This is a genomic window from Amycolatopsis sp. NBC_01286, from assembly GCF_035982555.1.
Lineage (GTDB): Bacteria > Actinomycetota > Actinomycetes > Mycobacteriales > Pseudonocardiaceae > Amycolatopsis.
Genome location: NZ_CP108428.1, coordinates 10113384 through 10227221 on the forward strand (window position 1 = coordinate 10113384; position 113838 = coordinate 10227221).

The 113838-nt window shown below is 71.3% G+C and carries 102 protein-coding genes (2 of these 102 running past the window's edge); 45 read left to right on the forward strand and 57 right to left on the reverse strand.

All coding sequences use genetic code 11. The features are described from left to right. From ppgK to OG570_RS45575, 3 genes are all read left to right on the forward strand, one after another. On the forward strand, window positions 1-420 hold the 3' portion of the coding sequence (gene ppgK, locus OG570_RS45565; RefSeq protein WP_371827686.1) for a polyphosphate--glucose phosphotransferase. Its footprint begins 348 nt before the window's first position; 420 of the gene's 768 nt are visible here — the last part of the coding sequence; the start codon falls outside the window, past its left edge; its stop codon occupies window positions 418-420. Between the two features lie 219 nt (window positions 421-639). Continuing rightward, window positions 640-2031 (forward strand): RNA polymerase sigma factor, encoded by a 1392-nt coding sequence (locus tag OG570_RS45570; protein ID WP_326947694.1) that lies wholly within the window; start codon window positions 640-642, stop codon window positions 2029-2031. Window positions 2032-2134: 103 nt separating this feature from the next. After that, complete coding sequence (locus tag OG570_RS45575) at window positions 2135-2986, forward strand: LLM class flavin-dependent oxidoreductase (protein WP_326954806.1); 852 nt, start codon at window positions 2135-2137, stop codon at window positions 2984-2986. Window positions 2987-3096: 110 nt separating this feature from the next. On the opposite strand, the gene OG570_RS45580 is transcribed toward OG570_RS45575, so the two are convergent. The 10 genes from OG570_RS45580 to malQ all read right to left on the reverse strand — a co-directional run bounded on the left by OG570_RS45580 (window position 3097) and on the right by malQ (window position 21721). Beyond that, complete coding sequence (locus tag OG570_RS45580) at window positions 3097-3489, reverse strand: hypothetical protein (protein ID WP_326947692.1); 393 nt, start codon at window positions 3487-3489, stop codon at window positions 3097-3099. A gap of 226 nt (window positions 3490-3715) precedes the next feature. Then, a complete protein-coding gene (glgB, locus tag OG570_RS45585) occupies window positions 3716-5926 on the reverse strand; it encodes a 1,4-alpha-glucan branching protein GlgB (protein ID WP_326951475.1) in 2211 nt (736 codons plus the stop codon). Window positions 5927-5931: 5 nt separating this feature from the next. Continuing rightward, window positions 5932-7305 (reverse strand): maltokinase N-terminal cap-like domain-containing protein, encoded by a 1374-nt coding sequence (locus OG570_RS45590; RefSeq protein ID WP_326954807.1) that lies wholly within the window; start codon window positions 7303-7305, stop codon window positions 5932-5934. A 5-nt stretch (window positions 7306-7310) separates the two neighbouring features. Then, on the reverse strand, window positions 7311-9119 hold the full coding sequence (gene treS / locus OG570_RS45595) for a maltose alpha-D-glucosyltransferase (RefSeq protein WP_247063535.1): 1809 nt from the start codon (window positions 9117-9119) through the stop codon (window positions 7311-7313). 57 nt (window positions 9120-9176) lie between these two features. Beyond that, window positions 9177-11159, reverse strand: coding sequence for an alpha-1,4-glucan--maltose-1-phosphate maltosyltransferase (locus tag OG570_RS45600; RefSeq protein ID WP_326954808.1), 1983 nt, complete (start codon window positions 11157-11159; stop codon window positions 9177-9179). Between the two features lie 178 nt (window positions 11160-11337). Beyond that, window positions 11338-13485 (reverse strand): glycogen debranching protein GlgX, encoded by a 2148-nt coding sequence (glgX, locus tag OG570_RS45605; protein WP_326954809.1) that lies wholly within the window; start codon window positions 13483-13485, stop codon window positions 11338-11340. A 70-nt stretch (window positions 13486-13555) separates the two neighbouring features. After that, window positions 13556-15271, reverse strand: a complete 1716-nt coding sequence (treZ, locus tag OG570_RS45610; RefSeq protein ID WP_326954810.1) for a malto-oligosyltrehalose trehalohydrolase — start codon at window positions 15269-15271, stop codon at window positions 13556-13558. Further along, complete coding sequence (gene treY, locus OG570_RS45615) at window positions 15268-17541, reverse strand: malto-oligosyltrehalose synthase (RefSeq protein WP_326954811.1); 2274 nt, start codon at window positions 17539-17541, stop codon at window positions 15268-15270. The genes treZ and treY overlap by 4 nt, the downstream gene beginning before the upstream one ends. Further along, complete coding sequence (gene glgX / locus OG570_RS45620) at window positions 17538-19658, reverse strand: glycogen debranching protein GlgX (RefSeq protein ID WP_326947685.1); 2121 nt, start codon at window positions 19656-19658, stop codon at window positions 17538-17540. Before glgX (OG570_RS45620) ends, treY begins: the two co-directional genes overlap by 4 nt. Before the next feature lie 86 nt (window positions 19659-19744). After that, complete coding sequence (malQ, locus tag OG570_RS45625; protein ID WP_326960344.1) at window positions 19745-21721, reverse strand: 4-alpha-glucanotransferase; 1977 nt, start codon at window positions 21719-21721, stop codon at window positions 19745-19747. Window positions 21722-21878: 157 nt separating this feature from the next. Between malQ and OG570_RS45630 the strand changes: the two genes are divergently transcribed. After that, a complete protein-coding gene (locus OG570_RS45630; RefSeq protein ID WP_326960346.1) occupies window positions 21879-23324 on the forward strand; it encodes an amino acid permease in 1446 nt (481 codons plus the stop codon). On the opposite strand, the gene OG570_RS45635 is transcribed toward OG570_RS45630, so the two are convergent. Together OG570_RS45635 and OG570_RS45640 are read right to left on the reverse strand one after the other, a co-directional pair. Continuing rightward, window positions 23302-24084 (reverse strand): DUF6885 family protein, encoded by a 783-nt coding sequence (locus tag OG570_RS45635; RefSeq protein WP_326954812.1) that lies wholly within the window; start codon window positions 24082-24084, stop codon window positions 23302-23304. The two genes, OG570_RS45630 and OG570_RS45635, sit on opposite strands and share 23 nt — an antisense overlap. 212 nt (window positions 24085-24296) lie before the next feature. Next, window positions 24297-25100, reverse strand: coding sequence for an EamA family transporter (locus OG570_RS45640; protein WP_326954813.1), 804 nt, complete (start codon window positions 25098-25100; stop codon window positions 24297-24299). A 341-nt stretch (window positions 25101-25441) separates the two neighbouring features. Here OG570_RS45640 and OG570_RS45645 point away from each other — a divergent pair, with 341 nt between their 5' ends. Then, complete coding sequence (locus OG570_RS45645; protein WP_247063514.1) at window positions 25442-25618, forward strand: DUF7455 domain-containing protein; 177 nt, start codon at window positions 25442-25444, stop codon at window positions 25616-25618. 168 nt (window positions 25619-25786) lie between these two features. Here the strand turns inward: OG570_RS45645 and OG570_RS45650 are convergent, their stop codons facing one another. The 5 genes from OG570_RS45650 to OG570_RS45670 all read right to left on the reverse strand — a co-directional run bounded on the left by OG570_RS45650 (window position 25787) and on the right by OG570_RS45670 (window position 33492). Continuing rightward, complete coding sequence (locus OG570_RS45650) at window positions 25787-26968, reverse strand: ROK family transcriptional regulator (RefSeq protein ID WP_326947682.1); 1182 nt, start codon at window positions 26966-26968, stop codon at window positions 25787-25789. Window positions 26969-26979: 11 nt separating this feature from the next. Beyond that, window positions 26980-28443: a sugar ABC transporter permease gene (locus OG570_RS45655; RefSeq protein ID WP_326947681.1), complete on the reverse strand. Its 1464-nt coding sequence runs from the start codon at window positions 28441-28443 to the stop codon at window positions 26980-26982. A gap of 20 nt (window positions 28444-28463) precedes the next feature. Next, entirely contained in the window at window positions 28464-29237 is a 774-nt protein-coding gene (locus OG570_RS45660) for an ATP-binding cassette domain-containing protein (RefSeq protein ID WP_326947680.1), read from the reverse strand. Window positions 29238-29375: 138 nt separating this feature from the next. Beyond that, window positions 29376-30515, reverse strand: coding sequence for a sugar ABC transporter substrate-binding protein (locus OG570_RS45665; RefSeq protein WP_326947679.1), 1140 nt, complete (start codon window positions 30513-30515; stop codon window positions 29376-29378). A 1240-nt stretch (window positions 30516-31755) separates the two neighbouring features. Beyond that, the gene (locus tag OG570_RS45670; RefSeq protein ID WP_326947678.1) at window positions 31756-33492 is read right to left on the reverse strand and encodes a DEAD/DEAH box helicase; all 1737 of its coding nucleotides are present in this window, start codon (window positions 33490-33492) and stop codon (window positions 31756-31758) included. A 209-nt stretch (window positions 33493-33701) separates the two neighbouring features. On the opposite strand from OG570_RS45670, the gene OG570_RS45675 reads away from it, so the two are divergent. Both OG570_RS45675 and OG570_RS45680 read left to right on the forward strand, forming a co-directional pair. Then, complete coding sequence (locus tag OG570_RS45675; RefSeq protein WP_442788235.1) at window positions 33702-34880, forward strand: YihY/virulence factor BrkB family protein; 1179 nt, start codon at window positions 33702-33704, stop codon at window positions 34878-34880. 88 nt (window positions 34881-34968) lie between these two features. Continuing rightward, complete coding sequence (locus tag OG570_RS45680) at window positions 34969-38124, forward strand: efflux RND transporter permease subunit (RefSeq protein WP_326954814.1); 3156 nt, start codon at window positions 34969-34971, stop codon at window positions 38122-38124. A 136-nt stretch (window positions 38125-38260) separates the two neighbouring features. On the opposite strand, the gene OG570_RS45685 is transcribed toward OG570_RS45680, so the two are convergent. Then, complete coding sequence (locus OG570_RS45685) at window positions 38261-39097, reverse strand: hypothetical protein (RefSeq protein WP_326954815.1); 837 nt, start codon at window positions 39095-39097, stop codon at window positions 38261-38263. Between the two features lie 182 nt (window positions 39098-39279). Next, the gene (locus OG570_RS45690) at window positions 39280-39522 is read right to left on the reverse strand and encodes a DUF3039 domain-containing protein (protein ID WP_247063499.1); all 243 of its coding nucleotides are present in this window, start codon (window positions 39520-39522) and stop codon (window positions 39280-39282) included. Between the two features lie 67 nt (window positions 39523-39589). On the opposite strand from OG570_RS45690, the gene OG570_RS45695 reads away from it, so the two are divergent. The 5 genes from OG570_RS45695 to OG570_RS45715 are packed head-to-tail and all read left to right on the forward strand — an operon-like array spanning window position 39590 to window position 43138. Further along, window positions 39590-40378 carry a sporulation protein gene (locus tag OG570_RS45695; RefSeq protein ID WP_326954816.1) on the forward strand — a complete coding sequence of 263 codons (789 nt, stop codon included), beginning with the start codon at window positions 39590-39592 and terminating at the stop codon, window positions 40376-40378. A 23-nt stretch (window positions 40379-40401) separates the two neighbouring features. Next, window positions 40402-40740, forward strand: coding sequence for a pyridoxamine 5'-phosphate oxidase family protein (locus OG570_RS45700; RefSeq protein WP_326954817.1), 339 nt, complete (start codon window positions 40402-40404; stop codon window positions 40738-40740). Continuing rightward, complete coding sequence (locus OG570_RS45705) at window positions 40737-41354, forward strand: HD domain-containing protein (protein ID WP_326954818.1); 618 nt, start codon at window positions 40737-40739, stop codon at window positions 41352-41354. Before OG570_RS45700 ends, OG570_RS45705 begins: the two co-directional genes overlap by 4 nt. Before the next feature lie 9 nt (window positions 41355-41363). Continuing rightward, window positions 41364-42269 (forward strand): pseudouridine-5'-phosphate glycosidase, encoded by a 906-nt coding sequence (locus tag OG570_RS45710; RefSeq protein WP_326954819.1) that lies wholly within the window; start codon window positions 41364-41366, stop codon window positions 42267-42269. Next, window positions 42266-43138, forward strand: coding sequence for a carbohydrate kinase family protein (locus OG570_RS45715; RefSeq protein WP_326954820.1), 873 nt, complete (start codon window positions 42266-42268; stop codon window positions 43136-43138). The genes OG570_RS45710 and OG570_RS45715 overlap by 4 nt, the downstream gene beginning before the upstream one ends. Here the strand turns inward: OG570_RS45715 and OG570_RS45720 are convergent. Together OG570_RS45720 and OG570_RS45725 are read right to left on the reverse strand one after the other, a co-directional pair. After that, window positions 43135-43470 carry a DUF3099 domain-containing protein gene (locus OG570_RS45720; protein WP_247063491.1) on the reverse strand — a complete coding sequence of 112 codons (336 nt, stop codon included), beginning with the start codon at window positions 43468-43470 and terminating at the stop codon, window positions 43135-43137. The genes OG570_RS45715 and OG570_RS45720 overlap by 4 nt on opposite strands. Before the next feature lie 17 nt (window positions 43471-43487). After that, window positions 43488-44753, reverse strand: a complete 1266-nt coding sequence (locus tag OG570_RS45725) for an amidohydrolase (RefSeq protein ID WP_326951471.1) — start codon at window positions 44751-44753, stop codon at window positions 43488-43490. Window positions 44754-44781: 28 nt separating this feature from the next. Between OG570_RS45725 and OG570_RS45730 the strand changes: the two genes are divergently transcribed. From OG570_RS45730 to OG570_RS45745, 4 genes are all read left to right on the forward strand, one after another. Beyond that, window positions 44782-46281 (forward strand): DUF7782 domain-containing protein, encoded by a 1500-nt coding sequence (locus OG570_RS45730; protein ID WP_326947670.1) that lies wholly within the window; start codon window positions 44782-44784, stop codon window positions 46279-46281. Beyond that, window positions 46278-46703 (forward strand): D-aminoacyl-tRNA deacylase, encoded by a 426-nt coding sequence (dtd, locus tag OG570_RS45735; protein WP_326954821.1) that lies wholly within the window; start codon window positions 46278-46280, stop codon window positions 46701-46703. The genes OG570_RS45730 and dtd overlap by 4 nt, the downstream gene beginning before the upstream one ends. Before the next feature lie 286 nt (window positions 46704-46989). Continuing rightward, window positions 46990-48018, forward strand: a complete 1029-nt coding sequence (locus OG570_RS45740; RefSeq protein ID WP_326947668.1) for a sigma-70 family RNA polymerase sigma factor — start codon at window positions 46990-46992, stop codon at window positions 48016-48018. 678 nt (window positions 48019-48696) lie between these two features. Further along, the gene (locus OG570_RS45745) at window positions 48697-50358 is read left to right on the forward strand and encodes a fumarate hydratase (RefSeq protein ID WP_326947667.1); all 1662 of its coding nucleotides are present in this window, start codon (window positions 48697-48699) and stop codon (window positions 50356-50358) included. Between the two features lie 125 nt (window positions 50359-50483). Here OG570_RS45745 and OG570_RS45750 read toward each other — a convergent pair whose 3' ends face one another. From OG570_RS45750 to OG570_RS45765, 4 genes are all read right to left on the reverse strand, one after another. Continuing rightward, window positions 50484-51167 carry a hypothetical protein gene (locus tag OG570_RS45750; RefSeq protein WP_326954822.1) on the reverse strand — a complete coding sequence of 228 codons (684 nt, stop codon included), beginning with the start codon at window positions 51165-51167 and terminating at the stop codon, window positions 50484-50486. 85 nt (window positions 51168-51252) lie between these two features. Next, window positions 51253-52677 carry an MFS transporter gene (locus OG570_RS45755; protein ID WP_326954823.1) on the reverse strand — a complete coding sequence of 475 codons (1425 nt, stop codon included), beginning with the start codon at window positions 52675-52677 and terminating at the stop codon, window positions 51253-51255. 84 nt (window positions 52678-52761) lie between these two features. After that, window positions 52762-53199 (reverse strand): SRPBCC family protein, encoded by a 438-nt coding sequence (locus OG570_RS45760; protein WP_247063479.1) that lies wholly within the window; start codon window positions 53197-53199, stop codon window positions 52762-52764. A 14-nt stretch (window positions 53200-53213) separates the two neighbouring features. Then, window positions 53214-53723, reverse strand: coding sequence for a hypothetical protein (locus OG570_RS45765; RefSeq protein WP_326947665.1), 510 nt, complete (start codon window positions 53721-53723; stop codon window positions 53214-53216). An 85-nt stretch (window positions 53724-53808) separates the two neighbouring features. Here OG570_RS45765 and OG570_RS45770 point away from each other — a divergent pair, with 85 nt between their 5' ends. Further along, window positions 53809-54351: a MarR family winged helix-turn-helix transcriptional regulator gene (locus tag OG570_RS45770; RefSeq protein ID WP_326954824.1), complete on the forward strand. Its 543-nt coding sequence runs from the start codon at window positions 53809-53811 to the stop codon at window positions 54349-54351. Continuing rightward, window positions 54348-54713 (forward strand): hypothetical protein, encoded by a 366-nt coding sequence (locus OG570_RS45775; protein WP_326954825.1) that lies wholly within the window; start codon window positions 54348-54350, stop codon window positions 54711-54713. Before OG570_RS45770 ends, OG570_RS45775 begins: the two co-directional genes overlap by 4 nt. A gap of 96 nt (window positions 54714-54809) precedes the next feature. Here the strand turns inward: OG570_RS45775 and OG570_RS45780 are convergent, their stop codons facing one another. The 8 genes from OG570_RS45780 to OG570_RS45815 all read right to left on the reverse strand — a co-directional run bounded on the left by OG570_RS45780 (window position 54810) and on the right by OG570_RS45815 (window position 62061). Beyond that, window positions 54810-55343: a hypothetical protein gene (locus OG570_RS45780; RefSeq protein ID WP_326954826.1), complete on the reverse strand. Its 534-nt coding sequence runs from the start codon at window positions 55341-55343 to the stop codon at window positions 54810-54812. Between the two features lie 61 nt (window positions 55344-55404). Then, a complete protein-coding gene (locus OG570_RS45785) occupies window positions 55405-56202 on the reverse strand; it encodes an ABC transporter permease (protein ID WP_326954827.1) in 798 nt (265 codons plus the stop codon). Then, window positions 56180-57031, reverse strand: a complete 852-nt coding sequence (locus tag OG570_RS45790; protein ID WP_326954828.1) for a 2-aminoethylphosphonate ABC transporter permease subunit — start codon at window positions 57029-57031, stop codon at window positions 56180-56182. The genes OG570_RS45785 and OG570_RS45790 overlap by 23 nt, the downstream gene beginning before the upstream one ends. Then, a complete protein-coding gene (locus OG570_RS45795; protein WP_326954829.1) occupies window positions 57028-58089 on the reverse strand; it encodes an ABC transporter ATP-binding protein in 1062 nt (353 codons plus the stop codon). The genes OG570_RS45790 and OG570_RS45795 overlap by 4 nt, the downstream gene beginning before the upstream one ends. Then, the gene (locus OG570_RS45800; RefSeq protein ID WP_326954830.1) at window positions 58086-59090 is read right to left on the reverse strand and encodes a 2-aminoethylphosphonate ABC transporter substrate-binding protein; all 1005 of its coding nucleotides are present in this window, start codon (window positions 59088-59090) and stop codon (window positions 58086-58088) included. Before OG570_RS45800 ends, OG570_RS45795 begins: the two co-directional genes overlap by 4 nt. Beyond that, window positions 59087-59752: an HAD family hydrolase gene (locus OG570_RS45805; RefSeq protein WP_326954831.1), complete on the reverse strand. Its 666-nt coding sequence runs from the start codon at window positions 59750-59752 to the stop codon at window positions 59087-59089. The genes OG570_RS45800 and OG570_RS45805 overlap by 4 nt, the downstream gene beginning before the upstream one ends. Beyond that, window positions 59749-60867, reverse strand: a complete 1119-nt coding sequence (locus tag OG570_RS45810) for a TIGR03364 family FAD-dependent oxidoreductase (protein WP_326954832.1) — start codon at window positions 60865-60867, stop codon at window positions 59749-59751. The genes OG570_RS45805 and OG570_RS45810 overlap by 4 nt, the downstream gene beginning before the upstream one ends. A gap of 417 nt (window positions 60868-61284) precedes the next feature. After that, window positions 61285-62061, reverse strand: coding sequence for a GntR family transcriptional regulator (locus OG570_RS45815; RefSeq protein ID WP_247063452.1), 777 nt, complete (start codon window positions 62059-62061; stop codon window positions 61285-61287). Window positions 62062-62141: 80 nt separating this feature from the next. Here OG570_RS45815 and OG570_RS45820 point away from each other — a divergent pair, with 80 nt between their 5' ends. Together OG570_RS45820 and OG570_RS45825 are read left to right on the forward strand one after the other, a co-directional pair. After that, entirely contained in the window at window positions 62142-63356 is a 1215-nt protein-coding gene (locus OG570_RS45820; RefSeq protein ID WP_326954833.1) for an APC family permease, read from the forward strand. Window positions 63357-63481: 125 nt separating this feature from the next. After that, on the forward strand, window positions 63482-64288 hold the full coding sequence (locus OG570_RS45825; protein WP_326947655.1) for a S1 family peptidase: 807 nt from the start codon (window positions 63482-63484) through the stop codon (window positions 64286-64288). A gap of 61 nt (window positions 64289-64349) precedes the next feature. Here the strand turns inward: OG570_RS45825 and OG570_RS45830 are convergent, their stop codons facing one another. After that, the gene (locus OG570_RS45830; RefSeq protein ID WP_326954834.1) at window positions 64350-65450 is read right to left on the reverse strand and encodes an NAD(P)H-dependent flavin oxidoreductase; all 1101 of its coding nucleotides are present in this window, start codon (window positions 65448-65450) and stop codon (window positions 64350-64352) included. A 12-nt stretch (window positions 65451-65462) separates the two neighbouring features. Beyond that, on the reverse strand, window positions 65463-67079 hold the full coding sequence (locus OG570_RS45835) for an acyl-CoA synthetase (protein ID WP_326954835.1): 1617 nt from the start codon (window positions 67077-67079) through the stop codon (window positions 65463-65465). Between the two features lie 63 nt (window positions 67080-67142). On the opposite strand from OG570_RS45835, the gene OG570_RS45840 reads away from it, so the two are divergent. After that, window positions 67143-67931, forward strand: coding sequence for a crotonase/enoyl-CoA hydratase family protein (locus OG570_RS45840; RefSeq protein ID WP_326960350.1), 789 nt, complete (start codon window positions 67143-67145; stop codon window positions 67929-67931). A 163-nt stretch (window positions 67932-68094) separates the two neighbouring features. On the opposite strand, the gene OG570_RS45845 is transcribed toward OG570_RS45840, so the two are convergent. Both OG570_RS45845 and OG570_RS45850 read right to left on the reverse strand, forming a co-directional pair. Beyond that, window positions 68095-68328 (reverse strand): hypothetical protein, encoded by a 234-nt coding sequence (locus tag OG570_RS45845; RefSeq protein ID WP_326954836.1) that lies wholly within the window; start codon window positions 68326-68328, stop codon window positions 68095-68097. Window positions 68329-68467: 139 nt separating this feature from the next. Continuing rightward, window positions 68468-70015, reverse strand: a complete 1548-nt coding sequence (locus OG570_RS45850; protein ID WP_326954837.1) for an acyl-CoA synthetase — start codon at window positions 70013-70015, stop codon at window positions 68468-68470. An 87-nt stretch (window positions 70016-70102) separates the two neighbouring features. Between OG570_RS45850 and OG570_RS45855 the strand changes: the two genes are divergently transcribed. From OG570_RS45855 to OG570_RS45870, 4 genes are read left to right on the forward strand one after another with little or no spacing between them, the layout of a single operon-like run. Beyond that, window positions 70103-71080 carry a Zn-ribbon domain-containing OB-fold protein gene (locus OG570_RS45855; protein WP_326954838.1) on the forward strand — a complete coding sequence of 326 codons (978 nt, stop codon included), beginning with the start codon at window positions 70103-70105 and terminating at the stop codon, window positions 71078-71080. 7 nt (window positions 71081-71087) lie between these two features. Further along, window positions 71088-72101, forward strand: a complete 1014-nt coding sequence (locus OG570_RS45860) for a thiolase domain-containing protein (protein WP_326954839.1) — start codon at window positions 71088-71090, stop codon at window positions 72099-72101. Continuing rightward, the gene (locus OG570_RS45865) at window positions 72098-73261 is read left to right on the forward strand and encodes a thiolase domain-containing protein (RefSeq protein WP_326947648.1); all 1164 of its coding nucleotides are present in this window, start codon (window positions 72098-72100) and stop codon (window positions 73259-73261) included. Before OG570_RS45860 ends, OG570_RS45865 begins: the two co-directional genes overlap by 4 nt. A gap of 15 nt (window positions 73262-73276) precedes the next feature. Beyond that, window positions 73277-73888, forward strand: coding sequence for a TetR/AcrR family transcriptional regulator (locus OG570_RS45870; RefSeq protein ID WP_326947647.1), 612 nt, complete (start codon window positions 73277-73279; stop codon window positions 73886-73888). Here the strand turns inward: OG570_RS45870 and OG570_RS45875 are convergent. Beyond that, complete coding sequence (locus OG570_RS45875) at window positions 73863-74882, reverse strand: YhjD/YihY/BrkB family envelope integrity protein (protein ID WP_247063424.1); 1020 nt, start codon at window positions 74880-74882, stop codon at window positions 73863-73865. The two genes, OG570_RS45870 and OG570_RS45875, sit on opposite strands and share 26 nt — an antisense overlap. A 113-nt stretch (window positions 74883-74995) precedes the next feature. Next, the gene (locus OG570_RS45880; RefSeq protein WP_247063422.1) at window positions 74996-75787 is read right to left on the reverse strand and encodes a transglutaminase-like domain-containing protein; all 792 of its coding nucleotides are present in this window, start codon (window positions 75785-75787) and stop codon (window positions 74996-74998) included. A 41-nt stretch (window positions 75788-75828) separates the two neighbouring features. Here OG570_RS45880 and OG570_RS45885 point away from each other — a divergent pair, with 41 nt between their 5' ends. Then, window positions 75829-76392 carry a dienelactone hydrolase family protein gene (locus OG570_RS45885; RefSeq protein WP_326954840.1) on the forward strand — a complete coding sequence of 188 codons (564 nt, stop codon included), beginning with the start codon at window positions 75829-75831 and terminating at the stop codon, window positions 76390-76392. Here OG570_RS45885 and OG570_RS45890 read toward each other — a convergent pair. Next, window positions 76383-77609, reverse strand: a complete 1227-nt coding sequence (locus OG570_RS45890) for a cytochrome P450 (RefSeq protein ID WP_326954841.1) — start codon at window positions 77607-77609, stop codon at window positions 76383-76385. The two genes, OG570_RS45885 and OG570_RS45890, sit on opposite strands and share 10 nt — an antisense overlap. A 244-nt stretch (window positions 77610-77853) precedes the next feature. Between OG570_RS45890 and OG570_RS45895 the strand changes: the two genes are divergently transcribed. Continuing rightward, a complete protein-coding gene (locus tag OG570_RS45895; RefSeq protein WP_326954842.1) occupies window positions 77854-79011 on the forward strand; it encodes a steroid 3-ketoacyl-CoA thiolase in 1158 nt (385 codons plus the stop codon). A 372-nt stretch (window positions 79012-79383) separates the two neighbouring features. Here the strand turns inward: OG570_RS45895 and OG570_RS45900 are convergent, their stop codons facing one another. Then, on the reverse strand, window positions 79384-79881 hold the full coding sequence (locus OG570_RS45900; RefSeq protein WP_326954843.1) for a pyridoxamine 5'-phosphate oxidase family protein: 498 nt from the start codon (window positions 79879-79881) through the stop codon (window positions 79384-79386). An 11-nt stretch (window positions 79882-79892) separates the two neighbouring features. Beyond that, window positions 79893-81158 carry a beta-ketoacyl [acyl carrier protein] synthase domain-containing protein gene (locus OG570_RS45905; protein ID WP_326954844.1) on the reverse strand — a complete coding sequence of 422 codons (1266 nt, stop codon included), beginning with the start codon at window positions 81156-81158 and terminating at the stop codon, window positions 79893-79895. Window positions 81159-81305: 147 nt separating this feature from the next. Here OG570_RS45905 and asnB point away from each other — a divergent pair, with 147 nt between their 5' ends. Then, window positions 81306-83090 carry an asparagine synthase (glutamine-hydrolyzing) gene (asnB, locus tag OG570_RS45910; protein WP_326954845.1) on the forward strand — a complete coding sequence of 595 codons (1785 nt, stop codon included), beginning with the start codon at window positions 81306-81308 and terminating at the stop codon, window positions 83088-83090. Here asnB and OG570_RS45915 read toward each other — a convergent pair. Genes OG570_RS45915 through OG570_RS45925 form a run of 3 tightly spaced genes read right to left on the reverse strand, consistent with a single transcriptional unit; the run spans window position 83087 to window position 85153 of the window. Next, window positions 83087-83470 carry a RidA family protein gene (locus tag OG570_RS45915; protein ID WP_326954846.1) on the reverse strand — a complete coding sequence of 128 codons (384 nt, stop codon included), beginning with the start codon at window positions 83468-83470 and terminating at the stop codon, window positions 83087-83089. The two genes, asnB and OG570_RS45915, sit on opposite strands and share 4 nt — an antisense overlap. A gap of 31 nt (window positions 83471-83501) precedes the next feature. Next, complete coding sequence (locus OG570_RS45920) at window positions 83502-84401, reverse strand: SDR family oxidoreductase (RefSeq protein ID WP_326954847.1); 900 nt, start codon at window positions 84399-84401, stop codon at window positions 83502-83504. Then, entirely contained in the window at window positions 84398-85153 is a 756-nt protein-coding gene (locus OG570_RS45925; RefSeq protein WP_326954848.1) for an SDR family oxidoreductase, read from the reverse strand. The genes OG570_RS45920 and OG570_RS45925 overlap by 4 nt, the downstream gene beginning before the upstream one ends. 76 nt (window positions 85154-85229) lie before the next feature. On the opposite strand from OG570_RS45925, the gene OG570_RS45930 reads away from it, so the two are divergent. Genes OG570_RS45930 through OG570_RS45950 form a run of 5 tightly spaced genes read left to right on the forward strand, consistent with a single transcriptional unit; the run spans window position 85230 to window position 89408 of the window. Beyond that, window positions 85230-85979, forward strand: coding sequence for an enoyl-CoA hydratase family protein (locus tag OG570_RS45930; RefSeq protein WP_326954849.1), 750 nt, complete (start codon window positions 85230-85232; stop codon window positions 85977-85979). After that, on the forward strand, window positions 85976-86839 hold the full coding sequence (locus tag OG570_RS45935) for a CoA transferase subunit A (protein ID WP_326954850.1): 864 nt from the start codon (window positions 85976-85978) through the stop codon (window positions 86837-86839). The genes OG570_RS45930 and OG570_RS45935 overlap by 4 nt, the downstream gene beginning before the upstream one ends. Then, window positions 86836-87558, forward strand: coding sequence for a CoA-transferase subunit beta (locus tag OG570_RS45940; protein ID WP_326954851.1), 723 nt, complete (start codon window positions 86836-86838; stop codon window positions 87556-87558). Before OG570_RS45935 ends, OG570_RS45940 begins: the two co-directional genes overlap by 4 nt. Further along, window positions 87555-88598, forward strand: a complete 1044-nt coding sequence (locus tag OG570_RS45945; protein ID WP_326954852.1) for an NAD(P)H-dependent flavin oxidoreductase — start codon at window positions 87555-87557, stop codon at window positions 88596-88598. The genes OG570_RS45940 and OG570_RS45945 overlap by 4 nt, the downstream gene beginning before the upstream one ends. 9 nt (window positions 88599-88607) lie before the next feature. Next, a complete protein-coding gene (locus tag OG570_RS45950) occupies window positions 88608-89408 on the forward strand; it encodes an alpha/beta fold hydrolase (protein WP_326954853.1) in 801 nt (266 codons plus the stop codon). Between the two features lie 460 nt (window positions 89409-89868). Here the strand turns inward: OG570_RS45950 and OG570_RS45955 are convergent, their stop codons facing one another. The 4 genes from OG570_RS45955 to OG570_RS45970 are packed head-to-tail and all read right to left on the reverse strand — an operon-like array spanning window position 89869 to window position 93878. Next, entirely contained in the window at window positions 89869-91071 is a 1203-nt protein-coding gene (locus OG570_RS45955) for a metal-dependent hydrolase family protein (protein ID WP_326954854.1), read from the reverse strand. After that, window positions 91068-92480, reverse strand: coding sequence for a sodium:solute symporter family protein (locus OG570_RS45960; protein ID WP_326947630.1), 1413 nt, complete (start codon window positions 92478-92480; stop codon window positions 91068-91070). The genes OG570_RS45955 and OG570_RS45960 overlap by 4 nt, the downstream gene beginning before the upstream one ends. Then, window positions 92477-92680 (reverse strand): hypothetical protein, encoded by a 204-nt coding sequence (locus tag OG570_RS45965; RefSeq protein ID WP_247063390.1) that lies wholly within the window; start codon window positions 92678-92680, stop codon window positions 92477-92479. The genes OG570_RS45960 and OG570_RS45965 overlap by 4 nt, the downstream gene beginning before the upstream one ends. 4 nt (window positions 92681-92684) lie before the next feature. Then, window positions 92685-93878 carry a M20 metallopeptidase family protein gene (locus OG570_RS45970; RefSeq protein WP_247063388.1) on the reverse strand — a complete coding sequence of 398 codons (1194 nt, stop codon included), beginning with the start codon at window positions 93876-93878 and terminating at the stop codon, window positions 92685-92687. A gap of 86 nt (window positions 93879-93964) precedes the next feature. Between OG570_RS45970 and OG570_RS45975 the strand changes: the two genes are divergently transcribed. Further along, entirely contained in the window at window positions 93965-94993 is a 1029-nt protein-coding gene (locus OG570_RS45975; RefSeq protein ID WP_326954855.1) for an Lrp/AsnC family transcriptional regulator, read from the forward strand. A gap of 760 nt (window positions 94994-95753) precedes the next feature. Here OG570_RS45975 and OG570_RS45980 read toward each other — a convergent pair. From OG570_RS45980 to OG570_RS45995, 4 genes are all read right to left on the reverse strand, one after another. Next, window positions 95754-96716, reverse strand: a complete 963-nt coding sequence (locus OG570_RS45980) for an SCO0930 family lipoprotein (RefSeq protein WP_326954856.1) — start codon at window positions 96714-96716, stop codon at window positions 95754-95756. Between the two features lie 46 nt (window positions 96717-96762). Then, the gene (locus OG570_RS45985) at window positions 96763-98262 is read right to left on the reverse strand and encodes a DUF1996 domain-containing protein (RefSeq protein WP_326954857.1); all 1500 of its coding nucleotides are present in this window, start codon (window positions 98260-98262) and stop codon (window positions 96763-96765) included. Window positions 98263-98586: 324 nt separating this feature from the next. After that, window positions 98587-99381, reverse strand: a complete 795-nt coding sequence (locus OG570_RS45990; RefSeq protein WP_326947625.1) for a zf-HC2 domain-containing protein — start codon at window positions 99379-99381, stop codon at window positions 98587-98589. Window positions 99382-99387: 6 nt separating this feature from the next. Then, window positions 99388-99951, reverse strand: a complete 564-nt coding sequence (locus OG570_RS45995) for a sigma-70 family RNA polymerase sigma factor (protein ID WP_247063381.1) — start codon at window positions 99949-99951, stop codon at window positions 99388-99390. A gap of 229 nt (window positions 99952-100180) precedes the next feature. Between OG570_RS45995 and OG570_RS46000 the strand changes: the two genes are divergently transcribed. From OG570_RS46000 to OG570_RS46020, 5 genes are read left to right on the forward strand one after another with little or no spacing between them, the layout of a single operon-like run. Continuing rightward, the gene (locus tag OG570_RS46000) at window positions 100181-100774 is read left to right on the forward strand and encodes a hypothetical protein (protein WP_326947624.1); all 594 of its coding nucleotides are present in this window, start codon (window positions 100181-100183) and stop codon (window positions 100772-100774) included. After that, window positions 100758-101558 (forward strand): DUF4142 domain-containing protein, encoded by an 801-nt coding sequence (locus OG570_RS46005; protein ID WP_326954858.1) that lies wholly within the window; start codon window positions 100758-100760, stop codon window positions 101556-101558. Before OG570_RS46000 ends, OG570_RS46005 begins: the two co-directional genes overlap by 17 nt. Further along, window positions 101551-102168 (forward strand): hypothetical protein, encoded by a 618-nt coding sequence (locus OG570_RS46010; RefSeq protein WP_326947622.1) that lies wholly within the window; start codon window positions 101551-101553, stop codon window positions 102166-102168. The genes OG570_RS46005 and OG570_RS46010 overlap by 8 nt, the downstream gene beginning before the upstream one ends. 1 nt (window position 102169) lies before the next feature. After that, window positions 102170-102400 (forward strand): ferredoxin, encoded by a 231-nt coding sequence (locus tag OG570_RS46015; protein WP_247063377.1) that lies wholly within the window; start codon window positions 102170-102172, stop codon window positions 102398-102400. After that, window positions 102393-103835, forward strand: coding sequence for an NAD(P)/FAD-dependent oxidoreductase (locus tag OG570_RS46020; protein WP_326947621.1), 1443 nt, complete (start codon window positions 102393-102395; stop codon window positions 103833-103835). The genes OG570_RS46015 and OG570_RS46020 overlap by 8 nt, the downstream gene beginning before the upstream one ends. A 397-nt stretch (window positions 103836-104232) precedes the next feature. Here the strand turns inward: OG570_RS46020 and OG570_RS46025 are convergent, their stop codons facing one another. Genes OG570_RS46025 through OG570_RS46040 form a run of 4 tightly spaced genes read right to left on the reverse strand, consistent with a single transcriptional unit; the run spans window position 104233 to window position 107948 of the window. Continuing rightward, on the reverse strand, window positions 104233-105387 hold the full coding sequence (locus OG570_RS46025) for an acetyl-CoA C-acetyltransferase (RefSeq protein ID WP_326954859.1): 1155 nt from the start codon (window positions 105385-105387) through the stop codon (window positions 104233-104235). Continuing rightward, a complete protein-coding gene (locus OG570_RS46030) occupies window positions 105380-105985 on the reverse strand; it encodes a TetR/AcrR family transcriptional regulator (protein WP_326947618.1) in 606 nt (201 codons plus the stop codon). Before OG570_RS46030 ends, OG570_RS46025 begins: the two co-directional genes overlap by 8 nt. Window positions 105986-106032: 47 nt before the next feature. Continuing rightward, a complete protein-coding gene (locus tag OG570_RS46035; protein ID WP_326954860.1) occupies window positions 106033-106809 on the reverse strand; it encodes an SDR family oxidoreductase in 777 nt (258 codons plus the stop codon). Continuing rightward, window positions 106806-107948: an acyl-CoA dehydrogenase family protein gene (locus OG570_RS46040; protein ID WP_326954861.1), complete on the reverse strand. Its 1143-nt coding sequence runs from the start codon at window positions 107946-107948 to the stop codon at window positions 106806-106808. The genes OG570_RS46035 and OG570_RS46040 overlap by 4 nt, the downstream gene beginning before the upstream one ends. Window positions 107949-108020: 72 nt before the next feature. Between OG570_RS46040 and OG570_RS46045 the strand changes: the two genes are divergently transcribed. The 6 genes from OG570_RS46045 to OG570_RS46070 form a co-directional block, all read left to right on the forward strand. Next, window positions 108021-109517, forward strand: a complete 1497-nt coding sequence (locus OG570_RS46045; RefSeq protein ID WP_326954862.1) for a FadD3 family acyl-CoA ligase — start codon at window positions 108021-108023, stop codon at window positions 109515-109517. Next, window positions 109514-110353, forward strand: a complete 840-nt coding sequence (locus OG570_RS46050) for an enoyl-CoA hydratase (protein ID WP_326947613.1) — start codon at window positions 109514-109516, stop codon at window positions 110351-110353. The genes OG570_RS46045 and OG570_RS46050 overlap by 4 nt, the downstream gene beginning before the upstream one ends. Continuing rightward, window positions 110353-111486 carry an acyl-CoA dehydrogenase family protein gene (locus OG570_RS46055; RefSeq protein WP_326954863.1) on the forward strand — a complete coding sequence of 378 codons (1134 nt, stop codon included), beginning with the start codon at window positions 110353-110355 and terminating at the stop codon, window positions 111484-111486. Before OG570_RS46050 ends, OG570_RS46055 begins: the two co-directional genes overlap by 1 nt. After that, window positions 111483-112367 (forward strand): acyl-CoA dehydrogenase family protein, encoded by an 885-nt coding sequence (locus tag OG570_RS46060; protein WP_326954864.1) that lies wholly within the window; start codon window positions 111483-111485, stop codon window positions 112365-112367. Before OG570_RS46055 ends, OG570_RS46060 begins: the two co-directional genes overlap by 4 nt. Then, window positions 112364-113293, forward strand: coding sequence for an acyl-CoA dehydrogenase family protein (locus OG570_RS46065; RefSeq protein WP_326954865.1), 930 nt, complete (start codon window positions 112364-112366; stop codon window positions 113291-113293). Before OG570_RS46060 ends, OG570_RS46065 begins: the two co-directional genes overlap by 4 nt. Before the next feature lie 140 nt (window positions 113294-113433). Further along, window positions 113434-113838, forward strand: the 5' portion of a protein-coding gene (locus OG570_RS46070; RefSeq protein WP_326954866.1) for a fatty acid desaturase family protein. The gene runs 615 nt beyond the window's last position; only the first 405 of its 1020 coding nucleotides appear in the window; the start codon lies at window positions 113434-113436; its stop codon lies off the right edge, out of view.

Consider the following 113838-nt stretch of genomic DNA (forward strand, 5'->3'; position numbering starts at 1 on the left):
GCCGGCATGGCGGAGATCCGCTTCGGCGACCCCGTCGCGCGCACCGGCGTCACGGCGCTGCTGACCTTCGGCACCGGCATCGGCAGCGCGGTGTTCCAGGACGGCAAGCTCGTCCCGAACACCGAGTTCGGCCACCTGGAGATCGACGGCCACGACGCGGAGAAGCGCGCGGCCGCGTCGGTGAAGGACAACGAGGGGCTGACCTACCCCGAATGGTCCAAGCGGGTGCACCGTTATCTGACCGTGCTGGAAAACCTGATCTGGCCGGATCTGTTCATCGTCGGCGGCGGCGTCAGCAAGAAGGCCGAGAAATGGGTGCCGCTGCTGGACATCCGGACCCCGGTGCTGGTCGCGAAGCTGCTGAACAACGCCGGGATCGTCGGGGCCGCGGCCGCCGCGGCCGAGGGCATCCAGCACTAGACCGGCGCCGGAGCCGGCGTCGGTTTCGACGCCGATTCGACACCTCCGGCCGGCCGGAGGGTGATCGCTTCGCGACGCAGGCGCGTACCGTCGTTACAATGGAACACGGCCCACGGCTGCGGAGGCCAAAACCGCAGGCCGAGGCTGTTCCCCGAATGTGAGGCAGCAGTGGCTCCTAGTCCGCTGCTCGTCATGATCGACCGCTGCGAAAGGGCGTAAGTGGCAGCCGCAAGAACCGCAACCCGAGGCGGGACGAAGACAGCGACCGCAGCCGGCGAGCCGGCCGAAGAGGCAGCCACCGGGACGGCGAAGCCAGCGGCGCGCAAGACCACCACTGCCAAGAAGGCTCCGGCCAAGAAGGCACCGGCGAAGAAGCCCGGGACCAAGGGCGAGGACGGCGAGCCCGACGGTCCCGAGGGCATCGAAGGCGAGCTCGACTCGCCCGACTTGTCGGACCTGGAAGAAGTCGAGGTCGAGGTCGACGTCGTCGAGGAGACGGTCGCCGACACGCCGGATGCCGACGACGATGACGACGACGAGGAATCCGACGAGGAGACCCCGGCGCAGCGTCGTCGCGGCGCGGCCGCCGACAAGGCGGCCGCGGCCAAGAGCTCCGACAACCCGGACTTCGTCTGGGACGAGGAGGAGTCGGAGGCCCTGCGCCAGGCGCGCAAGGACGCCGAGCTCACCGCGTCGGCCGACTCCGTGCGTGCCTACCTCAAGCAGATCGGCAAGGTCGCGCTGCTGAACGCGGAGGAGGAGGTGGAGCTCGCCAAGCGGATCGAGGCCGGGCTCTACGCCGCCGAGCGGGTGCGCACGGCCGAAGAAGAGGGCGAAAAGCTCGTCACGCAGATGCGCCGCGATCTCAAGTGGATCGTGCGTGACGGCGAGCGGGCCAAGAACCACCTCCTGGAGGCGAACCTCCGGCTCGTGGTGTCGCTGGCCAAGCGCTACACCGGCCGCGGCATGGCGTTCCTGGACCTCATCCAGGAGGGCAACCTCGGCCTGATCCGCGCGGTGGAGAAGTTCGACTACACCAAGGGCTACAAGTTCTCGACGTACGCCACGTGGTGGATCCGCCAGGCGATCACCCGCGCGATGGCCGACCAGGCCCGCACCATCCGCATCCCGGTGCACATGGTCGAGGTCATCAACAAGCTCGGCCGCATACAGCGTGAGCTGCTCCAGGACCTCGGCCGCGAGCCGACCCCGGAAGAGCTGGCCAAGGAAATGGACATCTCCCCGGAGAAGGTCCTGGAGATCCAGCAGTACGCGCGTGAGCCGATCTCGCTCGACCAGACCATCGGCGACGAGGGCGACTCCCAGCTCGGTGACTTCATCGAAGACTCCGAAGCCGTCGTCGCGGTCGACGCCGTGTCGTTCACGCTGCTGCAGGACCAGCTCCAGTCGGTGCTGCAGACGCTGTCCGAGCGCGAGGCGGGCGTCGTCCGGCTGCGCTTCGGCCTGACGGACGGCCAGCCGCGCACGCTCGACGAGATCGGCCAGGTGTACGGGGTGACCCGTGAGCGCATCCGGCAGATCGAGTCGAAGACGATGTCGAAGCTGCGTCACCCGTCGCGGTCCCAGGTGCTGCGCGACTACCTGGACTGATTTTCCTTCGGTACCAACGAAGAACCCCGCCACGATCGTGGCGGGGTTCTTCGTTTTCCGGGATGGTGGGATGGAGATCATTTTCCTTCCTGAGGAGCCTCCATTGCAGATCGGCATCGGATTGCCGAACCAGGTCCGGGACATGCGCCCGGCCCTCCTTCCCGGCTGGGCCGCGCGCGCCGAGGCCGCCGGGTTCTCGACGCTCGGCACGGTCGGCCGGATCGCCTACCCCGGCGTGATGGACACCGTCGCCCTGGCCGCCGCGGCCGGTGCGACGTCGCGGATCGGCTTGGTCAGCAACGTCCTGCTCGGCACCGTGTGGCCGCCCGTGCTGCTGGCGAAGGAGATCGCGGGCATCGACGGCGTCTCCGGCGGCCGGCTCACCCTCGGCATCGGGATCGGCGGCCGGCCGGACGACTTCGTCACCGGCGGGCTCGGCCCGAAGGGGCTCGGCAAGCGGATCGACGCCGACCTCGAGGTCTACCGGGACGTGTGGAACGGCCGGCCGGTCGGCGGCGGGGACACCCCGGCGGTCCCGGCCGGCACGCGCGAGGTGCCACTGCTGTTCGGCGGGTTCGCGCCCAACGCCCTGGCCCGGATGGCGAAGCACGGCCAGGGTTACGTCGGCGGTTCGATGCCGCCCGGGATGGTCGCCGACGCCTTCGACAAGGCCCGTGCGGCCTGGCGTGACGGCGGCCGCGAGGGCGACCCGCGGCTCGTCGCCATCGTCTACTACGCGCTCGGCGAGCCGGACACCGGACGCGCGAAGGTCGGCGACTACTACAGCAACCTGGGTGAGCTGGCCAAGGTCGTCGTGGACAACGTCCGCACGACGCCGGAAGCCGTGCGGGCCGCGGTGAAGGAGTTCGCCGACCTCGGCGCGGACGAGCTGATCTTCAACCCGGCCACCGACGAGATCGACGACGTCGAGCGGCTCGCCGAGATCGTGCTGTGACACCGCCGGGACGTAGTCGGCGGTGGCATCGCGGCCGGTAGCCGAGGCCAGTGGCGTCCACAATGGACAGCCGGACCACGGTGTCGCCGGGCGTACACGTCCCGTACGACTCAGGGGACGGCCAGACCGCGCTCCCGCAGTGACTGCTCGACGCGCAGGCGTTCGATCTCGCGGTCCATGCCCTCGGGCAGCTCGGCGAGCCGGTGCGGGACGCCGATCTGCCGGCAGGCCTGGGCGAGCAGCTCGTCGTAGGCCTGCCGGGTGCCGTACCGCCGCGCGGCCGAGGTGCCGGACGGGTAGTCGACGAGCAGCCGGTGCACCCGGCGCAGGTCCGCGGCGACCCGCTCGATCGGGGGCCCCTGCGGCTGCGGCTTCGCGAACTTCTCCCGCGCCCGCCGCAGCAGGTCCGGGGCGCGCAGCGCGCACCAGAAGAGCACCGTGGGGATGATGCAGACCACGGCGAACAGGATCAAGTTCCCGAGGACGCCTCCGGCGCCGGCCATGCCCTCATCGTAAGCCCGCAACACGGGCCCGCCGGACCCATTTTCGCGTCAACCCACGTGATCAGAACGCCAACTCGCGTGATTGGGAGGTCAACTCGCGTGATTGGGAGGTCAACTCACGTGATTGGGAGGTCAACACGGCCGTTGTGGCCGTGTCGACCCTCCCATCACGCGTGTCGGCTTCCGGATCACGCGTGTCGACCCTTTGCGCACGCGTGAAGGGCTGCTACGGGAGTTCGGGGACCGCCGGGGGTGTCTCTTCGGCGAGCCAGAGGACTCCGGCGGGCGGGAGCTGGAGGATCGCCGAGGCCGGCTGGCCGTGCCACGGCGAGGTGACCGCCTCCACCGCGCCCAGGTTGCCGACGCCCGAGCCGCCGTAGGCTTCGGCGTCGGTGTTGACCACCTCGCGCCAGCGGCCCGCGGACGGGAGGCCGACCCGGTAGTCGTGGTGCGGGACGCCGGCGAAGTTGGCGACGCACGCCAGCCGCGAGCCGTCGGCGCCGATGCGCAGGAAGCTCAGGACGTTGCCGCCGGAGTCGTTGGCGTCGATCCAGGCGAAGCCCTCCGGCGAGGTGTCCTGGCTGAACAGCGCCGGCGTCGTCTTGTACACCGAGTTCAGCGCCCGCAGCAGGTCCTGCACGCCGCGGTGCAGCGGCTCGTCGAGCAGGTGCCAGTCGAGCGATCGCTGCTCGGACCACTCCTGCGGCTGGCCGAACTCGCCGCCCATGAACAGCAGCTGCTTGCCCGGGTGGGCCCACATGAACGCCAGCAGCGAGCGCAGCCCGGCCGCCTTGTTCCAGTCGTCGCCCGGCATCCGGCCCCACAGGGATCCCTTGCCGTGCACCACTTCGTCGTGCGACAGCGGGAGGACGAAGTTCTCGCTCCACGCGTACACGAGCGAGAACGTCATCTCGTTGTGGTGGTAGGCGCGGTGGATCGGCTCGTGGGACAGGTAGCGGAGCGTGTCGTGCATCCACCCCATGTTCCACTTGAAGCCGAAGCCGAGGCCGCCCAGGTGGGTCGGGCGCGTGACGCCCGGCCAGGCGGTCGACTCCTCGGCCACCATCACCACGCCCGGGTGTCGCTTGTAGACGGTCGCGTTCAGCTCCTGCAGGAACCGCACCGCGTCCAGGTTTTCGCGGCCGCCGTACTGGTTCGGCAGCCACTCCCCTTCCTTGCGGGAGTAGTCGAGGTAGAGCATCGACGCCACCGCGTCGACGCGCAGCCCGTCGAGGTGGAACTCCTCGATCCAGAACAGCGCGTTGGCGACGAGGAAGTTGCGGACCTCGTTGCGGCCGAAGTCGAACACGAGCGTGCCCCAGTCGGGCTGCTCGCCGCGGCGCGGGTCCGCGTGCTCGTACAGCGCGGTGCCGTCGAACTTCGCCAGCGCCCAGATGTCCTTCGGGAAGTGCGCGGGCACCCAGTCGACGAGCACGCCGATCCCCCGCTGGTGCAGGCGGTCGACGAAGTAGCGGAAGTCGTCGGGCGAGCCGAAGCGGGACGTCGGCGCGTAGTACGACGTCACCTGGTAGCCCCAGGAGCCGCCGAACGGGTGCTCCGACACCGGCAGCAGCTCGACGTGCGTGAAGCCCGTCTCGACGACGTAGTCGCCCAGCTGGTCGGCCAGCTCGCGGTAGTCCAGGCCGGGGCGCCACGAGCCGAGGTGGACCTCGTAGACGCTCATCGGCGCCGCGGCCCACTGGGTCGCTTCGCGCTGCGCGACCCACTCGTCGTCTTCCCAGCTGTACGCCGTGCGCGTGACGACCGACGCCGTCGCGGGCGGCAGCTCGGTGCCGAACGCCATCGGGTCGGCCTTCTCCTGCCAGTTCCCGTCGGCGCCGAGGATCCGGAACTTGTAGCAGGCGCCGGTCCCGACGCCGGGCACGAACAGCTCCCAGATCCCGGACGAGCCCAGCGAGCGCATCGCGTGCCCGCGCCCGTCCCAGCCGTTGAAGTCGCCGATCACGCGGATGCCGCGGGCGTTGGGCGCCCAGACGGCGAACGACGTGCCCTCGACGGCTCCACCGGGCGTGTCGTACGAGCGCACGTGCGCGCCGAGCGCCTCCCAGAGCCGCTCGTGCCGGCCCTCGCCGATCAAGTGCAGGTCCAGCTCGCCGACCGTGGGCAGCCAGCGGTACGGGTCGTCGGCGGTGACGCTGTGGCCGTCGTACTCGACTTCCAGGCGGTAGTCACCGGGGTGCTCCGGCACGGCGACGGCGAACAGAGCGTCGATCACCGGCTCCATCGGGTACCGGTGCTCGCCGACGCTCAGCGCGACGGCCTTGGCGCCGGGCAGCAGCGCCCGCGCCGCGAACCCCTTGCCCACCGCGTGCACGCCCAGCACCGAGTGCGGGTCGTGGTGCGAGCCGGCCAGCAGCCGGTCGATGTCGGCGGCCGGCGGGGCCGCGTCCGGCAGTTCTTCCGGTACCGCGTTCACGTTCTTCACCCATCTCCCCGCATGATCCGGGCGATCGAGGCGAGCGGGACGCCCAGCCAGTCGGGCCGGTTCGCGTACTCGTAGCTCACTTCGTAGATCGCCTTGTCCAGTTCGAACGCGCGCAGCAGCTCACCCTGGTCCCGGGGGTCCGCCGCGATCGCGGCGTAACCCTCGCAGAACGCCGTGCGGTTGCGGGCCGACCACTCCTGCGCCCGCTCGGCCAGCTCCGGGTCGTCCGGCTGCCCGACCAGCATCTGCTGGGCGGCGTAGTCGAACGACCTCAGCATGCCCGCCACGTCGCGCAACGGCGACCTGAGCGCGTGCCGCTCCTCGACCGGGGCCGCGGGCTCGCCCTCGAAGTCGATGAGCAGCCAGCCGGTGACCGTCCGCAGCACCTGGCCCAGGTGCAGGTCGCCGTGGATGAACTGCATCGAGACCGAGTCGGCGGGCAGCGTCCGGAGCGTCTCGAACGACGCCCGCAGTGCCGGCGCGTACGCGGCCAGCTCCGGGACCTGCCCGGCGACGGTCTCCAGCCGCGCGATCATGGCCTTCATCGTGCGGTCCAGCCCGTCGGCGTCGACACCCTCGGTGTCGAGCGCCGCGGCCAGGTCCGCGTGCACCTCGGCGACCGCGCGGCCCAGCCGCTCGGCCTCGCCGGCGAAGTCGCCGCCGACCTCCTCGGCGTGCCGCTCCGGGCCGGCCATCAGGTCGCGGACGCTGGTGGTGGCCATCGCCCAGCCGTCGACCGCGTCCGGGATGAACTGCTGGAGCATGCCGACCGTGGTCGGCTCGCCGTCCAGGTCGCCGGTGATCGAGCCGAGCGGCGCGGCGATGTGCTTGCTGCCGACCTTCTGCAGTGCGCGGTGCAGCAGCAGGTCCTTGTTCTGGCCCGGGGTCAGCTTGCGGAACAGCTTGAGGATGTACTGGCCGCCGTAGACCAGCGAGGTGTTGCTCTGCTCCGACGAGATCGGCCGGGCGCGCAGCCCGGTCTCCAGCTCCACGCCGGGCTCGTGCCCGAAGCCGAGCGCGCCGACGCGCCCCTCGCTCGCCATCAGGTCCAGCAGCACGCCGGTCAGGTCCGCGTCCGCGGACGCCTCGTAGGCGTTCAGGTCGCCACCGGCGACGATCCAGCTGCCCGACGCGATCTCCGGTGGGTGCGTCCGCCGGCCGACGAGCAGCTGGTAGGGCTCGCGGCGGTCGCCCTGGATCACCTCGATGACCAGGTGCAGCAGCTGCGGGTCGCCTTCGACCAGCTCGGTCACGCCGAGCGGCCGGACACCGGTCACCGGCCGGTCCTTGCCGGCGAACCAGCGCTGGGCCGGCAGCCACCGGGCCAGATCGCCGGTCAGTGCGTCGACCAGCTCACTGGTCTCGGACACGGAACTCACCTCGCTTCGCCTTCGTCTCCCGGGGTCGTCAGCTGGAACCAGTAGAAGCCGTGCCCCGGCAGCGTCAGCAGGTAGGACAGCTCCCCGATGCCCGGGAAGCGCACGCCGCCGGTCAGCTCGACCGGCACGCACCCGCGGTGCGCGGACAGGTCCAGCTCCACCGGCTGCGGGAAGCGGGAGAGGTTGTTCACGCAGAGCACCGTGTCCTCACCGCCGTCCGGGCGCCGCCACTGGCGCTTGTAGGCCAGCACGCTCGGGTTGGAGCCGCCGAGGTCGACGAACTCCCCTTCGGCGAAGGCGTGGTGCTGCTTGCGCACCTCGATCATCCGCCGGGTCCAGTTGAGCAGGGAGGAATCGTTGTTGGACTGGGCTTCGACGTTCAGGCCCTGGTAGCCGTAGACCGGGTCCATGATCACCGGGAGGTAGATCCGGCCCGGGTCGCAGGAGGAGAACCCGGCGTTGCGGTCCGGGGTCCACTGCATGGGTGTGCGCACCGCGTCGCGATCGCCGAGCCAGATGTTGTCTCCCATGCCGATCTCGTCACCGTAGTACAGAACGGGCGAGCCCGGGAGGGACAACAGCATCGCCGTGAACAGCTCCTGCTGGTTCCGGTCGTTGTCGAGCAGCGGGGCCAGCCGGCGGCGGATGCCGATGTTGGCCTTCATCCGCGGGTCCTTGGCGTACTCCGTGTACATGTAGTCGCGCTCTTCGTCGGTGACCATCTCGAGGGTCAGCTCGTCGTGGTTGCGCAGGAAGATGCCCCACTGGGTGCCGTCGGGGATCTGCGGGGTCTGGGTGAGGATCTCCGAGATCGGGAACCGGGACTCGCGGCGCACGGCCATGAAGATCCGCGGCATCAGCGGGAAGTGGAACGCCATGTGGCACTCGTCGCCGCCGACCGCCGGGTCGCCGAAGTACTCGACGACGTCGGAGGGCCACTGGTTCGCCTCGGCCAGCAGGATCCGGCCGGGGTACTCGTCGTCGACGACCTTGCGGCAGCGCTTGAGGAACTCGTGCGTGCGCGGCAGGTTCTCGCAGTTGGTGCCCTCCTGCTCGAACAGGTACGGCACGGCGTCGAGGCGGAAGCCGTCGATCCCCAGGTCCAGCCAGAACCGCAGGGTGTCGATCATGGCGTTCTGGACGTCGGGGTTCTCGAAGTTCAGGTCGGGCTGGTGGGAGAAGAACCGGTGCCAGTAGAACTGGCCGCGCACCGGGTCGTACGTCCAGTTGGACGACTCGGTGTCGACGAAGATGATCCGCGCGTCGGCGTAGCGGGAGTCGTCGTCGCTCCACACGTAGTAGTCGCCGTACGGGCCGTCCGGGTCGCTGCGCGACTGCTGGAACCACGGGTGCGCGTCCGACGTGTGGTTGAGCACCAGGTCGGTGATCACGCGGATGCCGCGCCGGTGCGCCTCGTTCAGCAGGAAGACGAAGTCCTCGACGCTGCCGAACTCCGGCAGCACGGCCCGGAAGTCGCTGATGTCGTACCCGCCGTCGCGCAGCGGCGACGCGTAGAACGGCGGCAGCCACAGGCAGTCGATGCCCAGCCACGCCAGGTAGTCCAGCCGGCCGGCCAGGCCGCGCAGGTCGCCGGTGCCGTCGCCGTTCGAGTCGGCGAAGGCGCGCACCAGCACCTCGTAGAACACCGCGCCCTTGAACCACGCCGGGTTGCTCGGCGCCTGCTGCGCCGAGCGGAAATCCTCGGCCTGGGGTTCGACCAGCATCCCGTCGGCCGTCATGGCCTCACCGGTGTGCGGCACGCCCTCGAGCCCGAGCGCCGCGTCGGGGCGAGTCTCCTCCGCCATGTGTTCCACCTCGTCCCTCAAGTCCCGCACTTCCCGCACTTTCCCGCGTTTTCCCGTCTACCCGGCCAGCCGGCGCCGCACCGACACCACGTGGGCCACGGCCCGCCACGGTTCGAGCCGGACGAAGTTGGCCTGCCCCCAGTCCCAGGTGTCCCCGGTGACCTCGTCGTGGGCGATCAGCCGCTCGTGCGCCTCGAACCCGAGCGCGCCGGTGTCGAGCCACAACGTGCCCTCCTGCGGCCCGTACGGGTCGAGCGTCACGACCGTGACGACGGTGTCGCCGGTGGCCGGGTCCTGTTTGGAGTAGGCCAGCAGCGCGTCGTTGTCGATGTGGTGGAAGTGCAGGGTGCGCATCTGCTGCAGCGCGGGGTGCGCGCGGCGGACGGCGTTGAGCTTCGCGATCCACGGCTCCAGCGACCGGCCCTCGGCGAGCGCGCGGTCGAAGTCGCGCGGGCGCAGCTGGTACTTCTCGGAGTCCAGGTACTCCTCGCTGCCGTCGCGGACCGGGGCGTGCTCGAACAGCTCGTAGCCCGAGTAGACGCCCCACGTCGGCGCGATCGTCGCGGCGAGCGCGGCCCGCAGCGCGAACATGCCCGGGCCGCCGCGCTGCAGCGACTCGTGGAGGATGTCCGGGGTGTTGACGAACAGGTTCGGCCGGCCCTCGTTCCAGTGGTCCCGCAGGTCCACGGCGAAGTCGATCAGCTCCTGCTTGCCGGTCCGCCAGGTGAAGTACGTGTAGCTCTGGGTGAAGCCGAGCCGGGCCAGGCCCCACAGCCGCGCCGGGCGGGTGAACGCCTCGGCCAGGAACAGGACGTCCGGGTGGGCGTCCTTCACCGACTGGATCAGCCAGGCCCAGAAGTCCGGCGGCTTGGTGTGCGGGTTGTCGACCCGGAAGACCTTGACCCCGTGCTCGACCCAGACCAGGACGACGCGCAACATCTCCTCGTAGACGGCCTTGGGGTCGTTGTCGAAGTTGATCGGGTAGATGTCCTGGTACTTCTTGGGCGGGTTCTCGGCGTAGGCGATCGAACCGTCCGGCCGGGTGGTGAAGAACTCGGGGTGCTTGAGGACCCACGGGTGGTCGGGCGCGGCCTGCAGCGCGAAGTCGAGCGCCACCTCCATGCCGAGCTCCGCCGAGCGGGCGACGAAGGCGTCGAAGTCGTCAAAGGTGCCGAGGTCCGGGTGGATGGCGTCGTGCCCGCCCTCGTCGGCGCCGATCGCCCACGGCGAGCCGACGTCGTCCGGGGTCGCGTCGAGGGTGTTGTTGGGGCCCTTGCGGTTCACCCGGCCGATCGGGTGGATCGGCGGCAGGTAGACGACGTCGAAGCCCATCTTGGCGACCCGGTCGAGCGCGGCCGCGGCGGTGGTGAACGTGCCGTGCACGGCCTTGCCCTCGGCGTCGAGGCCGCCGGTGGAGCGCGGGAACAACTCGTACCAGGAGCCGTAGGCGGCGCGCTTGCGGTCGACCCACAGCTTGAGCGGCTTGCCCTTGGTGATCAGCTCGCGCACCGGGAACTCGTGCATGAGCTGGCGGACCTCCGGCGACAGCGCGGGCCCGACGCGCTCGGCGAGGCTCAGCTCGTCGTTGCGCAGCGCGACGACCGCGCCGGTGAGGAGCGCTTTCTCGGCCCGGCGGTCCGGCCGGCGCGAGACGCGCTCCAGCAGCCGGGCGCCGTTCTCGATGTCGTTGACCAGGTCCTCGGGCCCCTGCCCGGCGGCGACCTTCACCTCGACGGCGTGTTCCCACGTCGCCCAGGGATCGCTCCAGGCGTCGATCCGGTAGGTCCAGAGCCCGGTGACGTCGGGGACGATCACCGCGGCGAACTCGTCCGGGTGGTCGGGTCCGCGCGGCACCATCCGCGCCTGGCGCGTCAGGCGGTCGCCGGGACCGCGCCACGCGACGGTGGCCGCGACGGCGTCATGGCCTTCTCTCCAGACCGTCGCGGTGACGGGAATGTGTTCCCCCACAACGGCTTTGGCCGGATACCGGCCGCAGCTCACGCTGGGGGAGACGTCGTCGATACCGAGCCGGCCGGTCATGGGCAACGCCCCTCGATCTATGGGTGTGGACGCAGGCGTCGTCAGTCTGCCCGACTCGATCACGCACGATCGAGGCAGGGCTCTCTTGTTCTGTACCCAGACTCGTTCGAGTGAAACGCTTTCCGCACAAAGGTTCCCGGCGGATGTCCGGCGGGTTACGGCCGGACGGCGGTACGCGTCAGTAGGGTTCGGCCGGGGGTTCCGCCGCCAAGCGCGGGGCGCGGAGCAGGAGCAGGGAACGGGACTGGAGCGTCACCCGGCTCTTGGGCTCCAGCGGACCCGGGTTGCCCGGGCTGCCGTCGCCGGTGCTGGTGTCCAGCGTCGGCTTGAACGTCTCGCCGTACTCGCGGCCCGGCAGGACGACCTCCGTGGACTCGTCGCCCGCGTGCAGCCACAGCAGCCACGAGTGGTCCGGCACCAGCGCGCCCTCGCGGTTGCGGGCCTGGCTGTTGGAGCCGTCGATCCACATGCCGAGCGTGCGGCGGTCGGCGAACCAGTCGCTCTCGCCGAACTCCTCGCCGTCCGGGCGGAACCAGACCAGATCCGGCTTGCCGGTCGGCGTGGTCCGGCCTTCGAAGAACTCCGGCTGCCGCAGCGCCGGGCTGTTGGCGCGCAGCCGGACGACGCGGCGGGCGAACGCGAGCATCGTCTCGGCCTCGGTGTCCCCCGGCGTCCAGTCGAACCAGGACGTCTCGTCGTCGAGGCAGTAGGCGTTGTTGTTGCCGTGCTGGGTGCGCCAGAACTCGTCGCCCGCGGTGAGCATCGGGGTGCCGGTGGACAGCAGCAGCGTCGCGAACAGGTTCCGCGCCTGCCGGGTGCGCAGCTCGCGGATCTCCGCGTCGCCCGTCTCCCCCTCCGCGCCGTGGTTCCACGAGCGGTTGTCGTTGGTGCCGTCGCGGTTGTCCTCGCCGTTGGCCTCGTTGTGCTTTTCGTTGTAGGACACCAGGTCCCGCAGCGTGAAGCCGTCGTGGGCGGTGATGAAGTTGATCGACTGCCACGGCCGGCGCAGGTTGTGGTCGTACAGATCCGACGAACCGGACAGCCGGTAGGCCAGGTCGCGGACGCCGGTCGCGCCGCGCCAGAAGTCGCGGATCGTGTCGCGGTAGCGGCCGTTCCACTCCGCCCACTGGGCGCCGAAGCCGCCGACGCGGTAGCCCTCGCCGGTCGCGTCCCACGGCTCGGCGATCAGCTTGCAGCGCGAGAGCACCGGGTCGGTGGTGATCGCGGTGAGCAGCGTCGAGGCGGCGTCGAACGCGCCGCCGCGCGGCCGGCCCAGCGTGCTGGCCAGGTCGAACCGGAAGCCGTCGACGCCCAGCTCCTGCGTCCAGTACCGCAGCGAGTCGGTCACCAGCCGGACCACGGTCGGCGAGCCGGCCTCCAGGGTGTTGCCGCAGCCGGTGATGTCGGCCATGTGGCCGCGGTCGGTGTGCAGGTAGTACACCGGCGCGTTGAGCCCGCGGAAGCTCAGCGTCGGCCCGTCCGGCCCGCCCTCGCAGGTGTGGTTGAACACGACGTCGACGATCACCTCGATGCCGGCCGCGTGCAGCGCCGCCACCATCAGCCGGAACTCCTCGACCTCGTGGCCGGGCTCACTGGCGTAGGCGGCGTGCGGCGCGAAGAAGCCGAGCGGCGAGTACCCCCAGTAGTTGTGCCGGCCGCCGCGGACCAGGGACGGCTCGTCGAGGAAGGTGTGCACCGGCAGCAGCTCCACCGAGGTGACGCCGAGCCGGGTCAGGTACTCGATGGCCACCGGGTGGGCCAGGCCCAGGTAGGTGCCGCGCAGTGCCTCGGGGATGAACGGGTGCTGCTGGGTGAAGCCCTTGACGTGCACCTCGTAGATCACCGCCTCCTCGAACGGCACCTCCGGGTGCGCCCCGGTGTCCGGGCCGCCGGGCGAGGTGACGACCGACAGCGGCACGCTGCCCAGCGAGTCCACTGTGGACATCGGGCCGCGGTCCGGGTCGCCGGTGAAGCCCTGGGCGGCGGTCAGGTCGGTGAGCTGCCCGGTGATCTGCCGGGCGTACGGGTCCAGCAGCAGCTTGTGCGGGTTGCAGCGCAGGCCGCGGGCGGGGTCGTAGGGCCCATGGACGCGGTAGCCGTAGCGCTGCCCGGGCGTCACGCCGGGCACCAGGCCGTGCCAGACGCCGAACGTGCGTTCGGTGAGCGCGATCCGCCGCTGCGAGCCGTCGGCGTCGATCAGGCAGAGGTCGACGGCGTCCGCGACGGCGGAGGTGATGGCGAACCGGACCCCGCCCGCCTCGGGGTGGGCGCCGAGCGGGAACGGGCGTCCGGCGAGGACGTGGTCGGCGGAGGGTCGGGTAGCCATTCCTGAATCGTCCCAGATCCCGGCCGGGGTGCGCGCGCCCGGCGGTCGAGTGGCCGCCGGGCAACCGCCGTCAGGGTGTCGTTTCGGCCAGGACGAAGGTCTCGGGCGGCAGGTGCGCGGCCCCACCGTCCAAGGTGGCCGGAGCCCAGGCGAGCAGCTCCTTCGTGGCCCCGAGCGGCAGCGTGACGTCGCCCGGGCCGAAGTTGCACGCCAGCCGCAGCCCGCCGCGCCGCAGCACCAGCCACGACCCGTCCGGCGCGGCGTCGATCCGCAGGTCGGGCGTCCACGGGTCGGCCAGCTCGGGCCGCTCGCGGCGCAGCCGGATCAGCGCGCGGTAGAGGTCGAGGACCTCCCGGTGCTCCGGCTGGTCCACCTCGGCCCAGTCGAGCCGCGAGCGCTCGACCGTGGCCGGGTCCATCGGGTCGGGGACGTCGGTCTCGCCCCAGCCGTGCCGGGCGAACTCGCGACGACGTCCGGTGCGGACCGCCTCGGCCAGCTCCGGGTCCGGGAAGGAGGCGAAGAACTGCCACGGCGTGCTCGCCGCCCACTCCTCCCCCATGAACACCATCGGCGTGAACGGCGAGCAGAACAGGATGGCCGCGCCGCAGGCCAGCCGGCCCGCCGGCACCGTGGCCGAGAGCCGGTCGCCGGCCGCGCGGTTGCCGATCTGGTCGTGGTCCTGCAGGTAGGCGAGGAAGCGGTAGCCGGGCACGCTCCGGGTGTCCACCGGCCGGCCGTGGGTCCGCTCGCGGAACGACGACCAGGTGCCGGCGTGGAAGAAGACGTCGTGGAGCACGCGCTGGAGCGCGTCCGGCGCGGCGAAGTCCGCGTAGTAGCCCTCGTCCTCCCCGGTCAGCCGGACGTGCATCGCGTGGTGGAAGTCGTCCGACCACTGGGCCTGCAGGCCGTAACCACCGCGCTCGCGCGGCGTGACCAGCTTCGGGTCGTTGAGGTCGGACTCGGCGATCAGCGTCAGCGGCCGGTTCAGCGCCGCCGACAGCGTCTCGACCTCGACGGCGAGCTGTTCGAGCAGGTGGACGGCCCGCCGGTCGAGCAGCGCGTGGACAGCGTCCAGGCGCAGCGCGTCCAGGTGGAAGTCGCGGAACCACGCGAGCGCGTTGTCGACGACGTACCGGCGGACCTCGTCCGAACCCGGCCCGTCGAGGTTGAGCCCGGGTCCCCAGTCGTTCTGGCCGGCGAAGTACGGCCCGAACCGGTCGAGGTAGGCGCCGGAGGGCCCGAGGTGGTTGTAGACGACGTCGAGCGCCACGGCGAGGCCGCGCGCGTGCGCCGCGTCGACGAACCGCTTCAGCCCGTCCGGCCCGCCGTAGGGCTCGTGGACCGCGCCCCAGAGGACGCCGTCGTAACCCCAGCCCGCGGTGCCGTCGAAGGAGTTCACCGGCAGCAGCTCGACGTGCGTGATGCCCAGCTCCACCAGGTGGTCGAGCCGGTCGATCGCGGCGTCGAAGGTGCCACCGGGGGTGAAGGTGCCGATGTGCAGCTCGTAGACGACGCCGCCGGCCAGCTGCCGCCCGTGCCAGGCGTCGTCCGTCCAGTCGAACTCGGCGTGGTCGTAGACGCGTGATTCTTTGTGCACGCCGTGCGGCTGCCACCGCGACCGCGGGTCCGGCAGCGGCTCGTCGGAGTCGCCGATCAGGAAGGCGTAGTTGATGCCCTCGGCTTCGGCGGACCACCAGCCGCCCTCGCCCCGGGTCATCTCGTGCACATCGGCGTCGACCTGGACGCGGACGCGCTCGGCCGACGGGGCCCACACGGTGAACGTCATGCGTCTCCTCGCACGAGCAGGGCCACCGGGTAGCGGCCGAACAGCGTGGCCACGTCCGGGGTGGCGTCCCGGCCGGTCAGAACGTCGGTCCAGACGCCGTCGGGCAGCGGCAGGACGGTGTCACGCCAGCCGCCCGCGGCCGCGAGGCCGATCGGCAGCCGCGTCACCGCGACGACCAGGCCGGGGCTGCGGGTGTAGGCCAGCACGTGGTCCGCGGCGATGCCCTCGGCGCGCAGCGGGCGGTAGCCGTGGAACAGCGCGGGGTGCTCCTGGCGCAGCTTCAGCGCCTTGTGCGTCACCAGCAGCTTCGCCGCGCCCGAAGCGTCGATCTCCGGCTGCTCGCCGTCGACGATCCGGGCCAGGATCTCGCGGCGGGCCGCGTAGTCGACCGGACGGCGGTTGTCCGGGTCGACCAGCGAGAAGTCCCACAGCTCGGTGCCCTGGTAGACGTCCGGGACGCCCGGCGCGGTCAGCTGCACCAGCTTCTGGCCGAGCGAGTTGCTCCAGCCCGGGCCCTCGATCCGGCCGACGAACGCCGCGATGTCCGCGGCCAGCTCGGCGTCGCCCATGACGTCGTCCGGCCAGGCCGCGACGGCCTTCTCGAACTCCTCGTCGTGGTCGGTCCAGCTGGTGCGGAGCTTGGCCTCCTTGGCCGCCTTGTCGAGGTAGTCCCGCAGCCGGGGCGGCTCGATCGGCCAGGTCGACACCAGCGTCTGCCAGGCCAGCAGGTTGAGCGACGGCTCGGCGATCCCCCGGCGCGCGGTCCAGCGGCGGACGGCGTCGGCGAACTCGCCGGGCAGCTCCGCCAGCACCGTGGCGCGGGCCCGGGTGTCCTCGGACCGCTTGGTGTCGTGGGTGGTCAGCGTGGTCATCGCGGCCGGGTACCCGGCGTCGCGCGCGGCGGCGAGGCGGTGGAACTCCTCGACGTCCAGGCCGAACCGGTCCGGGTTGCCGCCGACCTCGTTGAGCGCGGCGAACCGGGTGTAGCGGTAGAAGGTGGTGTCCTCGGTGCCCTTCGCGACGACCATGCCGGACGTCTGCTGGATCCGCGTGGCCAGCTCGCCGTCCGGCTCGGCGCGCACCTGCGCGTCGAGGGCGTCCAGCGCTTCCCCCAGGTCAGGCCGGGCTTCCCGGGCCGCGGCGATCGCCGTCGCCCAGTGCTGTTCGCCTTCGGGCAGGTAGGAGCGGTAGACCGGGAACGCCACCATGGTCTCGGCGACGGCTTCCCGGGCTTGCTCGCTGTCGAACCGCAGCAGCGCCGCGATCCGCCGGACCTCGGCGACCAGGATCCGGTCGGTGACCAGGCGCCGGGCCTCGGCCTCGACGTCGTGGTAGCCGGTCCGGACGCCGAGCTCGTCCGCCAAGGCGGTGTACGCGGGCTCGGCGGCCGCGTCGACGAAGACCCCGGCGATCTCACGCAGGGCGTCGTAGCCGGTGGTGCCGTCGACCGGCCAGGTCTGCGGCAGCGGCTCGCCCGGGTGCAGGATCTTCTCCGCGACGATCCACGCGCCGGGCGCGTTCTCCCGCAGCCGCCGGAAGTAGCCACCCGGGTCGGCGAGGCCGTCCGGGTGGTCGACGCGCAGGCCGGTGACGTCGCCGTCGGCGACCCAGCGCAGCACCTCGCCGTGGGTCTCGGCGAACACCACCGGGTCCTCGACGCGGACCGCGGCCAGGTTCGTGATGTCGAAGAACCGGCGGTAGGTCAGCTCCGCGTTGCCACGCCGCCAGCCCACGAGCCGGTAGTGCTGGCGCTCGTGCACCTCCTGCGGCGTGCCGTCGCCGGTGCCGGGCGCGATCGGGAACCGGTGGTCGTAGTAGACGAGCTCGTCGCCTTCGACGGTCAGCTCGCCGACGGCGTCGTCGTCGCCCAGCACCGGCAGCAGGATCGGGCCGCGGTCCCAGTCGACGTCGTAGAAGGCGGCGTGCGCCGAGTCGCGGCCGTGCGTGAGCACGTCCCACCACCAGCGGTTCACCTTCGGCGTCTCCACCGACATGTGGTTCGGCACGATGTCGACGACCAGGCCGAGCCCGGCCTCCCGGAGCCGCTTGGACAGCTCCTGGCGGGCTTCCTCGCCGCCCAGCTCGGGCCGCGCCCTGGTCGGGTCGACGACGTCGTAACCGTGGGTCGAGCCCGGCGTCGCGTCGAGCACCGGCGACGCGTAGAGCGCGCCGATGCCCAGGTCGCGCAGGTAACCGGTCAGCTCGGCGGCGTCGGCGAAGGTGAACTCCGGGCGCAGCTGCACCCGGTAGGTCGACTCCGGAACCGTCATTCCGTCTCCGTCCGCTGCAGCACGATCAGGGAACGGGCGGGCAGCGTCAGCTTGCCGCCGCCTTCGATGGGCTCCGCGTCCGTGGGCTCGACCTCGCCGGTCGCGGAGTCGACGACGACCGTCCACGCCTCGCCGTAGCCGTTGCCCGGCAGCGTGGCGTCGATGTCCTCGTAGTGCGCGTTGAAGGCGAGCAGGAACGAGTCGTCCTCCACCGCCATGCCGCGCGGGTCGAGGTCGGGGATGGCCTTGCCGTTGAGGAAGACCACGACGGCCTTGCCGAAGCCGTCGTCCCAGTTCTGCTCGGTCATCTCCTCGCCGGTCGGGGTGAACCAGGCGATGTCGCCGAGCTTGTCGCCCTTGCCGACCGGGCCGCCCTGGAAGAAGCGGCGGCGGCGGAACACCGGGTGCCGGTGCCGGAACGCCGTCAGCCCGCCGGTGAACCGGACCAGGCCGGCGTTCTGCTTGGCCAGCTCCCAGTCCATCCAGGCGAGCTCGGAGTCCTGGCAGTAGACGTTGTTGTTGCCCTGCTGGGTGCGGCCGATCTCGTCGCCGTGCAGGATCATCGGCACGCCCTGCGACAGGAGGATCGTGGCGAGCATGTTGCGCTGCTGGCGGATGCGCAGCTCGTTCACTTGCGCGTCGTCGGTCTCGCCCTCGACACCGCAGTTCCACGAGCGGTTGTCGTCGGCGCCGTCGCGGCCGTCCTCGCCGTTGGCCTCGTTGTGCTTTTCGTTGTAGGACACCAGGTCCCGCAGCGTGAAGCCGTCGTGCGCGGTGACGAAGTTGATCGACGCGAACGGGCGGCGGCCGTCGTCCTGGTAGAGGTCCGACGAGCCGGTGATCCGCGACGCGAACTCCCCCAGCGTCGACGGCTCGCCGCGCCAGAAGTCGCGGACGGTGTCGCGGTACTGCCCGTTCCACTCCGTCCACAGGGGAGGGAAGTTGCCGACCTGGTAGCCACCGGGGCCGACGTCCCACGGCTCGGCGATGAGCTTGACCTGGCTCACGATCGGGTCCTGCTGCACGAGGTCGAAGAACGTGGACAGCCGGTCGACGTCGTAGAACTCCCGCGCCAGCGCCGAAGCGAGGTCGAAGCGGAAGCCGTCGACGTGCATCTCGGTCACCCAGTACCGCAGCGAGTCCATGATCAGCTGCAGCGTGTGCGGGTTGCGCACGTTCATCGAGTTGCCGGTGCCCGTGTAGTCCATGTAGTACTCGGGCTCCCCCTCCACCAGCCGGTAGTAGGCCTCGTTGTCGATGCCGCGCATCGACAGGGTCGGCCCGAGGTGGTTGCCCTCCGCGGTGTGGTTGTAAACCACGTCGAGGATCACCTCGATGCCGGCCTCGTGGAAGGCCTTGACCATGCCCTTGAACTCCTGGACCTGGCCGCCCTCGCCGGGCATCGCCGCGTACGCGTCGTGCGGCGCGAAGAACCCGATCGTGTTGTAGCCCCAGTAGTTCGTGAGGCCCTTCTCCTCCAGGCCGTGGTCGGAGACGAACTGGTGCACCGGCAGCAGCTCCACGGCGGTGACGCCGATCTTCTGCAGGTGCTCGACCACGGCGGGGTGGGCCATCCCGGCGTAGGTGCCGCGCAGTGCTTCCGGCACGAACGGGTGATTCACCGTCATGCCCTTGACGTGCGCCTCGTAGATGACCGTCTCGTTGTAGGGCCGCCGCGGCTGGCGGTCGTTGCCCCAGTCGAAGAACGGGTTCGCCACCAGCGAGTACGGCACGCGTCCCGCCGAGTCGGCGTCGTTGCGCTCCTCCGGGTTGTCGAACTGGTACCCGAACAGTGATTCGTCCCACTTCACGCCGTGCGAGACGGCCTTCGCGTAGGGGTCGATCAGGAGCTTGTTCGGGTTGCAGCGCAGGCCGCGGCTCGGGTCGTACGGTCCGTGCACGCGGAAGCCGTAGCGCTGGCCGGGACCGACGTTGAGCAGGTAACCGTGGTGGACGAAGCCGTCGACCTCTTCGAGCGCGTGCCGCGACTCGTTGCCTTCGCCGTCGAACAGGCACAGCTCGACCTGCTCGGCCACTTCGGAGAACAGGGCGAAGTTCGTCCCGACTCCGTCGTAGGTGGCGCCGAGCGGATAGGGCGTTCCGGGCCAGGGCCGCACTGGTGTCTCCTCGAGCTTCGGGTGGTACCGGGGCGTCCGCACTCGCGGACGCTCATCACAGGGGGTCGTGCGCTGCCGTATACCCGTTATCCGGGCAACGGACGCGCCGCAGCCAGCGGCGCCACCGCGGCGCGCACTCCCCTCGCGGTGAAGAAGCCGTCGACGCTGACGGGAAGGGGAATCCGCCAGTTAGGGTACTGGTCGACCGTGCCGGGCAGATTCGGCTGCCGCACCTGGCCCGCGACGTCGGCCGGCGAGGTCAGCACCAGGCGGGACGCGGCCGAGGCCAGCAGCGTGTGCAGCGCGACGACCGGGTCGTCGTCCGGGATCCCTTCCCGGGCAAGGAGTTCCCACAGGGCTTGACGTTCTTCCGCGGCGGCCGCGCGTTCGGCCTCGACGCCGCGGTCCAGCAGCCCCAGCTCGGCGCGGACCCGGACGTGCTCGGCGGCCAGCCAGCCGGCCACCGTCGGCAGGTCGTGCGTGGAGATGCTGGCCATCGCGTCCGGGTCCCACTTCGCGGGCGGGGTGAACGGCTTGCCCGGCTCGTCCCAGTCGCGCTGGAACCACAGCACGGCCGAGCTGAGCATGCCGCGCTCGTGCAGCGTCTCGGTGACGACGTCCTCGACCGTGCCGAGGTCCTCCCCCACGACCACCGCGCCGGCGCGGTGCGCTTCGAGCGCCAGCACGCCGACCATCGCCTCGGCGTCGTAGTGCACGTAGGTGCCGCGGTGCGCGGGCTCGCCCGGCGGGATCCACCACAGCCGCCAGAGCCCGGCGATGTGGTCGACGCGGATGCCGTCGGCGTAGCGCAGCACGCCCCGGATGACGTCCCGCAGCGGCGCGTACCCGGCCTCGGCCAGCTTGTCCGGCCGCCACGGCGGCAGGTTCCAGTCCTGGCCCTGCTGGTTGAAGGCGTCCGGCGGCGCGCCGACCCGCACGTCGGCGGCGAAGACGTCGCGCCCGGCCCAGGTGTCGGCCCCGCCGGGGTGCACGCCGACCGGCAGGTCGTGCACGATCCCGACGGTCATCCCAGCGTCACGCGCGGCGCGCCGGGCCTCGGCCAGCTGCTCGCGGCAGAGGTGCTGGAGCCAGACGTAGAAGCCGACGCGGTCCTTCAGTGCTTCGCGCGCTTCGGCGACTTCGGGGCCGGCCGGGTCGCGCAGCGGCTCGGGCCAGTCCCGCCAGTCGGCGCCGTGCTGCTCGGCGAGAGCGCAGAAGACGGCGAAGCCGCGGAGGTCGTCGTCCTCGGGCAGGTCTTCGACGCGGTGCGGCCAGAGCAGCTCGAGCGCGGCGCGCTTGGCCGTCCAGACGGCGTCGTAGTCGATCAGCTCGCCGTCGCGGTCCGGGGCCAGCGAGCGGACGGCCTCCTGCGTCGCGTCGTCGGCCCGCTCGAAGGTCTCGGTGGCGGTGACGCGCAGGTAGACGGGGTTGGCGAACCGGCGGCTCGCCGGCGAGTAGGGCGAGCGCTCGACGGGGTGGGCGGGGCTGAAGGCCTGGACCGGGTTGACCAGCAGCACGCCCGCGTCGAGCTCGGTGGCGGAGCGGGCCGCGAACGTCGCGAGGTCGGCGTAGTCGCCGATGCCCCAGGAGCCGGCCGAGTGCAGGGCGTAGAGCTGCAGCATCCAGCCCCAGGCGGGGTGGACGGCGGGCAGCTTCGCCGGGACGACGGCGAGCACGACGTCCTGCTCGGCGGTGACCACCCGGTGCCAGCCGAGCGGCAGGTCCGCCGGCAGCTCGCCCCGCACCCGCCGGCGGGTGCCGTCCTCGAGCACGACCTCGGCGTCCGTGCCGAGCGTCCGGGTGACGCCCTCCTGGACGACGATGGTCGGCGGCAGCGCGCCCGCCGGCCGGGCTTCGCGCACGGCGGCCAGTGCGGCGCCGATCGCGTCCTCGCCGGTCGCGTCGACCCCGAACTGCCGCAGCACGGCGACGACGACGTCGTCGTCCACCTCGACCCACACCTGGTCCGAGTTCTCGTACCGGGTGGCGATGCCGTGGGCGTCGGCGAGCTCGTGCAGGGGGCTGCGGGCGGGGCGGTCTTCGGGGGGCGTCGCGGGGGGCATCTCGGGGGGCACTGGCACAGCATTCCGGTGCCCGGCCGTTCGCGCCATCCGCACCCGCCGACATCACTCGGCCCCGGCGGCGGTTGCTTCCTGCCGATCTGCGAAAAGGCTCGTGACCTTCTAACTTCTCTTCATGGGTGTGCGGAGAACGTTGAACGTGGACGAGGTCCTGAAGCGCCAGGACTCGGGTGAGCTCAAACGGCGGCTGCGCGGCCGCGACCTGATCGGGTTCGGCATCGGGATCATCATCGGGACCGGCATCTTCACCCTCGCGGGCGTCGAGGCGAAGACGCACGCCGGGCCGGCGGTGACGCTCTCGTTCGTGCTCGGCGCCGCCGTCGCCGGGCTGGCGGCACTCTGCTACGCCGAGCTCGCGTCGAGTGTCCCGACGGCGGGAAGCGCCTACACGTACGCCTTCGCCACGCTCGGCGAGATCTTCGCCTGGATCATCGGCTGGGACCTGCTGCTCGAGTTCGCGCTCGGCGCCGCCGTGGTCGCCCGCGGCTGGTCCGGCTACCTGGCGAACCTGCTCGGGCTGTCGCCGGACTGGTTCGGCGAGGACGCGAAGGTCAACGTCGGCGCCGTCGCCATCATCGCGGTGCTGACCGTGGTCGCCGTGCTGGGGATCAAGGAGTCGGCCTGGCTGACGAACCTCCTGGTGTGCGTGAAGGTCGCCGTCTGCGTCCTGGTCCTCGCCGTGGGCCTGTTCTTCGTCAAGGGCTCGAACCTGACGCCGTTCATCCCGACGGCGAAGCCCCCCGAGGGCGGGTCGAGCGTGCTGGAGCAGCCGATCGTGCAGGCGGCGCTCGGCCTGGAGCAGTCCGTCTACGGCATCGCCGGCATGATCACCGCCGCCGCCGTGGTCTTCTTCGCCTACACCGGCTTCGAAGCGCTCGCGAACCTCGGCGAGGAGACGCTGAACCCGAAGAAGGACCTGCGGGTCGGCATCCTCGGCGCGCTGGCCGTCTGCGCGGTGCTCTACATCGGCGTCTCGATCGTCCTCACCGGGATGATCCCCTTCACCGACATCGACACGGGCGCGCCGCTGGCCGACGCGTTCGACAAGGTCGGCCAGCACTGGGTCGGCGCGCTGATCTCGCTCGGCGCGGTGACCGGCCTGACGTCGGTGATGATGGTGGAGCTGGTCACGATCGGCCGGATCGGCTTCGCGATGGGCCGCGACGGCCTGCTACCCAAGAAGCTCGGCACCGCGCATCCGAAGTGGGGCACCCCGCACCGGATGACCATCGGCGGGGCGGTGCTGATCGCCGTGCTGGCCGCGTTCATCCCGATCTCCGAGCTGGCCGACATGGTGAGCATCGGCGCGCTGTCGGCGATGATCATCGTCGCGGTGGCCGTCCCGGTGCTGCGCCGCCGGCGGCCCGACCTGGACCGGCCGTTCACCGTGCCGTTCTCGCCGGTGATCCCGATCGTCGCGGCGGCGGCGTGCTTCTACCTGATGCTGAACCTGAACGTGCTGACGTGGATCCGGTTCGCGGTCTGGCTGGCGCTCGGGCTGGTCATCTACTTCACCTACGGCCGCCGCCACTCCCGCTTCGCGCCCGGGAACGCCGACGACGTCAGTCCCACGAAGACGGAGTGAGATCAGCGGCGCGGACCGCCTCACGGGCCACCGCGGCGCGGTCCGCGTCGACGACCACCAGCACCCCCAGCCCGGCCAGCGCCGCCGTGAGCCATTCGAGCGGCTGGTCGTGGATCCCGTTGTCCCCCAAGGAAGCGTAGGTGTCCACAACGGACACCAGCGTCCCCTCGGCGCCGATCCGGACGCCCGCCAGGAGCACGAAGTGACCACCCGGCGGCCGCCAGCGCGATGTCCACAGTGGCGGGACGCCGGTGTCGAGGTAGTCGAGCAGCGCGCGTTCGGGGGTGTCGTCGGCGCCGAGCTCAGCACCGTCGATCCGGGCGATCACCGCCACGCGCGGCAGGTCCCACAGCCCGGCCAGCAGAGCGAACAGCGACTCGGTGGTCCACTCCCCCGCCGCGGGCACCGCGGTCAGCGCGCCGCCGGACAACGCCGCCACGGCCGTCGCCAGTGCGGACACACGCGTGCCCGCAGCGAGCGGATCGCCGACGACTCTCGGCGGCAACCGGAAGCCGGTCCGCCCCGGCTCGCCCGGAGGACGCACCGCCGGCCCGCGAACGGTACCCGCGGCGGCCGCGACGGCGTCCTGGTCGAGCACGTCGACGCCGGCCGCCCGCAACGCCGCGAGGCCGCAGAACGCCGCGGCCAGCCCGTCCTTCTGCGGCAGCTCCGCCTGGGCGACCGCGGCCAGCCGGGCCCCGCCCGGCAGCCACCGCACCCCGGACAGGTCGAGCTGCCCGCCGTCGATCCCCGAAGACATCGATCCCCTCAGTAGCCTCCTGCCGCCAGACACGAGTATCCCCGCCCAGCGCCGACGACGGCCATCACGATCCGGCGCCCATCGGCCGAGCTGCCTACCTGCACCCTGTGCCAGTCGCAGTCCTCGTCGACCTCGCCGCCGAGGACGCCCGCCTGGAACCGGCTCTCGGCCGCGAGGTCCGCCGCGTCGAGCGTGACTTGCCCCGGCAACGCCTAACCCGGCGGCTCCGGGGACGGCCGGGAAGGGGCCTCACGTCGCCGCAGGGCCACGCCGGCCACCACCGCCAGGGTCCCCAGTGCCTCCGGCAGGGTCGGCACCTGATGCAACAGCAGGAAGCCCGTCACGCCCGCCGTCACCGGGAGCAGGGCCAGCAGCACCGCGAAGCGGGCCTGGCCCAGGCGGCGCAGGACCACCTGGTCGAGCGCGTACGGCACCACCGTCGACAGCACGCCCACGCCGATGCCGAGCAGGAGCATGCGTGGCGAAGACCACACTTCTCCCGTGCCGAACGCCAGGGGCGAGAGCACGACCGTCGCCGCGGCGAAGCCGATCGCGAGGCTGTCGATGCCGTCGCCGTCGGTCGCCACCCGCTTGCCGATCAGGATGTAGCCCGCCCACGCGGTCGCCGCGGCCAGGGCGAACAGCACGCCCAGGGCGCTGCCGGACAGCCGGACGTCGGCGATCGCCACCACCCCGGCGACCACCAGCAGCAGGGCCAGCACGTCGCGGCGGGTGCGGGAGCCCGCGGCGGCCACCATCACGGGCCCGGCGAACTCCAGCGCGACGACCGTGCCCAGCGGGAGCCGGGCGATCGCCTCGTAGAACAGCACGTTCATGCCCGCGGTCACGATCCCGAAGACGCACGCCAGCAGCAGCCGCCGGCCCCGCCAGGCCGCGCGCGGCGGCCGCCGCCAGGCCAGCAGCACCACCGCCGCGCCCAGGCACCGCAGCCAGGCCACCCCGGCCGGCGTCGCGTGGCCGAAAAGATCGACCGCGATGGCCGCTCCGGCGTACATGGAAATTCCGCTGAGAACGAACAACAGCGGGGCGGGTACCGCGGAAACCTTCCGGACCGGCGTCAAGGAACTCACGACTCCATGGTGCCTGACCACGGAAAATGTGACTCTCCGGGTAATCCACTCCTGCATTGCGGGATCCCGCTACGACATCCGGGGTAAATCGACGTGACTCGGGTCCCACCGGCGCGGGAACACTTGCGGGCCGCGAAACGTCTGGAAGAGTGGAAGCACGAACACCGCGGAGCCGGAGACGATCGCCGTAGCCGACATCAGTCCGAAGTGGGCGTAGCTGGATCGATGGCACCGGGCAACCGGTGCCGGGACGGAGGGAGACCCCCATGACAACGCCGACGCTCACCCGCCCCGAACTGACCGCCCTCGACCGCTGTGACCGGTGCGGGGCCGCAGCTCAGGTACGCGCCGTCCTCAAGGGCGGCGAGCTTCTCTTCTGCGGGCACCACGCCCGCGAGCACGAGGCCAAGCTCAAGGAACTGTCCGCCGACATCCAGCGGTAACGACCTGGACACAAGCGAAGGCGGTCAGTGCGCACAGGCACTGGCCGCCTTCGTATTTCTCTAGCCGGCACAATCGACCGGCAAAGCTGCAAGTTGCCGATTGCCGCGCCGGAAATCACGGACAGGCCTCGGAATGCCGTGATTCCGGACACGAAACCGGACAAGAAGTCAGACAGAATCCAGCACGACTTCGAACGCGACTTCGGCGGCACCCAGCAGCTTCACGTCGGCACCCAGTGCCGAGCTGATGATCCGCGTGCCGCCGACCGCCCGGCTCACCAGGCTGCGCCGGCGGACCTCCGCGCCGACGTGCCGCAGGACCGCCTCCGGCAGCACCGTCAGCAGGTCGCCGAGGATCACCAGCTGCGGCCCGAGCAGGTTGACGACGTTGATCAGCCCGAGGGTCAGCCACTCGCCGAACTCCGCGAGCCGCGTCATCGCCGCTTCGGAGTCCCGGCCGAGCTCGCGCAGCTCGAACAGGATCGCGCCGCGCGGGGTGTCCTCGGCCAGCCCGAGCGCCCGGCACAACGCGGCCTCGCCGACCTCGGTCTCCCAGCAGCCGCTGCTGCCGCAGTAGCAGGGACGCCCGCCGGGCCGGATCACCATGTGCCCGATCTCGCCGACGTACCCCGCGCCGCCCCGCAGGGCCGCGCCTTCGGCGATGACCCCGCCGCCGACCCCGACGTCCGCCGAGATGTAGACCATGTCGGAGGACCCGCGGGCCGCTCCGCGCAGGTGCTCGGCGACCGCGCCGAGCTCGGCGTCGTTCCCGACCAGGATCGGGATCTGCAGGACACCGCCCAGCCGCTCGCCGAGCGCGACGTCGGTCCAGCGCAGGTTGGGTGCTTCGTGCACGTACCCGTCCGCGCGCCGGACGACGCCCGGTACCGACACCCCGACCGCCACCGGGCTCACGTCGAGGTCGCCGGCCAGGACGGTCGCCGACTCGATGACGTGGGTGATGACCTCTTCGGGCCGGTTCATCCGGCCCCGCAGGTTCCAGCTGTTGCGGCCCAGGATCTGGCCGCCCAGCCCCACGAGCGCGATCGCGACGTGCTCGACCTGCAGGTCGACCGCGAGCACGACCGCCGCGTGCGGCTGGGGCAGGACCAGGAGCGAGGGGCGGCCCGCCCCTCGTCCCGGCCTCGGCACCTTCTCCTCGACGACACCGGCTTCCGCCAGCCCGTCGACGAGGGTCTTGATCGTGCTCCGGTTGAGCCCCAGCTCGGCGGCCAGGGTCGCCCGGGTGCTCGGCCCGCCGACGTGCAGCAGGCGGAGCAGGGTCGTGCGGTTGTGCCGACGCACCTCGTCCGGTCGCGCGACGGGTGAGCTGGACACGGGCTTGATCATCCCATGCTGGTTCAGCGCGTCGACGCAGCCGCGCGGCGCCGCGACAGCGCGTCGACCGTGGCGGCGAGCAGGAGGACCAGGCCGGTGATGATGTTGACCACCGCGGCCGGCTGCTTGAGCAGGCCCAGGCCGTTGATGACCACCGCGATGACCAGGCCACCGACGACGGCGTCGGCCACGCGGCCCTTGCCGCCGAACAGCGACGTGCCGCCGATGACGGCCGCGCCGACCGAGTACAGCAGCGTGTTGAGGCCACCGGACTGCGGGCTGACCGAACCGACCTTCGACGCGGCGACGATGCCGCCGATGGCCGCGACCGCCGAGCCGATGATGAACACGCTCGCCCGGATCTTCGGCACGTCGATACCGGCGCGACGGGCGGCTTCCTTGTTGCCGCCGACCGCGTAGACGTACCGGCCGTACTTGGTGCGGTTGAGCACGTAGGTCCCGGCCACCAGCAGCACCAGCATGATCGGGATGACGTACGGGACGCCCTCGATCGTGACGACGGCCTTGTTCGGCGAGCGGTTGATCGTCAGCAGCCAGGTGCCCACCGCCGACAGCACGACGAGCGCGCCGACCTTGACCAGCACCAGCGCCGTCGGCTGCACGACCAGGCCGCGCTGGAGCCGCTTGAAGTGGCTGATCAGCGTGATCACGGCGAACCCGCCCGCGGCGACGAGGAAGAAGATCCAGCTGCCGAGGATGTTCAGGTTGCCGTTGGCGATCTTGTACAGGGTGTCCGAGTTGGTGATGCCGATCGTGCCGCCTTCACCGATGAACTGCAGCAGGACGCCCTGCCACACGATGAACAGCGCCAGCGTCACGACGAAGGACGGCATGCCGATCTTCGAGACGAGGAAGCCGGTGATGCAGCCGATCGCGGTGCCGACGCAGATGGCCAGCAGGATCTCGAGCCAGGCGTTGGCCGGGACGCCGACCGCGACGAGCAGGAGGCCGATCAGCGAAAGCGCGGCGCCGGCCCAGATCCGCTGGTAGGCCGACAGCAGCATGGCCACGGCGAGGACCGCGATGAACGTGATGAACACGCCGGAGCCCAAGGTGCCCAGCAGGTTTCCGGCGTGCACGTAGTGCAGGGCCATCACCGACGCGGCGGTGCCGGAGGCCACACCGGCGGCGAGGTCGATCTCGCCGAGCAGCAGCACGAAGACGATGCCCATCGCGATGATGATCACGCCCGCGCCCTGCGGGAACACGTTGGCGATGTTGGCCAGCGTGAAGAAGTTGTCCGACAGCGCGCTGAACAGGATGACCAGCACGAGCAGGCCGAACAGCGACGGCAGCGAGCCGAGCTCGCCGGCCCGGATGCGGGCGAAGTAGTCGCGAAGCGCTTCACCGGTTGACATCGATGTCGTGTCGATGCCGAAGTCGGTGATCGCCGCGGTGGGGTTCTGGGTCTGCGCGAGCGCGTCGGCGGGTGAGCCGACTTCGGGCTTGGCAGGGGTTTCAGTCATGTCCGGTTCTTTCTTCCCGCTCACAGGACCACGGCTTCGGGCCGGGCCAGGCCGAGGTCACCGGAGCGACCCGCGGTGATCAGTTCCACGATCTGGCCGTGGCTGACGTCCTTCGTGTGCACCTCGGCGACGAGGCGGCCGAGGTACAGCACCGAGATGCGGTCGGCGACCTCGAACACGTCGGCCATGTTGTGGCTGATCAGCACGACGCCGAGACCCTGCTCGGCCAGCCGGCGGACCAGGTCCAGCACCTGCCGGGTCTGCGCGACACCGAGGGCGGCGGTCGGCTCGTCCAGCACGACGACCTTGCTGTTCCACAGCACCGACTTCGCGATGGCCACGGTCTGGCGCTGACCACCGGACAGCGAGGAGACCGGCGTCCGGACCGACTTCACGGTCCGCACCGACAAGGAGGCCAGCGTCTCGCGAGCGGCCTTCTCCATGCTGGCCTCGTCCAGCTTCCAGCTGTTCCCGCGCTCACGGCCGAGGAACATGTTCTGGACGATGTCGAGGTTGTCGGCGAGGGCGAGATCCTGGTAGACGATCTCGATGCCGAGGTCCGCCGCGTCGCGCGGGCCGCGGATGTGGGCGTCCTCGCCGTTGAACCGCACGGCCCCCGAGTCGTACGGGTGGATGCCGGCGATGCACTTGACGAGGGTCGACTTGCCGGCGCCGTTGTCGCCGACCAGGGCGGTCACTTCGCCCGCACGCACGTCGAAGTCCACGTCGTGGAGGACGTGGACGGGGCCGAAGCTCTTGTTCAGGCCCTTGATCTCGAGGATGGGCTCACTCATGGATGGCATTTCTCCGAATTTCTTATGCCCTGTGCCGCCGCTCCGCCGATCGGCAAGCGAGGAGTGGGGACCGGGCCGGGGCGCGCCGTCGGGGTGCGCGTCCCGGCCCGGCTGTTCATGGGTACTACTGCCTACGGCTCAGGAGATGCCGAGCGAGGTGCACTTGGCGGCGAGGTCGCCACCGCAGATCTCGGTCGCCTTCACGTAGCCCTGGGTCACGACGGTCTTGATGTCCTTCTCCAGGATCAGGGTCGGCGTGAGCAGCACGGACTTGATGTCGCGGTTGTTCTTCGGGTCGTGGAGCTTGCCCGTCGCGATCGCGTCCGCACCGGCGGTGTCACCCTTGACCAGGGCAGCGGCCAGCTTGGCCGTGGCCTCGGCCTCTTCCTTGATCGGCTTGAAGATGGTCAGGTACTGGTCGCCGCGCATGATGGCCATGAGGCCGTCCGCGGTGGCGTCCTGGCCCGTGACCGGGACCTTGCCGTTGAGGCCGTTCTTCTTGAGGATCGTGATGACCGCGCCGGCCAGGCCGTCGTTCGCCGCCACGACGCCGTCGACCTTGCCGCCGTTGCCCTGCAGGATCTGCTCGAAGGTCGTGCCGCCGAGCTGGTTGTCCCAGTCGTTGATCGGCTGCTTCTGGACCAGCTTCAGCGCGTTGCTGGCGAACAGGGGCGCGAGGACGGAGTCCTGGCCCTTGGTGAACAGCGTCGCGTTGTTGTCGGTCGGGGCACCCTCGATCTGGATGACCTGCGCGCCCGGCTTGTCCTTCAGCTTGTCCGCGAGGCCCTGGCCCTGCAGCTGGCCGACCTTCTCGTTGTCGAACGAGACGTAGTAGTCGGCGGACCCGCCGAGGCTCGGCCGGTCGTAGTCGATGACCGGGATGCCGGCGCCCTTCGCCTTCGCCTCGACGGCGGCACCGACGGCCGGGTCGGACGGGGCGATGATCAGGGCCTTGACGCCGGAGCTGATGAAGCCGTCGGCCAGGGTGGTGAACTTCTGGGCGTCACCCTGGGCGTTCTGGATGTCGGCTTCGAAGCCCTGCGCCGTGAGAGCGGCCTGCAGCATCGGCTTGTCGAAAGCTTCCCAGCGGGCCGAGCTGGCGGTCTCCGGCAGGATGACACCGACCTTGCCGCTGGCGCCGCCCGCGGCGGCCGGAGCGGACGACGAGGCGGAGCTGCTCCCCGCGCCCCCGCTGTCCGAACTGTTTGCACCACACGCGGAGAGCACCAAGCCGGTGCTCACCGTGGCGGCGAGGAGGGTAAGGGTTCTGCTGCGCATCCTCGTTCCTTCCGGATCCAAGCATTGTGTCGATTCGGCCCGCGACTGCTGTCCCGGGCCTTGCGGGGCGGTGATCCGGAGGAGCCCCCGGCGCACCGACGCGCATATGTTGTGGGCGACAACATATGCCGCTGAGCGGCTGCGGGGAAGATAGCTGGATCGATTAAATGACACCAATTGGACACGGTTCGGCAACACAGGCTGACCGTCGCCCGGAAAGAGTAGATCCGCTGACGATGTGATCGCCACTACTCACCGTGTGTTACATCCAGGTTTCTTGACGGCGTGAAGGTAGCCCCGCCGCCGGAGTCCCGGACACCGAGCGTGGGCGCCGGCGAAGCCGTGGTGATCCCACCGACCACTCCCGTTCCTGGTCGCCGACTTGCGAAACCTTTCGCCCGGACTGCCCGAAGTGTCGTCCGCCTGGGAACGGACGGGCAGGGTGGTGGTGACAGCCGGGCACGCAGCGTCACAGCGACCGACGGGGCACCCCGAGAACGGACGGTGACGACGAACTTCAGCCTCTCGGGCGACACGGGAGAGGCAGAGGCGGCTCACGATGGAGTGACGGGGGCGGTCGAAGCCGGCTGCGGCCGGGACCGATCGGCTGACCTGCGACAAGGGCGACGATGGCGGTCGGCGGACCCACGACCCGGGCGGCGGAGGGCAGCGACTCGGAGGCGGCGAGGGCAGTAGGCGGACCTGCGACCGGGCGGCGAGGGGCGGCCAGCGGACCCGCGACTGGAGCAGTGAGGGCAGCGGGCAGACCTGCCGCGGCGACGAGAGCCGCCGACGGACCCGCGACCGGGGCGACGAGGGCGGGTGAGCAGACCCGCGGCGACTCGTCTGGCTAGAGCGAGGGCGCCGCCGCGGTGGCGAAGGCAGCAGGCAGACCGGCGGCGGCGAGGGGCCGCTGGCGGACCCGCGACTGGGGCGACGAGAGCGGCCAGCGGACCCCCGACTGGAGCTGCGAGGGCGGTGGGGCAGACCGGCGGCGGAGCCGCCGGGGCTGATCGGCAGGGTCGTGAGTGGATAACAGTGTTCTAACCCGTCTCCTCACTCACGACCGGCGACACCCGGGGGCATCCGACCGGGCCGCGCGAGCAGCCGGACCCGCGCCTGGCCGCCCCCGCGACCGTGCGCAGCTCGAACCAGCCACCAGGATCAGACCGCACTCCCGACCCGGCCACCGGGACCAGACCTCAGCACAACGGCTCCTCAGCACCACCGCAACGGGGCGTCACCAGGAGCGGAGGGTGACTATCCGTTCTTCCAGCTGCTCCATCGTCGCCATCGCTGTGGGTGGGCCGCCGCAGACTCGGCGTAGCTCGTTGTGGATCGCGCCGTGGGGCTTCTTCGTGCGGTGGTGGTACATGCCCACCAGGGCGTTCAGCTCCTTGCGCAGCGTGCCCAGCCGCTCGCTCACCGAGGCCGAGCGGGCCGGTGCCGGGGCCTGCTCCTCGGCCTTCGGCTTGCGGCGCTTCTCGTCCGCGACCTGCTCCTCCTGCCGCTTGCGCAGCAGAGCGCGGACCTGGTCCGGCTCCAGCAGGCCCGGCAGGCCGAGGTACTCCTGCTCCTCGTCGGAGCCCGAGAAGACCGCCGTGCCGAAGGAGTTGCCGTCGTAGATGACCTGGTCCAGCTCGGCCGAGGCGCCCAGCGAGGTGAACGCCTTCTCCTCCTCGCCCGGCTCGTCCTCGGTGCGGTTGGCCTGGGCGAGCAGCTCGTCCTCCCAGCCCTCCTGCTCGCGGTGGGGCTTGCCCAGCACGTGGTCGCGCTGCGCCTCCAGCTCGCTCGCCAGCTCCAGCAGCACCGGCACCGACGGCAGGAAGACGCTCGCCGTCTCGCCCTTCTTCCGGGCTCGCACGTACCGGCCGATCGCCTGGGCGAAGAACAGCGGGGTCGACGCGCTCGTGGCGTACACGCCGACGGCCAGCCGCGGGACGTCGACGCCTTCCGACACCATCCGGACGGCCACGATCCAGCGTTCGTTGGTCTCGGAGAACTCCTTGATCCGGCCCGAGGCCTTCGGATCGTCCGAGAGCACCAGCGTCGGCGTCTGGCCCGAGAGCCGCTCCAGGATCTTCGCGTACGCGCGCGCCGACTCCTGGTCGGTGGCGATGACCAGGCCGCCCGCGTCCGGCACGCTCTGGCGCACCTGCGACAGCCGCGTGTCGGCGGCGTGCAGCACCGCCGGCATCCACTCGCCCGCCGGGTCGAGGGCCGTGCGCCACGCGCGGGCGTTCTGCTCCGCGGTCAGCGGCTCGCCGAGCCGCGCGGTGAACTCCTCCCCCGCGCTGGTGCGCCAGGAGGCTTCACCCGAATAGGCGAGGAAGACGACCGGCCGGACCACGCCGTCGGCCAGCGCGTCGGCGTAGCCGTACGAGTGGTCGGCCTTGCTGCGCTGGAAGCCGCCGGCGTCCGGCTCGTAGGTGACGAACGGGATGGCCGAGTCGTCGGACCGGAACGGCGTCCCGGTCAGCGAGAGCCGCCGCACGGCCGGGGTGAAGGCCTCGCGGATCGCGTCGCCCCAGGACTTCGCGTCACCGCCGTGGTGGATCTCGTCGAGGATGACCAGCGTCTTGCGGTTCTCCGTGCGCACCCGGTGCAACGTCGGGTGCGCGGCGACCTGCGCGTACGTCAGCGCGACGCCATTGTAGTCCGACGAGGTGACACCGGTGGTGTTGCGGAAGTTCGAGTCGATCTGGATGCCGGCCACGGCCGCCGCCGACGCCCACTGGTGCTTCAGGTGCTCGGTCGGGGTGACGATGGTGACGGCCTCGATCGTGCGGTCCGACAGCAGCTCGGCCGCGATCCGCAGGCCGAACACGGTCTTGCCGGCGCCGGGCGTCGCCACCGCGAGGAAGTCCTTGGGCCGCTTCGTCAGGTACTTGGTCAGTGCCCGCCGCTGCCACGCCCGCAGCGGGCGCGCGGTCGAGTCCTTCTCCGCGGGAGGCGCCCCGAGCTGCGTCCCCGTCATGCCGGTCCCCCCTCGCTCAACTGCCGCTCAAGTGCTTTGACGTGCGAAAACCCTCACTGTGGTACCGACTTCGGCGTCAGTCGCAGCGGTGAGGGCACTGGAGCGAGTCTACCGGCCGGGTCCGACAGTTCCGGGCACCGGCACGGGTGATGTCCCCCGACACGCCCGGGTGCAGGGGTGGTGACGAGCCAAATCTCCACGGATGGACCATGCTGGACACCGTCATGGGTGAGGTGCAGCCGTCCGCAGCGACGAAGGTGGCCCGCAAGGGGCCGTGGCGCCTCCTCACGCGCACGCTCGGCAAGGCCTGGGAGGGCAACATCTTCTCGGAGGCCGCGGAAGCGGCCTTCTGGCAGACGCTCTCGCTGCCGCCGCTGCTGCTGGGCCTGCTCGGCAGCCTGGGTTTCGTCGGCGAGTGGTTCGGCCAGGACGTCGTCGCGCAGGTGCACGACCGGATCATCGGCTTCTGCCGCACCGTCTTCAGCGCCAACGCCGTCCAGGACATCATCGAACCGACGGTGAACAGCATCCTCACCGTCGGCAAGGGCGAGATCGTCTCGATCGGCTTCCTCATCTCGCTGTGGGCCGGCTCGTCGGCGATGTCGTCGTTCGTGGACGCGATCACCGTCGCGCACGACCAGTACGGCGTCCGCAACGACGTCTGGCAGCGGATCTTCGCGCTGCTGCTCTACCTGTGCGGCCTGGTGGTCCTGGTGGTCGGCCTGCCGCTGCTGGCCATCGGCCCGGACCTGCTGCCCGAGTTCTTCCCCTCGGACTGGCGCCCGACCGTGTCCTCGTGGGTGAGCGCGCTCTACTTCCCGGCGCTCGGCGCGATGATCACCCTCGCGCTGACGACGTTGTACAAGCTCGCGCTGCCGCGGAAGCTGCCGTGGCACCGCGGGCTGCCGGGCGCGGTGCTCGCCATGGTCGTGTTCCTGCTCTCCTCGGTCGGCCTGCGCGTCTACCTGAACTGGATCACCAAGACGGGCTACACCTACGGCGCGCTGGCCGCGCCGATCGCGTTCCTGCTGCTGATGTTCTTCATCGGGCTGGCCGTGGTCGGCGGCGCGTACTTCAACAGCGCGCTCCAGGAGCTGTGGCCGGCGAAGGCGACCCGGCGCCAGCGCCGCAAGTGGCGCCGGCTGGAGATGGAACGCGCGTCCGAGCGGCTGCGCACCGAGGACGGGCGCAAGCTGTGGGAACGCTCGACGATGCCGCTGCGCCGCCCCCGCGCCGAGGACGTGAACGGCGCCGCGGAGGCGCCCGACGGCGAGGCACCGTCCGATGAGGACGGATCGTCGTCACCCAGCGCGCCGGAACCGGCACCCAGCGCTGCTCAGGGTGGGGGCTCATCCGAAGGGACCACCCGGAATCCACCCACAGGCTGAGTCGCTCCTCAGTTCGGACATGGCACGCTCAGCGGGTCACTGACGCAGGCGTCGGTCGCCGCGTCGTTCCCGAGGGGGTTCCCAAGTCATGTCCGTGCTGGCCAGATTGAGCCTGCGCAACCGAAGCCTGATCGGCCTGCTCGCGCTCGTCATCGTCGGCTTCGGTGCCTTCGCGCTGCCGCAGATCAAGCAGCAGCTGTTCCCGTCGCTGCAGTTCCCGCAGGCGCAGATCGTCACCGCGTACGCGGGCGCGTCCCCGGACGCGGTCGACAAGCAGGTCACCGAGCCGCTCGAAGGCGGCCTCCAGGGGCTCAAGGGCCTCGAGGAGCTGAATTCGACGTCTTCCGACGGGGTGTCGCGGGTCGTCGCGCAGTTCGAGTTCGGGACCGACATCGACGCCGCCGTCTCCCAGATCCAGCAGGCGGTGAACCAGGTCCGGACCCGGCTGCCGCAGAACTCCGAGCCTGCCGTGTCCGCGGGCAGCACCGACGACCTGCCGGTCGTGCTGGTCGCCGCCGGCACCGCCGGGGACCCGCAGCAGCTCGCCCCCGCGCTGACCGACCAGGTCGCGCCGGAGCTGCGCAAGATCGACGGCGTCCGCACGGTCACCGTCACCGGCGTGCAGCAGCCGCGGGTCACGATCACCCTCGACTACGCGAAGCTGGCCGCCGCGGGCGTCGACCCGACGTCGATCGCCACCGCGCTGCAGACGGCGGGCGCGGCCGTGCCGGCCGGGACGCTCACCGAAGGCGGCAAGACGCTGTCGGTCCAGGTCGGCGGCGCGCAGACCACTGTGGACACGATCCGCAACCTCTACCTCACGCCGAGCGCCGCGGCCGGGGCTTCCCGCGCGGGCGCTCCGGCCCGGGGACCGGTGAAGCTCGGTGACGTCGCCGACGTCCAGACCGGGTTCGCCCCGCCGACGTCGATCACGCGCACCAACGGCAAGCCGAGCCTCGGCCTCTCGATCACCATGGTGGACAACGGGAACGCCGTCGCGATCTCCGACGCGGTGCGCGACAAGCTGCCCGACCTGGCGAAGAAGACCGGCTCCGAGATGAGCGTCGTGTTCGACCAGGGCACGCCGGTGAAGGACGCGATCAGCGGCCTGACCACCGAAGGCCTGCTGGGCCTGGCGTTCGCCGTCATCGTGATCCTGCTGTTCCTGCTGTCGGTGCGCTCGACGCTGGTGACCGCGGTCTCGATCCCGCTGTCGGTGATCGTCGCGCTGCTGGCGCTGTGGACCGGCGACCTGTCACTCAACCTGCTCACCCTCGGCGCGCTCACCATCGCGATCGGCCGGGTGGTCGACGACTCGATCGTGGTGCTGGAGAACATCAAACGCCACCTCGCGTACGGCGAGGAGAAGCAGCGGGCGGTGCTCGACGGCGTCCGCGAGGTGGCCGGCGCGGTCACCTCGTCCACGCTGACGACCGTCGCGGTGTTCCTGCCGATCGCGTTCGTCGGCGGGTTCGTCGGGGAGCTGTTCTCGCCGTTCGCGATCACCGTGACGGTGGCGCTGCTGGCGTCGCTGCTCGTGTCGCTGACCGTGGTCCCGGTGCTCGCGTACTGGTTCCTCAAGCAGCCGAAGGTGCCCGCCGACGCCATCGAGGCCGAGCGGGCGCGCGAAGCCGCCGTCGAGAAGGAGCGCCGCGGCCTGCTGCAGCGCGCCTACCTGCCGGTGATCCGGTTCGCCACCAAGCGGCGCCTCACCGTCGTCCTGCTGGCGCTGCTGATCTTCGCCGGCACCGTCGGCCTCGCGACCCGGCTGAACACCAACTTCCTCGACCAGTCCGGCGGCACCACGCTGAACATGACGCAGAAGCTGCCCGCGGGCGCCAGCGTCGAGGCCAAGGAGAAGGCCGCCACGGCGGTCGAGCAGGCCCTGGCGGCCGAGAAGTCCGTGCAGACCTACCAGGTCAGCGTCGGCGGGGGTGGCGCTTTCGGCGGCTTCGGCGGCGGCGGCACGTCGACCAGCATCTCCGTCACCGTCGCGAAGGACACCGATCTCGACGCGCTGTCGAGCCGGCTGCGTGACGAGCTGACGTCCCGGCCCGAGCTGGGCGAGATCAAGATCGGCGCCGACGCCTCCGGGTTCAACTCCGACCAGGTCTCGGTCACCGTGACCGCGCCGTCGGAAGCGGCGCTGAAGCCCGCGTCCGACCAGGTGCAGCAGGCGCTGCAAGGGGTTTCCGGGCTGACCGAGGTGACCAGCGACCTGTCCGTCGGCTCGCCGCGGGTGCAGGTCGAGGTGGACGACGCCGCGGCCGCCGCGCGCGGGCTGTCGGCGAGCACCATCGGCCAGGTCGCCAACCAGGCGATCGCCGGGCGCACGGTGACGCAGCTCCCGGTCGACGGCCAGCGCACGGACGTCGTGCTCCGCGCCGGCACCGCGCCGGTGTCCGTGGACCAGGTCAAGGGCCTGCCGATCCCCGGCCCGGCCGGTGTCGTCCGGCTGGACGAGGTCGCGAAGGTGTCCACTGTGGACGGCCCGGCGTCGGTGCACCGCACCGGCGGCGACCTCAGCACCACCGTCACGGCCAAGAACACCGGTGACAACCTGAGCAAGACGACCGCGGACATCCAGTCCAAGCTGGACGGCATCACGTTCGCCGGCGGCGCGGCGTACTCGCTCGGCGGTGTGAGCCAGGACCAGCAGGAGGCGTTCTCGAACCTCTTCCTGGCGCTGCTCGCGGCCATCGCGATCGTGTTCCTGATCATGGTGGCGACGTTCCGCAGCCTGATCCAGCCGCTGATCCTGCTGGTGTCGATCCCGTTCGCGGCGACCGGCGCGATCGGGCTGCTGCTGGCCACCGGCACCGCGCTCGGCCTGCCGTCGCTGATCGGGATGCTGATGCTCGTCGGCATCGTCGTGACCAACGCGATCGTGCTGATCGACCTGATCAACCAGTACCGCGCCGAGGGGATGAGCGTCGCCGACGCCGTCACCGAAGGCGGCCGGCGCCGGCTGCGGCCGATCCTGATGACCGCGGCGGCGACGATCTTCGCGCTCGTCCCGATGGCACTGGGCATCACCGGCCAGGGCGGCTTCATCGGCCAGCCCCTGGCGATCGTGGTGATCGGCGGCCTGGTCAGCTCGACGCTGCTGACGCTGGTGCTGGTCCCGACCCTCTACACGATGGTCGAGACCCGCAAGGAACGCCGCCACGCGCGCCGCGAAGCCCGCCGGCACCCGGTCGAGGCCCCGGAGTCGGAGTCCCTGGACCCCGCCCCCACCGCCTGACCGTTTGACGAAGGCCCGGCACTTTCACGTGAAAGTGCCGGGCCTTCGGCGTTCACCCGGCGTGTCGACCCTTCAACCACGCGAGTCGGCTTCTCAATCACGCGTGTCGGCCCTTCCAGCACGGCTCGAGTGGCGGCTACTGCTTGAAGCGGTAGGTCATGCTGTCGAAGAGGATGCAGATGCTCGGCGACATCACGATGACCCGCAGGGTGTTGTCCCGCTCGTCGAAGTCGAGGCCTTCGACCTCGAAGGTCCCGCTGCAGCCGCTGCGCAGTGGCAGCTGGCCGAGCGAGGTGACGTGGCCGGCGACGTCGGAGCCGTTGAGGCCGCCGGCGAGGTCCACCTGCAGCAGCGGCTTCGTCGTGCCGAAGAGGCTGCCGTCCGGGTCGTCGGACGAGCAGAGCAGCCGGGTCGCGGTCTGGAAGTCGCAGCCCTGGACGTCGCGGACCGGGTGGTCGAGCCGGATCGTCCCGGCCAGCGGCAGGTTCTGCGCGGGGGTCGTGAACACCACGCCGGGCATCGGGTGGACCAGGAGCCGGTCCATGGTGCCGTACTCGCCCTCGACCAGCCAGCGCGCGTCGGGCGAGACGGCGGCGAACGAGTTGTTGTTCGCCTCCCACGACTCGAGGCTGTGCTTGTAGTTCGCCCACGAGCCGTCCGGCGCCTGGACGCGGTAGAGCTTCCCGCCCCGGTCGTCGCGCTGGTAGGGCTCGACGTACCAGCCCTGCGCCGACCCGGGGTCGCCGATGTGGTTCCAGCCCTGGGAGTTCAGGTCGGCCGGGATGGTGCTGAGCCCGGTGTAGCGGATGGTGGTGCCCGACGGCCGCACGATCGTCGCGAGCCCCTGGCTTTCGTCGAGGGCGCGGGCCTGGTCCTTGCCGACCTCGGTCCAGCCGGTGACGGCCTGCGCCAGCGCGGGCGCGAACACGGTGAGCAGGGCGGCTACGGCGACGATGATCCCGGTTCTGCGCATGACGCCTCCGGTGGGAGTGGGAAACCTGGCGAACCGGATCTACCAGCACTACCGGGCGTCGCGCACCCGTCTAATGAAGGGTTTTCACGTTTGACCCCGAGACTTGTCCCCTTTTGGACAAACCGCAGTCGGACAGGATTGAACCCCGGCGGACGACGTCAGCCGGGGTTCCGGGCGCGGGGTCACTCCCCCTTACGCAGCCCGTCGAAGATCTCCTTGCAGGCCGGGCAGACCGGCGAACCGGGCTTCGGCGACTTCGTCACCGGGAAAACCTCACCGCACAGCGCCACCACGTGATTGCCCATGACCGCGCTCTCGGCGATCTTGGCCTTCTTCACGTAGTGGAACATCTTCGGTGTGTCGTCGTCGGTGGTCTCCGTGCCCTCGGGCGTGGTTTCCGGCTTCGTCAGCGTCTCGGTGCTCACCCGGCCATTGTGCCCCAGTCCCCCCGAAGCTCGTACGAAAGCCCCTCGACCTGGCAGGATCGGCGGCATGTTCCAGAAGGTGCTCGCGACGTTCGGCTCGGGCGGAGCGAAGATCGACGCCCGCCTGCTCGACCGCACGGCCGCCCCCGGCCGCCCGTTGCACGGCGAGGTCCTGCTGCTCGGCGGCGAGGTCGACCAGGAGATCAACGCGCTGGGCGTGACGCTGCTGGCCCGCGTCCAGGTCCCCGGCGAGGACAAGACCGAAGACCTCCCGTTCGGTGCGCAGCAGCTCGTCGGCCGCGAGACCATCCGCGCCGGTCAGCAGGTGCGCGTGCCGTTCGAGATCCCGCTGCCCTGGGAGACGCCGGTCACGAGCGTCTTCGGCAAGCCCCTGGTGGGGACAGCGGTCGGCGTGCGCGCCGAGCTGGACCTCGCGGCCGCCGTGTCCGACCCGTTCGACGCCGACGCCGTCGCGATCGAGCCGCTCCCGGCACAGAAGCGGGTCCTCGACGCACTCGGCCGGATCGGTTTCGTCTACCACGAGGCGATCCTGGAGCAGGGCCGGATCAACGGCGCGAACCAGCAGCTCGCCTTCTTCCAGGAGATCCGCTTCGCGCCTTCACCGCGCTTCGCGAGTGTCTTTTCCCAGGTCGCGGTCACGTTCCTGACGTCGTCGGAGCGCACCGACGTCGTCCTGGAGGTCACCAAGCGGGTCCGGGTGAGCAAGACCGGCGGCTTCGGCGGCCGCGGCCAGGAGTTCCTCGGCCTGTTCACCATGAAGCCGGACGTGAACTGGGAGAAGCAGCTCGAAGACTGGTTCGACCAGGTGGCGCGGCCGCGCGGGATCTTCGACTAGCCGTGGAGACGCACCGTCCGTACATGCCCGGGTACGGGATCGCGCCCGCCGGCGAGGTGCTGTGGTTCTCGTCGTCGCTGCGGTCGGTGAAGGCCCGCAACGTCGCCGCGGGCTCGGCGGTGTCGATCGCGACGGACGACCCGTACGAGCCGGTCGTCGTCGAGGGCACCGCCGAGGTCGTCACCGATCCGGCGGCGCTGCGGGAGTTCCTGGACGCGATGAACGTCAAGTACCGGACGTCGTACGAGGAAGACTTCCTCGAACCGGCCGCCAACGCCTCGATGCGGCTGCGGCCGGAGAAGGTGATCGGGTTGCGGGAGAAGGACTTCACGAACACCCCGACGCGCTGGACGTTCCCGTGAAGTGGGCCGAAGCGATCGCCGCGCTCGGCGGCACGCCGGATGCCTGGGCCCGGCTCGAAAGCCGTTACGGAGAGCCCCATCGCCGTTACCACACGCTCACCCACGCGGCCGCCGTCGCGTGTGACTCCGCCTGGCTGGCCGGCGGTCTCGGCGAGACCGACCGGGCCATCGTCGCCGTCGCGGCGTGGGCGCACGATGTCGTCTACGACGCGAACCCCGGCGAAGACGAACGCGCGAGCGCGGCCTGGGCCCGGGAAGCGCTGACCGGGGTCGCCGAAGCGCAGGTCGAGCGCGTGGAAGGCTTGATCCTGGCCACGATCAAGCACGACGCGCCGGCCGGCGACCACCTCGCCACCGCGCTGCTCGACGCCGACCTCGCGATCCTGGGCGCGCCCGAAGCGCAGTACGCGGAGTACGCCGGAGCCGTGCGCCAGGAGTACGCGAAGTACCCCGACGACGTCTGGCGCGAAGGGCGCATCGCCGTCCTCGAAGGCATGCTGTCGCGGACGCTCTACCGCAGCGAAGCCGCGCGGGCACGCTGGGCGACCGCCGCGGAAAAGAACCTGACCGCCGAGCTGACCCGCTGGCGCCGGGACCGACCCGATCACCGATGATGGTTCCTCGTGACCACCCCACTCAACCTGCACGAAGAGGTCGCTTCCGCGCTGCGTGACGGGCACCCCGTCGTCGCGCTGGAGAGCACCATCCTGTCCCACGGCCTGCCGCCGGGCCGCAACCTCGACGTCGCCCGGCGCCTCGAGCGCGTGGTGCGCGACGGCGGCGCCGTCCCGGCCACCATCGCGGTGCTCGACGGACGCGTCGTCGTCGGCCTCTCTCCCGCCGAGCTGGAACGCGTCTGCGCACCGGACGCCGGGCTGGACAAGCTGTCGCTGCGCGACCTCGGCCCGGCCGTCGGCCTCGGCCGCTCGGGCGCGACGACCGTGGCGAGCACGTCGGCGCTGGCCGCCGCGGCCGGCATCGGGATGTTCGCCACCGGCGGCCTGGGCGGGGTGCACGTCGGCGCCGCGCAGTCCTGGGACGTCTCGGCGGACCTCGGCGTGCTCGCGAAGGTGCCGACCGTGGTCGTCTGCTCCGGCGTGAAGTCGGTGCTCGACATCCCGGCGACCCTCGAGGTCCTGGAGACGAACTCGGTGCCGGTGCTGGGGTACCGCACCGACGACTTCCCGGCGTTCTACCTGCGCTCGTCCGGGCACGCCGTGGGCTGGCGCGTCGACGACGCGAAGCAGGCCGCCGCGGTGGTCGCCGCGCACCGCGCGTACGCGGGTTCCGGTGTCCTGCTGGCGAACCCGATCCCCGAAGCGTCCGAAATGGACAAAAAGCTGCACGACCGGCTGCTCGCCGAGGGCCTGGCGCTGGTGGCCGAGCGGGGCGTGCACGGCGCCGAGGTCACGCCGGTGCTGCTGGAGCACTTTCACACCGCGAGCGGCGGGGTGAGCATCGACGCGAACGAGGCGCTGGTGCTCAACAACGCCAAGCTGGCGACCGACGTCGCGGTGGCGCTCGCATGACCGGCATCGTGGTGGTCGGCGACGCGGCCCTCGACGTGATCGCCCGGCACGACAAGCCGTTGCCGCACGGCGGCGACGCCCGCGCGAAGATCCGGTTCACCGGTGGCGGCTCGGGCGCCAACACGGCGCTGTGGCTGCGTTCGCTGGACGCGGACACGACGCTGCTCGCGCGCATCGGCGACGACCCCGGCGGCCGGCTGATCAAGGCCGAGCTGGAGGCCGCGGGCGTGCGCTGCGCGTTCGCGGTCGACGCCGAGGCGCCGACGTGCTGCGTCGTGGTGATGGTCGACGCCACCGGGCAGCGGAGCATGCTCGCCGACCGCGGCGCCAACCAGCGCTTCGCGCCCGAGGACGTCACGCCGGAGGCGCTGGCCGGGGCGGGGCACCTGCACCTGTCCGGTTACGTGCTGCTCGACCCGCCGTCGCGGGCCGCGGGTCTCGCGTCGCTGGCGCTCGCCCGGGAGCTGGGCCTGACGACGTCGGTGGACCCACAGGCGGCGGCGCACATCACCGACCCGGCGGCGTTCCTCGACGACGTCCGTGGCGTCGACCTGCTGATGCCGAACACCGAGGAGCTGGTCGCGCTGACCGGGTCCGCGGACCCCGCGTCGGCGAAGGAGCTGCTCGGCGCGGTCGGCGCGGTGGTGGTCACCGCCGGCCTGAACGGCGCGAGCTGGGTCGACGGCGGCGGCGTCACGAGCGTGCCCGCGATCGAGGCCGACTGCGTCGACTCGACGGGCGCGGGCGACGCGTTCGACGCGGGCGTGCTCACCGGCTGGCTGGCCGGGGAGTCCACTGTGGACATCCTGCGCCACGGGACGCGGCTGGGCGCGCTGGCCGTCGGGAAGGTGGGCCCGCAGCCCGGCTAACCGTCGATGACGCGGTGGGTGGTGTGCTCGATCGCCGTCGGCTCGGCCTGGAAGCGGTTGACCTTCTCGGTCTTGCGCGGCGGGCTGTCGTTGGCGATCAGCACCGCGATCCACGGCAGCGGCACCGAGATCGCGAGGAACCCGAGCGCCAGCCACCACACGTGGTAGGTCAGCCCGGCGAGGATCAGACACGGGATGCGGCACGCCATCATGATGACGTACTTGCGCTTGCGAGCCCTGAACTGCTCTTCGTACGACGGGGCCGCCCCGGTGATCAGCACCGGGTCCGAGTCGTTGGCGGGCATGGTCACTGCACCACCTCCGCCGTCCATCGTCTCACCGGTGCGGCTCAGGCGACACCGGGGTGGGCCAACCGGCTCAACGCGGCCGAGACGAGCGTCTCGATGCCGGTGCGCAGGGTCGGGTGCAGCACCGGGGCGAACCGCGGCGAGTGGTTGGACGGGATGTCGCGTTCGAAGCGGCCTTCGGTCATCGCCGTGATCACCGTCTCCGGGTCGAACCCGCCGACCAGCCAGAACACCGACGGCGCGCCGGCCGCGCGGCCGAACTCGCTGAAGTCCTCACTGCCGGTGATCAGCGGCGCCGGCATGGTCACCTCGGGGCCGAAGTGGGCGAGGAAGACCTCGGCGAGCGCGTTGTTGGCCGCTTCGTCGTTCTCCGTGATCGGGTAGGAGCCGAACCGGACGATCTCGGGCGGCTTCGGCGCGCCGGCCGTGGCGGCTTCGCCGTTGACGATCCGTTCGACCGCGGCCAGCACGCGCTCGCGGACCGCCTGGTCGAACGACCGGACGTTGACCTCCAGGACGGCGTCGTCGGCGATCACGTTGCTCGCGGTGCCCACGTGCAGCGAGCCGACGGTGACCACGGCCGAGTCGGTCGCGGCGATCTCGCGCGAGACGATCGTCTGCAGCTTGAGCACGACGGACGCGGCCAGCACGGCCGGGTCGACGGTCGTCTCGGGGCGCGAGCCGTGGCCGCCGCGGCCGTGCAGGGTGATCCGCAGGGTGTCGGTGGCGGCCATGATCACGCCGGGGCGGGTGAGCACCCAGCCCGCCGGGCCGGGCACGAGGTGCTGGCCGAACACGACGTCGGGCTTCCCGGCGATGTCGAACAGGCCGTCGCGGACCATCGCCGACGCGCCGCCCGCGCTCTCCTCCCCCGGCTGGAACACCACGAGCAGCGTGCCGGACCAGGCGTCGCGCCCGCGCGCGAGCAGCGTCGCGGCCCCGGACAGCCAGGTGGCGTGCATGTCGTGCCCGCAGGCGTGCATGACCGGGACGTCGGTGCCGTGCTCGTCGGTGCCGCGCTCGGTGCTCGCGTACGACAGCCCGGTCTTCTCCTCGACCGGCAGCGCGTCGATGTCGGCGCGCAACTGCACCGTGGGGCCCTCGCCGTTGCGCAGCACACCCAGCACCCCGGTGCCGGCGATGCCGGTGTGCACCTCGTAGCCGTCGCGCTCCAGCCGCCGGGCCAGCTCCGCGGCCGTGCGCGTCTCGGCGAAGGAGAGCTCGGGGTGGCGGTGGAGGTCGATGTACAGCGCTTCGAGTTCGGGCAGCGCCGCGTCGAGCGGGGTGAGGACGTCTTCGAGGGTCACAGGAGCCATCGTGGCAGCATTACCCACCGTGAGCACGCGAAGCGTACTGCCCGACCTGTCCGACGACGTCTGCGCGCGGCTGCGCGAGGCCTTCCGGCGCACCTCCTACGACGCCGACGGCGTGGTGGCCGCCCTCGGCGGCGCCGCACACGCGGCGCTGGGCCGCGGCGAGCCGGAACCGGCGGACCGGGCGAGCCGGGACGCGGGTGACCTCGGCACGCTGATCCGGCTGTTCCTGCTGGGCGGGACGGAGCCCGAGACCGCCGTCAAGGCCGCGTTCGCGCCGCTGACTCCGGAAGACGCCGTCGCGGCCGGCCTGCTCGACGCCGTCGCCGGCGGCTACCGCGCCGCCCTCGACGTCCGCCCGCACGGCGACGAGGAGGGCTCCTGGTGGGTCGTCTCCGACCTCGACGCCGACGTCCTCGGCGCGACCGTGCCCGAGGACCACGTGCTCGGCGTCGGGCACGCGTCGCTGTCGCTGATCCGCGCGACCACCCGCCGGCCGGTCGGCACCCTGCTCGACCTGGGCACCGGCAACGGCGTCCAGGCGCTGCACGCGACCCGGCACGCCCGGCGCGTCACCGCCACCGACGTCTCCGCGCGGGCCCTCGCGCTGGCCGCGGCGACGTTCCGGCTCAACGAGCTGGACGTCGAGCTGGTGCGCGGCGAGTGGTTCGCGCCGGTCGCGCGGCGGAAGTTCGACCAGGTCGTCTGCAACCCGCCGTTCGTGGTCGGGCCGGCGCGCGTCGACTACACCTACCGCGACTCCGGGCTGGCGGGCGACGACGCGAGCGCGCTCGTCATCCGGCAGCTGCCGGGGTTCCTGAACGACGACGGCGTCGGCCAGCTGCTGGCGTCCTGGCTGCACACCGGCACCGAGGACTGGGCCGACCGGGTGAGCCGCTGGCTGCCCGCCGAGACCGACGCCTGGTTCGTCCAGCGCGACGTCGCCGACCCGGCGCTCTACGTCGGCACGTGGCTGCGGGACGCGGGCATCGACCCGCGCTCGCCCGAAGGCCGGGTGAAGGCGGCGGCGTGGCTCGACTGGTTCGCGGCCAACGACGTCCGGGGCATCGGCTTCGGCTTCGTGACGCTGCGCCGTGCGGCCGGGCGCACACCGACCGTGGTGTGCGAAGACCTGCGGCAGGCCTACGACGACCCGCTGGGCCCGGAAGCGGCGGGCTGGCTGGACCGCGTCGAATGGCTGCGCAATTCCGGTTCCCTGCTTGATGTCCGATTTGTCGTACCCGACACCGTTTTGCTGGAAAGCGTCGAAGAACCGGGCGACGAGGGCTGGACGACGTCGATCCGGCGGCTGCACCGCACCGACGGCCCGGGCTGGCAGCACGAGGTCGACGACCTGGCCGCACGGCTGCTCGCGGGCTGCCGCGGCGCCCTGCCGCTGGAGGACCTCATCGAGCTGCTCGCGGCCGCCCAGGGCCTCGAAGCGGACGAGCTGGCCGCCGCCGCGCTGCCCGTCGTCCGGGAGCTCGTGCGGCACGGGATGCTCGTGCCGGCGGGGCGATGAGGGCGGTCGCGGCCCGCGTCACCCGGGCCGACGTGACGGTCGATGGCGCCGTGGTCGGCGCCATCGCCGAACCCGGTTTGCTTGTGCTGCTGGGAATCCACGTCGGCGACGACGCGGCGAAGGCCGCGACGATGGCGCGCAAATTGCACGAGTTGCGCATCCTGCGTGACGAGGAATCATGCGCCACGGTGAATGCGCCGTTGCTCGTGGTGAGCCAGTTCACGCTCTACGGCGACACGAAGAAAGGGCGCCGGCCGTCGTGGACGCAGGCCGCCCGGCCCGAGGCCGCCGAGCCGTTGGTGGACGCCGTGGTCGCTGACCTGCGCGGGCGCGGCGCGCACGTCGAAACGGGGCGTTTCGGGGCGATGATGGCGGTCTCGAGCGTGAACGACGGTCCGTTCACCGTTCTCATAGAGGTCTAGACCACTCCGGAGCGGTTCACTTCCTGACCGAATTCTCAAGGTCTTCTCAGGTTTCCCGGACCCTGATCCTTCTCAGGAAAAGCTCAGCATTGGTGGAGCAACCGGAGGGCTCCGGCAGCCGTCTCCTTTTCAGCGAGCCGGGAACGTTTTGGGAACCCGGAGCGTTGTGCCAGATGTCCAGCCAAGCCGGCCGGACCGGCGTACCGGGTTCCACAGGCCTCGGTCCGCGGGTACGCACCCGGCGTGACCCACCGCAGCACGTTCAGCCCGTGACCGGGGAGGCAGAATGTCAGTCCAGACTCTCGAACGCGAGTCGCGCGGGATTCGCGAACGTATTCCGAGCCAGTTCTCCGAGGAGCCGCCGAGCGCGGGGGCGCTCGCCGACGGCGACCTCGACGCCCCGAGCCCGGCCGCCGACCTGGTCCGCGTCTACCTCAACGGTATCGGCAAGACGGCGCTGCTGTCGGCCGCCGACGAGGTGGAGCTCGCGAAGCGCATCGAAGCCGGCGTTTTCGCCCAGCACATGCTGGACACCGGGGAAAACCTCACGACCAAGCGCCGCACGGAGATGTCCGCCCTGGTGCGTGACGGGCACGTGGCGAAGAACCACCTGCTCGAGGCCAACCTGCGCCTGGTCGTCTCGCTGGCCAAGCGGTACACCGGCCGGGGGATGCCGCTGCTGGACCTGATCCAGGAGGGGAACCTGGGCCTGATCCGCGCGGTGGAGAAGTTCGACTACTCCAAGGGGTTCAAGTTCTCGACCTACGCCACCTGGTGGATCCGGCAGGCCATCACCCGGGGCATGGCCGACCAGGGCCGCACCATCCGCCTCCCGGTCCACTTGGTGGAACAGGTCAACAAGCTCGCCCGCATCAAGCGCGACCTGCACCAGCAGCTCGGGCGCGACGCCACGCACGAAGAGCTGGCCGCGGAGTCCGGCATCCCGGCCCACAAGATCTCCGACCTGCTCGACCACTCGCGTGACCCGGTAAGCCTGGACATGCCGGTGGGCGCGGAAGAGGACGCCCCGCTCGGTGACTTCATCGAGGACTCCGAGGCGACCGACGCCGAGAGCGCCGTGATCTCCGGCCTGCTGCAGGACGACCTGCGCCGCGTGCTCGCGACGCTGGACGACCGCGAGCAGCACGTCATCCGGCTGCGCTACGGCCTGGACGACGGCCAGCCCCGCACGCTCGACCAGATCGGCAAGCACTTCGGGCTCTCCCGCGAGCGCGTCCGCCAGATCGAGCGCGAGGTCATGTCCAAGCTCCGCCAGGGCGAGCGCGCGGACCGGCTCCGCGCCTACGCCAGCTGATCCACTTACGGTGATCCACCTCGGACGGGGCGGGCCGCGCACACTGTGCGTGCCCGCCCCGTTTTCGTGCCCGAACCCGCGATTGTTCCCGCAGTTCACGGGCGCGATCGGAAAATAAGCCACCAAACTGAGGTTTCGGCCCCACATGACGTGGGTAGCAAACCTTCGCAACACCCGTTCGGCCGGATTGACTTATGACCTACGTCACGCCACTGTCGGGTGAAGGCCGGTGGGGTACGGCGACAAGCCTCGCGACTGGATGTGCACGCATCCGGGCGCTTTCCCCGGGAGGTCGGGTCCGTCGGGGTGGACCCGGCCTCCCGACCCAAACCTCAGGCGCCCGCGTCGCCCAGCTCCCAGACGGTCGCCTCGCGCACCCAGGCAGTCGGCTCACGTACCCAGGCAGTCGGCTCGCCTGCTCGGCCGGCCGGTCGACTCCCCGCGCCGGACCGGGCTTTCCACAGCCCTGCCGTGATGTGGACAACCAGGCCCCAGCTGCCGCTTTCCCCGGGTTTCGCCGGGCGCCCCCGATAAACTGGACAAGGGCACGCCCCCCAGGGAGGGTGGGGGCGCGATTGCGGGCCGTGGGGTGGCCCACAGTGGCCGGATGCCTCTGGGGCGTGGCCGTCGCACCTGCGTAGGGTGGACCGATCCCGGAGCTGGCAAAGGAGCCTGGCAGTGCCGTCCACCACCACTTTTCAGCACACCGAAGTCCTCCCGCTGGGCAAGGACACCACCACCGAGTACCGGCTGGTCACCGCCGAGGGCGTCGAGACCTTCGAAGCCGCCGGGCGGAAGTTCCTGAAGGTCGACCCCGCGGTGCTGACCACCCTGGCGCGCACGGCCATCACCGACATCCAGCACCTGTTGCGCACGTCACACCTGACGCAGCTGCGCGCGATCGTCGACGACCCCGAGGCGAGCGGCAACGACCGCTTCGTCGCCATGGACCTGCTCCGCAACGCCGCCATCTCGGCCGGTGGGGTGCTGCCCATGTGCCAGGACACCGGCACCGCGATCGTCATCGGCAAGCGCGGCGAAGGCGTCCTCACCGGCGGTGACGACGAGCGCGCGCTCTCGCGGGGCATCTTCGACGCCTACCAGCAGCTCAACCTGCGGTACTCGCAGATGGCGCCGGTCAACTTCTGGGACGAGCGCAACACCGGCACGAACCTGCCGGCGCAGGTCGAGCTCTACCACAAGGACGGCCAGGACGACCCGGCCTACGAGTTCCTCTTCATGGCCAAGGGCGGCGGCAGCGCCAACAAGACGTTCCTCTACCAGGAAACGAAAGCCGTCCTGAACCCGAAGCGGCTCGCCCGGTTCCTCGACGAGAAGCTGCGCAGCCTCGGCACCGCGGCCTGCCCGCCGTACCACCTCGCGATCGTCGTCGGCGGCATGTCCGCCGAGTTCAACCTGAAGGTCGCGAAGCTCGCCTCCGCGCGCTACCTCGACACCCTCCCGCAGGAGGGCTCCGAGCTCGGCCACGCCTTCCGCGACCCGAGCCTCGAGCAGCAGGTCCTGGAGATGACGCGCCAGTTCGGCATCGGCGCGCAGTTCGGCGGGAAGTACTTCTGCCACGACGTCCGCGTCATCCGGCTCCCCCGCCACGGCGCCTCGTGCCCGGTCGGCATCGCCGTCTCCTGCTCGGCCGACCGGCAGGCCAAGGCCAAGATCACCGCCGACGGCGTGTTCATCGAGCAGCTCGAACGCGACCCGGCGCGCTTCCTGCCCGAGGTCACCGAGGAGGACCTCTCCGACGACGTCGTGTCGGTCGACCTCAACCGGCCGATGGCCGAGATCCGCGCGCAGCTCTCGCAGCTGCCGGTGAAGACGCGGCTGTCGCTGTCCGGGCCGCTGGTCGTCGCCCGCGACATCGCGCACGCGAAGATCGCCGAGCGCCTCGACGCCGGCGAGGAGATGCCGGAGTACCTCAAGAACCACCCGGTGTACTACGCGGGCCCGGCGAAGACGCCGGAGGGCTACGCGTCCGGCTCGTTCGGGCCGACGACGGCCGGGCGGATGGACTCCTACGTCGCGCAGTTCCAGGCCGCGGGCGGCTCACTCGTCATGCTGGCCAAGGGAAACCGCTCGAAGCAGGTGACGTCGGCGTGCGAAGAGCACGGCGGTTTCTACCTCGGTTCGATCGGCGGCCCGGCCGCGCGGCTGGCGCAGGACTGCATCAAGAAGGTCGACGTCCTCGAGTACGCCGAGCTCGGCATGGAAGCCGTCTGGAAGATCGAGGTCGAGGACTTCCCCGCGTTCATCGTGATCGACGACAAGGGCAACGACTTCTTCGCCAGCACCGGCGATCCTGTGCTGCAGATCAGCTTCCGCTGACCCGGTAGCGCGCACACGCGAAGCCCCTCCGGCCGTCCACAGTGGCCGGAGGGGCTTCGTCGCGTGATCAGGGCGGGGAAGGGAGCACCAGCCCGCCGCCAGTGCTCCCCTCCTTCCCTGCTCCCTCAGCCGACGCGCTCGATCCGCGCGCGCCGGATGAGGAACTTTCCGGGTTCCCGAACCTGTTCGAAGGCCGCGTTGTTGAGCAGCGCGCAGCTGCCCGACACCGACGTCACCGTCACGGTGGTGGACTTCGAGTTGTCGAGGTTCGTCACCTTCAGCTTGGTCCCCGCGGGGAACTGGTTGCTCGACGCCGCCGGCGCACCGGCCTCGCCCGAGAGCGTCACGGTCGAGCCGGCGCACACCACGTCGCCCGTCGCGGCACCGTTCTGGTCCTGCTGCTGCGCCGGAGCCTGCTGTGCGGGCGCCTGCTGGGCCGGAGCCTGTTGCACGGGCGCCTGCTGGGCCGGAGCCTGTTGCGCCGGGGCCGCCTGGCCGTTGTTCGCGACGACGTTCGCGGTGCACTCCGCGACCACCCGCCGTTGCTGGATGAGGTCCACCACCGCCTGGCGGTTGGCGATCCTCGCGGCCGACTGCGCGTCCGGGTTCGCCTGCTGGCCGGCGATGAAGTCCAGGTTGTTCTGCAGCGCGGTGTCGAGTCCCCCGCAGTTCTCCTTGGGTGCCTCGGCCGCGTTGCTCGCGGGGCTGCTCAGCGCGATCGCGGCCGCGGTGACGCCGGAAACGCCCAGCAGCGCGGCCAGTCCGATGGTCGCTCGCTTGCGGTGCCGACCACTACTCAACCGGGGCATGTTCCGTTCCTCTCTGATCACCACCTCATCCGGGAATACGGCCCGGTAACGAAGGTGGTTCACCGAGATGCGGGACTTTTTCGGCCTAGCTGCCCGAAGCCGAGGTCACGGGCTCGCCGAGGTGGTCCGGACCACTGACGCGGGCGGCGGTCGCCCGCGCCCACCGGCCGGTGGTGATCAGCCCCAGCGCGAACACCGCCACCCCGCAGCCGGCGATGATCACCCAGCCGGTGCGGCCCGTCCCCGGCGGCAGCCCGTCGCTCGAGGCGACGACCACGCCGATCACGGCCACGCCGAGGGAGATCCCGATCTGGCGGCTGGTCGAGGCGACGGCCGCGGCGAGCCCGGCGCGCTCCCGCGGCATGCCGGACACCGCGGCGTTCGTGATCGGCGCGTTGAGCATGCCGAACCCGGCGCCGAAGCACACGTAACCCAGCATCAGCACGGGAATCGGGGTGGTCGGGCTGATCCCGGAGAGCACGATCCCCGACGCCGCGATCCCCGCGCCGGCGACGAGCAGCGGCAGCCGCGGCCCGCGCGCGCCGACCAGCCGGCCGGACAGCGGGGCGAACACCGCCGTCACCGCCGCCATCGGCAGCGTCAGCAGGCCCGCGTCCAGCGCGGACAGCCCGCGGGCGTCCTGCAGGTAGAGCGAGTTGAGGAACAGGAAGCCCGACAGCGCCGCGAGCCCCGTGACGGCGGTCAGCGTCGCGCCGGAGAACGGCACGCTGCGGAAGAACTTCAGGTCCAGCAACGGATCCCGGCGACGGCGTTCGTAGGGCAGCAGCACGGCCAGCGCCACCGCGGCGAGCACGAAACAGCCGATGATCTCCGGCGAACCCCAGCCGGCGCCGCGTCCTTCGATGATCCCGTAGGTGACCGACGCCAGCAGGACGATGACCAGCAGCTGCCCCACCGGGTCGAGCCGGCGCGGGTACGGGGACCGCGACTCGGGGACGAACACCGCCGTGAGCACGATCGCGGCCACCCCGACCGGGACGTTGATCCAGAAGATCGAGCGCCAGCCCGCCCAGTCGACGAGCGCGCCGCCGAGCACCGGCCCGACGGCCATGCTCAGCCCGACGACCCCGGCCCAGACGCCGATCGCGCGGGCGCGTTCGCGGGGTTCGGTGAAGATGTTGGTGACGATGGACAGCGCGACCGGGTTGAGCATCGAGCCGCCGATCGCCTGCAGCGCGCGGAACGCGACGAGCGAGCCGATGTTCGGCGCGATCCCGCACAGCAGCGAGCCGAGGCTGAACAGGGCCAGGCCGGTCTGGAACGTCCGGCGGCGGCCGATGCGGTCCGCCGTCGAGCCCGAGAGCATGAGCAAGCTGGCCAGCACGAGGGTGTAGGCGTCGATCGTCCACTGCAGACTGGACACCGACGCGCCCAGCTCGCGCCGGATCGACGGCAGCGCGAGGTTCACGATCGTGTTGTCGAGCCCAACGATGAACAGGCTCATGCAGCAGACGGCGAGGACCACCCGCCGCCGGACCGGCTGAGGCACGACGCCCCCAAACTAGTTGCAAGTGGCAATATTAAGCACTGTACAACTAATTACCGGCCGGCCCGGGTGACGCGGACCACCCGGTCAGGCCGGGAACAGCTCCGTGAGCCGGGCCAGCGTCTTCTCGATGCCCTGGGCGTTCTTGCGCGGGAACGGGCTGAGGCTGATGGCGAGCGGGAACTTCGCCGTCGACCAGTCGAACGTCTCGGTGACCTCGGTGCGGCCGCCGTCGAGGGGCTCGAGGCGCCAGCGCCAGCGGTGGCCGTTGAAGTGGCGCCACGCGATCAGGCGGCCTTCTTCGTACTCGACCACGGTGTTGAGAACCTTGTAGGACGCGCCCATCTTCATGTCCATGCCGAACTTCGTGCCGAGCGCGAGCCGGTCCGGGCCCCCCGGCTGGGGCGCCCGGACCGTGCCCGATCCGTCGATGAGCGGGTGCTGGGCCGGATCGGCCAGGAGCCCGAAGATCTTCTCCGGGGTCGTGGCGACGATCGTGGTGCGTGAGACCTGGCGGCTTCCCATCACCCGAGCCTAGATCATTTGGTCGTCTTGAGTACGACCGTGCGCTGGTCCAGCGGCGCGGCCAGCGCGACGGAGATCACCGGGAACCGGATGTCCATCGTGCACATCTGGCCGGTCTGCGCCTTCGTCTCGCTCAGGTTGACGACGACGCGGTCGCCGGCCTGCTCGGTCGCCTCGCCGAGGGCGTGGCCACAGCCGCCCTCCTGGGCGCGGATGTTGAGGATCGTGCCGCCGTTGGCCGTCCACACCTCGTGCGGATAGCTGGCCGGCAGCGCCGCCGCGTCGACCTTGTTCGGCGGCACCGGGGTACTGCCTTCGGGCACGGTGAGCCGGGGTTTGCCCGGCGGGTTCGCCGAGGGCGCCGTCGGCAGCACCGACTCGCTCGGCGACGTCGAAACGCTGCCGGAGGGGGCTGCCGAGTCGCCGCCGGAAGCGGGCTGGCTGATGGGCATGTCCTGGCCGGCGCAGGCCGTCACCATGAAGAGGAGTGCGCCTGTCCCGACCACCTTCGCTGAGTACCTCATGCGTCCAGGACGGAACGGGTGCCGTACGAGGTTGCACGAAGATCGATGACAAATACGGAAGTACGTACTAATGTAGTGCTTCATCATGAAGGACGTAGATTTCTCTCGTGACCCTGAAGACCGGCTGTTCGACCCCCGGGTCCGGGCCGCGCTCGGCGACTTCGCCGTCGACGACGACCTCGGCCCGCTGGAAGCGGCCGCGGCCGTCCGGACGGCCGCGCGCGGCCTGGACTGGCTGCGCTCGCACGGGACCGACAGCCGCGGGCTGAGCCCGGGCGCCCTCGACGTCCTGATCCGGATCGGCGGGAGCGAGGCCGGGATCAGCATCAAGGACCTGGCCGGCGCCGCCGGGGTGAGCTCGCGGAACGTGACCGGCCTGGTCGACACGCTCGAGCGGGGCGGGCTCGCCGAGCGCGTCCCGGCCCCGGCGGACCGGCGGTCCGTGCTCGCCCGGATCACCCCGGCCGGGCGGACGTGGCTCGAGGAGTTCCGGCGCCCGTCCCAGGCGGCCATGGCGGCCGTCTTCCGCGGCTTCACCCCCGGCGAAACCGCGCTGCTGCGGCACTTGTGCCTGCGTGTCGTGGAAAACCAGCACCACTTGGCCCGCTACCTGGAGGAACGGAAATGACGACCCGCGAGACTGTTCAGGCCTACCACCGGGCAAGGTTCGCCGGCGACGTGCCCGCCGCGGCCGCGCGCCTGGCCGACGCGTTCACCTTCGAGAGCCCGCTGCTCAGCGCCGACGCCGACGGTCACCTGGCCGGCCTCGCCGGCTTCCTCCAGGTCGTCTCGGGCGTGGAGATGATCAGCGAGCTGTACGGCGAATCGGAGGCCACGCTCGTCTACGACGTCCACACAGCGACGCCGGTGGGCACACAACGCACGGCGGAGCACTTCCGTCTCCAGGACGACCGGATCGAGTCGATCACGCTGATCTTCGACGCCACCCGCTGGCACCCGATCATGGCCACGGCCACTCACCCCGCGTGAGCCAAACCCGCCACTTTCGCTAGGAAAGATGCGGGTTTGCGCGGGGTGAGGCGACACGTTCGTGGGGGCGTGCGCTTTCAGGTGATGTCGGGGGCGTCAGCCTTGGCGGAGGACGACCGTGCGGGTGCCGAGGGGCGCGGCCAGTGCCAGCGGGATGCTGATCTCCTTGATGTAGTCCGGGCACATCTGGCCCTTCGTCCCGGACGTCACCGTGATCAGCACGACCACCTGCGCCGCGCTCTGCTCGCCGACCCGGGCCGAGACGCGGCGGCAGCCGCCCTCCTCGGCGCCCAGCAGCACCGTCTTGCCGTCCAGGCTGCGGGTCAGCGTGCGGGGGTAGCCCTCCGGCAGCCCCCGCGCGTCGACCTGCGTCTCGGCGATGACGTCGTCGCCCGGGGCGATGCCCTGCGTCGGGCGGCCGACCGTACCCGGGGGCGGCGGGTCGAACGTCGGCGTCACAGTGCCCGGCACTGTCGGTGCCGTCGTCGGCGTCTCCGGCCCGGTACTGCTGACCGGCGGCGGAGTGGCCGAAGAGGCCGAGGGAGCCCCGGCCCCGGTCGAAGAAGCACCGCACGCCGTCATCGTGACCAGCAGCAGGCCCGTCCCCAGCAGTTTCACCGCGTTGCGCATACGTCCAGGACGGAACGCGGGGTCGTCTGGTTGCACGGCGCCTCCCAAGCGGCCCGGAACGTCACCGATGGGCGGCTCGTCCCCGGACCAGGCCCAGCAGGCTGACGCCCACGAGCGTCACCACCAGCAGCAGCACTGTCGCCGCCGAGGCCAGGAACACCTGGCCGCGGTCGGTCAGCGCGAAGATGCTCGCCGGGAGCGTGCGCCAGTCCGGCGGGTACAGCATCATCGTCGCGCCCAGCTCCCCCATCGACATCGCCAGCGCGAGGCTCGCCGACGCCGTCATCGCCGGCAGCAGCACCGGGACGCGCACCCGCAGCAGCACCCGCACCGGCGACGCGCCGAGCGACGCCGCGGCCTGCGCGAGCTGCGGGTCGACGCGGGCCAGCGCGGCCGAGACCGTGCTGTAGGCGAACGGCAGCAGGATCAGCAGGTGCCCGAGCAGCACGATCCAGCGCGTCCCGTTGAACGCCAGCGGCGGCCGGCTGAACGCGACCAGCAGCGCCAGGCCGAGCACCACCGACGGCACCGCGATCGGCAGGTGGAACACCGTGTCGGTGAGCCGCCGCAGCCGTCGCGGCGCGGTCTCCGCCGCCAGCGCGGCCCACGTGCCGAGCAGCACCGCCGCCGCGCCCGCGAGCACGCCCGTCTGGACGCTGACCGCCAGGCTCGCGAACGTCTCCCCCGACAACGCCTCCGTGTAGTGGCCGAGGGTGAACCCGCCCGGCAGCACGCCGGTCCAGTGCCCGGCGAACGACGCGAGCACGATCATCACCAGCGGCGCCGCGACGACCACCGCGAACAGCACGCCGAACACCAGCCACAGCAGCGCTTTGCTACGCCGCGTCCACAGCAGCACCGCGACTCCTTCCCAGTACTCGGTAACTCCCGTACAACAGCAGGGAGATCGCGACGTCGACCAGCGCGACGACGCTCGCCGCCGGGAAGTCGAACGTGACGATCCCCTTGCCGTAAACCAGCATCGGCAACGTCGTGACGCCCTTCGCGCCGAGGAACAGCACGATCCCGAACTCGTTCAGCGCCAGCAGCAGCGTCAGGCACGCGCCCGACGCCAGCGACGGCAGCGCCGCTGGCAGCACTACCCGCCACAGCACCCGGCCGGGACGCGCGCCCAGCGCCGCCGCGACGTCCAGCTGCACGCCCGGGACCTGGCTGAACGCCGCGAGCGCCGGCCGCATCACGAACGGCGTGTAGAAGGTGATCTCGGCCAGCAGCACACCCCACGGCGAGTACAGGAACCCGCCGGCGCCGAAGACGCCCGCGCTGCCGTAGAGGAACGTGAAGGCCAGCGCGATGAGGAACGACGGGAACGCCAGCACGGTGTCGACCAGCCGCGACAGCGTCCGCGCCCCGGGAAACGGGACGAAGGCGACGACCAGCGCGAAGAACGTGCCGAGCAGCACGCAGCCGGTGGTCGCACCCAGCGCCAGCAGCACCGTCTGCCACGCCGCGTCCTGGAACTCCGCCGAGCCGAGCACCTCGGCCCACTTCGCCAGGCCGACGCCGTTGTCCGTGGTCAGGGACTGCCCGGCCACCAGGACCAGCGGATAGCCGAAGAAGACGGCCACGACCACCAGCGGCGGCAGCAGCCACAGACCCCGTCGTGAGTGGGAAACAGTGTTAGAACACTGTTTCCCACTCACGACCGCCAGCGCGACGCCGCTCATGCGCCGACCCCGACCAGCGGGCAGCCGTCCGGAATGGACACTCCCACCGGGGTGCCCACCGCCAGCCCGGCGACATCCGGGACTTCCGCGCGGATCGTGCCGCCCGTCGCCGCCAGTTCCAGGTCGAGGCGATAGCCGGTGCCGCGCCACTGGACCGCGCGGACCAGCGCCGGGAGCGTGTCCGCGCCGGGTTCGCCGACGCCGACGCGGTGCGGGCGCACCCCGAGCGCCACCGGCTGCCCGGGGTTCAGCGCGCCGGTCGGTTCGGCGGTGAGCACGCGCTCGCCGAGCCGGACGGTCGACGGCGTCCCGGCGTGGATCACCTCGACCGGGATGAGGTTGGCCGCGCCGAGGAAGCTCGCGGTGAACCCGTCGGCCGGGCGCCGGTAGAGCTGTTCGCACGGGCCGGTCTCGACCAGCCGGGAGTCGCGCATGACGGCGATCCGGTCGGCCAGCGCGAGGGCCTCGCCCTGGTCGTGGGTGACGTAGACCAGCGTCGTGTCCGGCAGTTCGGCGCGCAGCCGCAGCAGCTCCGCGATCATGTCCTCGCGCAGCGCGGCGTCCAACGCGGACAGTGGCTCGTCGAGCAGCAGGACGTCCGGCCGGATGGCGAGGGCCCTGGCGAGCGCGACCCGCTGCTGCTGCCCGCCCGACAGCTCGCGCGGGTACCGCCGGGCGTAGGCGCCCATGCCGACGAGGTCGAGGACCTCGGCGACGCGCGACGCGACCTCGGCGCGCGGGGCCCGGCGCGCGTTCAGTCCAAAGGCGACATTGGCGGCGACGCGCATGTGGGGAAACAGCGCGTAACTCTGCACCACGACGCCGAGGCCGCGCCGGTGCGGCGGCAGGTCGGTGACGTCGCGTCCGGCGAGAAACACCCGGCCCGAACTGGGTCGCACGAACCCGGCCAGCGCTTTGAGGGCCGTCGACTTGCCCGAGCCGGACGGCCCGAGCAGGGCCAGCGTCTCGCCGCGGGCCACGGCGAGGTTCAGCGAGTCAAGCGCCGTCGTCCGTCCGAAGTGGACGGAGACGTCGCGGAACTCGACCGCCGGGGTCATCGGCCGACGGCCTTCTTGTACGCGGCGATGTCGGCGTCGAGCTTGCCGAGCACGGTGGTCCAGTCCGGCTGCCAGATGTCGACGCCCTGCAACGCGGCCGTGATCTTGCCGGCGTTGGCGCCGGTCGCCGTGACGTCGGCGCGGGCGGGGATGCCGAACGCGTCGGCGGTCTTGGCCTGGACCGCGGGCGAGAGCAGGAAGTCGAGCAGCTTCTTCGCCTCGTCCGCGTGCGGCGCGTTCGCGACGAGCCCGGCGTAGTAGGGCAGCGCGAACGTCGAGCGCTTGCCCTGGGCGTCGGCCGGGAAGAAGACGTCGAAGCCGCCGCTCTTGGCGATCTCGGCGAGGTTCATCTGGACGTCGCCGTTGGCCACGAGCAGCTCGCCCTTGGCCACCTTCGGCTGCAGCTTGCCGGTGGACGACGACGGCCCGGCGTTGTTCGCCTCCAGCTTGCCGAGGTAGCCGAGCGCGCCCTGCGCCCCCAGCACGTGCTGGAGCTGCAGCAGGACCGCGGTGCCGTCGCCGGCCTCACCGGGCGTCGAGTACTGGACCTTGCCCTTGAGCTTCGGGTCGAGCAGGTCGTCCCAGGTCTTCGGGGTGGCGCCCGGGTTGCGGATGAAGCTGAGGTAGTTGTTCATCATCGCGAAGTAGCGGCCCTGCGGGTCCTTGTCCGCCACCTTGTCCCCGCCCGCCGGGGTGTACGGCTGCAGGAGACCGGCGACGCGCTGGATGAACGGCGGCAGCGTGACGAGGACGTCGGCCTTGGTGTTGGCTTTCTCCTTTTCGACGCGTGAGGCGACCTCGCCGGAGCCGGCCGTCACGGCCTCGACGGTGATGCCGGTCTGCTGCTTGAACTCGGCGAACCGGGCGGTGTACCAGTCTTCCAGCCCGTCCACTGTGTACACGGTGACGGTCTTGCCGCCGGCGGACGCGGCGCCGGTGCCACCGCAGGCGGCGAGCAGGCCGGTCAGCGCCACGGCGAGCACGGCGATGGTCTTTCTCATCGGTTTTCTCCTAGCACGGCGGGAAGTTCGCGAACGGAATCGAGGACGTGGGTGGCTTCGAGCAGGTCTTCGCGGCGGCCCGCGCCGGTGAGGACGCCGGCGACGACCGACGCGCCCGCGCGGCGGCCGCAGAGGACGTCGGACGCGGTGTCGCCGACGACGGCGACGTGGCGTACGTCGGTGACTTCGAGCCGCAGCGCGGCGGTGAGGACGAGGTCGGGGAACGGGCGGCCGCGCACGCCGTCGCCGGGGGCGAGCGCGAGGTCGGCGAGGTCGCGCCAGCCGAGCGCGTCGAGGATGGCCAGCTGGGTCGCCGGGGCGAAGCCGGTGGTGAAGGCGACCTTGACGCCGTCCTCGCGCAGGCCGCGGACGACGTCTTCGGCGCCGTCGATCGGGGTGCACGCGCCGCCGCGCACGAGGTCGCCGTACGCGCCTTCGAACGCGGCGTTGGCTTGCTGTGCAAGGGTTTCGTCGTCGAGCAGGGCGCGGAAGACGGTGATCTTCGACTGGCCCATGGTGTCGACGACGTACTCGAGCATGTCCGGGTAGCGCTCGTCGGACACGCCGATGGCGCGGATCGCTTCGGTGAAGGCGCGCACGACGAGGCCGTCGTCCGCGACGGTCGTGCCGGCCATGTCCAGGACGACGAGTTCGGTGGTCACAGGTTCAGCTCCTGGGCGGTGTCCTCGGCGATGGCGGGGGCGCAGGTCATGCCGCGGCCACCCGGGCCGGTGACGAGGAACGCGTTGTCCGCGACGCGCTCCCGGTGCACGATCCGGCCGGTGTCGGTGGTCTGCGCGTAGACGCCGGCCCAGCGGCGCCGGATGCGCGGCAGCGGCCGCCCGAGCAGCGCCGACGCGACGTCGGCGAGGTGCTCGTACGGGTCTTCGGTGACGTCGAAGGCGAACGGCTCGTCGTACTCGTGGGTGTCGCCGATGGTGAGGGAGCCGTCGAGCCGCTGGACGAGCAGCAGCTGCATGCGGTGTTCCGCCGCGACGTCCCCCTGCGGCTGCGTCCCCGCCAGCGTGTCGAGGGCCGGACCGCGGTAGGCGGGGTAGTAGCGGAAGCTGTCACCGTCGGCGACGCTGGTGGTCAGCTCCTCGCCGAGCGGCTCGGTCTGCGCCATCTGCAGCCGCACCTTGCGCACCGGCGGCTCACCGGCGAGTTCGCGCACGAGCCCGCCGGTCCACGCCCCGGTGCAGAAGACGACGACGTCCCCGTCGTGCCGCTCCCCCCGGTCGTCGACGACGCCGGTGGCGGTCAGGTGCCGGACCTCCCGGCCGGGCCGCCAGGTGTAGCGGCCACTGCGCGCGAGTTCGGCACGCAGGGCGGGCTGGGCGACGCGGGGTTCGACGGCGGCGTCGCGATCGCACCACAGCGCGCCGAGGAAGTCCCCGCGCAGAGCCGGATTCAGGTCTTGGGCTTCGGCGGCGTCGAGCAGCTTGTACCCGCGATCGGCGGCTTCCGCACCCGCGGCCACCTCCTGCGCCACGGCGAGCTCGGCCGCGGTCCGGACGACGGTCAGCGAGCCGTTCGCCCGGAAGCCGAGCCCCGGGACGCGCTCGCCGATCCGCTCCCACAGCGCCCGCGCCCGCAGCGCGGTGTCCAGTTCGGCGCCGGTGGCCCGGCCCCCGACCCAGACCAGGCCGAAGTTGCGCACGGACGCGCCCCGGGCCTCGGGTTCACGTTCGAGCTGGACGACGTCGTGGCCGCGTTCGACGGCCTGCCAGGCGTGCAGCGTGCCGAGCACGCCACCGCCCACGATGAGGATTCGCACGCCGCACACGCTCGCGGCCACGCGCCAACGGCGCCTGTCCCGACGGCGAACACAGCGTGAAGCGCCACCGAATATTGGACCGGATGAGTTACCGTTCTGTTATCTTGACGCTGGCGAGCCCAGCGAGCGCCGGAAGATGTCGAGCAGCCGCGTCAGGCTCACCGGAAAGAACATCGCTCAAGCCGGTTGTCCACAGGCACGCCGTGATGTGGACAGCGAGGCTCCGCAGCGCACATTTCCGGCTTCTCGTCGGATGCCCCCGATACGATGGACTGGGGACGCCCCCCGGAGAGGGTGGGGGACGTTCTAGGGGGGCACGGCTGCTGCGAACTCGCGTGGGTGCGGCCGACGTCGATCGGCGGGCCCCCGCGCAGGACAGCCGCCCGAGCGACGCAGCAGGTCACTCCACGCGGCAGGTCAGTCCACGCGGCCCAGGCGGGTCATGAAGCTCAGCCGGTCGCCGCGGTACAGCGAGCGGACTCGCTCGAACGGGGCGCCGTCCGGGCCCCATGACACGCGGTGCATCAGCAGCATCGGCAGAGCCGGGTTCGTCCCGATCAGCAGCGCCTCGCGCGGGGTCGCGAGCACCGTCTCGACGCGCTCCTCAGCACCGTCGAAGACCACGCCGAGCCGCTGGCTCAAGCACGCGTACAGGGACTGCTCCGGGTCGAAGACGTCCATCAACGTCGGAAACCGGGACGCGAGGAGATAAGTCGACTCCAGGCCGACGCGCTCCTCGTCGGCCAGCAGGACGCGCTCGATGTGGATCACCTCGGCGTCCGACGTGACCTGCAGGTCGGCCGCCAGCGCGCTGCCGGCGACGCGCCGCTCCAGCGTCACCACGTTGCGGCCGGGGCGGATGCCCTGGCGCCGCAGGCCCTCGGTGTAGCTGACCAGGGCCAGCGGCTGGATGAGCTTCGGGCCGGCGACGTACGTGCCGCTCCCCTGCCGCCGGCTGAGCTTGCCTTCGAGGACCAGCTCGCTGACCGCCTGCCGCACCGTCGCCCGCGACACCTCGAACCGCTCGCACAGTTCCCGTTCCGTGGGCAGCACCGAGCCTTCGCCGAGTTCCGCGATCACCGCCAGCAGTTCGACTTTGACCGCGTAGTAACGCGGGACACGGCCGTGCTCGGGAATCCCGTCGAGCACGGGACCGTCGGCGGACAGGCGGGAATAACGCGAAGGGGCAGGCACGGAATCGACCCTATTGCCTCACGCCGACGCCGTGGTTGGCTGTGGCGCGTAACACGGCCGACACACGGAGGATCACCCGGATGCGCCCGGCACCGCTGACTCGCCGGCTCGGCCTCGCCGACGCCGTTTTCCTGGGCCTGGGCTCGATGATCGGCGCCGGCGTGTTCGCCGCGTTCGCGCCGGCGGCGCACGCCGCGGGGGCCGGGCTGCTGCCCGCGCTGGTCGTCGCGGCCGTCGTCGCGTACTGCAATGCGACGTCTTCCGCGCGGCTCGCGGCGATTCATCCGGAATCCGGCGGAACCTACGTATACGGCCGGGAAAGGCTCGGTGAATTCTGGGGCTACCTCGCCGGCTGGGGATTCGTCACCGGCAAGACGGCCAGTTGCGCGGCGATGGCGCTGACCGTCGTCGCGTACGCCGCACCGGGGCTCGGACAGCCGTGGCGGAGCCTCCTCGCCGTCGCGGTGGTCGCCGCGCTCACCGCCGTCAACTACTTCGGCGTCCACCGCTCGGCGCTGGCGACGCGGGTGATCGTGACGGGCACGCTGCTCGTGCTCACCGTCGCGGCGGTGACGATGGGTGCCGGGCCGCACGCGGGCGGGCCGCTCGTCGCCTGGCCCGGCACCGGCGGGATCCTCGAAGCGGCCGGACTGCTCTTCTTCGCCTTCGCGGGCTACGCGCGGCTCGCGACGCTCGGTGAGGAGGTCCGCGACCCGGCTCGCACCATTCCGCGCGCCATCCCGATCGCCCTGGGCGTCACGCTGGTCGTCTACGCCGCGCTCGCGGTGCTGCTGCTCGTCCGGCTCGGCCCGGCCGCACTCGCCGCGAGCCCGGACCCGATCGCGGCCGCCGTCCCGGGCTGGTTCGCGCCGGTCGTCCGCGTCGGCGCGGCGCTGGCGGCGCTCGGTTCGCTGCTCGCGCTCGTCCTCGGCGTCTCGCGCACGACCCTGGCGATGAGCCGCGACGGCCACCTCCCCCGGTTCCTCGCCGCGGTGCACCCGCGCTACGGCGTGCCGCACCGGGCCGAACTGGCCGTCGGGCTGGTCGTCGCCGTGCTCGCGGCGACGCTCGACCTGCGCGCCGCGATCGGCTTCTCGTCCTTCGCCGTCCTGAGTTACTACGCGGTCGCGAACGCGGCGGCGCTGACGCTGCGGTCGTCACGCTGGGTCGCCGTGCTCGGTCTGGTGGGATGCGTGGTGCTGGCCTTCAGCCTGCCCTGGACATCGGTGCTGATCGGCGGTGGCGTGCTGGTGCTGGGCGCGTCGGCCTACGGCGTTCGCCGGATGCGCCGGTGAGAAATCACCCAACCGCCCGAAACATCCGAAGAAAGTCGGTTGTCCGGGTGTGCGGACACCTGGTGTAGTCGTGGGGCCGCCGTCGGCAACCGCTTCCTTTGTGGACACTGGAAGGACTGATCCCCTTGGCTCCCAAGCGCTGGTTCACCCTGCTCAGAAACGTCACCACCGCCGTAGCGGCCGTCGCCGCGGCCGCGTCGTTCGCCACCCCGGCGATCGCCACCGCCGCCCAGCCGCCGTCCACCGACGTCGTCGGCGGGACCCGGGCCGCCCAGGGCGAATTCCCGTTCATGGTGCGGCTTTCCATGGGCTGCGGCGGCGCGCTCTACACCAACCAGATCGTGCTGACGGCCGCACACTGCGTCAGCCGCACCGGCTCGAACACGTCGATCACCGCGACGGTCGGCGTGGTCGACCTCAACAGCACGAGCGCCAAGAAGATCAAGTCGACCTACGTCTACCAGTCCCCCACCTACGGCAGCTCGACCGGCGGCGACTGGGCGCTGATCAAGCTCGCCAGCCCGGTCACCGGCCTCTCGACGCTGCCGATCGCGTCGACGTCGACCTACAACACCGGCACGTTCACCGTGGCCGGCTGGGGCGCGGCGACCGAGGGTGGCGCGCAGCAGCGTTACCTGCTGAAGGCGACCGTCCCGTTCGTGGCCGACAGCACCTGCGCCGCCCAGGGCGGCAGCTACCCCGACCTGATCCCGAGCGCGGAGATCTGCGCGGGCAACCTGAGCGCGGGCGGCGTCGACACCTGCCAGGGCGACTCCGGCGGCCCGATGTTCCGCCGGGACAACAACAACGCCTGGATCCAGGTCGGCATCGTCAGCTGGGGTGACGGCTGCGCCCGGCCGCACGCCCCCGGCGTCTACACCGAGGTGAGCACGTTCGCGTCGAAGATCGCCGCGGCCGCCGCTTCGCTGTAGCCCAAAGCCGTGAAGGCCTCCTTACCGGCTCTTATGGCCGGGAAGGAGGCCTTCACGGCTTTCAGCGGGTCTTGTCCAAACGGGACAGTGCGGCTTCGTAGCCCGTCACCAGGTCGGCGACGACGTCGGCGACCGGGCGGACGCCGTTCATCCGGCCGACGATCTGGCCGACCGGCATCGAGACCACCGTCGGGTCGCTCGCCGCGTGGATCCGGTTGTGCGCGTGGGAAACCAGCAGGTTCTGCAACGGCATCGGCAACGGCTCGGGCGCGTCCGCCGCGGCCCACGCCTCCGTCCAGCGCGTCTTCAGCAGCCGCGCCGGCTTGCCGGTGTAGATCCGCGTGCGGACCGTGTCCGACGACGTCGCCGCGACCAGCGCCTGCTGCATCGCCGCCGACTCGCCCATCGTCTGCAGGTACTCCTCGGTGGCGAGCCAGTACGAGCCCATCCAGACGCCGGACGCGCCGAGCGCGAGCGCCGCGGCGACCTGGCGCCCGGACCCGATCCCGCCGGCGGCGAGCACCGGCACGTCGACGGCGTCGACGATCTCCGGCACCAGCACCATCGACGCGATCTCGCCGGTGTGCCCGCCGGCTTCGTAGCCCTGCGCCACCACGAAGTCGACGCCGTTCTCGACGTGCCGGACCGCGTGCTGGGCCTTCCCGGCGAGCGCGGCGACCGGGATGCCGCGGTCGTGGCACTGGCCGATGACGTCGGGGGGCGGCGAGCCGAGGGCGTTCGCGATCAGCTTGATCGGGTGGTTGAGCGCGACCTCGACGTGCGACCGGGCGACCGAGTGCAGCCAGCCCAGCACGCCCGCGCGTTCGTCGGTGTCGTCCGGCAGCGGCGGCACCGCGAGGTCGCGCAGCACGCGGTCGACGAACTCGCGGTGGCCGTCCGGGATCATCTTGGCGAGGTCGACCTGGGTGCCCTCGGCGGGGATCTTCGCCGGCATGACGATGTCGACGCCGTAGGGCTTGCCGCCGGTGTTCTCGTCCATCCAGGTGAGCACCCGGTCGAGCTCGGCCGCGTCGTTGAACCGGACGCAGCCGAGCACCCCGAGCCCGCCGGCCCGGCTCAGCGCCGCGGCGACGTGCTCCGAGGGCGTGAACCCGACGATCGGCAGGTCGATGCCGAGCCGGTCGCACAGCGATGTCCGCACTCGTGTTCCTCCTCAGACGGGCTGGGCCGTGGCCGGGTCGTGCTCGGCCGCGTAGCGCTGGGCCCACGGGTAGTCCGGTTTGCCGCTCGGCGAGCGGCCGATCTCGGCCGTCAGCCACACGGTGCGCGGCACCTTGTACCCGGCGACCTCGTGGCGGACGTGCTCGTCGATCCCGGCGAGGTCCGGCTCGGCGCCTTCCCGGAGCTGGATGACGGCAGCGACGCGCTGGCCGGTCCGCTCGTCCGGGATGCCGATGACGAGCGCGTCGAAGACGTCGGGATGGGACTTCAGCGCCCCTTCGACCTCTTCGGGGTAGACCTTCTCGCCGCCGGTGTTGACGCACTGCGAGCCGCGGCCGAGCAGCGTGACCGTGCCGTCCTCTTCGTAGCGCGCGTAGTCGCCGGGCACGACGTACCGGACGTCGCCGATGTCGACGAAGATCGTCTTGCTCTTCTCGGGGTCGCCGTAGTAGCCGAGCGGGACGTGCCCGCGGCGGCCGATCAGCCCGATCGCGCCCGCCTTCGGCTCGACCAGGTGGCCGTCGTCGTCGAGCAGGATGGCGTCCTTGCCGAAGCTGACGCGCGGGCCGGCGCTGTGGTCGGAGTCCTTGCCCACCATGCCGATCCCGGTGAAACCGCTTTCGGACGAGCCGATCGCGTCGGTGATCACGGCGTTCGGCACGAGCGCGACGAACTCCTGCTTGACCGACTGCGAGAACAGGGCGGCGTGGCTCGACACCGCGACGAGCGACGACGCGTCGTAGTCACCCTCGCGGAAGGCCTCGATGAGCGGGCGCGCCATGGCGTCACCGACGATCGTGAGGACCTGGACCTTGTGCTCCTGCACGGCTTTCCAAACCTCGTGCGCGTCGAAGCGCGGCACGAACACCACCGGGCTGCCGGTGAACAACGCGCCGAACGCGGCCCACTGCGCGGCGCCGTGGATCAGCGGCGCGGCGGGCAGGCGCGTCAGGCTGCCGGACTTGCCCTGCTCGGCGAGCGTCCACTCGTCGGGGACGTACTCGCCGGTGACGAAGTTGATGCCGCCGCCGAGCGCGCGCCAGATGTCCTCGTGGCGCCAGAGGACGCCCTTCGGGTAGCCGGTGGTGCCGCCGGTGTAGAGGATGTAGAGGTCGTCGTTGCTGCGCTCTTCGAAGTCGCGCTCGGGCGACTGTTCCCTCAGCGCGGCTTCGTACTCGACGCCGCCGTAGCTCCCGAAGTCACCGTCGCTGCCGTCTTCGACGACGACAACGTGTTTCAGTTTCGGCGCCTCGGGCAGGACGGCCCTGACCTTGTCGGAGTAGCTTCTCTCGTGCACGAGCGCGACGAGATCAGCGTCCGTGAAGAGGTACGCGAGCTCGCCGTGCACGTAGCGGTAGTTGACGTTGACGGCGATCGCGCGCAGCTTGTACGCGGCGATCATCGCCTCGAGGGCCTCGATCGAGTTGCGGGAGTAGACCCCGATGTGGGATCCGCGTCCCACGCCGTGCGCGGCGAGGTGGTGGGCGAGCCGGTTGGCCCGCGCCTCCAGTTCGGCGAAGGTGACTCGCCGGTCGCCGCACACGACCGCGACGCGCTCCGGCACGGCGTCGACGGCGTGCTCCAGAAGATCCGCGATGTTGAGTGCCACGCCCTCAAAGTAGAACATGTTATCGTTCTGGGCAATGGCACCGCGTTGTTCGAGGAGGTTTCGGTGGGTGAACCGCACGCGCTGGTTTCGCAGGACGGGCCGACGCTGATCGTCACGATGAACCGCCCGGAGGCCCGCAACGCGATCACGGGCGAGATGATGTCGATCATGGTCGACGCCTGGGACCGGGTCGACGCGGACGACACGATCCGCAGCTGCGTCCTGACCGGCGCCGGCGGCGCGTTCTGCGCCGGCGCGGACCTGAAGTCGATGTCGCGGAACTCGCCGTCCGAGTCTTTCTCGTCAGGTCGCTTTGATCCTTCGCGTATCCCAGGCCTCTTGAAGGGCCGTCGCCTGAAGAAGCCGCTGATCGCGGCGGTCGAGGGCCCGGCGATCGCGGGCGGCACGGAGATCTTGCAGGGAACGGACATCCGGGTGGCGGGCACGTCGGCCCGGTTCGGAGTGTCGGAGGCGCGCTGGGGCCTCTTCCCGATGGGCGGCTCGGCGGTCCGGCTGCCACGCCAGATCCCGTACACGGTGGCGGCGGACATCCTGCTGACCGGCCGCCACCTGTCCGCCGCGGAAGCCTTGGCGATCGGCTTGATCGGTCACGTCGTCCCGGACGGCCAGGCTCTGTCTCGCGCCCTGGAGCTGGCCGCACTGGTCAACGCCAACGGGCCGGTCGCGGTCCGGGCGATCCTGCGGACGATCCGCGACACCGAAGGTCTCCACGAGGAGGAGGCCTTCAAGCTGGACTCGCAGTACGGTATCGAGGTTTTCGCTTCGGAGGACGCGAAGGAGGGGCCGCGGGCCTTCTCGGAGAAGCGCAAGCCGGACTTCCACAACCGCTGAGCCGGTATCACGCGTGACCCGGCAGGCTTCACCCGTGATCCGAGGGGCATCACCCGTGATTGAGCGGGCATCACGTGTGATTGGCGGGGCATCGCGGTGATGCCCCGCCAGTCACGAATGATGCCCGCTCAATCACGCGCACCGAAGGCCGACAGGACGCCGCCTACCAGCCCATGTCCTTGGCGACTTCCTCCTGCGCTGCCGCGATTTCCTCGGTTGTCGCACCGGCGATGCCGGCGTCTTGTTCCAGCCGGGACAGCAGGTCGGTCAGCGCCTGCTTCTGCGCCGGGTGCGTGATCGGCACCGCGTCGAGGTCGGTGCTCATCAGCCAATCGAACAGCACGACGGCATCGGCACGCCACAAACGCACGGTGACGGTGGGCAGGTCCGTGTCCATGCGAACGATCCTGCCGGAACTCGCGTGACTGAGCACGTCACTCGCGTGATCGAAGACGTAAGTCGTGTGATTGGGGCCGGAACTCGCGAGTTCCGGCCCCAATCACGTAAGTTCCGGCCCTGATCACGCGGGTGGCGGGTTACGACACGTACTTGGCTCGCAGGTGGCGCTTGTACAGCTTGCCGTTCGGGTCTCGCGGCAGCTCGTCGAGGTAGTCGATCGACTTCGGCAGCTTGAACTTCGCCAGCCGCGTCGCCGCATAAGCCAGCAACTCGGCCGTGAGAGCGTCGGACGGCGTGACTCCGGGAGCCGGCTGGACTACGGCCTTGATCTCCTCGCCCCAGTCCTCGTGGGGGAGCCCGAAGACCGCGACGTCCGCTACCGATGGGTGCATCACCAGCTCGCCCTCGATCTCCGCCGGGTAGATGTTCACCCCGCCCGAGATGATCAGGTCCGCCTTGCGGTCGTGGAGGAACAAGTACCCGTCGGAGTCCAGGTGGCCCATGTCGCCCAGGGTGAACAGCTTGCCGACACGTGCGGCGGCCGTCTTGTCCGGGTCGTTGTGGTACGAGAACTCCGATGAGCCCATCTGCATGTACACCGTGCCCGTCTCGCCGGGCGGCAGGGAAACACCGGCGTCGTCCAGGACCTTGATCGTCGAGCCCGGCCACGGGAGGCCGACCGAGCCCGGCTTGCGCAGCCAGTCTTCGCCCGAGATCACCGTGCCGCCGCCCTCCGTGGCCGCGTAGTACTCCGTGACCACCGGGCCCCACCACGCCAGCATCTGGCGCTTGACCTCCAGCGGGCACGGCGCCGCGCCGTGGATCATCACCCGCAGCGACGAAAGGTCGTACTGGGACCGCACTGAGTCAGGCAGGCCCAGCAGCCGGCGGAACTGCGTCGGAACCATGTGGCTGTGCGTGACGTGGTGGCGCTCGATCAGGCGCAGCATGTCCTCGGCGTCCCAGCGGTCCATCAGCACCGCGGAATGCCCCAGCTGCAGCGAAATCGCCACGAAGTTCAGCACCGCCGTGTGGTACAGCGGCGAGCCGCACAGGTGCACGTGGTCGTCGTGCGGGCCGAGGCCGAACACGCCGAAGAACCACGTCGACGCCGCCGGCACCTCGTCCGGGTCGGTGCCCGTCAGGGGACGCCGGACGCCCTTGGGGCGGCCGGTCGTGCCGGACGTGTACAGCATCGGCGAGCCCGCCGTACGCCGTGCGGGACGTCCGTCGCCTTCGCCGGCGCCCAGCTCCTCGATCCGGCGGAAGCCGGGGACGTTGCCGACCGCGAAGCGCGCCGAAGCGGGCAACCCGGCTTCGTCGGCCGCGGCGATCGCGACGTCGGCGAAGCGCTCGTGCGCGAGGAACGCCTTCGCGCCGCTGTCGCCGATGATGTACGCGACCTCCGGGCCGATCAGGTGCCAGTTGACGACCACGACGTACAGCCCGGCCTGGATCGCGGCGAAGTAGGCCGCCACCAGTTCGTCGCCGTTCGGCTGGAGCAGCACGACGACGTCGCCGACGTCGAGGCCCAGCTCCTGCAGCCCCCGGGAGTACCGGTTGGCCTTCGCGGCCAGCTCGCCGTAGGACACGCCGCGGCCGTCCGGGTCGACCAGAGCCGTCTTCTCGGGCTCTTCCGCGGCGATGTTCCACAGGCCCAGCGTCTTCGCGGCAGTCGTCGTCATACCGCAAATCTAGAACGCGTTCCACCTACAGGCAACCGTCCGGCGGTGAATCTTGCCGACGAATCGAGAACGTGTTTCACTCAAGCCGTGACCGAGACACCGCTTGCGGCACCCCTCAACGTCGGCTTCGACTACACCCGCTCGACCGGGCCGGTGCTCGGCCGCTTCGTGAACGCGCTGCGTGAGCGCCGCATCGAGGGCATCCGCGGCAGCGACGGCCGGGTGCACGTCCCGCCGGTGGAGTACGACCCGGTGACGGCCGACCCGCTCAGCGAGTTCGTCCCGGTCGCCGAAGAAGGCACCGTCGTCTCCTGGTCGTGGTGCCCGCACCCCCTGGAAGGCCAGCCGCTGAGCCGCCCGTTCGCCTGGGCCCTGGTCAAGCTCGACGGCGCCGACACCGCGATGCTGCACGCCGTCGACGCCGGCTCGCCAGCGAACATCCACAGTGGACAGCGCGTCCGGGTCCGCTGGGCCGACGACACCGTCGGGCACATCCGCGACATCGCCTACTTCCTCCCCGCCGACGCCGCGGACACGACGCCGACCGAGCCCGCTCCCCCGGTCGCCGAACGCGAAGAGGGCGCGCCGGTCAGCATCGTCATCACGCCGGTGCACCTGCGCTACCAGCACTCCGCGTCGCCCGAGGAGAGCCGTTACCTGCGCGGCCTGGCCGAAGGCAAACTGATCGGCCAGCGCTGCCCCGCGTGCCAGAAGGTCTACATCCCGCCGCGCGGCTCCTGCCCGACCGACGGCGTGCCGACCACCGACGAGGTCGAGCTCCCCGACACCGGCATCGTGACGACGTTCTGCATCGTCAACGTCCCGTTCCTGGGCCAGCGGATCAAGCCGCCCTACGTCGCTGCGTACATCCTCCTGGACGGCGCCGACATCGCGTTCCTGCACCTCGTGCTCGGCTGCGACGCCAAGGACGTCCGGATGGGCCTGCGCGTGCGCGCCGCGTGGAAACCCCGCGACGAGTGGTGGACGTCGCTGGAGAACATCGACCACTTCGAGCCGACCGGCGAGCCGGACGCGGCTTACGAAACCTTCGCCCACCACCTGTGAGGTCCTGATGCCAGACGTCGCGATCGCGGGCTTCGCCCACGCGCCGAACGTCCGCGAGACCGCGGGCACCACCAACGGCGTGGAGATGCTCGTCCCCATCTTCGCCGAGGTCTTCGCGCAGACCGGACTGTCCAAGCAGGACATCGGGTTCTGGTGCTCCGGCTCCTCGGACTACCTGGCCGGGCGCGCGTTCTCGTTCATCGCCGCGGTCGACGCGATCGGCGCGTTCCCGCCGATCCACGAGTCGCACGTCGAGATGGACGCCGCCTGGGCGCTCTACGAGGCCTGGCTGAAGATCCGGATGGGCGAGGTCGAGACGGCGCTCGTCTACGGCTTCGGCAAGTCCAGCGCCGGGCAGCTGCGCCGGGTGCTCGCGTTACAGATGGACCCGTACGTCGTCACTCCACTGTGGCCGGACTCGATCTCGATCGCCGGTATCCAAGCCCGGATGGGTCTCGACGCCGGCCTGTGGTCCGAAAAGGACCTCGCCGAGGTCGCCGCGCGCAACCGGGACCTCGACGCCGCCGAGCTGCTGGACACGCCGTACGTCGCGGACCCGTTGCGCGCGCACGACATCGCGCCGATCACCGACGGCGCCGCCGTGATCGTCCTGTCCACTGTGGAGCGGGCGAAGGACATCGTCGAGCACCCGGCGGTGATCGCCGGGATCGAGCACCGGGTCGACTCCCCCGTGCTCGGCGCCCGCGACCTGACACGCTCGCCGTCGACCGAGATCGCGGCGAAGGCCCTCGACCTCGACGGCGTCGACCTCGCCGAGCTGCACGCGCCGTTCACGCACCAGGAGATCATCCTGCGCACCGCCCTCGGCCTCAAGGACAACGTGACCATCAACCCCTCGGGTGGCGCGCTGGCCGCGAACCCGATGTTCTCCGCCGGGCTCGCCCGCATCGGCGAAGCGGCGCGGCGGATCCACAGTGGAGAGTCCCGCAAGGCCGTGGCGCACGCGACGAGCGGCCCCGCCCTGCAGCAGAACCTCCTGGCCGTGCTGGAGGCACGATGACCAAGCAGCTCACGGCCGTGCTCGGCACCGGCCAGACGCACCACCGCGCCAAGCGCACCGACGTCTCGATGCCGGGCCTGCTGCGCGAGGCGATCGACCGCGCGATGATCGACGCCCAGGTCGGGTGGGCCGACATCGACGCCGTCGTGCTCGGCAAGGCGCCGGACCTGTTCGAGGGCGTCATGATGCCCGAACTGTTCCTCGCCGACGCACTGGGCGCGAACGGGAAACCGTTGCTGCGCGTGCACACCGCGGGCTCGGTCGGCGGGTCGACGGCGCTGGTCGCGGCGTCGCTCGTGCAGTCCGGCGTGCACCGCCGGGTGCTCACGGTGGCGTTCGAGAAGCAGTCCGAGTCGAACGCGATGTGGGGCCTGTCGATCCTGCCGCCGTTCCAGATGCCGGTCGGCGCCGGCGCGGGCGGCTACTTCGCGCCGCACGTCCGCTCCTACATCCGTCGCTCCGGCGCGCCCGAGCACATCGGCGCGATCGTCGCGGCGAAGGACCGCCGCAACGGCGCGCTCAACCCGTTCGCGCACCTGCGTCAGGCGGACATCACCGTCGAGTCGGTGCAGGCGTCGCAGATGCTGTGGGACCCGATCCGTTACGACGAGACCTGCCCGTCTTCGGACGGCGCGTGCGCGATGGTGCTCGGCGACGAGGCCGCCGGGGACGCCGTCGAAGGCGGCGCCGCCTGGATCCACGCGACGGCGATGCGCACCGAGCCCACCACGTTCGCCGGCCGCGACCAGGTCAACCCGCAGGCCGGGCGCGACGCCGCGGCCGCGTTGTGGGCCGAGGCGGGCATCAAGGACCCGATGTCCGAAGTGGACGTCGCCGAGATCTACGTGCCGTTCTCGTGGTTCGAGCCGATGTGGCTGGAGAACCTCGGGTTCGCCGCGGAGGGCGAAGGCTGGAAGGTCACCGAGGCGGGCGAGACGGCGATCGGCGGGCGGCTGCCGGTCAACCCGTCCGGCGGGGTGCTCTCGTCCAACCCGATCGGCGCGTCCGGCATGCTTCGCTTCTCCGAAGCCGCGAAGCAGGTCATGGGCCGCGCCGGGGACTACCAGGTGGACGGCGCGCGCGTCGCCCTCGGGCACGCCTACGGCGGCGGGTCGCAGTACTTCTCGATGTGGGTGGTCGGCGCCGCCAAGCCGCGTTGATACGCTCGACCCACCATGCCGAGACTCGCGGACCACGAACAACGCCGTCGCCAGATCGCCGAAGCCGTCTGGCGGATCGCCAGCGCGCGCGGGCTGGAAGACGTGTCGCTGCGCAAGGTCGCGGCCGAGGCCGGCGTCTCGCTGCGGCTCGTCCAGTACTACTTCGGCACGCGCAACGACCTGCTGCTGGGCGCACTCGAGATCCTCAACAAGGTCGCCGAGGAACACACCCGCGCCGAGGTCGGGCCGGAGGCGGACGCGACGCCGCGCCAGGTCCTGCGCACGATGCTGGTCGGGATGCTCCCGCTGGACGACGAGCGCCGCACGCGTTACCTCGTGCACCTGGCCTACTTCGTCCGCTCGCTGACCGACCCCGACCTCGCGACGGCGTTCAGCGCGGCGCCGCCGGAGCTGGAACGGCTGACCGCGGACCTGCTGGCCTGGGGGCAGCAACGCGGTGAGGTGCCGCCGGACCTCGAGCTGATGCCGGAGGCCGAGCTGCTCCTCTCGAGCGTCGACGGCCTGCAGACCAGCATCATCCTGGGCCAGCGCACCCCCGAGGCCGTGTTCGCACTGATCGACCACCAGCTCGGCCGGCTCTTCAGTCTCTCGAACGTCGCCACTTGAGTGCCAGCAGCGTCCCGAGCACCCCGGTCACGACGCCGACCGCGGCCGGCACCGCGACCGGCGGGTCCACCACGATCACCGGCTTCAGCTCCACCGGCGCCGGCGGCTGCACCGGCTTCGGCGGCGCGTCCGAACCGGTGGCCGTCCAGGCCGTGACGTAGACGAGCATCCGCGCGATCAGCGAGATGAAGAAGATCAGGCCGATCACCGAGCCGAACGCGATCCCCGTCGGCGAGCTGCCGATCAGCCGCAGGTAGAAGCCACCGGCCAGCTTGAGCGCCTCGAACCCGAGGGCCAGGGCGATCGCGCCGCGCACCGCGCTGCGCACGCCCACGGGCTGACGCGGCAGCCGGGTCAGCACCCAGAGGAACACCAGCCAGTCGGCGGCCAGCGAGAGCGGCACCGAGGACGCGGAGACGAGCTGGTGCCCCCAGCTCGTGTCGTCGAGGCCGGCCAGCCGGAGCAGGTAGCTGCCGAGCGCGGTGCCGGAGATGGTGATCGTGAACGACACCAGCAGCGCCGCCGTCAGGCCGAGCAACGCGAGCAGGTCGACGGCGATCAGCCGCGGCAGCGACTGGTCCGACCGGTTCTGCCCCCACAGCGCGGTGAGCGAGTCCCGCAGCGCGTTCATCCAGTTCCAGCCCGAGTAGAGGCCGATCACCAGACCGAACGCGCCGACGCTCGTCCGCTGGTCGACGAAGCCGGTGAGCAGGTCGGTGGCCTTGTCCCCCAGCCCGCCGGGCAGCGTGCTGACGATCGCGCGCACCATCGTGTCGAGCAGGTGCGGCTGGCTGGCCAGCACGAACCCGGCCACCGACGACGCCACCATCAGCAGCGGCACGAGCGACAGCAGGCTGAAGTAGGTGATCGACGCGACGTAGTGGTAGCCGCCGGTGTCGACGTAGCGGTTGGTCGCGCGGGCGATGTGGTCCAGCCACCGGTACCGGGCACGGGCCCGCGCCCAGGGGCTCGGGGCCTTGGGGGAACTCTTCACGGACACTGTTTACCCAGCCGGGACCCTCCTCGCGCACACAACACGCACTCTTGGCACCCCATCACCCGCTCGCCGGACGTGCGGGGGCCTCGGAGTGACCTCGGCCAGGGGCGTCAGCTGAGCGCGACCAGCTCGGACCAGTCGTCCTGGGGCAGCTCGGCGTCCGTCGTCGCGAACACCGAGCTGCCCAGGAAGTCCAGGCTGCAGCCGAGGGTGGCCAGGAACGACGTGTCCGCGGCGTCGCGGCCGGTGGAGATGCGGAGCATCGTCTGGCGCGGCGCGAGGTGCGTGGCGTCGAAGACGTACCAGTGGCCGTCGATCGCGGCCTCGAACACGGCGTGGAAGTCCATCGGCGACAGGCCGGGCGCATAGACGCCGACGTAGCGGGCCGGGATGTCGAAGAACCGGCAGAAGGTGACGCACACGTGCGCGAAGTCGCGGCAGACGCCTTCGCCGGCCAGGAGGGTGTCGATGGCGTCGTCGGTCGGCCGGGTGGCGCCGACGGTGTAGAGCAGCCGGTCGTTGACGTTCCGGACGATCGCGTCCACAGTGGACCGCGCGTCGGGGCGGCCGTACATCTCCGGCGTCGCCAGGCCGCCGATCCGGTCGGACGGGCAGTACCGGCTCGGCCGGGTGAACACGGCGATGTCGGCGAGGGTGACGGGCTCGGGTTCGGCCGCGGCCAGGTCGCGCTCGGCGTGGTAGGTGACGCGGTGCTCGCCGAGCGGCAGGTCGAAGACGTCGGCGCGGGTACCGTGCTCGAACAGGACGGCTTCGCTCCCGCCGTCCCAGGAGACGGTCAGGTCCTCGGTGTCGGCGTTCGCCGCCGCGACCGAGATCGCCGCCCGGCCGGGTTCGGTGACACGGATGGTGAACTCGACGTCGACACTCGCTCGCGGGGCCATCGCGCCATGATGACAGCCGGGCCGCGTGCGACCATCACCCCGTGGTGAACATCGTGGTCTTCCATTCGGTGCTGGGGCTCCGGCCGGTCGAGCTCGGCGCGGCCGAACGGCTGCGGGCGGCCGGGCACGACGTCGTCACGCCCGACCTCTACGCCGGCTCGACCGCGCCCACGCTCGAGGAGGGCTTCGCCCTGATGGACCACGTCGGCTGGACGACGATCAGCGATCGCGCGTCCGACGCGGTGCGCGACCTGCCGCCCGCCACCGTGCTGCTGGGGGTGTCGATGGGCTGCGGCGTCGTCCAGGGCGTCCTCCCGGACCGTCCCGCCGCGGCGGGAGTCCTGCTGCTGCACGCGTTGGGGGCCATCCCGGCGTCGGCGCGCGTCGGCCTGCCGGTGCAGGTGCACGTCGCCGACCCGGACCCGATCGCACCGCCGGCCGAGGTCGCCGCCTGGCGAGCGGCCAACCCCACGGCCGCGGTGTTCACCTACCCCGGCGCCGGCCACTTCTACACCGACGCCGAGGGTCCCGACCACGACGAAGCCGCGTCCGCTCTCACCTGGCAGCGGGTGCTCGGCTTCCTCCGGACGCTGCCTCAGGCGTAGCGGACCGGGTAGTGCTTGATGCCGTTGAGCCAGCTGGAGCGCAGGCGCACCGGGGGTTCCGCTTCGGTGATGTCCGGCATCACGTCGGCGATGGCGTTGAAGATCAGGTCGATCTCCAGCCGGGCGAGGTTGGCGCCGATGCAGTAGTGCGAACCGGTTCCGCCGAAGCCGACGTGCGGGTTGTCCTCCCGCATGATGTCGAACTTCTCCGCGTCTTCGAACACGTCGGGGTCGAAGTTGGCGGAGCTGTAGAACATCCCGACGCGGTCGCCCCGCTTGATCTGCGCGCCGCCCAGCTCGGTGTCGCGGGTGGCGGTGCGCTGGAAGGCGACCACCGGGGTGGCCCAGCGGACGATCTCGTCGGGCGCGGTCTTCGGGCGCTGCTCCTTGAACAGCTCCCACTGGGCCGGGTGGTCCAGGAACGCCTTCATGCCGTGCGTGATCGCGTTGCGCGTGGTCTCGTTGCCGGCCACCGCGAGCAGGATGACGAAGAAGCCGAACTCGTCGGAGCCCAGCGCCTCGCCGTCGACGTCGGCCTCGATCAGCTTGGTGACGATGTCGTCCATCGGGCACTTGCGACGGTCCTCGGCCATGTTCCAGGCGTAGCCGATGAGCTGGGTCGACGCCTCGAGCGGCTCGAGCTGGTACTCGGGATCGTCGTAGGCGACCATCTGGTTGGACCAGTCGAAGATCTTGAGCCGGTCCTCCTGCGGGACGCCGATCAGTTCGGCGATCGCCTGCAGCGGCAGCTCGCAGGCGACGTCGGTGACGAAGTCGCCCGTGCCCTTCTTCTTCGCCTCGAACACGATCTTCGCGGCGCGGTCCCGCAGCGTGTCCTCGAGCTTGGCGATCGAGCGCGGGGTGAAGCCCTTCGACACGATCCGCCGCAGCTTGGTGTGCTGGGGGGCGTCCATGTTGAGCAGGACCAGGCGGTTCGCGTTGAGGCGGTCCTCGGTCATGCTCTCGTCGAAGCGGATGATCGCGGTCTTCTCGCTCGACGAGTAGAGCGTGCTGTCGCGGGAGACCTCCTTGACGTCCGCGTGCCGCGAGACGACCCAATAGCCGTCGTCACCGAAGCCCGCGGTGTTGTTCTTCTGGGGGTTCCACCACACGGGGGCGGTCCGCCGGAGCTCGGCGAACTCGGCCAGGGGCAGCCGATGGGCGTAGAGGTCCGGGTCCGTGAAGTCGAAACCGGCGGGGATGAGCGGAGCGGCCACGTTGCCTCCCACGGTTCGCCTTGTGAAACACGTTCTAAGCGGATTTAAGCATACGGTGTTAACAAGCGGAAGGGCGTTCAGTGAAACCTGTTAACTTGACCGATGAGGCCAGGTGAACGAGCGCTCACTCGGCCAAGATCGAGATCACGCCCGCGCTGCGGCGTCTTGCATCGAACGATAACTTGTTCTAGTTTTTGGGCTACTGAACAGTCTTCCCGATGAACTTCCCGACGAAGGGGACCAGATGGGCGTGCCGGTCATCGTCGAAGCCGTGCGGACCCCGATCGGCAAGCGGGGCGGCCTGCTGGCCGGCCTGCACGCGGCCGAGCTGCTGGGGGCCGCGCAGCTGGCCCTGCTGGACCGCGCCGGGATCGACCCGGCGCTGGTCGAGCAGCTGATCGGCGGCTGCGTCACGCAGGCCGGCGAGCAGTCGAGCAACGTCACGCGCACCGCGTGGCTGCACGCGGGCCTGCCGGAGACGGCGGGCGCGACGACGATCGACGCCCAGTGCGGCTCCGCGCAGCAGGCCACGCACCTGATCGCCGGCCTGATCGCGGCGGACGCCATCGACGTCGGCGTCGCCTGCGGGGTCGAGGCGATGAGCCGCGTCCCCCTGGGGACGAACCGCGCGGGCGGCTCCCCCCGGCCGGCGTCGTGGTCGATCGACCTCCCGAACCAGTACGGCGCGGCGGAGCGCATCGCGGTGCGCCGGGGCTTGACGCGCGCCGACGTCGACGCGTTCGGAGCTGCGTCCCAGCAAAAAGCGGCGGCCGCGTGGGAGGCCGGCCACTTCGACCGCGAGGTGGCGCCGGTGAAGGCCCCGGTCCTCGACGCGTCGGGCGAACCGACCGGCGAAACCCGGCTGATCACCCGGGACCAAGGCCTGCGCGAGACGACGGCCGAGGGCCTGGCCCGCCTCAAGCCGGTGGTCGAGGACGGCATCCACACGGCGGGCACGTCATCCCAGATCTCCGACGGCGCGGCGGCCCTGCTGCTGATGGACTCCACGCGCGCCGAGGCCCTGGGCCTGCGCCCCCGGGCCCGGATCATCGCGCAGGCACTGGTCGGCGCGGAGCCGTACTACCACCTGGACGGCCCGATCCGCGCGACGGAGCGGGTGCTGACACGCGCGGGCATGACGATCGCCGACCCGGACCTGTTCGAGGTCAACGAAGCGTTCGCCTCGGTGCCGCTGTCGTGGCAGCGAACACTCTCGCCGGACGAGTCCCGAGTCAACGTCAACGGCGGCGCGATCGCCCTGGGCCACCCGGTGGGCAGCACGGGAGCGCGCCTGCTGACGACGGCACTGCACGAGCTGGAGCGCCGGGACGCCGCGACGGCGCTGGTGACGATGTGCGCCGGCGGCGCGCTGGCGACGGCGACGATCATCGAACGCCTCTGACTCGCGATCCCGGGCAGCCACCGAGTTGGCCGCTCCTGCCGGTGTGTTGCGCTCCGGTCGGCGAGTTGATCGCTCCAGTCGACGAGTTGATCGCTCCAGTCGCAGGGTTGGCCACTCCAGTCAGTGTGTTGGCTGCTCCGGTCGCCGGGTGACCGCTCCCGGCGATGTGTCGACCGATTGGGTCACCGTGTTGGCCGCTCCAGTCGCCGAGTTGGCCGCCCCGATTGCCGAGTTGGCCGCTCCGGTTAGCGTGTTGGCCGCTCCGGTAGTCGAGTCGGCGATGCCCGTGCGGCCGAGGTGACCGCACGTCGTCATCAGTTCAGCTTTGCCTTGCTGCCAAACGCATCCCCTTCCCCCGACGCCCGTCCTCCGTTACTCCACCACCTCTGCGGGACCGTTGCCTGGCCTCGCGAACTTCACCGTTCCCCGCCCCTCCCTCCAGCTCTCCACGAAGAGCGTGTCCTCCGCCACCCAGGTCAGCACGACCTCCCTGAGGTCCAGCCGGAACAGGTGGCACGGCTCGTCGTTTCCTTGCAGTGCCGCGATCTCCGCCTTGTCCGTCAGCTCCGCCACCACACCCGCCAGCTTCGCGTCGCCGCCCTCTTCCATGCCCGGGTACGCGTGGATCGCGAACCTGTTGTCACGGCGCAGGTCGAGGGCCTTCAGCGCGTCCAGCATCGATCCGATGTAGGCCTCCGCGCCGCGGAAGTCCACCTCGGAGCCGCTCACCCGTGGTGCGCCGTCGCGGCGCACTGTGGCCAGTACGTGCGACTTCTCCGCCGTGAACCGTGCGTGCACCCGCGTAGCCAGCGAAGGTGACTGCGCCGAGAACTCCTGCCAACTCGTCATGCCCAGCAGCGTCCCACCCACCACCGACAGTTTCAGAGCCCGCCCACGACGAGGTGAACGAACGTCCCGGACAGCCCGTAGGTGCTGACCCCGGCCAACGCCCGCCCCGGGTGGGGCCATTCGGCTGGTGACGACGCGAGTTCCAGACCTGCCCAGGCGACCGCCGATGTCGGACGTGGGCAGTGCAGGGTGGCCGGAATCCGCCGTTCGCGGACCACCATCGCCGTCTTGATCAAGCCCGCCAGGCCGCCCGCGGCCTCCGGGTGGCCGATGTTCGACTTCACCGAACCCACCAGGCACGGCTGCCCCGGCGGCCGTCCGGCGCCGATCGCCTCGCTGAGCGCCCGCAGCTCGATGACGTCGCCCGCCGGGGCCGCGTTGCCGTGTGCCTCCACGTAGCCGATCTCCGTGGGCGCGATCCCCGCCTGCGCGCACGCCCGGGCGATCACCTGCAGGTAGCCCTCCACAGAAGGCGCGATGATCGCCTTGGCCGTGCGGCCCTTGCTCGCCTGGGCGCTGCCCAGGATCAGCGCGTGGACGCGGTCGCCGTCGGCCAGGGCCTGGCCCAGGCGCTTGAGGACGACGACGCCCGCGCCGTCGCTGCGGACGAAACCGTCCGCGTCCTCGTCGCCGAAACGGCAGCGTCCGGTCGGCGACAGCATCCCCGCCGCCGAGTAACCGAGCGTGTGGTCGGTGCCCAGGACCAGGCTGACACCGCCCGCCACCGCCGTGTCGCACTCCCCCGTGCGCAGGCTCTGGCACGCGAGGTGCACGGCCAGCGTGCCCGACGAACACGCCGCGTCGACCGTGGCGCACGGGCCGCGCAGGTCCCACGCGTAGCTGATCCGCCCGGACGCCATGCTCCGCGCCGCCGCGCCCGCGATCGCGTACATGTCGGCCGTGCCCTGAAGACCGTCCCAGTGCTCGCCCGTGCTCTGCCCCATGAAGACGCCGATCTCGCGGCCCTCGACGCCGTCGAGCCCGGCGTCGGCCAGCGCGTCGCGCGTGGTCGTCAGGAGGACGCGGTGCTGCGGGTCGAGCACCGCCGCTTCCCGTTCGCTCACGCCGAAGAACCCCGGGTCGAACTCTTCGGAGCCGACGAAACCGCCCGCCAGGCTGACGAGCCGGCCGCGACGGCGGGGTACCGGGTCGTACAGCTCCGCCGCGTCGAACCGGCCGCCCGGCGCGGCGCCGGCGACCGCGTCCACGCGCGTGTCGAGCAGCTCCCAGAGCGCGTCCGGGCCGGCCGCGCCGGGGAACCGGCAGCCCATGCCGACGATCGCGATCGGCTCGTTCATCGTTCTCCCAAAGATGTCCACTGTGGACGGCGGATTCACCCGTCCGTGGCAGCGCGGGTTCCCGCGGCCGCGCACACCCTATGTGATCATTCAGGCCGCCCGGGTGATCGCCTCGGCGATCTCCCCTTCCCCGGAGGAATCCCCGTTATGTGTGGCATCGCGGGCTGGGCCGACCCCAGCTGCCCGCTCCCGGACGGCGGCATGACCGTGCACCGGATGACCGAGACCCTCGCCGCCCGCGGGCCGGACGACTCCGGCGTCTGGGCGGCCGCGCACGTCGCGTTCGGGCACCGCCGGCTCGCCGTGCTCGACCCCGCGAACGGCCGCCAGCCGATGGTGGCCTACGACGACCAGGACGAGGCCACGATCGTCCTGTCCTACAGCGGCGAGGTGTTCAACCACCGCGAACTGCGCGTCGAACTGGAGCTGCTGGGGCACAAGTTCCGCACGCACACCGACACGGAAGTCGTGCTGCACGCCTGCCTGGAGTGGGGCACGGACGCCCCGCGACGGCTCGACGGCATGTTCGCCTTCGCCGTCTGGGACGCGCCGCGCCGCCGGTTGCTGCTGGTCCGCGACCGGCTCGGCGTCAAACCGCTCTGCTACGCACGGCACGGCGACGGCGTCCTGTTCGCTTCCGAGCCCAAGGCGCTGTTCGCGTCCGGCCTGGTCGCCCCGGCCGTCGACGAGGACGGCCTGCGCGACTTCCTGGCGTCGGTCCGCACCCCAGGTACGACGCTCCACCAGGGCGTCCGCGAAGTCCGGCCGGGCACGATGCTGCTGGTCGACGCCGACGGCGTCCGCGAGCGCCGGTACTGGTCACTGGACGCGCAGCCGCATGAGGACGACCTCGCCACGACCGTCGAGCGGATCCGCGAACTCCTCGAAGACATCACCGAACGGCACGTCCGGGCCGACGTCCCGCTCGGCGCACTGCTGTCGGGCGGCCTCGATTCGAGCGCGCTCGCCGCGCTGGGCCAACGGTTCACGAACGCGCCTCTGCGCACCTTCTCCGTCGGCTTCGCCGGCGAGTTCGTGCCCGACGCCCTGCGCGCCACGCCGGACGCGCCCTACGTGCGGGACGTCGTCGCGCACTGCGGGCTCGACCACCGTGACCTGGTGCTCGGATCGGCGGCGCTGGCCGATCCGGCGGTGCGCCGGGCCGTCGTCCACGCGCGGGACGCGCCCGCGACCGGCGACATGGACACGTCGCTGTTCCTGCTGTTCAAGGCGGTCCGCGAGCATTCGACGGTGGCGCTGTCCGGGGAGAGCGCCGACGAGGTCTTCGGCGGCTACCCGTGGTTCCACCAGCCGCTCGCCGACGGCTATCCGTGGCGTTACTTCGCCGGCCGCAGCGGGACGTACCTCGCGCTGCTGCGCGACGACGTCGCCGCGGAACTCGCCATCGGCGCCCATCGCGAAGCGCACTACCGGCAGGCGCTCGCCGAAGTTCCGGTGCTGCCGGGGGAAACGGCCGAGCGGCGCCGGATGCGTGAGGTCGTCCACCTGCACCTGACGCGCTGGCTGCCGGACCTGCTCGACCGCAAGGATCGGCTCAGCATGGCCGTCGGCCTGGAGGTCCGGGTGCCGTTCTGCGACCACCGGCTCGTCGAGTACGCCTTCAACACGCCTTGGTCGCACCACACTTTCGACGGCCGGGAGAAGTCGCTGCTGCGGGCGGCGGTGGCCGATCTGCTCCCGCGCAGCGTCACCGAGCGGGTCAAGGCGCCCTACCCGGCGACGCACGATCCGGCCTACGACGTCGCGATCCGCGCGCAGGCCGCGGATCTGCTGGCCACGCCGAACGCGCCGGTCTGGACGTACCTCGACCCGGCGCGGCTGAGCGAGCGCCTGGCGCGCCCGGAGACCGACCGGGCGACGCGCGCGGGCATCGACTTCGCGCTCAACCTGGACCTCTGGCTGACGCGCTAACCGGGCAGGTGCGCGTCGACCTCGATCTCGATCTTCATGCGCGGGTCGGCCAGACCGGCCTCCAGCATCGTCGCGGCCGGGCGGACCTCGGCGAACGCCTTGCGCAGCACCGGCCAGCACGGCTCGAAGTCCGCCCGCGACGGCAGTACGTACCGCACCCGGACGACGTCGGCGAAGGTGCAACCGGCCTCCGTCAGGGCGGCCTCGATGTTGTGGAGGCACTGGGCGGCCTGCTCGACGACGTCGTCGGAGATCGTCATCGTCGAGTAGTCGAAGCCGGTGGTGCCGGAGACGTACACGCGGCCGCCGTCGACGACCGCGCGGGCGTAGCCGATCTGCTCCTCGAAGGTGGAGCCGCTGAGAATGGTTTGACGCGCCATACGCGCACGCTAGCGGCCCGCGCCAACCGAATTATCCGGCGCCGTAGACCGGTTCCGGGTCCGCCGACTCCGCCAGCAGTTCGGCCACCACCGGGCCCAGCTCCACGGGGGCCCACCGCGCGCCTTTGTCGCGTTGCGGGCCGGGGCGCCAGCCGTCCGCGAGGCCGACGCGGCCGCCGTCCACCTCGAAGACCCGGCCCGTCACCGACGAAGATTCCGTGCTGCCCAGCCAGACCACCAGCGGGGAGACGTTCTCCGGGGCCATCGCGTCGAAGCCGTCGTCGGGGGCGGCCATGTCGAACGTCGTCTCGGTCATCCGGGTCCGGGCGGCCGGGGCGATCGCGTTGACCGTGACGCCGTAGCGGCCGAACTCCGCGGCCGCGACCGTGGTCAGCCCGAGGATGCCCGCCTTCGCCGCCGAGTAGTTGCCCTGGCCGACGCTGCCGAGCAGGCCCGCGCCGGAACTCGTGTTGATCACCCGCGCGGCCCGCGTGCGGCCGGCCTTCGCCTCAGTGCGCCAGTACTCCGCCGCGTGCCGCAGGGGCGCGAAATGGCCTTTGAGGTGCACGCGGACGACCGCGTCCCACTCGTCCTCAGCGAGGTTGACCAGCATCCGGTCACGCAGGAAGCCCGCGTTGTTGACCAGGACGTCGAGGCCGCCGAACGCATCCAGAGCCGCCCGAATCAGCGAGGCCGCGCCCTCCCACGAAGCGACGTCGTCGGTGTTCGCCACCGCTTCGCCGCCGGCCGCGCGGATCTCGTCGACCACCTGCTGCGCCGGGCCCGCTTCGCCGCCACGGCCGTCCAGCGCCGCGCCCAGGTCGTTGACGACCACCCGCGCGCCCTCGGCGGCGAACGCGAGCGCGTGCGCCCGGCCGATCCCCCGCCCGGCGCCGGTGACGACCACGACGCGTCCTTCGACCAGCTTCATTCCTTCTCCTCCATCGCGTCTTCCAGGGCACCGAGAAATGCCGGACGCTCGCCGCCGCCGTGCACCACGAGCCGCGCGCCGCTGACGTAGGACGCCAGCGGTGAAGCCAGGAACACCGCGCACGCGCCGACTTCCGCCGGTTCGGCGAGCCGGCCGAGCGGCACGGTCGCGCCGAGCGCCGCGGGGTCGCCGTACCCGTCGTCCGTGCGCACCATGCCGACGTCGAGCGCGTTGACCCGCACCTTCGGCGCCCATTCGACGGCGAGGGTGCTGGTCAGGTTGTCGAGCCCCGCCTTCGCCGCGCCGTAGGACGCGGTCCCCGGCGATGGCCGCAGCGCGCTCACGCTGCTGATGTTGACGATCGAGCCGCCCCGGTCCTGGCCCTGCATCACGGCGTTCGCGGCGCGCGAGACGATCAGCGGCGCCAGGAGGTTCAGCCCGACGACCTTCTCGTGGAAGCGCGGCGACGCCGTCGACGTGTCCGCGAAGGGCGCGCCGCCCGCGTTGTTCACCAGGACGTCCAGCCGCCCGAAGCGCGCCACGATCTCCGCGACCAGGGCGTCGACGGCGTCCGGATCCCGGATGTCACAAGGGAAGAACGCCTCCCCCGGCGACGACTCCGGCGTCCGCCGGGCGCAGGTCACGACCCGCGCGCCCGCCTGGTCGAAGGCGTGCGAGATGCCGAGGCCGACCCCGCGGACGCCCCCGGTCACCAGGACGACCGCGCCGTCCAGGCCGAGTTCGAGTGTCACCTGCGACCTCCCGCTTTTGTCGTCCCGATGCTAACGTACCAAGCAAGTGCTAGGTTGTTAACCGCGAGAGGTGCCGATGACGGTTTCGACGCACACCCCGGAGCCCGGGATCGCCGTGGTCACCGTGGCCGCTCCCCCGGTGAACGCGCTGACCGTGCGCGGCTGGTTCGACCTCGCCGAGGCCATCGAAAAGGCCGGTCGGGACCCGGCCGTGCACGTCGTCGTGCTGCGCGCGGAGGGCCGCGGGTTCAACGCGGGCGTCGACATCAAGGAGATCCAGCGCGACCCGGGGTACGACGCGCTGATCGGCGCGAACGAGGGCTGCGCGGCGGCGTTCTCGGCGGTGTACGACTGCCTCGTGCCGGTGATCGTCGCGGTGCAAGGGTTCTGCCTCGGCGGCGGTGTCGGGCTGGCCGGCAACGCGGACATCGTCGTGGCCAGCGAAGACGCCGAGTTCGGACTGCCCGAAGTGGACCGTGGCGCGCTCGGCGCGGCAACACACCTGGCGCGGCTCGTGCCGCAGCACCTCATGCGCGCCCTGTACTACACGGCGTCGAAGATCAGCGCGCAGCAGCTGCACCACCACGGTTCGGTGTTCGCGGTGGTGCCGCGCGAAGAACTCGACGAAACCGCGCTCGGCGTCGCCCGGCAGATCGCCGCGAAGGACACGCGTGTGATCCGCGCGGCAAAGCAGGCCATCAACGGCATCGACGTCCAGCCCGTGCACCGCAGCTACCGGTTCGAGCAGGGGTTCACGTTCCAGCTCAACCTCGCCGGTGTCTCGGACGGGGCGCGTCAGGAGTTCTTGGAGAAGGGAAAGCCTTGAGCGACAAGCGGATGAGCGCCGACGACGTCGTCGGCGAACTGCGCGACGGCATGACGCTCGGCATCGGCGGCTGGGGGTCGCGGCGCAAGCCGATGGCGCTGATCCGGGCCATCCTGCGGTCGCCGTTGAAGGACCTCACGGTCGTCTCCTACGGCGGCCCGGACGTCGGGCTGCTGGCCTCCGCGGGTAAGCTGAAAAGGCTGGTTTTCGGGTTCGTGACGCTCGATTCGGTGCCGTTCGACCCGTGGTTCAACCGGGTCCGCGAAGCCGGGTCGATCGAGGTCACCGAGTACGACGAAGGCATCCTCGGGACCGGGCTTTCCGCGGCTGCGCAACGGCTTCCGTTCCTGCCGACGCGCGCCGGGCTCGGCTCCGACGTCATGACGTTCTCGCCGTCGCTGAAGACCGTCCGCTCGCCTTACGAGGACAGCGAGGAGCTGCTGGCCGTGCCCGCGCTGCGCCTCGACGCGGCGCTCGTGCACCTCAACCGCGCGGACGCCCGCGGCAACGCGCAGTACCTCGGCCCGGACCCGTACTTCGACGAGCTGTTCGCGCTCGCCGCCGACAAGTGTTACGTGTCAACGGAAAAGGTCATCCCCACCAGCGAGTTGACGGCGACGGCACCCGTGCAGAGCCTGCTGCTCAACCGCGCGAGCGTGCACGGCGTCGTCGAAACCCCGCGCGGCGCGCACTTCACGTCCGCCGCACCGGATTACGGGCGCGACGAACGGTTCCAGCGGCACTACGCGGCCGCGGCGAAGGACCCGGACGCCTGGCCGGCGTTCGCGGACCGGTTCCTGGCCGGCGACGAGACGGACTACCAGCGGGCCGTCACGCGGTTCGCGGAGGAGGCGGCATGACGCGCGCGGACGTCGCGGTCGTCGCGTGCGCGGAGCTGTTCCGCGGCGACGGCGAGATCCTGATCAGCCCGATGGGGTACGTCCCGGCGCTCGGCGCGCGGCTCGCGCGGCTGACGTTCGAGCCGGACCTGTTGCTGTCGGACGGCGAGGCCTATCTGCTCGAAAGCCCCGTCGGCGAGCCGGTGATCGAGGGCTGGCAGCCGTTCCGGAAGGTCCTGGACACCGTGGTGCCGCACGGGAAGCGGCACGTCGTGATGGGCGCCAACCAGGTCGACCGGCACGGCAACCAGAACATCTCCGCCATCGGCGACCACCAGAAGCCGAAGAAGCAGCTGCTCGGCGTGCGCGGCGGGCCGGGCAACACGGCCAACCACCGCACCAGCTACTGGGTACCGCGGCACAGCACCCGGGTGTTCGTCGAAGACGTCGATGTCGTGTCCGGCGTCGGGTACGCCCGGGCGGGGGCGGCGGGGTTGCGCTACCACGACGTCCACCGCGTGGTGACGAACCTCGGCGTGCTCGACTTCGGCGGGCCGGACCACGCGGCGCGGCTGGTGTCGACGCACCCCGGCGTCACGGTCGAGGACGTCGTCGCGGCGACCGGGTTCCCGCTGGTCACCGAGGGCGTCGCGGTGTCGAGAAAGCCGACCGGCGAGGAGCTGGAGCTGATCGCCCAGCTGGACCCGAAGTCGTTGCGGGAGAAGGAAGTCCCCGAATGAAGACGCGGCTGACCGAGCTGACCGGCGTCCGGCACCCGGTCGTCCAGACGGGGATGGGCTGGGTGGCCGGGCCGCGGCTGGTGTCGGCGACCGCGGAGGGCGGCGGGCTCGGCATCCTCGGCTCCGCGACGATGACGTTCGACGAGCTCGAAGCCGCCGTCAAGGAGGTGAAGAGCCGGACGTCCGCGCCGTTCGGGGTCAACCTGCGCGCGGACGCCGACGACGCCGGCCGCCGCGTCGACCTGCTGATCCGCGAGAACGTCCGGGTCGCGTCGTTCGCGTTGGCACCCAAGAAGGACATGATCGCGAAGCTGAAGGACCACGGCGTCGTCGTCGTGCCGTCGGTGGGCGCGGCGCGGCACGCCGAGAAGGTGGCGTCGTGGGGCGCGGACGCCGTCGTCGTCCAGGGCGGCGAGGGCGGCGGGCACACCGGCGGGGTGGCCACGACGTTGCTGCTGCCGTCGGTGCTGGACGCCGTCGACATCCCGGTGGTCGCGGCGGGCGGGTTCTTCGACGGCCGCGGGCTGGCCGCGGCGCTGGCCTACGGCGCGGCCGGGATCGGCATGGGCACGCGGTTCCTGCTGACGCGGGAGAGCACGGTGCCGGACGCCGTCAAGCAGGCCTACCTGGCGCGGGACCTGAACGGCACCGTCGTCACCCGGAAGGTGGATGGCCTCCCTCACCGTGTGTTGCGAACGGGACTGGTCGACGGACTGGAGGCGTCCGGGACGCTCGGCGGACTCGGCCGGGCCGCGGCGAACGCCGTCCGGTTCCGGCGGCTGAGCGGGCTCTCGTGGACGTCGCTGCTGCGCGAGGGCGTCCGGATGAAGCGAAGCGGGCAGCGGACGTGGGCGCAGGTGCTGATGGCTGCGAACACGCCGATGCTGCTGCGCGCGGGGCTCGTCGACGGCGACCTCGGGGCCGGCGTGCTGGCGTCCGGGCAGGTCGTCGGGCTGCTCGCGGATCTCCCCCGGGTGGGTGACCTGATCGAACGGATCGTGGCCGACGCCGAAGGAATCCTGCGCGGGCTGTGTGCTTGACTTTCCGGCATGATCTCGGAAAGCCGTTGCCCGGTGGAGGACGGTGAGCTCCAGGTCCGCCGCGGCGGCGAGGGGCCGGTGCTGCTGCTGATCGCGGGCGGTACCGGATCGGGTGACGCCTACCGGGCGCTGGCGAAGCACCTGTACGAGCACTTCACGGTCGTCACGTACGACCGGCGCGGCCACTTCGCCAGCACGGACACCACGACGGGCCCGGTCCCGGTGTCGCTGCAGGCCGACGACGCGCTGGCGGTGCTGAACCACGTGACGGCCGTGCCGGCCCAGGTGTTCGGCTCGAGCGCGGGCGCGCTGATCGGCCTCGACCTGGTGGCTCGCCACCCGGACAGCGTCACGACGCTGGTCGCGCACGAGCCCCCGGCGGTCCACCTGATGCCGGACGCGAGCGGCTGGCTCGACGCGGCGGCCGAGCAGGTCCGGTTGGCCCGTTCGGGTGACCTGATCGGCGCGGTGACCCGGTTCGCGGACGCGATCGCCGGGGCGGCGCTGCCGAACCTGCCCAACATCCGCCTGCCCCACGAGGCCGACTGGATCCGGCTGTTCGACCGCGAGCTGACGCCGTTCTTCGACTACCTGCCGGACCTGCGCGCCCTGCGCCGGGCGAGCACGGAGATCCTCCCGGTGGCGGGCGAAGGCAGTCGAGGCCGCTACCACTACCAGCCGGCGAAGATCCTGGCGCTGGAACTGGGCTTGCCGTTCACGGAGACGCCGGGAGCACACCTGGCACCACAGCGAAACCCGGCGAAGTTCGCGGCGGCGTTGCGGGACCTGCTGACCCCGGACACGGTCTGACTCGCACGCCGTGTCGTCGCGTCAATCACGCGAGCCGGCGCCCCGATCACGCGAGCCGGCGCCCTGATCACATGAGCCGACCATCCAGGCACGCCGGCCGACCCTCCGGGTACGCGAGCCGACCGTCCGGGCACGCGAGCCGACCATCCAGGCACGTTCGCGGCCGCATGGCGGGATCTGCTTTTTCCCGAAGCCTGACCTCGGCAGCCCCCCCGCCCTTCCCTTGGGGGGCGTCCCCAGGTCCAGTCTATCGGCGGAGCACGACAATCCGGCCGCGCGTGGCCTCCACGGCCGGAGTTGTCCACATCTGCCCCGGCCTGTGGACGGCGCCGCACAGCGACCGAGAATCGGCCGTGCCTAGACGGACCACACGCGTGCTTGTACAGACGACACACGTGACCAGACGGACGACACGCGTGCTTGTACGGACGACACGCGTGATCAGGGGGACGACACAGCGTCAGACCACCCGGGTGCCGTCCTTCCAGACCTCGCGGATGTTCGAAGCCAGCCCCGGGAAGTCGTACGGGTCTCCCGATACCACCACCAGGTCCGCCCGCAGTCCTGTCTCGATGCGGCCCAGCTCGCCGTCCAGGCCCATGAGCCGTGCCGCTGACGATGTCGTCGCCTCCAGGACATCGCCCGGGGTCATGCCGCACGCCGCCATCAGGGCCAGTTCCTCCAGGTTCGTGCCGTGCGGGCCGACGCCGCTGTCGGTGCCCATCGCGATGCGGACGCCCGCCGCGTACGCGCGGCGCACCGAATCGCGGTGGGCCTCCACCACCTCGCGGGCCTTCGCGACGACCGACGCGGGCAGGTCGACGCCCGCGTCGGCCGCGCGGACCACGTTCACCGGGGCGATCAGCGTCGGGACCAGCCACGTGCCGTGGCCGAGCATCAGCTCGATCGCCTCGTCGTCCAGGTAGATGCCGTGCTCGATCGAGCGGACGCCCGCGCGGACCGCGTTCTTGATGCCCGCCGACCCCTGGGCGTGCGCCATCACCGGCCGGCCCTGCATCGCCGCCTCGGCGACCAGGACCTCCAGCTCCGCCGGCGTGAACTGCGAGTGCCGCGGGTCGTCACGCGGTGAGAGCACCCCGCCGGTCGTGCACACCTTCAGCACGTCCGCGCCCGCGCGCAGCAGCGTGCGGGCGACGCGGCGCATCTCGTCGGGTCCGTCGGCCGTCGCGTCCGGGCGGCCCGGGTGCGGCACCAGCAGCGGGACGCACATCCCGGACGGGCTCCACGCGTCGCCGTGGCCGCCGGTCTGGCTGATCAGCCCGATCGAGATCTGCAGCCGCGGCCCCGGGATCAGGCCGTCGTCCACCGCCTGCTTGATGCCGAGGTCCGCGCCGGAGGCGTCGCGGACCGTCGTGATGCCCAGCCCGAGCGTCGCCCACAGGTTCCGCGCGGCCTCGTAGAACTGGTAGGAAAACGGTTTCTGCACCCGCGCCAGCAGCCCGATGTCCGACACCGTGACGTGCACGTGGCAGTCGAACAGCCCCGGCAGCAGCACCGCGCCGGCGCAGTCGACGCCCTCGTCGCCGTCCAGGTCCGTCCCGACTTCGACGATCCGGCCGTGCTCGACGGCGACGTCGGCCGCCGCCGGGTCCGAGCCGGTGCCGTCGAACACCGAACCGCCGGTGAACACCGTGCGAGTCACGCCGCCTCCTGGGGAGAAGCCTGTCGTTGGACCAGAGCGGCCAGGGCGAGGACGACGACGTTCGCGCCGAGCCCGACCAAGCCCACGTTGACGGTGCCGACCAGGTGAGTGTCCACAAAGGTCAGCCAGCTGACGACGAGCTCGCCGGCGATCAGCCCGGCGAGCACCGGGCCCTTGCCGACCGGCACGCGCCGGAAGAAGCCCAGCAGGTTGGCCGGGGCCAGCTGGACCGACCCCGAATAAGTGAGCAGCAGCAGGTTGGCCAGCAGATCCGGCCGGAAGATGCCGAGCACGAGGGCAAGAGTACTCGCGACCACAACCGTGCCGTGGTTGATCCAGAACTGCTTGCGGCCACTGCGGACACGGACTATGTTGCGCGCCACCAGCGACGAGATGCCGATCAGGATCCCGGCCGCCGGGACCATCGCGGTGGCCGTCGCGGCGACCACGACGATGCCCGTCACCCAGCCCGGCAGCGCGTCCTTCGACAGCGTCAGCAGTACGCCGTTCGGGTCACTCCCTTTGGGCACCACGAGGATCGCGGCGAACCCGATGACCATCGGCAGCAGCAGGCACAGCTCGTACACCGGCATCCAGGCGTAGTTGCGCCGCAGCACCTTCGGGTCGCGCGCCGACATCAACGCCGGCCACGAGTGCGGCAGCGTCATCAGGCCGACGCCGATGGCGCTGACCAGCATGCTCGTGATGAACCAGACGTGGTCGTTCGCTCCACTGTGGACGATCAGCTTCTCGGGGTGCAGCTGCTCGATCTTGTGGAACACCGCCGGGATCCCGCCCGCGAAGTGCGTCGGCACGGCGATGATGAGCACCACCAGCGCGACCAGCATGATGCCGTCCTTGAAGTAGGACGTCGCCGCGACGCCGCGCAGCCCGGCCCACAGCACGAACGCGACGATCAGCACGCTGCCGGTCACCATGCTGAGCGTGCCGGACGCGTTGTCGCCGGTGACCAGCCGGACGATCAGGCCGAGCCCGGTGATCTGCAGCTGCAGGTAGGGCAGCACGAACACGACGCCGAGCACCGCCGACAGCGTGCCGAGCGCCCGGCTGGAGTAGCGGTCCTCGAGGAAGTCGCCCTGGGTGAGGTAGCCGCGGTCCTTCCCCATCGTCCACAGCCGCTTGGCCAGGAAGAACAGCACGACGTAGGCGATCGGCACGTACGGCAGCGCGTACATCGCGGCGACGCCGCCGGAGAACGCGAGCCCGGCCATGCCGAGGAAGGTGAAGGTGGTGAACACCTCCCCCGCCTGCAGGAACCACATGGTCATGGCGCCGAAGCGGCGGCCGCCGACGGTCCACTCCGCCAGGTCGGCGACGGGCTTGCGGCGGCCGACGAAGCCGAGCACGCCGATCAGGACGATGCCCACCAGGGTGAAGGTGAGGATCACGCGTCGTCCTCCTCCCCCGCCGCGCGCAGCAGCCGTTCCGACAGCAGCAGCGCCGGGGTGAACATCAGGCACCAGAACGCGCCCCACACGACCATCCGCGGCAGCCCGAGCCACAGCCCGGTCGTGTTGACGAACGGCAGGAACGGCATCAGGACCAGCGCGAGCACCGGGAGCAACGGCGGCCAGTGGTAGCGGCGCACGGCGTCACCCGGCCAGGAGCGCGAGCCGGCGGATCGCGAGCTCGGCCAGCAGCGCGGCGCCGTCGCCGAGCACGCTGTCGTCGAACCGCGCGCGCGGCGAGTGGTTGTCCGGCGCGGTCGCCGGGTCCGTCGGGCACGCGCCGAGGAACAGGTACGCGCCGGGCACGCGCTCGAGGACGCGGGAGAAGTCCTCCGACCCGGTGATCGGTTCGGCCATCTCGGTGAACCGCTCCGCGCCGAAGACGTCGCGGATGGTGGCCGCGACGAAGTCGTACGCGCCCGCGTCGTTGACCGTGGCCGGGTACTCGGGCTCGAACGTGACGTCGATGTCGAGGCCGTGCGCGGCGGCGATGCCGCGGCAGACCTGGACGGCGCGGTCGCCGACGCGCGCCGCCGTCTCCGGCGAGAACGACCGCAGCGTCGCCTCGAACACCGCGTCGTCCGGGATGATGTTGCGCCGGGTGCCGGCGTGGAACGTCCCGACGGTGACGACGACGGGGTCGAAGACGTCGAAGGCCCGCGTCACCATCGTCTGCAGCGCGGTCACCATCTCGCAGGCGGCCGGGATCGGGTCGCGCGCGTCGTGCGGGGACGAGCCGTGGCCGCCCTCGCCCCGCACCCGGACGGCGAGCGCGCCGGAGGCCGCCATGAGCGTGCCGGGGCGGGCGGTGAACTGGCCCTTCGCGTAGCTCGCGGCCGAGACGTGCAGGCCGTACGCGGCGTCGACGTGCTTGCCGGACGCTGTCAGGACGCCTTCTTCGATCATGTGGCCGGCGCCGTCCCAGCCCTCTTCGCCGGGCTGGAACATGAACACGACGTCGCCGGGCAGGTCGGCTTTGCGGGCGCAGAGCAACCGGGCCGCGCCGACCAGACCCGCGGTGTGGAGGTCGTGGCCGCAGGCGTGCATGGCGCCGTCGAGCGTCGAGCTGAACTCCTCGCCGGTCGCCTCGGTCACCGGGAGCGCGTCCATGTCCCCGCGCAGCAAGACGGTCCCGCCGGGCTTGCCGCCGCGCAGGACTCCGGTGATCGACGAGAGGTTCTTGCCGACGCTCAGTTCGAGGTCGAGGCCGTCGAGGGCGGCGAGGACGCGCTCCTGCGTGCGCGGCAGGTGCAGGCCGATCTCGGGGATGCGGTGCAGGTCACGGCGCAGAGCGACCAGATCGTCGAGCAGGACAGCGGCGTCGGAGCGCAGGGTCATCCGCCGATCATGCGAGAGTCGAGCACAATGGCGGGAGAAAATCCTCAAAACCACCGTTTCGAGGGCTGATGAGCGAAGAATCCGCCATGTTGGACGAGCAGGACCTCAAACTGGTCGACGCGCTGCAGGCGGCGCCGCGGGCGTCCTGGTCGACGCTCGGGAACGCGCTCGGGCTGGGCGCGGTGACCGCCGCCCGGCGCTGGGACGGCCTCGTCGAACGCGGGGACGCGTGGCTCACCGCCTACGCGGGCGGGGAGCTCACCGCGCAGCTCGCGCTGGCGTTCGTCGAGATCGACTGCGCGCCCGGCGCGGCCCTGCGCGTCGCCGACGCGCTGGCCGCCGACGTGCACGTCGTCACCGTCGAGTACCTCGCGGGGCCGTTCGACCTGCTCGCCCACGTCGTCGCGCCGACGTTGCGGGAGCTGGGCGCGCACGTGCTGGGCCGGGTGACGGCGGTGTCGGGCGTGACGCGCGTGCGGACGGTGCTGTCGCCGCGGATGTTCACCGAGGGCAGCCGGTGGCGGGTGCGGGCGATCTCCCCCGGGCAACGGGAAGCGCTGACGCCGAAGCCGGTGCGCCACCGCGCCCCGCTGCGCTTCGACGACGCCGACCGGGCGCTGATCCTGGCGCTCGGCGTCGACGCGCGGGTGTCGGCGGCGGCGCTGGCGGCCGAGCTCGGCGTCGGGGCGACGACCGTGCGGCGCCGGCTGGACGCGCTGCTGGCCCGGGGCGCGATCCGCGTCCGGTGCGAGATCGCGCGGTCGGCGTCGCCTGCGCCCGTGACCGTGACGCTGTGGCTGCGGGTCCCGCCGGACAAGCTGGAGACGACGGCCCGGTCGCTGGCGATGCTGCCGGAGGTCCGGATGTGCGCGGCGGTGTCCGGCGAGGCGAACCTGATGCTGGTGGTGTGGCTGCCGACGCAGCACGACACGGTGGCGCTGGAGAGCCTGATGGCCGCGAAGCTGCCGTGGCTGGAGATCGCCGGGCGGGCCGTCACGCTCCGGAGCGTCAAGCTGATGGGCCGGCTGCTCGACTCCACCGGCCGGGGCGTCGGCCGCGTCCCGCTGGACTTCTGGGCCGCGGTCCCCGTGCCGGAGCACGGGGACCGCAGCTGAGCCGGTCCGGGGATGGGGGGGTGAGGTGGAGGGAAGCATCCACCGGACCGGGGATTTCGGGGCCGGCGACCGAGGGGGCGGTCGCCGGAGCCGGATCCGGGCGGAGCGTGGAAGTTCCGACGCCGGATGCGCGTGACCGGAAGCGGATCTCGCGTGTCTGGGGACGTGACTCGCGTGATGGAAGACGTAAGTCGCGTGTCCAGAGGGGGATCTCGTGTGTCTGGAAGGGCATCTCGCGTGATTGAAGAGGCATCACGCGTGATTGGGGGGTCGACTCGCGTGATTGGGGGGTCGGGTTGGGGGGTCCGGGCCGGCAGGTTGGGGGGTGAGGTGGAGGGAAGTCGCCTGCCGGGCCGGGACCTGAGGGGCGGGGTCCGCACCCGCCGTTTCCTCCTTTGTCTGAGCCGTGGGGATCGTTGTGGGGGAAGGAATCCCGGCCCGGTGGACGTGGGGGGGTGAGGTGGAGGGAAGACGTCCACCCGGCCGGGGCTCGGGGGGCGGGACCGGGGTCCCGCGTTTTCGGGGGTGGTGCGGACCCGGCCCGGCGGACTTTGGGGGGTGAGGTGGAGGAAGCGTCCGCCGGACCGGGTCTCGCGTTACCGCACCGGCCTGGTGGGCAAGGGGGGTGAGGTGGAGGGGAAACACCCACCGGGCCGGAACTCACGACCGGGACCGTGGTCCCGGGTACTGCTACCGGCCCGGCGAACGGGGGGGGTGAGGTGGAGGGAAGTGTTCGCCGGGCCGGGGATCGTGGGGCGGGTCAGTACCCGCCAGATGACGCTGCCGCAACCTGCTGGGCGTCGGGTCTGCGGGCCGGGTCGACCTTGCAGCCGCTGGGTTCCACGGCGTACCAGGTGTTCCCGACGCCGTGCCCGCTGGCTTCGCCGGGCGCGCCGTCCTTGCTGTAGGTGTAGACCGGCCAGCCGCCGACGGTCACCTGCATGGTGCCGTCCGGGCGCCGGATCTGGCCGATGAGGCCGGTGTCGACGCTCTCGGCGACGGTGATCCGGCCGTCCACCCGCACCGGCGGCCACGTCTTCGCGCAGGCACCGTCGCAAGTGGACTCGCCGGAGTCCTTGCCGTCCTTGGTGAACAGGTAGAGCGTGTCGCCGGCCTGGTCGGTGAGCACCGGGCCGAGGCCGCCGACGTCGGTGGTGCCGATCGTCGTCGGCTTGGCGGGTTCGGTGGCCGGGGCGTCGCTCTGGCCGGCCGCCTTCCCGCCTGCCGGGGTGATCGCCGCCCAGTCCGCGCTGACGTTCTGGCCGAGCGCGATGCCCCGGCCGGTGTCCTTGGCGTACCGGTAGACCGGCCAGCCGCCGACGGTCACCTGCCGCTGCCCGTCGGGTCGGGTGACCTCGCCGACGAGCTGCGCGTCCACGCCGGCGGCGAGCGCCGGGGCGTCGGAGACCAGCGGGGGCCACGTTTCCGCGCAAGCGCCGTCGCAGACGGTCTTCGGGGGCTTCGAGCTGTCCTTCGCGTACCGGTAGAGCGTGTGACCTTCGGCGTCGGCCAGAACCGTGCCGAGACCCTCCACTGTGGACGATACGAGCTGGACTCGGCCGGCACCAGCCGGAACCGTGCTCGCCGGTTGCTGCTGCTGGAGACCGAGTGCCGCCGGCTGAACGTTGCCGGACGTGGCGTACGGATTGGTCCCGCAGGCCGTGACCAGCGCGAGGCCGGCGACGGCGAGCAGAGCGGCAGCGACCGGGCGAGCACGGTTCATGACGTTCACCCTTCCTGGAGCGATGACCAGTGGAGACGGTGGAGCGTTATTCCGCGCAGGCCTTGCCCGAGTTGACGCAGTTGACGAGGCGGTTCATGATCTTCTTGCTCATCACGTTGCCGAAGTCGTCGTGGTCGGAGCGCGGGTTGTGCTTCTCTTGCGCGAACGCGTCCACTTTGTACTGGCCGTTCTGCTGGACGTCCTGCGGGACGTCGTAGACCAGCGTCACCTGCAGCTGCGGGATGTTCTTGAACCCCTGCGGGCACTTGCCCTGCTGGTCGGCGAACACCACGTGGGTGCGGTGGTTCGCGCTGTCGGTGTTCTTGCCGTCCCAGCAGTTCGGGAAGGCGTGGATCCGCTCCACCTTGCTGCCCGCCGGGCAGATCGGGTAGAGGTCGGTCAGCCGGTCCTCGAAGCCGGTGCAGGTCCAGCTGGGCCGGGCGTTGGCCGGGCCGTTGGTGCTCTGCTTGGCGTCACCGTAGAGGATCTTCAGGCCGAGCGGCATCGCGACGACGTTCCTCGCGCCACCACCGATGAACTTCAGGGTCGCGGACTCCGGCTCGACGATCTCGCCGTCGTTGTCGCCGACCTCTTCGTTCGCACCCTCGGGGCCACCGAGCTCTTCGGCCGGGGGCGCCGCGGCGGTGCTGCTCTGGTTGCCGTTCTGGCCGCCGTTGTTCTGGCCACCGTTCTGGCCGCCCTGGTTCTTGCCGCCGCCGTTGTTCTGGCCGCCGTTCTGGCCGCCGCGCCGGCGGTCCTGGCCCTGCTGCTGGTTCTGACCGTCCTGCTGCTGGGCGTTCTGGTCACCGCGCGTCGCGCCGCCACCGGTGTTCTTTTTCTTCTGCTGACCGTTCTGGTCCTGAGCGTTCTGGTCCTGAGCGTTGGGGTCCGCGTTCGGGTCTGCGGCGTTGGGGTCCGCGTTCGGGTCCGCCGCCGCCTGGTCCTGCGCGTCCTGGCCCTGTCCGGCAGCGTCGGCCGCCTGGGCGTCCGCCGCGCTCTGGTCCTGCTGGACGTCGCCGGTCTTGCCCTGCTGCTCCTGCTCGGCCTTCTGGTTCTCGCTCTCGTTCGCCGCGTTGTCCTCGCGGTCGATCCGGATGACCGGCCAGAAGTAGGCGGACTGGTCGCCGTTCTTGCAGGTGGTGTCACCGGCGAGCAGGCTCTTGAGGCTCGAGTCGGCGTCGGTGGTCACGTTGCCGACGTAGTCGTGCAGGTGCTGCGCACCGTTCTTGATCCCGGGCTGGGCGATGAAGTTGTCCGGGTTGTGGTGGGCGCCGTCGGCGTTCGTTCCACAGTCGACGGTGAAGGAGCCCTGCGCACCCTTCTTCTTCAAGGCCGCGTTGACGTTGTTGCCGGCGGGAACCTTGTTGATGTCGATGAAGAACGACGGGTCTGCGGGGTCCGCGCTGGCCTCGCCCGTGCGGCCCGTCGAGACCGCGACGGCGAGTGCGCCGACGGCGATCGCCAGGCCGAGCGCGCCCATCGCGATCTTGGTTCGACGGGCAACACGATGCTTGCCCGTCACGGGGGACCGAGAATTCCGGGGCATGGACTAGTTCACCTCGTTCGTTATTCCGGGCGCGCCGAACAGCGCGGCAGCCCGGGCAAGAACTACCGATAATTGAGGTCGTGATTGGTGCGGAACCCGGGGGCAGTGCTGACCGGGGCCTGCCGCCGTGCGTTCCGGCGTCGCTGCCCGGTGCCACTCGGTTCCGGCTCGGGGGCTATCGGGTGCATCGGGGGATGCATTGGGGGATACGGACGCTGGTGGCGTGAGGTTCAAAAGCGACCGGCCCGTTATCTTTTCGTTATCTAACGCCGCGCAACCGGACAGCATTCACCCAGGTCACCGGGGATCGGCGGGAAAAATGATTTAACGCTGCACCATGACGAGGACGGTGCCGTCCTCGCCACGGACCTCGAACCGGCCGATCTGGTCCATCGTCATCGACGTGGACCCCTGCAGCCGCAGCGGTTCGGGTGAGCCGGGGATGCCGAAGCCCTTGGGCGGCACCGACCAGCCGGTGACGACGCGCTCCTCGCCCGCGGCGGAGATCGCGACCAGCTGACAGTTGAGCGGCCCGACGATCCCGCGCAGCTCGAGCTCGACCCGGCTGCCCCACTCGACGGGCAGCACGGTGACGAGCGCGTTGACGGCCGACCCGCCGCTGCCGCGGCCGTAGGTCTGGCCGCCACCGGGCGGCCGGCTCGTCGACGCGGCGGACGGCGGTGGTGTGGACGTCGCGGGGACGCTCGTCACCGCGGACGCCGGCTTGCCGCTCGGCGCCGACAGGGAGGCGGGCGGGACGGCGTCGGCGGGCCGGACGGCGAGCGTCACGAGCGGACCGGCGATGACGAGCGCGGCGGCCGCGGTGCCGGCGATGATGCCGGCCCGGCGCCGGCGCCGGCGCTTCACGGACGCCTCTTCCATCAGGCCGCGCAGCACGCGGGGCCCGGGGGCGAGGGTGCGCGGGCCGGGGGCGGGCATCGGGGGCTCGGGCCAGCTGCGCTTGACGAGGTCGAGCACGTCCGGCAGCTGGTAGAGCTCGATCAGGTCGAGCTGGCAGTTGGGGCAGTTCATCAGGTGGGCTTCGAACTGGTTGTTCTCGGCTTCGCTGAGGACGCCGAGCACGTACGCGGCGACGTCGGTGTGTGCGGACCCGGCCACCTCAGCTCACCCCCGCTCGCGCAACGCTCGGCGCAGGGCGCGGACGGCGTGGTGGATGCGGGACTTGATGGTGCCGGGGGGCACGCCGAGGGTCGCCGCCACCTCGTTCACGGTCCGATCGCGCAGGTAGGTCTGCTGGATGGCCTCCCGCTGCTCGGGCGAAAGCCCCTGCAGCGCCTCGTAGACGATCATCGCGGCGAGCGTGCGGTCCGACTCGTCGGACACCGTGATCGCGTCCGATTCGATCTCTTCGAGCTCCTGGGGACGGACGCTGCGGCTGCGCCAGCCGTCGATGACGGTCCGCCGGGCCACCGTGAACAACCACGCGCGCAGCATCTCCGGCCGGCGGTCCAGCTTGTCCGCGTTCCGCCACGCCTTGATCAGGGTCTCCTGCACGACGTCTTCGGCCCACTGCCGGTCGTGGCCGGTCAGCCGGAGCGCGAACGCCATGAGGGACCCACCGAACTCCTGGTAGAGCGCCTTCGCCAGATCATCGGAGGCGTCGTTCGGCTCGACAACGACGCCTTCTTGATCTTCGACGGGTCTCAGCGCTCGAGTGTGCCGTCCCACGCGGGACATCCTGGTGTGCCGGAGGCCCGGCGTCCAGTACCAAATGAGCCCGAAAGTTTTTTGAACCGTTTCCGGACCGTGTCCGTATCCCCTACCGAAGACCCCCGACAAGCGTTGTCCCCCGCAACGCTCCGCATCCACCCCGGACCAGTCGTCCACAGTGGATCTTCCGCGCGCTTTTTCGTTGCACCCCCGGCAACAGCGCGTAGTCATGCCCCACGGAGGAGCAGTGATCCGCATTCCCCGACCGGTGGTCCCCGCCGCCGTGTGCCTCACCGCACTCGCTCTGCTCACCGCCTGCACCGCCGGCGCCGCGACCACTTCCGGCGGTTACGCCGCAGGTGGGGGCGCCGGCATGCAGATGCCCGGCCAGCAGGCCCCGATGACCCTCGCCATGCCGCAGCCGATCACGGCCAACCCGAACGACCCCGCGAAGAGCCAGATCCGCGCCGCCAAGACCTTCGACCTCGGGCTCATGCTCGTCGACGGGACCGGCTACACGATCTACCGCTACGACCGGGACTCGTCCGACCCGTCCCGGTCGAACTGCACCGGCGCCTGCGCGACCAAGTGGATCCCGGTCAACGTCGGCGGCCCCGCGCCGATCGACGTCGACCCGTCCCTGATCGGGCAGCTCACCCGCGACGACGGCAGCCAGCAGCTCACGCTCGCCGGCTGGCCGCTCTACCACTTCACCGGCGACAGCGAACCCGCCGACACCTCCGGCCAGGGCGCCGAGCAGGCGTGGTACCCCATCGCGCCGGACGGCAAGAAGATCACGATCACCCAGGACGAGTGGAGGCAAAATGCGTTCGGCATCTGAGTTCGCCACGCCGGAGCTCGACCAGCCGTCCACCCTGGAACGCTCCCGGCCGCTGGTCCGGATCCTGTTCGTGGTGGTCGCGGTGCTGACGCTGCTCGCGCCGGGCTCGGCCTCGACGGCCCAGACCACGGCCGTCTCCCCCACCGACTCGGTGCTGCTGACCAAGGTCCGCCAAGCCGGTCTGTGGGAGATGCCCTCCGGCATGATGGCCATGCAGAAGGGCAGCCCGCTGGTCAAGGAGATCGGCTTCGCGATCATGATGGATCACGGCCGGCTCGACGTCGCGACCCGCGCGCTGTCGGCGAAGCTGAACTCGCCGGTGCCCGACCAGCCCTCCGACGAACAGCGCGGCTGGCTGCTCGAAGAGATGAACGCGGCCCCCGGCCCGGCGTTCGACCGCGTCTTCGCCAACCGGCTGCGCGCGGCGCACGGCCAGGTGTTCGCCATTCTCGCGCAGCTGCGGGCCGGCACCCGCAACGACGACGTACGGGCGTTCGCGACCGTCGGCAACCAGGCCGTGCTGCGGCACATGACGATGCTCGAGAGCAGCGGGATGGTCGACTACACCGCCCTGCCCGAGCCCGCGGTGTCCACCACCGCGGCGCCCGCCGGGGCCCCCCTCGGCCTCGACACGTCCCAGATCGCCGTGGTGGCGGCGCTGTTCCTGCTGGTCGGTGGCGGCCTGTTCTACGTGCTGCGCCAGATCAAGGGCAACCGCAACCGCGGCCGCACCCGGACCTCGTCCCGGCCCGCCGGAGTGAGAACCGGGGGCAGTCATGGTTGAGACCTGGCACGACGCGACGATCCTGATCACCCAGCAGTTCCAGCCGAAGACCGACCCGGCGGCGCGCGGCCTCGCGGCCTTCGCGGCCCGGGCGTCCTACGCGGCGATGATGCTGACCCTCACCTGGGGCGTGCTCACCGCCACGGGCTGGGTGCGCTCGGTCACCGGCCGCAAGGCGCTGCGCAGCACTCACATCGTGCTGGCGACCGCGACGCTGATCTTCGGCGGCATCCACGCCCTCGGCTTCTTCTACCTGACGATCCAGCCCTACAGCCTGCAGTACCTGTTCCTCCCGTTCCTGTCCGGCCAGGAGGTCCGGCACAGCATCGGCATCGTCGGCCTCGAGATCATGATGGCCATCGCCCTGACGGCGGGCCTGCAGCGGTTCACCTCGTACCGCCGCTGGCTGTGGCTGCACCGCTGCGCCTACCCGGCCGTCGCGCTGACCGCGTTGCACGCCTGGTTCGGCTCGATCGCCAACGGCCACCTCGCGGTCGTCTGGCTGGGCGGCATCACGCTGCTCATCCCGGCCGCGACGGTGTCGCTGCTGCGGTTCATGCCGGCCCGCACCCTCGAACGCATCGGACTCGTGGAAGAGCAGGTGGCTTGACATGCCGCTCCGTTTGCCCGGTGGCGGGCCCCGGATCAGCGTCGACAACGACCGGTGCGAGCTCTACGGCATCTGCGCCATGGAGGCGCCGGACGTGTTCGACCTCGGCCAGGACGGCCGACTGCGCTTCCGCACGCGGCTGCTGGACGAAACCACCATGGAACAGGCGAAGATGGCCGCTCGCTGCTGCCCGATGCAGGCGGTCGTGATGAGAGGGGACCTCGATGGCTGACGGCGACCGGATCGTCATCGTCGGTGCGGGTGTCGCGGGGTTGCGCGCCGCGGAACGACTGCGGGAACAGAACTTCGACGGTGAGATCGTGCTCATCGGCGACGAGGCCCGGCGCCCCTACCACCGGCCGATGGTCTCCAAGGCCTTGGTGATGGGCACCGAACGGCCCAGCGACGTGGGCCTTTCGCACTACCTGCCGGACCTGGACGTGCACTGGCGCCTCGGCGCGCGCGTCACGCACCTCGACACCACCGAGCGGGTCGTGCACCTGCCCGGCGGCGAATCCCTCTGGTACGACGGCCTGATCGCCGCGACCGGCGTCTACCCGCGGCACCTGCCCGGGTCGCCGCGGCACGACCCGCGCGTGCGGATCCTGCGCACGGTCGAGGACTCGATGGCGGTGCGGCGCTGCCTCAACGCCAGCAAGAAGCCGGCCGTCGTGATCGGCGCCGGCCTGATCGGCAACGAGTTCGCCGCGAGCATGCGGCACATCGGCCGGGACGTCACGCTGATCGGCCACGCGAAGGCGCCGCTGCACCGCTTCGGCGACCGCGTCTCGAGCGGCGTCGTCGAGGCGCACCACGAGCACCGCGCGAAACTGTCGATGAAGAGCGAAGTCCGGCACTGGATCAGCACGAAGGACACCGTCGGGCTGCACCTGACGAACAACCAGCTGCTGGTCGCCAGCGTCGTCGTGCTCGCCATCGGCAGCGTCCCGTCGGTCGACTGGATGCGCGGCTCCGGCCTCGACATCAGCGACGGCGTGCTCTGCGACTCGAAGCTGTTCGCCGAGGGCGCGTCCGACGTCGTCATCGCCGGTGACATCGCGCGCTGGCCGAACCTGCGCTTCGACGAGACCCCGCGGCGGGTCGAGCACTGGATCAACGCCGTCGAGTCGGCCCGGCACGCGGCGGACAACCTGCTGCTGGGCCAGTCGAGCGCCAAGCCGTTCACCCCGCTCCCCCGGGCGTGGTCGACGCTGTACGACACGCGGCTGCAGATGTGCGGCATGCCGTCGCTGGCCGAAGACACCGTGACGCTGGCCGACGGCATCACCGGTTTCATCCGTGACGGCCGGCTCGTCGGCGTCTCCTCGTGGGACAAGCCGCGGGCCATGCTCGACTGGATGGCCGAGCTGGACCGCCGCCTGCCTGCCCCGGACTTCGTCCCGGAGCCGGAGCCCGCTCCCGCGGCGGCCGAGGTCCCGGTGGTCGAACCGTCGATCGCGGCTTTGGCGGCCGAGGTGCCGCCGGAGTTCGAGAGCGGCTTCGACGCCCAGGCCTTCGAGCGCGAGTTCGAGAGCGAGTTCGCGAACAACATCCCGACCACCGCGTTCGCCGCGCAGTCCCTGCCCGCGCCCCCCACGACGGCGTTCGCCGCGCAGTCGTTGCCGGCGGAAGCGCTGCCGACGATGGCCATCCCGATGGGGAGGTAGAAGACGGGGGCGAGGCTGCGCGCGGCGGCCCTCGCCCCTCGGCCGGTCACCACCCACCCTCCGCGGCTGGGTGGCGTGGTGACCGGCCCCCACAACAGCGTCCCCCTGCCCGCCTCGCGCCCGGACTCGGGCCGAGCGTCCGGCGGGCCAGGAGAGGGCCATCCCGAGGGAACCCGACACCCCTCGAGATGGCCTTCTTCCGGCTCGCCGGACGGGGGTCCGGGGTCGTGCGCCACGGCGGTCCGCCGCCGGGGCGTGTGCCTCGTGAAGGCCTTCCCGCCGGAAGGGTATGCCGGCGTGAAGGTCTTCACGGGGACTGAGTGCACAATCGGGGTTGCACCGGCCAGGGCCGGTTCGAGGGAACGGGAACCTTCGAACCGGCCTTCGCTGTGCCGCGTCAGGTCAGGTTTTCGACGATGGTCACGTTGGCCGTGCCGCCTCCTTCGCACATCGTCTGCAGCCCGTAGCGGCCGCCGCGGCGCTTCAGCTCGTGGACCAGCGTCGCGAACAGCTTCGTGCCCGACGCGCCGATCGGGTGCCCGAGCGCGATCGCGCCGCCGTTGACGTTCACCCGGGACGGGTCGGCGCCCGTCTCGTCGAGCCACGCGAGGACCACGCTCGCGAACGCCTCGTTCACTTCGAAAAGATCGATGTCACCGATCGTCAACCCGGTGCGACGCAACGCGTGCGCGGTCGCCGGGATCGGGCCGGTGAGCATCCAGACCGGGTCCGCCGCGCGGACCGACAGGTGGTGGACGCGGGCCATCGGCGCACACCCGTGGTCGCGCACGAATGACTCGGACGCGATGAGCGTCGCGCTCGCGCCGTCCGAGAGCTGGCTCGCCACCGCCGCCGTGATACGCGATTCCGGGGACAGCGGTTTCAAGCCCGCCATCCGTTCCAGGGAAGTGTCGCGGCGCGGTCCTTCGTCCTTGCCGAATTCTCCGTAGGGCGCTATTTCGTCGTCGAACAATCCGCCGTCGGACGCCGCCGCCGCGAGCTGGTGACTCCGCAGGGCGAATTCCTCCATCGCGACGCGGGAAATGTCCCAGTGCCCGGCGATCATGTCCGCGCTGCGGAACTGCGACACCTCATTCGCGCCGTAGCGTTCCTGCCAGCCTTTCGAGCCGGAAAACGGATCCTCGAACCCGTATTCGCGCCCGGCGAGCATCGCCGCGCCGATCGGGACGGCGCTCATGTTCTGCACACCGCCGGCCAGCACCAGGTCCGCCGTGCCGCTCAGCACCGCCTGCGCCGCGAAGTGCACCGCCTGCTGGCTCGAGCCGCACTGCCGGTCGACGGTCACGCCCGGCACGTGCTGCGGGTACCCGGCCGCCAGCCACGACGTCCGCGCGACGTTGCCGGCCTGCGGGCCCAGGGTGTCGACGCAGCCGAAGATGACGTCTTCCACCAGTTCCGGGTCGACCCCGGTGCGCTCGACGACCGCGCGGATCACGTGCGCGCCGAGGTCGGCCGGGTGGACCGCGCTCAGCGCTCCGCCGCGCTTGCCGACCGGCGTCCGCACCGCGTCCAGGACATACGCTTCAGCCACGCCGCCTCCGCTTGTTCGTTCCGATGCCGTCCAGCAGGATCCCGAGGTACTGCTCCGCGACGTCCTGCGCGGTGAGCGCGCCGTCGGGGTTGTACCAGCGCACGGCCACCCACACCGTGTCGCGGATGAAGCGGTAGGTCAGCTCGACGTCGAGGTCCGCGCGGAAGACGCCGTCCGCCACGCCGTCGGTGAGGATGCCGTTCCACAGCTTGCGGAACTCGGCGTTGCGGTCGTTGAGGTAGGCGAACCGCGGCAGCTGCATGAGGTGCTTGGCCTCGTTCTGGTAGATCGCGACCTGCGCCGGGCGCCGGTGGATCGAGTCGAACGACGCCACGACGACCGCTTCCAGGGTCTCGCGTGGGCCGAGCCCCTGGGCGACGATCTCGGCGTAGGAGCCGAACAGCTCGTCGAGGAAGCCGGTGAGGATCTCGTCGGCCATCGACTCCTTGGAGTCGAAGTGGTGGTAGAGGCTGCCCGAGAGGATGCCGGCGGCGTCGGCGATGTCGCGCACGGTGGTGGACACGTACCCGCGCTCGGCGAACAGCCGCGCGGCCAGGTCCAGCAGCTCCGCGCGGCGGCTGTTCTTCACAGTGTTCATTTCTCCTCCGCGGGAAAAAGTACGTCGTCGGTACTCATCCAGGCACCTCACGCACGTTGCGAACTCACGGACACGACCTCGCCGGTGAGGTAGGAGGAGTACTCACTGGCGAGGAACACGATCACATTCGCCACTTCCCACGGTTCCGCCGCCCTCCCCGAAACCTCGCGGGCGGTGAGTTCTTCGAGCAGCTCGTCGCTGGTCACCTTGGCCAGGAACGGGTGCATCGCCAGGCTGGGGGCGACGGCGTTGATCCGGACGCCCAGCGGCGCGGCGTCGACGGCGGCGCACCGCGTCAGGGCCATCACGCCCGCCTTGGCCGCCGCGTAGTGCGCCTGCCCGCCCTGGGCGCGCCAGCCGAGCACGGACGCGTTGTTGACGATCGCGCCGCCGTCCCCCTGCGCGGCGAACCGGCGCAGGGCCGCGCGGGTGGCGCGGAAGGTGCCGTTGAGGGTGACGTCGAGGACCCGCGTCCACTCCTCGTCGGTCATGTCCACCAGCGACTTGGTGCCGCCGAGCCCGGCGTTGTTGACGACGACGTCGATCCGGCCGAACCGCTCGACGCTGCCGTCGATCAGCGCCTGTACCTGTTCTTCGTTGGTGACGTCGCACGGGATCGCGTGGACATCGCCGAGGTCCGCCAGCTCCGCGGCCTTCTCGCCGAGACGGCGTTCGTGCCAGTCGCTGACGACGACCTTCGCGCCCTCTTCGAGCGCGCGTTTCGCCGTGGCCGAGCCGATCCCGGTGCCGGCCGCGGCGGTCACGACGACCACCTTGTCCCGCAGCAGGTTCGCGCCCTCGGGGTACTTCGGGACGGTGATCACGGACGCGCCTCCCGGGGCAGGCCGAGCACGCGCTCGGCGATGATGTTGCGCTGGATCTCGTTGGAGCCGCCGTAGATCGTGTCGGCGCGGGTGAACAGGTAGAGCCGCTGCCAGTCGTCGAGCCCGCCGGGGGCGAGCAGCCCGGCCGCGCCGCGGATCGCCATGGCCAGCTCGCCGAGGGCGCGGTGCCAGTTCGCCCAGACGAGCTTCGCGACCGACGCCGTGCCGGGGCCGGTGTCGCCCAGCGTGCGGATCGCGTGCGCGCGCATGACTTCCAGGCCGAGCCAGGCCCGGTCGACGCGCTCGGCGAGCACCGGGTCGTCGAGGGCGCCGGAGCTGCGGGCCAGGTCGGTCACCGCCGTCAGCTCGCGCCGGAAGCCGACCTGCTGGCCGAGGGTGGCGACGCCGCGTTCGAAGGCCAGGGTGCCCATCGCGACGCGCCAGCCGTCACCCGGCTCCCCCACCGCCAGGTCACGCGCGGTGCGCGCGCCGTCGAAGAAGACCTCGTTGAACTCCGCCGTGCCGGTCAGCTGGACGATCGGGCGAACGTCCACTCCGGACTGTCGCATCGGGACGAGCAGGTACGACAGTCCCTTGTGGCGTTTCGAGCCGGGTTCGGTGCGCGCGACGACAAAGCACCAGTCGGCGTGCTGCGCCAGCGACGTCCAGACCTTCTGCCCGGTGACCACCCACTCGTCGCCGTCGAGCCGGGCCGACGTCGAGACGGCGGCGAGGTCGGAGCCCGCGCCGGGTTCGGAGTAGCCCTGGCACCACAGTTCTTCCGCGGCGACGATGGGGGGCAGGAAGCGGCGCTGCTGTTCCGGGGTGCCGAACGCGATGAGCGTCGGGCCGAGGAGTTCCTGGCCGAAGTGCCCGACCTTGGCCGGGGCGTCGGAGAGGGCGTATTCCTCGTGGAAGACGACCTGCTGCTCGAGGGTGGCGCCGCGGCCGCCGTGCTCGACGGGCCAGCCGACGCAGTTCCAGCCGCCGGTGGCCAGTTCGCGCTCCCACGCCAGTCGCTCTTCGAACGCCTCGTGCTCACGGCCGGGACCACCGCGGCCGCGCAGCTTCGCGAAGTCGCCGCGCAGGTGTTCGGCCAGCCAGGTCCTTGCTTCGTCACGGAAGTCTTGGTCGGACACCGTCACCTCCTCTGGCCAAAACCGGGGCTCCTGCGTAGGCTACCCTACCAAGCACTTGCTAGGGAGGCCGTGATGACGGAGACCGTCCCGGCGGCGCTCGACGCCGCGGCGGAGCGGTTCCCCGCGCGTGAAGCACTGGTGGACGGCGACGTCCGGCTGACGTGGCCGGAGCTGGCTTACCGGGTGCGGCAGTGCGCGAACTTCTACGCCGCCGCGGGGATCGGGCCGGGTGACCGCGTCGCGGTCTGCGCGCCCAACACGTGGCACTGGCCGGTCGCGGCGCTCGGCGCGCACTACGCCGGCGCGACGCTGGTGCCGATCAGCACCCGGTTCACCGCGCGGGAAACCACGGACATCCTGACCCGGGGCAGCGTCTCGGCGCTGGCCATCACCGGGACGTTCCTCGGCGCCGACCGGCTCGCGGACCTGACCGAACGCCCACCCACGGTGCTGCGGATCCCGGTCGAGGGCCCGGAAGACCCGGTCGACGGCGTCACCGAGTGGGCCGCGCTCGACGGCTTCGACGACACCTTCACCAGCCCCGCGCGGCCGGACGACGTCAGCGACATCCTCTTCACCTCCGGGACGACCGGCCGCAGCAAGGGCGCGATGTCGTCGCACCGGCAGGCCCTCGGCGTCGCCGCCGCGTGGGCCGAGTGCGGCGAGCTGAGCGAGCACGACCGCTACCTCGTGATCAACCCGTTCTTCCACAGCTTCGGTTACAAGGCCGGGATCCTCGCCGCGACGCTGCACGGCACGACGCTCGTGCCGCAGCGCACCTTCGCCGTCGCCGAGACCCTCCGGCTGATCCAGGACGAGCGGATCTCCGTGCTGCCGGGCGCGCCGACGATCTTCCAGGTCCTCCTCGACGCCCCCGACCGGCCGTCGTACGACCTGTCGACGCTCCGGCTGGCGGTCACCGGCGCCGCGACCGTCCCGGTGGCACTCGTCGAACGCATGCAGGCGGAACTCGGCTTCGACCTGGTCCTCACCGCGTACGGGCTGACCGAGGCCGTCGTGGCCACGATGTCACTGCGCACCGACCCACCCGACCTGATCGCCCGGACCGTCGGCCGGCCTGCCGCCGGGTTCGAGGTCCGCCTCGGCGAGCGTGACGAGGTGCTGCTGCGCGGGCCGAACGTGATGCTCGGGTACCTCGACGACCCGGCCGCCACCGCCGAGGCGATCGACGACGGCGGCTGGCTGCACACCGGCGACGTCGGCGTGCTCACCGGGTCCGGGCACCTGCGGATCGTCGACCGGATCAAGGACATGTACATCTGCGGCGGCTTCAACGTCTACCCGGCCGAGGTCGAGCAGGCGCTGGGCTGGCTCGACGGCGTGGCCGAGGCCGTCGTCGTCGGCGTGCCGGACCCGGTCTACGGCGAGGTCGGCAAGGCCTACGTCCGGCTGCGACCGGGCGTCACACTGTCCACTGAGGACGTCATCGACCACTGCCAGGCCAACCTGGCGAACTACAAGCGGCCCCGGCACGTCGAGTTCCGGGACGAGCTGCCGCGCACGCCGTCGGGCAAGGTGCTCAAACGAGTTCTGCGGGAGGAAGCATGAGCGACATCGGCGAGGAGGTCACGTACGAGGTGCGCGGACCGGTCGCGGTCGTCACCCTGAACCGGCCCGAGTACCGCAACGCGCAGAACTCGGCGATGACCTACGCGCTGGACGCCGCGTTCACCCGGGCCGTCGACGACGCCGAGGTGAAGGTGATCGTCCTGGCCGGGGCGGGCAAGCACTTCTCCGCCGGGCACGACATCGGCTCGCCGGGCCGCGACGCGGACGTCTCGTTCGAGCGCAAGGCCGTGATGTGGTGGGACCACGTCGACGCCGCGGGCGGCGACCAGCGGTTCGCGCGGGAGTCCGAAGTGTACTTGGGGATGTGCCGCCGCTGGCGGGAGATCCCGAAGCCGACGATCGCGTCCGTCCAGGGCGCGTGCATCGCCGGGGCGTTGATGCTGGCCTGGGTGTGCGACCTGATCGTCGCCTCCGACGACGCCTTCTTCGCCGATCCCGTGGTGCGTATGGGGATTCCCGGCGTCGAGTACTTCGCGCACCCGTGGGTGCTCGGGCCGCGCCGGGCCAAGGAGGTCCTGTTCACCGGCGAGCGCTTCACGGCCCAGCAGGCCCTCGACTGGGGCATGCTGAACCGGGTCGTCCCACGTGCCGACCTCGAAACCGAGACGATGGCGCTGGCCACGAAGATCGCCGAGATGCCGCGGTTCGGCCTCGCGCTGGCCAAGAAGGCCGTGAACCAGGCCGAGGACCAGATGGGCCTTCGGTCCGGAATGGACAGTGTGTTCGGGTTGCACCACTTCGCGCACGCGCACAACGCCGAGACCGCCGGCGACTCCCTGGCCGGGCTGGACGCCCGGTCCATGCGGGACCGCTGATGGACCTCGACCTCTCCCCCGACGTCGAAGCGTTCCGCGACGAAGCCCGCGAATGGCTGGCCGCGCACGTCCCCGCCGAGCCGCTCCCCTCGTTCGACACGCCGGAGGGCTTCGCCGCCCACCGCGAGTGGGAGGCCGGGCTGGCCGACGCGCGCTGGTCGGTCGTCTCCTGGCCGGCGGAGTACGGCGGCCGCGACGCGAGCCTCCTGGAGTGGGTGCTGTTCGAGGAGGAGTACTACGCGGCCGGCGCGCCCCTGCGCGTCAACCAGAACGGCATTTTCATGCTGGCGCCGACGCTCTTCTCGCACGGCACCGACGAGCAGCTGGCCCGGATCCTGCCGAAGATGGCGCGCTCCGAAGAGGTCTGGGCGCAGGCCTGGTCGGAGCCGGAGGCGGGCAGCGACATCGCCGCGCTGCGCAGCACGGCGTCGCGTGTGGATGGTGGCTGGGTCCTCAACGGACAGAAGACGTGGAGCTCCCGGGCGGCCTACGCCGACCGCGCGTTCGGCCTGTTCCGCAGCGACCCCGAAGCCGAACGCCACCGCGGCCTGACCTACCTGATGGCGGACCTGCGCGCCGGCGGCGTCACGGTGCGCCCGATCCCGCAGCTGGACGGCGAGCCGGGGTTCGCCGAGATCTTCTTCGACGACGTCTTCGTGCCGGACGCCGACGTCATCGGCGAGCCCGGCGCCGGCTGGAAGGTCGCGATGACCACGGCCAACAACGAACGCGGCCTGTCGCTGCGCAGCCCCGGCCGGTTCCTCGCGGCGGCCGATCGGCTGACGGCGCTGTGGTCCGGCGCGGGCCGCCCCGAAGCCACCGCGGACCGCGTCGCCGACGCCTGGATCGGCGCCCGCGCCTACCAGCTCTACACGTTCGGCACGGTCACCAAGCTCGCCGAGGGCGGCCAGCTCGGGCCGGAGTCGAGCGTCAACAAGCTCTTCTGGTCGCACCTGGACGTCGAGCTGCACGAGACGGCGCTCGACCTGCTGGGCCCGGCCGCCGAGCTGCGCGGCCCCTGGAGCGACGGCTGGCTGTTCTCGCTGGCCGGCCCGATCTACGGCGGCACCGACCAGATCCAGCGCACGATCGTCGCCGAACGCCTGCTCGGCCTGCCCCGGGAGGACCGATGAGGTTCGGGTTGACCGCCGAGCAGACGGCGTTCGCCGCGTCCCTGCACGACCTGCTTTCGACCACAGACGACTGGCCGAAGCTCGCCGAGCTGGGCGTCACGGCGCTCGGCATCCCCGAGAAGCACGACGGCCTCGACGCCTCCCCGGTCGACCTCGTCGTCACGTTCGAAGCGCTGGGCCACCACGGCGTCGCGGGGTCGTGGACCGACACGGTGGCCGTGCTGCCCGCGTTGCTCGACGACCCGGTGCTCGCGTCGGTGGCCTCCGGCGAGACGCGGGCGTCGGTGGTCTTCGCACCGCACGTGCCCTACGCGCTCGACGCCGACACCGCGGACCTGCGCGTCCTGGTGGACGGCACGCGCCTGAAGACCTTCACCCCGGGCCGTGAGCTGGCTTCGGTGGACCCGTACCGGCGGCTGTTCGAGGCCGTCCCCGGCGACGACCTCGGCCCGGCGCTGGACCCGGCGCGCGCGTTCGACCTCGGCGTCCTCGCGACGGCGGCCCAGCTGCTCGGCGCCGGGAACTGGCTGCTCTCGACGTCGGTCGGCTACGCCGGGCAGCGCCGCCAGTACGGCCGTGAGATCGGCAAGTACCAGGCGGTCAAGCACCTGCTCGCCGACGTCGTCACGGCGCTGGAGCTGGCCCGGCCGCTGCTGTACGGCGCGGCCGTGACCCTCGCCCCCGCCGACGTCTCGGCGGCGAAGGTGGCGTGCGGCGACGCGGCGTTGCTCGCGGCCCGCACCGGACTGCAGGTGCACGGCGCGATCGGCTACACCGCCGAGCACCCACTGGGTAGGCGGCTGCTGCGGGTCCGCGCCCTGACGACGGCGTGGGGCACCGGCGCGGTGCACCGGCGGCGCATCCTGGCGGCCGTCGGATGACACCCGAACAGGACGAACTCCGCGCCACCGTCCGGAAACTCCTGGAGCGCGAGGCCACGCCGTGGCCGGCCCTCGTCGACATCGGCGTCCCCGCGCTCGCCATCCCCGAGGAGCACGGCGGGCTCGGCGCCGGGCTCACCGAACTCCGGATCGTCGCCGAAGAACTCGGCCGCGTCCTGGCCGACGTCCCGTTCCTCGGCTCGGCCGTCGCCACGCAGGCCGTGCTCGCGACGGGAGACGAGCGGCTGCTCCCCCGGCTCGCCGAGGGCGCCGTCGCCGCGCTGGCCTGGACCGGCGAGGACGGCCGCTGGGACGCCGCGGCCTGCCGGGGCGATTTGTCGACTGTGGACGGACGCGCGCACTACGTCCTGGACGGCGACACGGCGTCGATCCTGCTGGCCGTCACCGAAGACGGACTGTACGAAGTGGACCCAGCCGACGCCGTCCGCGAGCACGTCCCGTCGCTCGACGAGACCCGGCACTTCGCCACCGTGACGTTCGACCACGCGCCCGCGCGCCGGCTCGGTCCCCTGGATCCCGTTCCGCTTCGGGACTTCGCGTGCCTGGTCCTCGCCGCCGAGCAGACCGGCGCGGCGGCGCGCGCCCTCGAGCTGACCGTCGAGTACACCCAGCAGCGCCACCAGTTCGGCCGCCCGATCGGGAGCTTCCAGGCGCTCAAGCACCGCATGGCGGACCTGCACGTCCTGGTCGAGACGGCCCGCTCGGCCGCCTACGCGGACCTGCCTGCGGTCGCCAAGGTGCACTGCTCCGAGGTGCTGTCCGAGGTCACGGCGGAGATGATCCAGCTGCACGGCGGCATCGCGATCACCTGGGAACACCCGGCGCACCGCTACTTCAAGCGCGCGCACTCGTCGTCCCTGCTGTTCGGCGCGCCGCACCAGCACCTGCCGCGCGTCCGGTCGTGAGTGGTAATGCGGGTTAGAACCCTCATTACCACTCACGACGGGCCGGGCGCATACCAGGCACTCCGGTAGGGCTGGCCCCCCGAAGTGCCCACCGGCGCGCAGGATTCCGGCCGGTGGCGTCCGCGCGAAGACTCGGGGACGTGACCACAGACAACCTCGTGCACACCGGCAGCGACTTCGCCCGGCTGAGCCACCGCATCTCCGCCGCCGGCCTGATGAGGCGCCGGCCCGGTTACTACACCGCCCGGATCGCCGTCGTGACCACGTTGTTCGCCGCCGGCTGGGTCGCCTTCGCCTTCCTCGGGAACTCGTGGTGGCAGCTGGCCGTGGCCGCGTTCCAAGCCGTGCTGTTCGGCCAGATCGCGCTGCTCTCCCACGACCTCGCGCACAAGCAGGTGTTCCGGCGCCGGCGGCCGACCGAGGTCGCCGGGATGATCGCGGGCAACCTCGGCGTCGGCATGAGCTACGGCTGGTGGATGGACAAGCACACCCGCCACCACGCCAACCCGAACCACGAGGAGCTCGACCCGGACGTCGACCCGGAC

What these genes read in the sequence shown, in the direction of transcription:
- OG570_RS45985 (WP_326954857.1), bottom strand. Translation starts at nt 98,262, where the DNA reads ATGCCCCGGAATTCTCGGTCCCCCGTGACGGGCAAGCATCGTGTTGCC.
- OG570_RS45920 (WP_326954847.1), bottom strand. Translation starts at nt 84,401, where the DNA reads ATGAAGCTGGTCGAAGGACGCGTCGTGGTCGTCACCGGCGCCGGGCGG.
- OG570_RS45975 (WP_326954855.1), top strand. Translation starts at nt 93,965, where the DNA reads ATGTTGGACGAGCAGGACCTCAAACTGGTCGACGCGCTGCAGGCGGCG.
- OG570_RS45675 (WP_442788235.1), top strand. Translation starts at nt 33,702, where the DNA reads ATGCTGGACACCGTCATGGGTGAGGTGCAGCCGTCCGCAGCGACGAAG.
- OG570_RS45685 (WP_326954815.1), bottom strand. Translation starts at nt 39,097, where the DNA reads ATGCGCAGAACCGGGATCATCGTCGCCGTAGCCGCCCTGCTCACCGTG.
- OG570_RS45680 (WP_326954814.1), top strand. Translation starts at nt 34,969, where the DNA reads ATGTCCGTGCTGGCCAGATTGAGCCTGCGCAACCGAAGCCTGATCGGC.
- OG570_RS45580 (WP_326947692.1), bottom strand. Translation starts at nt 3,489, where the DNA reads ATGGCCGGCGCCGGAGGCGTCCTCGGGAACTTGATCCTGTTCGCCGTG.
- OG570_RS45790 (WP_326954828.1), bottom strand. Translation starts at nt 57,031, where the DNA reads ATGAGCGGCGTCGCGCTGGCGGTCGTGAGTGGGAAACAGTGTTCTAAC.
- OG570_RS45930 (WP_326954849.1), top strand. Translation starts at nt 85,230, where the DNA reads ATGACGGTTTCGACGCACACCCCGGAGCCCGGGATCGCCGTGGTCACC.
- OG570_RS46030 (WP_326947618.1), bottom strand. Translation starts at nt 105,985, where the DNA reads ATGAACACTGTGAAGAACAGCCGCCGCGCGGAGCTGCTGGACCTGGCC.
- OG570_RS45600 (WP_326954808.1), bottom strand. Translation starts at nt 11,159, where the DNA reads ATGACCGGCCGGCTCGGTATCGACGACGTCTCCCCCAGCGTGAGCTGC.
- OG570_RS46015 (WP_247063377.1), top strand. Translation starts at nt 102,170, where the DNA reads ATGCCGCTCCGTTTGCCCGGTGGCGGGCCCCGGATCAGCGTCGACAAC.
- OG570_RS45650 (WP_326947682.1), bottom strand. Translation starts at nt 26,968, where the DNA reads ATGATCAAGCCCGTGTCCAGCTCACCCGTCGCGCGACCGGACGAGGTG.
- OG570_RS45915 (WP_326954846.1), bottom strand. Translation starts at nt 83,470, where the DNA reads ATGGCGCGTCAAACCATTCTCAGCGGCTCCACCTTCGAGGAGCAGATC.
- OG570_RS45850 (WP_326954837.1), bottom strand. Translation starts at nt 70,015, where the DNA reads ATGACGACGACTGCCGCGAAGACGCTGGGCCTGTGGAACATCGCCGCG.
- OG570_RS45940 (WP_326954851.1), top strand. Translation starts at nt 86,836, where the DNA reads ATGACGCGCGCGGACGTCGCGGTCGTCGCGTGCGCGGAGCTGTTCCGC.
- OG570_RS45780 (WP_326954826.1), bottom strand. Translation starts at nt 55,343, where the DNA reads ATGCGCAACGCGGTGAAACTGCTGGGGACGGGCCTGCTGCTGGTCACG.
- treS (WP_247063535.1), bottom strand. Translation starts at nt 9,119, where the DNA reads ATGGCGGAGGAGACTCGCCCCGACGCGGCGCTCGGGCTCGAGGGCGTG.
- OG570_RS45635 (WP_326954812.1), bottom strand. Translation starts at nt 24,084, where the DNA reads ATGTCTTCGGGGATCGACGGCGGGCAGCTCGACCTGTCCGGGGTGCGG.
- OG570_RS46005 (WP_326954858.1), top strand. Translation starts at nt 100,758, where the DNA reads ATGCGTTCGGCATCTGAGTTCGCCACGCCGGAGCTCGACCAGCCGTCC.
- OG570_RS45950 (WP_326954853.1), top strand. Translation starts at nt 88,608, where the DNA reads ATGATCTCGGAAAGCCGTTGCCCGGTGGAGGACGGTGAGCTCCAGGTC.
- OG570_RS45700 (WP_326954817.1), top strand. Translation starts at nt 40,402, where the DNA reads ATGCCCGGGTACGGGATCGCGCCCGCCGGCGAGGTGCTGTGGTTCTCG.
- OG570_RS45665 (WP_326947679.1), bottom strand. Translation starts at nt 30,515, where the DNA reads ATGCGCAGCAGAACCCTTACCCTCCTCGCCGCCACGGTGAGCACCGGC.
- OG570_RS45660 (WP_326947680.1), bottom strand. Translation starts at nt 29,237, where the DNA reads ATGAGTGAGCCCATCCTCGAGATCAAGGGCCTGAACAAGAGCTTCGGC.
- OG570_RS45760 (WP_247063479.1), bottom strand. Translation starts at nt 53,199, where the DNA reads ATGGGAAGCCGCCAGGTCTCACGCACCACGATCGTCGCCACGACCCCG.
- OG570_RS45870 (WP_326947647.1), top strand. Translation starts at nt 73,277, where the DNA reads ATGCCGAGACTCGCGGACCACGAACAACGCCGTCGCCAGATCGCCGAA.
- OG570_RS45740 (WP_326947668.1), top strand. Translation starts at nt 46,990, where the DNA reads ATGTCAGTCCAGACTCTCGAACGCGAGTCGCGCGGGATTCGCGAACGT.
- OG570_RS45695 (WP_326954816.1), top strand. Translation starts at nt 39,590, where the DNA reads ATGTTCCAGAAGGTGCTCGCGACGTTCGGCTCGGGCGGAGCGAAGATC.
- OG570_RS46045 (WP_326954862.1), top strand. Translation starts at nt 108,021, where the DNA reads ATGACGGAGACCGTCCCGGCGGCGCTCGACGCCGCGGCGGAGCGGTTC.
- asnB (WP_326954845.1), top strand. Translation starts at nt 81,306, where the DNA reads ATGTGTGGCATCGCGGGCTGGGCCGACCCCAGCTGCCCGCTCCCGGAC.
- OG570_RS45865 (WP_326947648.1), top strand. Translation starts at nt 72,098, where the DNA reads ATGACCAAGCAGCTCACGGCCGTGCTCGGCACCGGCCAGACGCACCAC.
- OG570_RS45715 (WP_326954820.1), top strand. Translation starts at nt 42,266, where the DNA reads ATGACCGGCATCGTGGTGGTCGGCGACGCGGCCCTCGACGTGATCGCC.
- OG570_RS46020 (WP_326947621.1), top strand. Translation starts at nt 102,393, where the DNA reads ATGGCTGACGGCGACCGGATCGTCATCGTCGGTGCGGGTGTCGCGGGG.
- OG570_RS45720 (WP_247063491.1), bottom strand. Translation starts at nt 43,470, where the DNA reads ATGGACGGCGGAGGTGGTGCAGTGACCATGCCCGCCAACGACTCGGAC.
- OG570_RS46010 (WP_326947622.1), top strand. Translation starts at nt 101,551, where the DNA reads ATGGTTGAGACCTGGCACGACGCGACGATCCTGATCACCCAGCAGTTC.
- OG570_RS45860 (WP_326954839.1), top strand. Translation starts at nt 71,088, where the DNA reads ATGCCAGACGTCGCGATCGCGGGCTTCGCCCACGCGCCGAACGTCCGC.
- malQ (WP_326960344.1), bottom strand. Translation starts at nt 21,721, where the DNA reads ATGCCCCCCGCGACGCCCCCCGAAGACCGCCCCGCCCGCAGCCCCCTG.
- OG570_RS45895 (WP_326954842.1), top strand. Translation starts at nt 77,854, where the DNA reads ATGGGCGTGCCGGTCATCGTCGAAGCCGTGCGGACCCCGATCGGCAAG.
- OG570_RS45845 (WP_326954836.1), bottom strand. Translation starts at nt 68,328, where the DNA reads ATGGACACGGACCTGCCCACCGTCACCGTGCGTTTGTGGCGTGCCGAT.
- OG570_RS45750 (WP_326954822.1), bottom strand. Translation starts at nt 51,167, where the DNA reads ATGCCCCGGTTGAGTAGTGGTCGGCACCGCAAGCGAGCGACCATCGGA.
- OG570_RS45655 (WP_326947681.1), bottom strand. Translation starts at nt 28,443, where the DNA reads ATGACTGAAACCCCTGCCAAGCCCGAAGTCGGCTCACCCGCCGACGCG.
- OG570_RS45640 (WP_326954813.1), bottom strand. Translation starts at nt 25,100, where the DNA reads ATGTACGCCGGAGCGGCCATCGCGGTCGATCTTTTCGGCCACGCGACG.
- OG570_RS45765 (WP_326947665.1), bottom strand. Translation starts at nt 53,723, where the DNA reads ATGAGGTACTCAGCGAAGGTGGTCGGGACAGGCGCACTCCTCTTCATG.
- OG570_RS45775 (WP_326954825.1), top strand. Translation starts at nt 54,348, where the DNA reads ATGACGACCCGCGAGACTGTTCAGGCCTACCACCGGGCAAGGTTCGCC.
- OG570_RS46065 (WP_326954865.1), top strand. Translation starts at nt 112,364, where the DNA reads ATGACACCCGAACAGGACGAACTCCGCGCCACCGTCCGGAAACTCCTG.
- OG570_RS45645 (WP_247063514.1), top strand. Translation starts at nt 25,442, where the DNA reads ATGACAACGCCGACGCTCACCCGCCCCGAACTGACCGCCCTCGACCGC.
- glgX (WP_326954809.1), bottom strand. Translation starts at nt 13,485, where the DNA reads ATGGCTACCCGACCCTCCGCCGACCACGTCCTCGCCGGACGCCCGTTC.
- OG570_RS45905 (WP_326954844.1), bottom strand. Translation starts at nt 81,158, where the DNA reads ATGAACGAGCCGATCGCGATCGTCGGCATGGGCTGCCGGTTCCCCGGC.
- OG570_RS45980 (WP_326954856.1), bottom strand. Translation starts at nt 96,716, where the DNA reads ATGAACCGTGCTCGCCCGGTCGCTGCCGCTCTGCTCGCCGTCGCCGGC.
- OG570_RS45970 (WP_247063388.1), bottom strand. Translation starts at nt 93,878, where the DNA reads ATGACCCTGCGCTCCGACGCCGCTGTCCTGCTCGACGATCTGGTCGCT.
- treZ (WP_326954810.1), bottom strand. Translation starts at nt 15,271, where the DNA reads ATGACGTTCACCGTGTGGGCCCCGTCGGCCGAGCGCGTCCGCGTCCAG.
- OG570_RS45795 (WP_326954829.1), bottom strand. Translation starts at nt 58,089, where the DNA reads ATGACCCCGGCGGTCGAGTTCCGCGACGTCTCCGTCCACTTCGGACGG.
- OG570_RS45670 (WP_326947678.1), bottom strand. Translation starts at nt 33,492, where the DNA reads ATGACGGGGACGCAGCTCGGGGCGCCTCCCGCGGAGAAGGACTCGACC.
- OG570_RS46055 (WP_326954863.1), top strand. Translation starts at nt 110,353, where the DNA reads ATGGACCTCGACCTCTCCCCCGACGTCGAAGCGTTCCGCGACGAAGCC.
- OG570_RS46050 (WP_326947613.1), top strand. Translation starts at nt 109,514, where the DNA reads ATGAGCGACATCGGCGAGGAGGTCACGTACGAGGTGCGCGGACCGGTC.
- OG570_RS46060 (WP_326954864.1), top strand. Translation starts at nt 111,483, where the DNA reads ATGAGGTTCGGGTTGACCGCCGAGCAGACGGCGTTCGCCGCGTCCCTG.
- OG570_RS45800 (WP_326954830.1), bottom strand. Translation starts at nt 59,090, where the DNA reads ATGAGAAAGACCATCGCCGTGCTCGCCGTGGCGCTGACCGGCCTGCTC.
- OG570_RS45945 (WP_326954852.1), top strand. Translation starts at nt 87,555, where the DNA reads ATGAAGACGCGGCTGACCGAGCTGACCGGCGTCCGGCACCCGGTCGTC.
- treY (WP_326954811.1), bottom strand. Translation starts at nt 17,541, where the DNA reads ATGACGGTTCCGGAGTCGACCTACCGGGTGCAGCTGCGCCCGGAGTTC.
- OG570_RS45820 (WP_326954833.1), top strand. Translation starts at nt 62,142, where the DNA reads ATGCGCCCGGCACCGCTGACTCGCCGGCTCGGCCTCGCCGACGCCGTT.
- OG570_RS45770 (WP_326954824.1), top strand. Translation starts at nt 53,809, where the DNA reads ATGAAGGACGTAGATTTCTCTCGTGACCCTGAAGACCGGCTGTTCGAC.
- OG570_RS45880 (WP_247063422.1), bottom strand. Translation starts at nt 75,787, where the DNA reads ATGGCCCCGCGAGCGAGTGTCGACGTCGAGTTCACCATCCGTGTCACC.
- dtd (WP_326954821.1), top strand. Translation starts at nt 46,278, where the DNA reads ATGAGGGCGGTCGCGGCCCGCGTCACCCGGGCCGACGTGACGGTCGAT.